The following is a 110,066-nucleotide window of genomic DNA, read 5'->3' as shown; positions in this document are numbered from 1 at the left end:
CGGCCGAACATCAGCGCCCCCGTCCGGTAAGGCGGCGATAGATCGCGTCGAGCCAGGCGGCCTGCTTCTCGGTGGCCGATCGGCCGGCGCTCAGCCGCTCGATCATGGAGGTGATGAAGTCGGCTTCGTTCGCCCGCAGTCGGTGGATCAGGCTCTCGCAGAAGAGTGCATGGGCAAGATGCTGGAGCCGTGCGGGGTCGTGAGACCCCGCAGCGGATTTTGGGTAAGGGCGCGCCGGGGCGGCCGGCTTGAACGTCGGGTAGACCGGCACGGGCGGCGTCGTCACGGCGGCGGCGAGGACGTGATAGTCGAGACCGGCACCATTCAACGCGCGCCCGATCGCCCTCGCGGCAGCGACAACTTCTCCGTCCTTGTCGGACGACAGCATGGGGATGAGCTTCCCCAGCTTGGTGGCGATGGGTGCGAGCTGTTTCATCGGCTCGCCCTCGAATGAAGGCCGCCAAAGTGCGCCTCGGCGAGGACGCGCGCGACGTTTTCACTGACAGCAAATCGCGACGAGATGAACGTGGTTTGCTGGACAAATTCGGGGTGGTGGATTACTTCAGAGACGTTCCTGGACAGAACGACTTCCGAAGCCCGGTGGCGCCCCGCAGCGCCGCCGGCTTCACTGTGCATGGGCATGGTGCTTACGCGGCCTCCGCGCTGCCGAGGACGGGGAGGGCGGCAAGCCACTCCTGCGCGTCGGTCATGAGGACCACGGTCTTGCGACCAATCTTGCGGACGGAGAGACGGCCGGCCGATACCTCACGGTAGAATTTCGCACGGCCGATCGAAGCCCAGGCGCAGAACTCGTCTACGCTAAGGGCGCCTCGGTTGAAGGGGGTGGCGTTCATGATCTTCCTCTGTGTCTCGCCGTGTCTTGGCGACGCAGAGGAGGTTGGCCGAAACGATAGGTCCCGACTAAGGGACAGGATCGTCAGTTTTCTTGAGGCTGTCCCTTTTCCTTTCAGACGAACGGTAATCCGCCTGCTTCACCGCACTTGCCGTGATCGGCTCCCCTGCGGCTCTCTTCACCGCCATGACGAACGCGACGAACGGACCATAGGGCTCGCCGGCATCATCTGCATCCTGCAAAATCGTCGGCTCCTGGTCGAAGAACTTCTTAAATGCACTCCGAAGCCCACGAAAGAACTCGGCATCCTTCGTCGCAGCGTAGCGAGAGTTGCTTTTTGGGGGAGGCTTAATCGGCGGCATCAAAGCGTTTAGATGCGTATTGCTGCCTTCTATTCGATCTGCCTCATCAGTGGCGGCTTTGTTTATTCTCGGAAGAAGGCGGATGAACTCAGCCAAAGGATCGGCGTTCTCGTCTTCGTCAAGCTGGCGCATCAAGGCCGCTCTCAAGTGAGCGTCGCTTTCAAGCATTTCAGCTAGCCGGGATGAGAGCTTCGCAGTTCGTCGCAAGCTCTCGCATCGATCTTGCGTCGCCGTCTCGTTGCGTAGATCGTCGTGACGGTCGCGCAACGTGAATAGAATGGATAGGTAACGCCAAAGCGCCATCCGCTTTATCCTGGCGCGCCGAAAAGCTTCTCGACCGCCACCTTCGTCCAACTGCGGGAAATAATCGTTGGAAACGGTCCCTCCGGCCCCGCGAACAATTTCCAGTATTTGGCCCATAGCCTCGTAGCTGTACGGGAACTTCAAAACTGCACCGCCGACCGCCTGAGTGGCGACGCGGGGCAAGCATTCCGGCGGTGAAGGAATGCGACGGCTGGCCGGCCGGCCCCGCGCCATCTGAGTATATGTTCTACGTCCGTTCCGCGGCGAGCCGCCTCCGAAGCGTTGCGACGTTACTGCCCGCCGGTTGAGACAGGTAGGTGGACCATGCTTCCATGAGGGCGCGGCGCTTCTCCAGCGCATCGCCGCGGCGATAGGCCCGCTCCACGGCGTCGCCGACTGCATGAGCGAGCGCCTGCTCCGCAACTTCGCGCGGGAAGCTCGTCTCCTCGCCGCACCAGTCGCGGAAGGCAGAGCGGAAGCCATGAACGGTCACATCTTCGCCGAGCCTCTTCAGCAAGCGCTGCATTACAGTGTCGGATACGGGCTTGGCCGGTCTCAGGCCTGGGAAGACGAACTCGCTGGTGCGCAGCTCGTGCAGTTCGCGCAATAGTTCGACTGCTCGACGAGGCAAAGGGACACGATGTTCTCGGCCGGACTTCATGCGCGAGGCAGGTATGACCCAAATTTCGCGCTCTAGGTCGATCTCCGGCCATGTAGAGAGGCGAGCCTCCCCCGACCGCGCCGCCGTCAGGATTGTGAGCTCTAGAAGTCTAGCGCCTATGCTGCTGTCCTTGCGAAGGCGGGGCATCAAGGCCGGGATCTTGTCGTAGGGTATTGCCGCATGGTGCCGCTGGCCGATCCGGCTCCGGGCCGGCAGTATGTTCTTTAGATGCCCGCGCCACATGGCCGGGTTCTCGCCCGAACGCCAGCCTTTGGCTTTTGCGTAATTCAGGACCGCTTCCAGGCGCACCCGCATGCGTGAGGCGGTCTCGGGCTTTGCCTGCCACAATGGGGTAAGCACCTTCAGCACATCATCGGTGCTAATCGCCGAGACCCGCTTATCGCGGATGGGTGCTGTCTCGACACTCATAAACCGACGCCATTGCTCACGCTGCCGCTCGCTTCGCCACGAGGCATTCATGGAGGCATATACGGCTTCGGCCGCCTCACCGAAGGTCGGCTCCTCCTGCCGGTCACGCTCACTGATCGGGTCACGTCCATGAGCAACGGCATCCCGGCAATCGGCTGCAAGCTTCCGGGCCTTTGCCAAGCCAATCGTCGGGTAGGGACCAAGCCCCATCTCCCGGCGCTTACCGTCGCGCACCCACATGAACACCCAGGACTTCGTGGAGGTGGGAGAGACGGCGAGATAGAGCCCGCCGCCATCGGAGTGCCGGCCAGGCTTCAGCTTGTCCGACCGTACCGTGGTGTCGCTCAGCTTGTGCAGGGTCCGGGGCGCCATCCCCACTCTCCATCCCACTTCAAAGTGGGGATGATAGCGGACACTGAGAGACAATGGGAGAGGGAAGAGCTTGGCGAAGCGCCTTTGCAGCTACGGCCTAGCGACGTCGAGAGACAGCCGCGAACATGAAGCCGCGGCCTCCTCTGGGCCGCCGCCTGACGCGACCGGCGCCCGAAAACGACGACGCCCGCCGGGGGAGGACCGGCGGGCGTCGTGATGTGGCCTTCGGCGGGAGGAGGATGCCGCGGGCCGTCGCGGGGCGCCCTTGGGAGGATGAGCGCCCGCGGAATGAGGGGTCTCAGCGCGCCGCGCGGCGGGCGATGGCCGGGATGTCGGCGCGGCTCATGCCGAGGTCGGCGAGCTCGCGCTGGGTCAGCCGGTTCAGCTCGCCAACCGTCTCGCGGTAGCGGCGCCAGGACTGGAAGGAGCGTGCGATGTTCATGGGATCTATCCTTTCGGGCGCCCCGATCGGGCCGCCCTCATCTCGTCGGGTTCTTTTTTCTGACGCTCGGAATATATGCGCCGGACCTCGCGATGAGGAGCGCAAAACTCGCATGGCTGCCTTGCCGTGCCGAGGCGCCAGCTTCTTCACGGGACGTTAGGAAAAGTCGGCATCGGCGTTGCGTCCCGCGCGGGTCGGACGCACCATGGCTCGTGCGCGATCGACGGGCGGGGAGGGGACATGGCCGAGGACTGGACGCTGCCCTGGGCGGGCGGGTGTCGCTGCGGACGCTTGCGCTTCCGCGTCGAGGCGCCGCCGCTCCTGACCATGGCCTGCCACTGCCGCGGCTGCCAGCAGATGACCGGCAGCGCCTTCTCGCTCTCGGTCGCCGTTCCCGAGGCCGGCTTTTCGGTGACGTCGGGAGAGCCGGTGATCGGCGGCCTCCACGGCGCCCACCGGCATTTCTTCTGCGACCACTGCAAGAGCTGGGTCTTCACGCGGCCCGACGGTCTCGGCGACTTCGTCAACATCCGCGCGACCCTCCTCGACGACGCCACCTGGGTGGTCCCCTTCGTGGAGACCCAAACCGCCGAAGCCCTGCCCTGGGCGCTCACCCCGGCGCCCCACAGCTTCGAGCGTTGGCCCCCGATGGAGGAGTTCCCCGCCTTCATCGAGGCCTTCGCGCGGGAGGGCGCGCGGCCGCGCTAGAGGGGGCGGGCGGTCCCGAATTTGACTTTCCCGCCCGACCCGTGCTTTAGCCCCGCCTGATCCACGCGTCTTCGAACCCGTGACCCGCCGACCATGTCCCTCGGAAATCCCGAGCCGCATGGAGGCCAACATCCGCCGGCGAGTGTCGCCCGCGGGTGCCGTTCCGCTTGGCGGATGGGTTTGCGCTTCGGGACGCGCGGCACCACGTCGGGGGCGGCAACCCTTCCCGCGACGTGGGAATAGTCAAGGACCGTTCGATGTTCGATTCCCTCCAGGACCGCCTCGGGTCCATCCTGAACGGCCTCACCGGCCGCGGCGCTTTGTCCGACAAGGATGTCGGTGCGGCGCTGCGCGAGGTGCGCCGCGCGCTCCTGGAAGCCGACGTCTCGTTGGAGGTCGTGCGCGACTTCACCGAGGCCGTGCGCGCCAAGGCCGTCGGCGCCGAGATCCTGAAGTCCATCAAGCCCGGCCAGATGGTGGTCAAGCTCGTCCACGACGAGCTCGTCTCCATGCTCGGCTCGGATCAGGTTCCGATCGACCTCAACGCGCCCGCGCCCGTCACCATCATGATGGTCGGCCTCCAGGGTTCGGGCAAGACGACGACGTCGGCCAAGATCGCCAAGCGCCTCACCGAGCGTCAGCGCAAGAAGGTGCTGATGGCCTCGCTCGACACGCGGCGCCCGGCCGCGCAGGATCAGCTGCGCATCCTCGGCGAGCAGACGGGCGTCGCGACGCTGCCGATCATCGCGGGGCAGGGTCCGGTCGAGATCGCCAACCGGGCTGCCCAGGCCGCACGCCTCGGTGGCTACGACGTCCTCATCCTCGACACGGCCGGACGCACCCACATCGACGAGCCGTTGATGGTGGAGATGGCCGACATCAAGGTCGCCTCCCGCCCGCACGAGATTCTGCTCGTCGCCGACAGCCTCACCGGCCAGGATGCGGTGAACCTCGCCCGCTCCTTCGATAGTCGCGTCGGCGTCACCGGCATCGTGCTGACCCGCGTCGATGGCGACGGGCGCGGGGGTGCCGCGCTCTCCATGCGCGCCGTCACCGGCAAGCCGATCAAGCTGATCGGCGTCGGCGAGAAGATGGATGCGCTCGAGGACTTCCATCCTGGCCGCATCGCCGACCGCATCCTCGGCATGGGCGACATCGTCTCCCTCGTCGAGCGCGCCGCCGAGACCATCGACGCGGAAAAGGCCGCGGCGATGGCCAAGAAGATGCAGTCGGGGAAGTTTGACCTGAACGACCTCGCCGAGCAGCTCCAGCAAATGCAGCGCATGGGCGGCATGGGCGGCCTGATGGGCATGCTGCCGGGCATGGCGCGCATGAAGGATCAGGTCGCGGCCGCCGGCCTCGACGACAAGCTCCTCAAGCGCCAGCTCGCCATCATCTCCTCGATGACGCGCGACGAGCGGGCGAATCCCGACCTCCTCAAGCATTCGCGCAAGAAGCGTATCGCGGCCGGCTCGGGCACGGATGCCGCCGACATCAACAAGCTCCTCAAGATGCACCGCCAGATGGCGGACATGATGAAGGCCGTCGGCAAGGGCAAGGGCGCCGGCATGATGGGCAAGCTGATGGGCGCGCTCACCGGCGGCGGTGGGGGCGGCATGCCCGGCGGCCTCGGCGGCCTCGCCAAGGGAATGGGCGGCATGGGCGGCATGCCGGACCTGTCCAAGATGGACCCCAAGCAGCTCGAAGCCATGGCCAAGGCGCTGGGCCAGAACGCGCCCGGCGGCCTGCCGCCCGGCCTGCCCCCGGGGCTCGGAGGTCCCGGCGCGCCCGGCGGCTTCCCCGGATTGCCGGGCCTGCCCGGCGGAAAGAAGCGCTGAGGCTCCCCGCGGGAGCCCGGCGAGCGAAGACCAAGAACCAGACCAGAACCACAAGAACCGGCGTCGGGCCTCAAGGTCCCAAGACGCCGCCAGACCGAAGGAAGACCCTCATGTCCCTGAAGATGCGCCTTGCCCGTGCCGGCTCGAAGAAGCGCCCCTACTACCACATCGTCGTCGCCGACGCCCGCTCGCCCCGCGACGGCCGCTTCATCGAGCAGCTCGGCTCCTGGAACCCGATGCTGCCGAAGGACGCGACCCGCGTGTCGCTGAACGAGGAGCGCATCAAGCACTGGCTCGGCCAGGGCGCCCAGCCGACCGACCGCGTCCTGCGCTTCCTCGACCAGGCCGGCCTTGCCAAGCGCGACGCGCGCTCGAACCCGACAAAGGCCGAGCCGGGCAAGAAGGCCCAGGAGCGCGCCGCCGAGCGCCGCCAGAAGGAAGAAGACGCCAAGGCCGCCGCCGAGAAGGCCGCTGCCGCTTCGGAGTGAGGCCGGGCGCCGGGCAGCCGGCGCTTGATCCCGACCGACGATTCCGAGAGAACCCCGCCCCTCCGGCGGGGTTTTTCGTTTCGCGGCTGATGTTTTCGAGGTAATCCGGCAACGGCTCGTTAACCCGCGCTTGACCGTCCGCTGGCTACGTCTTCCCATGGTTCCGACGACCTGAGACGACGAGCGAGCTCCTCCGTGTCCATCCCGCGCCGCGATGCCCTTCCGAACGTCGCCCTCGCCGAGGGGAGCGCCGCGCTCCACGCGGCCGGCGCCGCCGACGCGCCGAGGGTCGCCTCCGAGGCCGCCTTCCGCGAAGCGCCCGTGCCGCTCTGGCTGGAGGACTGGAGCGGGGTCCGCGCCCTCCTGGAGGACTGGCGCGAGGCCGGCGTGTCCGACGTCCGCGCCTTTCTCGATGCCGATCCCCTGCGCGCCGAGGCCTCCTCGCGCGCCATCCGGATCCTCGCGGTCAACGACCGCGCGCTGGCGCTTCTGGCCGCGCGCGACCTCGACCACCTCGTCGACAACCTGTCCGCCGTGTTCCGCGGCGACATGCTGCGCTCGCACGTCGACGAACTCGTCCAGCTCTTCGAGGGCGGCTGCGAGTTCTGCTCGCTCGCGGCCAACTACGCCCTCGACGGGCGGCGCCTCGACGTCCAGGTCAAGGGGCGGGCGCTGCCGGGACACGAGCGCGACCTGCGGCTGATGCTGATCTCGACGGAGGACGTGACCGCACGCGAGGCCGCGCGCCGGCGCGCGCTGGAAAGCGATGCCTACGCGCAGGGGCTCTTCGAGCACTCGCCGGTGTCGCTCTGGGTCGAGGACTTCTCGGCGGTCAAGGACCTCCTCGCCGAAGTGCGCGCCGGCGGGGTCACCGATTTTCGCACCTTCACGGACGTTCATCCCGAGTTCGTGCGCCGCTGCATGAGCGAGATCCGCGTCCTCGACGTCAATCGCCACACGCTGGAGCTCTTCCGGGCGCGCGACAAGCGCACGCTCCTGCACCGACTCGACGACGTCTTCCGCGGTTCGATGGAAGGCTTCTTCCGCGAGCAGCTCGTCGACCTCTGGAACGACAAGCTGTTCCACGTGCGCGAGGTGGTGAACTACGCGCTCGACGGCGAGGAGCTGCACGTCCACATGCAGTTCTCGGTGCTGCCCGGCCACGAGGCGCATTGGGACCTCGTCCAGGTGGCGCTGACCGACATCACGGCGCGCAAGAAGGCCGAGGCCTATCTCGAATATCTCGGCAAGCACGACACGCTGACGCGCCTCTACAACCGCTCCTTCTTCGTCGACGAGATGAACCGCCTGGAGCGCAAGCGCGTCCAGCCGGTGACCGTGATCATCGCCGACCTCAACGGTTTGAAGAGCGCCAACGATTCGATGGGCCATGCGGCGGGCGACGCGTTGCTGCGGCGCGCGGGCGAGGTCTTCACCGAGGGCGTCCGGCGCCCGAACCACGCGGCCCGGATCGGCGGCGACGAGTTCGCCGTCCTGATGCCGGGGAGCGAGGCCGAAGACGGCGCCGCGATGATCGGGGCGCTGCAGCACTACGTCGAGATGAACAACCAGTTCTACGGCGGCGAGCGCCTGTCCTTCTCCTTCGGCGCGGCCACGTCCAAGCCTGGCGAGCGGCTGGAGGACGCCGTGCGCCGGGCCGACGAGCGCATGTACGAGGAGAAGCGCGCCTTCTACAACGCCGCCGGGATCGACCGCAGGCGTTGAAAGCTGCGGCGGTTCGGGGCAAATGGCCGGGACCCGGGCAACCGCCCGAAACCGCGGCAAGGCCAGAATGAAGCTTCAGAACCCCGTCCTTCTCGGAATCGTCGGCGGCGCGCACGGGATCAAGGGAGAGGTCCGCGTCCAGTCCTTCACGGACGATCCGGAGGATCTCGGCGCCTACGGTCCCTTGAGCGCGACCGACGGGCGGCGCTTCACGGTCGCCTCGGCGCGGCGGCAGAAGAACGTCGTGGTCGTGCGCTTCAAGGAGATCGCCGACCGCAACGCCGCCGAGGCGCTGAACGGCACCGAGCTCTTCGTCGAGCGCGACGTCCTGCCGGCACCCGAGGAAAGCGACGAGTTCTACGTCGAGGACCTCGTCGGCCTCGCCGTCGAGACGATCGCCGGCGAGGCCGTCGGCACGGTCGTCGCCGTCCACGACTTCGGCGCGGGCGACGTGATCGAGATCCAGCCGAAGAGCGGCACGAGCGTCATGATCCCCTTCTCCGAGGCCGCGGTTCCCGAGATCGACGCCGAGGCCGGCCTCATGCGCGTCGAGCCGGTCGCCGCCGGCCTCGTCGACGCCGAGCCGGAGGAGGGGGAGGACGGCGCCGCGGGGCCGGGGGCGCCGTGAGCTTTCGCGCCAGCGTCCTCACGCTCTATCCCGAGATGTTTCCCGGTCCCCTCGGCACCTCGCTGGCGGGCCGGGCGCTGGCGCGGGGCGACTGGAGCCTGGAGGCGCTGAACATCCGCGAGCACGGGCTCGGCCGGCACCGCACGGTGGACGATACGCCGGCGGGCGGTGGCGCGGGCATGGTCATGCGCGCCGACGTCCTGGGATCCGCGATCGACGCCGCCGCGCCGGCGGGCGATCCGCGTCCGCGCCTCCTGATGAGCCCGCGGGGGACGCCCTTGACGCAGAAGCGCGTGCGCGCGCTCGCCCAAGGGCCGGGCGCCCTGATCCTGTGCGGACGCTTCGAGGGGGTCGACGAGCGGGTGATCGAGGGGCGGGGGCTCGAGGAGGTCTCGATCGGCGACTACATCCTGTCCGGCGGCGAGATGGCGGCGCTCGTCCTCCTCGACGCGGTGGTTCGGCTGCTTCCGGGCGTCATGGGCAACGCCCAGTCGGGCGAGACGGAAAGCTTCGAGGACGGGCTCCTGGAGCATCCGCACTATACGCGGCCGACGGAATGGGAGGGCCGGGCGATCCCGCCGGTGCTGCAATCGGGCGATCACGGCGTAGTCGCGCGCTGGCGCCGGACAGAAGCGGAGCGGTTGACCCAGCAACGTCGCCCCGATCTTTGGCAGAACTGTGGAATCTCTCTAAAGGATTGATTCGGACGCCCTAGAATGTTTTTCCGAACAACTCCGCCGGGGCTTGCCGGCCGCTCGGGTCGAAGGCATATAGTATGCGTCGACGCGCAGCTGGATACTTGTGGCCCATTGCCGATTTTGCCGGCATGTTGCCCGTTTATCTTTCATTAAGCGGTCGATGATCCGCGACGACCGCTCTTGGTCGTCGATGACACTCGGTAGAAAAGGGTATCCCATGTCGACGGGAACCGTGAAGTGGTTTGACGCAACCAAGGGCTTCGGCTTCATCGAGCCCAGCGATGGCGGCAAGGACGCCTTCGTTCACATCAGCGCCGTTCAGCGCTCGGGCCTGACGGGTCTCGAGGAAGGCCAGAAGGTCTCCTTCGATCTCATCGCCGACCGCCGCACCGGCAAAATGGCCGCGGACAACATCAAGGCCCTCTGAGGCCGGATCGCCCCGCGCATCCTCGCCGCCCCGCGCGGGCGACGACTGAATTTCCAGGCCCCGCGTCCTTTTCGCCGAGGACGCGGGGCCTTCGCGTTTTCCCGAACCGTCAGCCCTTGACGAAGTAGTAGGCCGCGAGCGCCAGGCCGACCGTCACGACGAAGCTGCGCACGGCGATCGTCGGCACGCGCCGCGCCGCCCAGACGCCGGCATAGCCGCCGAGCGCCACCGCCGGCACCATGACGAGCGCGTGGATCCAGGCGACCACGCCGCCGCTGACGAAGATGCCGATCGCCACGAAGGCGATGACGATGGAGAGCGCGTTCTTGATCGCGTTCAGCCGGTGGTACTCGCCGCTCTCCGTCAGGCCAAGGGTCGCGAGCATCATGATGCCCATGCCCGCGCCGAAGAAGCCGCCATAGATCGAGGTGACGAACTGGACGAGCGGGCCGGCGATGCCGCGCCCCGTCGCCGCGTCGCTCGCGTGGGGCCGGCGCGGCTTCAGCCAGGGGCCGGCCGCGAACATGGCCGTCGCCCCGAGGAGGAGCCAGGGCACGAGTGCGGCGAAGTCCTCATTGTCGAGCGCGAGGAGCAGCATGGCGCCGAGGATCGAGCCGAGGGCCGAGGCGAGGGCGAGGAGGAGAATGCCGCGCCAGATGCGCCGCACGTCGCTCCAATAGGACAGGGCCGAGGTGATGTAGCCGGGGATCTGCGCGACGGAGGAGGTGGCGTTGGCGGTGATCGGCGGCAGCCCCGCGACCGTCAGGGCGCCGAAGGTCAGAAAGGTGCCGCCCCCCGCGACGGCGTTCACCGCGCCGGACAGGAAGCCCGACGCGAACAGAAGGAGGGCGATGGCGAGCGTCATGGCGGATCCGGGAGGGAAGAAGACATCGGCGGTGGGACGAGACGCTTATGGCGCGGCGGGGGCCGTCCGCAAGGCCGCCGGGACACGTTCCAGCATCCACACCGTCTTGTCGCGATAGAAGACCTCTCCGAACCGGACGTAGCCGAGCTTGGCGGCGACGTTGAGGGAGGCGGCGTTCTCCGGATCGATGATGCAGACCGTGCGGCGGGGCCCGAGCCGTGCGTCGAGCGCCGCGTGGGCCGCGTGCGCCGCTTCCGTCGCGAACCCTTTGTTCTGCGCGGCCGGTGCGAAGGCCCAGGCGGCCTCCGGGTCGCCGTCGAAGCGCGGGCCGAAGCCGCGCTCGAAGAAGGCGAGACCGGCATAGCCGGCGAAGTTTCCCGTCGCCTTCTCGACCACCGAGAACAGCCCGTAGCCGAAAAGCGTCCAGTGCCCGGCATGGCGCAGGAGCCGATGCCAGCTCTCCTCCCGCGTCGCCGGCCTGCCGCCGACGAAGCGCGACACGGCGGCGTCCGCCGACATGGCAGCGATCGGCTCGAAGTCCTCGGGGATAGGTGCGCGCAGAAGCAGGCGTTCGGTCTCGATCATGTCGGTCTTTGAGCACGATCCGTCGGCTTCGCCAACGCGCCCGGCGCATCTGTTGCGCCGCGGTCTCGACAGAAGCGCCCGATGCGTGTAAGGCGACACCCGATTTCCTCAGAAGAACCAGACCGCATCCCGCGGCCGTCCGGTCGCTTCGAGGGGTTTGCGCGGGCCCGCCCGCGCCGACCTTTTGGAAACACACCGGCGCGAAACGAATTGAGGTTGTGCACCATGAACATCATCGCCCAGCTTGAGGCCGAAGAGGCCGCCCGCATCGAACAGCAGCGCACCATCCCGGAATTCTCCCCGGGCGACACGCTGCGCGTCAACGTGAAGGTCACGGAAGGCACCCGCACGCGCGTGCAGGCCTATGAAGGCGTCTGCATCGCCCGCTCCGGCGGCGGCATCCAGGAGAACTTCACCGTTCGCAAGATCTCCTACGGCGAGGGCGTCGAGCGCGTCTTCCCGATGTACTCGCCGCTGGTCGACTCGGTCGAGGTCGTGCGCCGCGGCCGCGTGCGCCGCGCCAAGCTTTATTACCTGCGCGATCGCCGCGGCAAGTCGGCCCGCATCGTCGAGAGCACCAACGCCCGCGCCCGCAAGCTGAACGACGACGCCCGCCAGGTCGCCGCCGAGGGCCGCGCCAAGGCGCAGGCCGAGAAGCAGGCCGCCAAGGAAGGCGCCGCCGAGTAATCGGCTCCGGCGCTTCCGAATCGAGATCGATGGGAAAAGCGGCTTCGGCCGCTTTTTTCGCGTTTGGACCTTTGAAGGTTAGGGAGCGCCGATCCATGTCCGCCGACGAGTTCTTCGCCGCCAATCGCCTGAACTGGGACGAGCGCGCCGAGCTTCACGCCACCGACACGACCGGCTCCTACCGCATCGCGACCGTGCTCGCCGGCGGCTCCAGCCTCCACGCCATCGAGGCGGAGGAGGTCGGCGCGCTCGACGGCCTCGACGTCGTCCACCTCCAGTGCCACATCGGCCTCGACACGCTGTCGCTGAAGCATCTGGGCGCGCGCTCGGTGACCGGGCTCGACTTCTCGGCCAAGGCCATCGCGGCGGCGCGGGACTTCGCGGCGCGGGCCGGCACGACGGCGCGCTTCGTGGAAGCCTCGCTCTACGACGCGCCGCAGGCGCTCGGCGACACCTACGACCTCGCCTTCGTCACCTGGGGCGCGATCAACTGGCTGCCGGACATCGAGGCCTGGGCGCGTGTGGTGTCGGCGGTGCTGCGTCCCGGCGGGCGGCTCTATCTCCTCGAAGGCCACCCGACGATGAACCAGCTCGACCTCGTGGACGGGCGCCTCGCTGTCGTCTTCGACTGGCGCCGCCCGGCGGGCGATCCTCTCGTCTTCGACGATGCCGTCACCTACACGGGCGACGACCGGCACCTGTCGAACACGCGCAACTACGAATGGCCCCACCCGCTCTCGGCGGTCGTCGGCGCGGTGCTCGGCGCGGGGCTGCGGCTCGACTTCCTGCGCGAGCACGATCGCCTCGCCTGGCGGGCTTTTCCCCACCTCGTCGAGGAGGGCGTCGATTTGTGGCGCCTGCCGGAGGGCGCGCCCCGGCTGCCGCTCGCCTTCTCGCTCGGCGCGACGAAGCCCTGAGGCCCCCTCAATTGGCGGGGCGGCTTGCCGGCATGATCGGCGGGGCGAAGACGACGTAGGGGCTCGTCGGATCCTCGTTCGGCGGAACATAGGCCGGAGCCGGGCGGCCCGGCTCGCCGAGCGAGAGGATGTAGCGGTGCAGCGAGCGCAGGTCCCGCTCATCGAACGCGGCGAGGTTGAACCAGGGCATCGGCGGGCGGGAGCGGAGCTGGCGCATCCGGTCGACGAACTGGTCCTCGTCGTACTCCGCCGCGAACAAGCGAAGGTTCGACGGGTAGGTCGTGCCCCAGGGCCCCTGGAAGCCCACCGGCGAGCCGGTCAGCGCCGCGGCCGGGTCGATCCGGCCTTCGCTCTCGGCATAACCGGCGGTGTGACAGTCGTGGCAGCCCGCCATGATCGCGACGTGCCGGCCCCATTCGACGGAGGGCGCGTCGACGCCCTCGGCCGGGGCGGGCACCACGGCGAGGAAGGCGAAGGTCGCGGCCGAAAGAACGGCGGCGGCAAGGGCGGAGCGGGCATGGCGCATGGGAGCGGGTCCGATGAAGAGGAAGCGCGGCGGCGCGATCGTCGAGAAGGGTTCTAGGTCGGTTTGATTTCCGGCAGATGTCGAGGCGGCGCGTGCACCGCGAAACGATCGTGCAAAACCGGCGGACCCGGGCGTGACAGCCGCCCCCTTGCGTGACAACGTTGCCGGCCAAACACGGAGTTCTCGCCCGCGATGCCGATGCCCCGCTTCCTGTCCGCCGCCCTTTTCGCTGTCGCTCTTCTCGCCGGCCCGGCAACCGCGCAGCAGGCGCTGCCCGATCTCGGCGGGCGCGAGGTGACGGTGGTGACGGAGAACGCCTATCCGCCGCTGCAATATGTCGACCCGTCGAGCGGCAAGGCGGTGGGCTGGGAATACGACGCCATGGCCGCGATCGCCGAGCGGCTCAACATGAAGGTGACCTACGCCAACACCTCCTGGGACGCGATGATCGAGGCCGTCTCGGGCGGCCAGTACGACATCGGCATGACCGGCATCACCATCCGCGACGACCGCAAGGAGAAGGTCGACTTCTCCGTCCCCTATATGCGCTCCGAGCAGTTCATGCTGGTGCGCGGCGACGAAGACCGCTTCACTGACGCCGCCGCCTTCAAGGCGCTGGAGAGCGGCCTGATCGGCGCGCAAGCCGGCACGACGCCCTTCTACACCGCGGTCTACGAGGTGCTCGACGGCAACGAGCAGAACCCGCGCATCAAGCTCTTCGAAACCTTCGGCGCCAGCGTCCAGGCGCTTCGCACCGGCGACGTCGACCTCGTCCTGACCGACGGCACCGCCGGCAAGGGCTACGTGGACGCCTCGAACGGCGCGCTGAAGCTCGTCGGCGGGCCGCTGGGCGCCGAGGACTTCGGCTTCATCTTCCCCAAGGGCTCCGATCTCGTCGCGCCTGTCGACGCCGCCATCGCCAGCCTCAAGGCCGACGGCACGCTCGACCGCCTGACCCAGACGTGGTTCGCCGACACCAAGCTCGGCCAGTGACGCTGCCCTCCGGGGCGCCCTCCGCCCCGCCGCCTGCCGGCCGGCGCCCGGCCATCGTGCCTCCCTGGGGGCTCGTCCTCATCATCGGGGGCCTCGCCGGCGCCGGTCTCATTCTCGCCGACGCCAGCCTCCGCCAGATCGCGACGACCCTGTCGCGCGGGCTCCTCGTCACGATCCTCGTCGCGCTCGGCGCCTATGTCGGCGCCGTGCTCCTCGGCCTCCTCGTCGCGCTCGCCGGCCGATCGCGCAGCCGCGTCCTGTCGAACGCCGCGCGGGTCTATGTCGAGGTGGTGCGCGGCGTGCCGGTGCTCGTCCTCCTGTTCTGGATCGCCTTCGTCGGCGCGCCCCTCCTCGTCGAGGGCGCGAACCTTCTCCTCTCGCCGCTCGTCTCGGCGGGCTGGGCGCGCGAGATCCTGGTGCGCGACGTGTCGCTCCTCGCCCGCGCGGTGATCGCGCTCGTGATCGCCTATTCCGCCTTCATCGCCGAGATCGTGCGCGCCGGCATCGAGGCTGTCGGGCGCGGCCAGGTGGAGGCGGCGGAGGCGCTGGGCCTGCGGCGCTGGCCGGTGATGCGCCTCGTCGTCCTGCCCCAGGCGATCCGGACGGTCATGCCGGCGCTCGGCAACGAGTTCGTCGCGATGGTGAAGGACTCCTCGCTCGTTTCCGTCCTCGGCGTCGCCGACATCACCCAGATCGCCAAGGTCACCGCCGCCGGCAACTTCCGCTTCTTCGAGACCTACACGGTGCTTGCCTACTTCTACCTCCTGATGACCGTCTCGCTGTCCCTGGCGCTCCGCCGGCTGGAGAGGCGGCTTTCCAGCCGCGGCGCGGGCGCGCGGCCGGGCGGCCAGATTGAAAGAGTTCCAGGCGTTTGATATGGAAGCGGCCATGCCCGTCAGCCGCCCGACCCGCGCCAAGCTGCCGACCACCCTCGGGTTCTCCCCGGTGGCCGACCATGCGCGCCTGCCGGGCCGCTTCTTCGGCCGCTTCCTGGCAAGCCTCGGCCTTTAGGGCCGGCCGGCCCGTCCGCTTGGCCGGACGCTCATCGCTTCCCGTTCTTCTTCGCGCCCGCCGAGCGGGCCGCATGCCACCCGAGACACGACGATGTCCGATGCTTCTTCCAAGCCGCGCACCCTCTACGACAAGATCTGGGACGACCACCTGATCGAGACGGGGGAGGGCGGCGGCTCGCTGCTCTATATCGACCGCCACCTCGTCCACGAGGTCACGAGCCCGCAGGCCTTCGAAGGGCTGCGCGCCGCCGGCCGGCGCGTGGCGCATCCCGAGAAGACGCTCGCCGTCGTCGACCACAACGTGCCGACCTCAGCCGATCGCGCGCTCGGCATCCGCAACGAGGAGAGCCGCATCCAGGTCGAGACCCTGGCGATGAACGCCGCCGAGTTCGGCATCGAGTACTACTCGGCCAGCGACAAGCGGCAGGGCATCGTCCACATCATCGGCCCCGAGCAGGGCTTCACCCTGCCGGGCACGACGATCGTCTGCGGCGACAGCCACACCTCGACCCACGGCGCCTTCGGCGCGCTCGCCCACGGCATCGGCACCTCGGAGGTCGAGCACGTCCTCGCCACGCAGACGCTGATCCAGCAGAAGGCGAAGAACATGCTGGTCGACGTGTCCGGCACGCTGCCGCCGGGCGTCACCGCCAAAGACATCATCCTCGCGGTGATCGGCGAGATCGGCACGGCGGGCGGCACCGGCTACGTCATCGAATATGCCGGCGAGGCGATCCGCGCGCTCTCCATGGAAGGGCGCATGACGATCTGCAACATGTCGATCGAGGGCGGTGCCCGCGCCGGCCTCATCGCGCCCGACGAGACCACCTTCGCCTACATCAAGGACAAGCCGCGCGCGCCCAAGGGCGAGGCCTTGGACAAGGCGCTGGCCTATTGGCGCACGCTGAAGACGGACGAGGGCGCGCACTTCGACCGGATCGTGCGCCTGGACGCGGCGAACCTGCCCCCGATCGTTTCCTGGGGGTCCAGCCCCGAGGACGTCGTCTCGATCGACGGCGTCGTGCCGGACCCGGACGCGATTTCCGACGAGACCAAACGCGAATCGAAGAAGCGCGCGCTCGACTACATGGGCCTGACGCCGGGCACCAGGATGACCGACATCGGCATCGACCGGGTCTTCATCGGCTCCTGCACCAACGGCCGCATCGAGGACCTGCGCGCCGTCGCCCAGGTCGTGGAAGGGCGGAAGGTGGCCGAGACGGTGTCTGCCATGATCGTGCCGGGCTCGGGCCTCGTGAAGCTCCAGGCCGAGGCGGAGGGGCTCGACGCGATCTTCAAGGCGGCCGGCTTCGATTGGCGCGAGCCCGGCTGCTCCATGTGCCTCGGCATGAACGAGGACCGCCTCTCCCCTTACGAGCGCTGCGCTTCGACCTCGAACCGCAACTTCGAGGGCCGGCAGGGCTTCAAGGGCCGCACCCACCTCGTCTCGCCCGCCATGGCGGCGGCGGCGGCCATCGCCGGCCGCTTCGTCGACGTGCGCGAGTGGCGCTGAGCCGGACAATCGCGACCGGAGCGGGTGCCGAGCCCGCTCCAAGCAGCCTCGTTTAGAAATTCCTTCAGGGCTTCTTCGCTAGGTTGGACTTGCCGCGAAGCCGAGGTGCCCTAGCGCCCCGGCTCGCCTCCTCTTGCGGGGCCGCCGATGAGCTCGGGCGACAATTTCGCTTTTCTTCTGCCGATCATGATGGCGACCTTCGGCGTCGTCTTCCTGATCGTCGCCCGCCATGGCGGACGGGGCGCTGCAGCCTGGGGCATCGGCTATCTCGCCTCGGGCGCGGCCTTCGCCATCCCCTACGTGCTCGGCGCCCTGCCGGTCGTGGCGCAGGCGCTTCTTGCCGACGCCTTGTTTCTCTTCGCCTTCGTCGTCTACGCCTCGGCCCTGCGCTCGCGCTTCGGCCTGTCACCGCGGTGGCGGTCGGACATCGTCCTGTCTCTCCTCGCCTTCGCCGCCATCGCGTATGCCGTCGCGGTGCGGGGAGACCTGCGCGCCGAACTGATGATCGGCGATATCGCCTGCACTCTTCTCCTCCTCGGCCCCTTCGCCCGAGGGCTTGTTCGCGCCCGGCGCCGGATCGACTGGGCCATTCTGACGGTCACGGGCCTCGCCATGGCCGACAACATCCTGCGCAACAGCCTCTTCGCGGGCCTCGCCGGCGGCGATCTCGAAGGCTTCGCAACATCGACCTACGCCTTCGCCATGCAAGCGAGCGGCTCGATCCTGGCGCTGTTCCTCGCCCTCGCCGCGCTTGCCGCCACCGCTTCCGACGTGATCGAGGACCACCGCGAAGCCGCCGAGCGAGACCCGCTTTCCGGCCTTCTCAATCGCCGCGGCTTCGAGATGCGCTCGCCCGCCTTCGGCCCGGGCACCGCCGTGCGCGGCACGGTCGTCACCTGCGACATCGACCACTTCAAGCGCGTCAACGATGCCTTCGGCCATGCCGCGGGCGACCGCGTCATCGCGATCATCGCGGCCATGCTCAAGCGCGACCTGCCGGCAGGCGCGCTCGCCGCGCGCTTCGGCGGCGAGGAGTTCGTCCTCTACCTGCCGGAGGCGAGCCCCGGCGAGGCCGTGGTTCTCGCCGAGCGCGCGCGGCTGTCCTTCTCGCTCCTCGACCTAGCGGCGGCCGGCATCACCGCCGCCCTCACGGCGAGCTTCGGCGTCGCGGCGGTTGAGCCGGGCGACCACTCGCTCCACGACGCGCTCGCCCGCGCCGACGCGCGCCTCTACGCGGCCAAGCTGGCGGGCCGCAACCGCGTGATCGCCGACGGTTTGTCCGCGTTTGCGAGCGCCCCCGGCGCCCGTCTGTCTGCGGCCTGAGCCCCTTTCACCGCTGCTCTTGCCGCGACAGCCAGTCGCGCAGCGCCGCGTTCAGCCGCGTCTGCCAGCCCTTGCCGGTGGCGCGAAAGGCGGCGGCGACGTCCGGGTCGAGCCGGATGGTGATCCGCTCCTTGGGCGCCTCCGCCGGTGGCCGCCCCCGCCGGATCAGGACGCCGTTCTCGTGAAGGTCCGCGCGGTCGAACATCTCGTCCGTCCATTCCGGCGCGTCGTCCGGGTCAACCCATTCGGTCGCGGACACGTCTGGCTTCGCGCTCATGGCAGTGCCTCATGGAGATGATGTGCCGGCCTTCGTCCCGCGGTGTCCAAACCAGCATCACGACGCGGTCGGCGATGAAGCCGTAGGTCTGGAAGCGCTCCTCGCCGTAATCAAAGCGCTCGTCCAGCAGGGTCAGGGTCCGCCCCGCGAACACCGTCGGCGCGTCGCGGAAGTCCAGCCCGCGCTCGGCCAGGGTCGTGTCGCGCTTGGCCGGGTCGAAGCTGATCCGCATGCCATTATTGTATGTACGAAAATCCCGCCGTCAATTCACCGCGAGCGCTCGGCCGCGCCGGCTTGACGAGGAGGGGCGCGGCGCGCGACAGGAGCGGGCATGGAGACGCCGACGCCCGACATCGAGATCCGAAAGTTGCGCCTCAGCGACGCGCGCGATCTCGCGCCGCTGATCTCCGCCTACAGCCAGTCCCTGTTCCGCGGCGCGCCGGGCGCGCCCGACAACTTCTACGCCGAGCAGCTCCTCCAGGATCGAACCGCCGAGGTGCTCGGCGCCCGGCTCGACGGCGCGCTCGTCGGCTTCCTCGTCTTCTACGACGTGCCGGATCTTTGGACGGGCATGCGCGCGGGCCTTGCCGACCACATCTACGTCGACCACGCCCATCGCCGGAAGGGAATCGCCAAGGCGATGATCGACCTTCTGGCCGAGGAAGCGGATGGGCGCGGCTGGTCGAAGATCGTGCTGCACGCTCCCCGCAACCCTGGGCAGAATCGCCACCTCTACGAGCGCGTCGCCGAGCCCGCCGACTGGTCGAGCTTCGTGATCCGCTTCGTCAACCGCGACCCCGCGGCGCAAGGCTGAGCGGGGCGGGCGAGGGCGCCTGCCGGCTTAATCGGTTTAGGCGGGAACAAGGCCGCCGCGCGGCATCTTCGGCCCTTGCTTTCGCTCGCGCCTTCCGTCTTTTAGAGCCGTTCGAGGGATGCCGGGCGTTCGAAGCCGCCCATGCGTCTTCCGCATCTCGCACCAGGGACGTGTCTCGCTCCGATGTCCGATACGAAATCCGCGCGGCCCCTGTCGCCGCACCTGTCGATCTACCGGTTCAAGCCGACCATGGCGATGTCGATCGTCCACCGGGTCACCGGCGTCGGCCTTTATCTCGGCACGGTGTTCTTCGTCTGGTGGCTGCTCGCCGCGGCGAGCGGGCCGGAAGCCTTCTCCTACGCCTCGGCCTTCTTCGGCTCGATCATCGGGCGCCTGTTCCTGTTCGTGTATTCCTGGGTGCTGCTGCACCACATGTTCGGCGGTCTTCGCCACTTCGTCTGGGACATGGGCCACGCGATCACCCGCGAGCAGTCGACCCTCGCGGCGCAGGCAACGCTCGTCGCCTCGCTCGCCTCCACCCTTCTCCTGTGGCTGATCGTCTGGATCGTTTGAGGAAGCCCCGATGAGCGCCGATCCCTTCAAGATGCGCACGCCGCTGCGCCGCGTCCGCGGCCTGGGCGTTTCCGGCAGCGGCACGGAGCACTTCTGGCTCCAGCGCATGACCGCCCTGTCCAACATCGCGCTGATCCTGTTCTTCGTGGTCTTCCTCGTCGCCATGCACGACGAGCCCTACGCCGTCGTGCGCGAGGCCTTCCGCAACCCGATCATCGGACTCCTTGTCGCGCTTGTCCCGGTGTCCTTCTCCATCCACATGCGTCTGGGCATGGAGATCGTGATCGAGGACTACGTCCACTCGACCTGGAAGCTCCCGCTGCGCATCATCAACACCTTCTTCGCCGTGCTGATCGCCGCCGCCAGCCTCTTCGCGATCGCCAAGCTGAGCTTCGGAGCCTGAGCCCATGGCCGACATGAACGCTTCCGCCCCCGCCGGCCAGCCGCACCGCTCCGCCGCCCCCGGCATCAAGGGGCAGGCCTATCCGATGGTCGACCACACGTTCGACGTGGTGGTCGTGGGGGCGGGCGGCGCCGGTCTTCGCGCCACGCTCGGCGCGGCCCAGGCCGGCCTCAAGACCGCCTGCATCACCAAGGTCTTTCCGACGCGCTCCCACACGGTCGCCGCGCAAGGGGGCGTCGCCGCCTCGCTCGGCAACATGGGCAAGGACGACTGGCGCTGGCACATGTACGACACCGTGAAGGGGTCGGACTGGCTCGGCGACCAGGACGCCATCGAGTACCTGGTGCGCAACGCGCCCGCGGCCGTCTACGAGCTCGAGCATTTCGGCGTGCCCTTCTCGCGCACCGAGGACGGGCGCATCTACCAGCGGCCCTTCGGCGGAATGACCACCGATTACGGCAACGGCCCGGCAGCCCAGCGCACCTGCGCCGCCGCCGACCGTACAGGCCACGCGATCCTCCACACGCTCTACGGCCAGTCTCTGCGCTACGCCTCGGAGTTCTTCATCGAGTACTTCGCGATCGACCTGATCATGGACGAGGAAGGCGCCTGCCGCGGCGTCGTCGCCCTCAACATGGACGACGGCACGATCCACCGCTTCCGCTCCAAGAAGACGATCCTGGCGACCGGCGGCTACGGGCGCGCCTACTTCTCCGCGACCTCCGCCCACACCTGCACGGGCGACGGCAACGCCATGGTGCTGCGCGCCGGCCTGCCGCTGCAGGACATGGAGTTCGTGCAGTTCCACCCGACCGGCATCTACGGCGCGGGCTGCCTCATCACGGAGGGCGCGCGGGGCGAGGGCGGGTACCTCACCAACTCCGAAGGCGAGCGCTTCATGGAGCGCTACGCCCCTTCCGCCAAGGATCTGGCCTCCCGCGACGTCGTTTCGCGCTCCATGACCATGGAGATCCGCGACGGCCGGGGCGTCGGCAAGAACAAGGACCACATTTTCCTGCACCTCGACCACCTCGATCCCGCGATCCTCCACGAGCGCCTGCCGGGCATCTCGGAAAGCGCGAAGATCTTCGCGGGCGTCGACGTGACCAAGGAGCCGATCCCGGTCCTGCCGACCGTCCACTACAACATGGGCGGCATCCCGACGAACTATCACGGCGAAGTGCTGACCAAGCGGAACGGCGACGCCGACACGGTCGTCCCCGGCCTGATGGCGGTGGGCGAGGCGGCCTGCGTCTCCGTCCACGGCGCCAATCGCCTGGGGTCCAACTCGCTGATCGACCTCGTCGTCTTCGGCCGAGCCGCGGCGCTGCGCTGCGCCGACACGGTGACGGCCGGCGAGGACCAGCCGGACCTGCCGGCGGGCGCGGGCGACTTCGCGCTCTCGCGCCTCGACCGCTTCCGCCATGCTTCTGGCGGCACGCCGACCGCGATGCTGCGCGACCGCATGCAGCGCACCATGCAGTCGAACTGCGCCGTGTTTCGCACCGGCGAGGTGCTGGAGGAAGGCCACCACAAGATCCACGAGATCTGGCAGGGCTCCGAGGACGTCGCGGTCAAGGACCGTTCGCTGATCTGGAACACCGACCTCGTCGAGACTTTGGAGTACGACAACCTGATAGCCCAAGCGGTCGTCACCATGGACTCGGCCCGGGCTCGCACCGAGTCGCGCGGCGCCCATGCCCGCGAGGACTTCCCCGAGCGCGACGACGCCAACTGGATGAAGCACACCCTGTCCTTCTGCGACACGGCCGCCAAGACGGTCTCGCTCGACGATCGCCCGGTGCACACCTACACCCTGTCGAACCAGATCGAGTACATCCAGCCGAAGAAGCGCGTCTACTGACGCCCGGAGGCAGGCTTCGAAAAGGTCGAACTCGAGAGGGCGGCGGACGATGGTCCGCCGCCCTTTATCAATCTAACGGGCATGGATGCTGCACGAACGTCTTGAGGAAGGGTTGAAACCACCTGGGCGCGAAGCGTCCCGATCCTGCATGGCTGCCTTGATCCGCCGACCCTAACGGCGGGCCGCCGCAGCACCTATGTTTGCATTGCAGCAAGACAGGCTGCAGACGCACGCAAAGGATGAGAAAACAATGACCGCGCGCACGCAGAACCGCTTCCGCAGCTTCCTCGACATGATGTCGGGTGCGCGCGAATGCGCCGCCGCGGTGGAAGCCGGCCGCAAGCCCAGCGCCCGCGCGCTGCGCAATCTCAATCTTCCGGCCGATGCTTTCGACGACGTCAAGTTCGGCCGCTGATCGCTGAAGGCGGCGCCTTGGGAGCCTCGCTCCCGGCGCCGTTGATGCTCGGGGCTGCGGGTGGCCTGATCCGCCCGTAACCCATCTAACTCAGTCTCGAATCGTCGCGGCTCGCATGAGTCCGCTTCCACGATTGACGAGGCGTTTCTCCGTCGCTCCGGTTTTCAGGCGTCGACGCCGCGGATCGCGGCGATGACCTTGCCGAGGACGGCTTGCCCCTCGTCGGTCAGGCGGGCCTTCGCGCCCTGCGGCTCGATCAGGCCGGCCGATTGAAGTTCCTTCACGCCGTCCGCGTCGGCATGGTGGCCCTGCCCGTCATCGAGCACCACCTCGCGCACCGGATCGCCCGATAGAAGGGCGTAGTAGGCGGCGAAGGCGAAGATCGAGCGCGCCTTGTCGGACATCGAGGCGGTAGCGGCGGTCTGCGCTGCGGACATGAGTCGGCTCCCTCGTCATGACATCGTGTCCGTGGCGAACGTCGCCCGCGTCGGAACGATCCCGCCCCGGCGCTTTCGTCGCGCCCGCCTTTAGCCGTCCATCAGGTTCGGGTCGCGCCAGGCGCGCTCGAAGGGCAGGCGCCATGCATGGGGCGCAATCAACTGGTGGATCGACTTCGGTCCCCAGGAGCCCGGCGCGTAGAGCCGCACCGGCGGCGGGTTCTCGATCAGCGGCACCGACACCTGCCAAAGCCGCTCGATGCCCTCGGCCGTCGTGAACAGAGTGCGGTCGCCGCGCATGGCGTCGAGGATCAGGCGCTCGTAGGCTTCCAGCACCTCCCCCAGCATATCCGTGTCGCGCATGGCGAACTGCATCGACAGCTTGTCGAGCCGCATGCCCGGCCCCGGTCGCTTGCCGTAGAAGGAGAGCGACATCTTCGAGGCGTCCGCGAGATCGAAGGTCAGGTGGTCCGGCCCCTGCGCGCCGACCCCCGAACCGGCGGGGAACATCGACTTCGGCGGCTCGCGAAAGGCGATGGAAATGATGCGCTGGCCTTCGGCGAGGCGCTTGCCTGTCCGGAGATAGAACGGCACGCCCGCCCAGCGCCAGTTGTCGATCTGGCATTTCAGCGCGATGAAGGTTTCCGTCTCGGAGATCGGATCGACGCCCTCCTCTTCGCGATAGCCGGCATATTGGCCGCGCACCACGTCCTTCGGATCGATCGGGAGCATGGAGCGGAAGACCTTGTTCTTCTCCTCGCTGATCGGCGCCGGCTCCAGCGAGGTCGGCGGCTCCATCGCCATGAAGCCGAGGATCTGGAAGAGGTGGGTCACCACCATGTCGCGATAGGCCCCGGTCGCCTCGTAGAAGCCCGAGCGCTTGCCGAGGCCGAGGGTCTCCGGCACGTCGATCTGCACGTGATCGATGAAGTTGCGGTTCCAGATCGGCTCGAACAGGCCGTTGGCGAAGCGGAAGGCGAGGATGTTCTGCGCCGCCTCCTTGCCGAGGAAGTGGTCGATGCGGAAGATCTGCTCCTCGTCGAACACCTCGTGAAGCCGGGCATTGAGCACCGTCGCGCTGGCGAGGTCGGTGCCGAAGGGCTTCTCCATGATGATGCGGCAGTGCTCGGTGAGCCCCGCCTCGGCGAGCATGCGGACGGCGGGAAGGGCCGCCGCGGGCGGAACCGACAGATAATGCATCAGGCGCGTCTCGCCGGCGAGCGACGCTTCGGCCCGCCGGACCGCTTCCTTCAGGGCGCCCGCGCCCGCCGAGAGCGGCACGTAGTCGAGGATCTGCGCGAAGGCGGACCAGTCCTCCTCGCTCATCCGCCGCGACAGGAACTGGTTCAGGGCGTCGCGCGCCACGGCCCTGAAGGCGTCCGCGTCGATGTCGTCGAGCGACACGCCGATGATCCGGCAGCCCGGAATGAAGCCAGCACTGACGAGGTGAAACAGGCCCGGCAGGAGCTTGCGCTTCGACAGGTCCCCCGTCGCGCCGAACAGAACGACGACCTGAGGGTACTTCGGACCCACCTTCTGAGCATTCTTCGTCATCGACCCGTTCCGCTGTCCTTCTCGAGGCGCTGCAACATAGAGGTCGGAGGGTCGCGCGCCCAGCCGGCTACCTTCATCGATGATCGCATTCCGACATGTCGCGACCCTTGTCGGATGGTGGTACTTAGCTGCGCCTGCAGTTGCAGTCTGTGATTGCAGGTTCTGATTATGAAAACCGGGGCTTGCGCTCCTCGCTTGATTGTGAACGATATGTGTTGCTGACAATGTGTCGCTGAGGCCCATGGAAGCGATTCCGAACCGCCCCGAGGCACCCGTCCAACCGATTGAAAAGATGAGGTTGCTATGCCGAACCCATCCTCACAGCTGCGCGAGGAACTGCGCGCGGAGCCGGGAACTTCCACTCAGCGGCTGGTGCCCGGACTTGTCTCGATCGCCAAGTCCGTGCGCCAGCTCATGGCCTTGAAGCTCGCCCCGATCGACGTGCTCGTCGGCCAGGACCAGCTCCTCGGCGTTCTGGACGCCGAGCATGCCAAGAGCGTCCTCGACATCGCGACGGAGCTGTCGGTGCGGCCGTCCACCGTGTCCAAGATGCTCGATCAGGTGGGCAAGAAGGGCTGGACGCTGCGCCAGGGCGATCAGGACGACCGTCGTAAGACGCTGGTCCGCCTGACGCCGGACGGCGTGAAGGTCCAGGAAAGCGTGCGCGCCGTCTGGAAGCGTCTCGAGGACGATCTGGTGGAAGCACTCGGGGATCAGTCGGTCGACATCGTCGACAATCTCGGCAGCCTCGACTCGATCCTCACCAAGCGCCTGTCCCGGCTGCGCTGAGCCTCAAGACCCGTCGCGGTCGCGGCGGGTCGCCTCGAAGAGAACGCGGACCACGTTGTCCGCGTCCATCGGCTTGCTGTAGAGCGGAACGTCCTCGTGCTCCTGCGGGATGAACCAATCATCGTAGCCGGTCACGAAGATCAACGGGATGCCGCGCTCGCGCAAGGTTCGGGCCACCGGAAACGAGGCCTGGTCGCCGAGCTTGATGTCGAGCACGGCGCCGTCCACCTGTTGCCCGGCGTCGATCAGCGCCAGGGCCTCCTCCACGCTCGCCACCGGCCCCAGAACCACGCCCCCTGCTTGACGCACGGCGTGAGCCGTCTCCTCCGCGAAGAAAAACTCGTCCTCGACGATGAGGATGCGCCGTCCGGCGAAGTCGTTGGAGGTCAGCGTTATCATCATGGCCCTTCATGTCGCGCGCCGTCGTCTCGGTCGACGCGGCGTTCTGCCCAACGTCTGATTCGGTTTCGACCAACCCGCTTCGCAAGTCGATTGCGAAAATGTTCGTCCTGCAACCGCTTGACCCCTTCTAACGTTTTCCAACCTCATCCGCTTGGCCAGTGGATTTATTGGAGCCAGCCAAGGGCCGAGCGGGCATCGAGGTCAAGAACAGCTTGAATGCGGCATGGTCCGCGCAAGCGCAACGGGGAATTGTTCCCTGTGCTGCAGTGCGACGGCATGGTCTTCGAAGCTGTCGAGAGTGGAGGAGTGCGGGATGCCGATCGACGACAGCTCCGAACGGGTCAGGGAACTGGCCTATCTTCTGTGGGAAAGGGCCGGCCGGCCGAACGGGCGCGAGCACGAGTTCTGGGCCGCTGCCTCCCACGAGATCGAGTTCAAGCAGGCGAACCAGAACCAGCGGCCGAACGAGAACCGGTTCGTCGCCCGCTGAAACCCCGACGCGCAGCGTTCAGCGGGACGCGAGCGGCCCCTCGGCCCAGGTCGTCGCGTCTCGCGGCACGATTGCGCCGTATTCGCCGATGACGCGCGACGCCATCCGGTGGCCGGCACGTGCCGCCTGTTCCAGGGTCCCGCCGCACAGGCGCGCGGCAAGTGCCGCGCCGTCGAAGCTGTCGCCGGCGGCTGTCGTGTCGACGACGCGCGCCGCGCGCTCGCCCGGAACGGTTCGAAGGCCATCGGTGCTCGCGACGATCGCCGCTTCGGCGCCCGCCTTGACGATCACCCCGCCGGCGCCGAGGCCGAGAAGGCGCCGGGCCGTCGCTTCGGGCGTCGCGTCGCCGAACAGGAGGACCTCGTCGTCGAAGCTCGGAAGGGTGAGGGACGCCGCGGCGTGCCCGGCGGCGATCGCCTCGCGCGCCGTGTCCTCCGACTCCCAGAGCTTGGGTCGGTAGTTGTTGTCGAAGCCGACGAGGCGGCCGGCGTCGCGCATTCGCCGCGCGAGCGCGAGAAGCCGGGTCCGGGCAGCCGGCTCGAGGATCGCGAGGGTGATGCCCGAGAAGAACAAGGCCTCCGACGCTTCGATCGCCGCTTCGAGCCGTTCGGCCTCGTTCGGCTCGGCGAGGAGGCGCCGGGCGGCCGACGCAGAGCGCCAATAGGAAAAGGAGCGCTCGCCCGCCGCGTCGCGGCTGATGGCGTAGAGGCCGGTCTTTTCACCGGCGGCGACGGTGGCGAGGTTCGCCTCGACGCCTTCCGCCGCGATGAAGCCCGGGATTTCCAGCCCGAAGGCGTCGCCGCCGATGCGCGTCGCGTAGGCGACGGTCGCCGCGCCCGTGTCGCCGAGCGCCCGCCGGCAATAGATCGCCGCGTTCAGGGTGTCGCCGCCGACGGTTCGGCGCAGCGTGCCGGCCTCGTCGCCCGGCCGGTGGAAGAGCTCCACCATGCACTCGCCGAGAAAGACGATGCGGCGCGCCCCGGCTTCGTCGTCCTTCGAGATGTCGCTCATTTCGTGCCCCTCCCGGCCCTGTCGATCCCGCTCCCTCAGGTCGAGATTTCGACGATCGCCTTGATAACGCCGTCGCGGTCGGCCGCCCAGGCCGGAAGCCGCTCGGCCGCCTCGTCGAGCGATGCGGTGTCGGTGTGGAGCCGCGCGGCGTCGATCCGCTTCTCGGCGAAGGCCCGGCGCACGGTGTCGAAGTCTTCGGCCGTGGCGTTGCGGCTGCCGATGATCGACATTTCGCGCTTATGGAATTCCGCGTCCGAGAAGCGGATGTCGCCCTTCACCACGCTGACGAGAACGAGGCTGCCGCCGTGGGCGACGAGCGGGAAGCAGTTCTCGATCGAGGCGGCGTTGCCCGTGGCGTCGAAGACGACGTCGAAGCCCTCGCCGCCGGTGGCAGCCATCGCGGCCGCGCCCTTCGCAGAGGGCTGGAAGGACGATTCGAAGCCGAAGCGCTCGCGCGCCATGGCGAGGCGCTGGGGCGACAGGTCGAGAAGGTGGACCTCGGCCCCCGCCTCGCGGGCGAAGAGCGCCGTGCCGAGGCCAATCGGTCCGGCGCCGACGACGAGCGCGCGCTCGCCGGGCCCGGTTCTCGAGCGCCGCACCGCATGGGCGCCGATCGCCAGGAACTCGACCATCGCGGCTTCGGCCGGCGTCAGTCCGTCCGCCGCGTAGAGGTTGCCGGCGGGAACCGCGATGCGGCCGGTGATGCCGCCGTCGCGATGGACGCCGAGCACCTCGATCGCCACGCAGCAGTTCGGCTTGCCGCGCCGGCATGCCCGGCAGCGCCCGCAGGCGATGTAGGGGTTGATCGTGACGAGCGTGCCCGCCCGAAAGCCCTCGGCGTCCGCCGCGATGCGGCCCGACAGCTCGTGGCCGATCACGCGGGGATAAGCGAGAAAGGGGTGCTTGCCCTCGAAGATGTGGTAGTCGGTTCCGCAGATCCCCGCTGCCGCGACGTCGACGAGCACCCAGCCCGGCGGCGCCTCCTCGGGGCGTGCGACCTGCGTCAGGACGATCCGTCCCGGCTCCTCAACCCGGAGCGCCGACATGGTGCTCCCGGTGCTGCTGGTTCCACGCCTCGTATCGCTCGACATGCCGCTCATCCTTCCGTGCAGGGCCTCGCTTGCACTCGCATATGAATGAAGTATTCTCATGTGAATGTCGAGCGCGCGAGGGGGTGGACAGGTGAGCGAGGCCGAGGATCGCTACCGCGCGCCGGCGCTCGACAAGGGCCTCGACATCCTCGAGCTTCTCGCGTCGACGGACGAGGATCTGAGCCAAGCCGAGATCGCCAAGACGCTGCAGCGCAGCCCGAACGAGATCTACCGGATGCTCGACCGCTTGGTGCGGCGCGATTACATCCGCCGGACGGCCGACGACCGCTATCACCTGACCCTGAAGCTCTTCGAGCTCGGCGTCCGGCACCGCCCGTTGAAGCGCCTGCTCGCGCAGGCCGAGCCCGCGATGCGCCGCTTCGCCCATGCCACGGCCCAGGCCTGCCACCTCGTCGTCCAGGACCGCAGCCTGCTGACCGTCGTCGCCCAGTTCGACAGTCCCGATTACTGGAACGTCTCGATCCGCGTCGGCGCCCGCATCCGGTGCCTGGGAACGGGGTCCGGTCATGTGATGCTGGCTTATGCCCGCCCCGAGGAGCGGGCTCTGCTCCTCCAGGCGAGCGGAGAGGCCGGCGAGCCCGGCCCCGATTTCGAGGGCGAGCTCCAGGCGATCCGCGAGGCCGGCCACGCCGTCGTGCCGAGCCGCCAGACGGTTGGCGTCACGAACCTGACCGTGCCGATCGTCAACCCGCTCGGCTCGGTGCATGCCGTCCTGACCTGCCCCTTCACCCCCCGCCTCGACTCGCCGGAGGCGCCGGGGCAGGAGGACGTTCTCGACCAGCTTCGCCTCGCGGCGCGGGCCATTTCGGACGGGGAGCCGCGGCCGGCCTGATCGGCGCCGCGGTTTCCCTCATGCGCCTCAGCGACGCCAGGTGCCCGGCTCCTGCGGCGGGATGACCCTGGGATCCACCGGGCCGAGGCTGTGATAAGGGTTCTGCCCGCGGCCGATCAGGCGGCCGGACAGCCAGCCATTGCCGCCGTGAACGTCGACGTAGCACCAGGTGCCGCGGCATTCGCCGACATTGACGAAGTCGCCCCGCGTGAGGCGGTTCACCACCCGGTGGTTTGTGCCGGGGCCGGCGCGGACATTGGCGTTCGCGGTGACGTAGGCCTGCTCGAAGCGGTCGTCCTCGCGCGGAGGCTCGACGGCGATCATGGTGGCGGACGCGGCAACCCCGCTCGCGAGAAGGATCGATGCGGCAAGGGCGGAGCGGAGCGGCGGACGATTGCGACGCATGGGAGGTCTTTCTGCGATGTTCGGAAGCCGATGGGTAGCCGGCTGCGCATGAACGTCGTCTGAACCTGGGCGGGTTTCCGGCTGCAACCTCTTCGGGAGCCCGCGCCCTAGCGGCAGTAGAGGGAGCCGTTGTTGCGGGCGGCGATGTCGAGGTGAAGGTGATCGGCGTGATCGGCATCCGTGCCGGGACCGAGCACGGTTTTGAAGGGGCCGCAGGCGGCCCGGCGGATCTCGGCAAGGAACCGGTCCTCGTCCGTCCCCGGCGCCTTGGGCTCGACGACGATGCGGCGGCCACCCTTCAGCGCCACGGCTGCGACGTCGACGGCGCTGCCGCGCCCGTGCTCGGAGATGCCGTTCTCGCTGGCGCGGTCGCGGCAGACATAGGTGCTGCCGCCCCCGACCGCTTCCACGCTCGCCCCGCCGAGTTCGGCCTTGGCGGCCGGCACGACGGCCTCGCCCACCCAGACGTCGAGGGCGAGCGCCGCGCGGCAGAGCATCTTTGTCTGGCCGAGGACCGCCACGCCGGAGGAGAACCGCTTCAGCTCCACCGGTCGCAGGACCCCGCAGGCGCCCTCGGAGAGGCTCGGTCCGACCTCGAACTCGGCGCCGCGCTTCGTCAGCTCGGCCTCGCAGGCCGTGGCGTCCTCGATCGCCGCCGCGGCCTCGGCGCTTTCGGCCGGCGTCACGGTCGCGGGGCTGGCTTCCGGCGCGTCCGGCTCGGGCTCGGTGCGCGCTTTCTCCGGAGAAACATAGGCGGGCGCCGGCTGCGGCGGCGCGGAAGCATCCGGACTGCCGGCGGCCGGCGGCAGTGCGGGCTCGGGTGCCGTTGGGACGGGGGCAGGAGCAGGAGAAGGAGCCGCGCCGTGCGGCGGGGCCGCCTCCGGCACGGGAACGGTTTCGGCCGGCGGCGGCGGAGGGGGCGTGCCCGGTGCGTCCGCTTCGTCCGCCGGGACCGCTGCCTCGGGAGCCTGGTCCTCGCCGCTGGCAGTGGCCGGCGCCTCGGCGGGCTTCGGCGGCGTCGCGGGTGCCTCGTCCGGCTTCTGCGAGGGGACCGGCACGGCGCCGGCCGCCGGCTCCTGGCCGCTCGCCGACATCGTCGCGCCAAGTATCAGCAGGAGGGCGCCGAGCGCCCCCATCGACCGCGTCTGCATCATGTCCCCTCGTCTCCCCCTCGCCGACACGTTTCCGGCGTCAAGCGCGACGCGGGCCCGGCAGCCGCCTAGTAACCGGACGGGGCGGGGACCGGTTCCGCGCCGCCGTAGCGGCCCCGCAGCGTCGCCAGGGCCCTGGTGTATTCGGCCAAGTCCGCTCCGACGGCGACGAAGCGCGCGCCGAGTTCGATGTAGCGCTTGTTCAAAGTCTCGTTGAAGGTGAGGATGCCGGCCGGCTTGCCCGTGGCGACGATCGTCGCGATCGCCTGCTCGATCGCGGCCTGCACCTCGGGCTCGTCAAAGCGGCCGGCATAACCCATGTCGGCCGCGAGGTCCGCCGGGCCGATGAAGACGCCGTCGATTCCCTCCACCGCGGCGATGGCCGACAGGTTCTCCAGCGCCGCGCGCGACTCGGCCTGGACGAGAAGGCAGATCTCCTCGTCGGCGTTCGACGCGTAGTCGGGGATGGTGCCGAAGCGAGAGGCGCGGGCGACCACCGCACCCATGCCGCGCACGCCGCGCGGGGGGTAGCGCACGGCCTTGACCAGCGCCTCGGCCTGTTCGGGCGTGTCGACCATGGGCACCAGCAGCGTCTGCGCGCCGATATCCAGGAGCTGCTTGATCATCCAGGGCTCGCCCATGGGCGGACGGACGACCGTCGCCGAAGGACTGGCCTCCAGCGCCTGCAGCTGCGCGAGGATCGAGCGCAGGTCGTTGGGCCCGTGCTCGCCGTCGATCACCAGCCAGTCGAAGCCGGCATGGCCGGCGAGCGAGGCGGCGTAAGGGTCCGCCATGTTGAGCCAGAGGCCGATCTGCGGGCGACCGCTGCGAAGCGCGGCCTTGAAGGCGTTTGTGGGCGAGGGCATGGGCGATCCCGGTTCCAGGAAGGTACGGCGTCCTTCCTAGTCCCGCATCCGCTCCCTGGCAAAGGCGTCGCTCGCGCGACGCCTCACATGAACGGGCGGCGCGGCTGGGCGTCGTGGGTGGCGCGGATGGCGTCGCCCTCGACCTCGACGAGGCGTACGCCGTAGCCCCAGAGGTCGGCGAGGTGCTGGAGGACGCGGCTCGCATCGCCCGGCTCCAGGCGGATGCCGTCCACCATTTCGTGGCGCAGGAGGAGCTGCCGGTCGCCGGCCAGATCCACGTCCACCACCTGGATGTTCGGGTCCTGGCGCGACACGTCGTAGTGCCGCCCGAGCGCCCGGCGGATGTCGCGATAGCCGCGCTCGTCGTGGATCGCCGAGACCACGACCTCGTCGGCCCGAGCGTCGTCGACGAGCCGGAAGAGGCGGAGCTTGCGGATGAGGTGGGGCGAGAGGAACTGCGAGACGAAGCTCTCGTCGCGGTAGTTCGCCCAAGCGTCGCGAAGGACGGCCATGTGGTCGCCGCGTCCCGCGATGTCGGGGAACCAGTGCCGGTCCTCGTCCGTCGGCGCCAGGCAGATGCGCTCGATGTCCTCCATCATCGCGAAGCCCAGCGCATAGGGGTTGATGCCGCCGTAGCGCCGGTCGTCGAAGTGCGGCTGCATCACGACGTTGGTGTGGGAGTGCAGGAATTCGAGGAAGGCGCCCTCGTTGATGCGGCCCGTCTCGTGGAGGCGCGTCATGATGCGGTGGTGGGTGTAGGTCGCGCAGCCCTCGTTCATCACCTTGGTCTGACGCTGGGGATAGAAGTACTGCGCGATGAGGCGCACGATGCGCAGGATCTCGCGCTGCCAGGGCTGGAGGCGGGGCGCGACCTTTTCCAGGAAGTAAAGGACGTTCTCCTCGGGAAGCCCGAGAAGCGCGCGGCGGCGCTCCTCCTCGGGTTTCGCGCCGGCGCGCTTCTTGCCCTCGGGCACGGTCCGCCAGAGGTCGTTGAACAAGCGCTCGCCGTGTTCGCGCCGTTCGCGCTCGCGCCGCTGCTCGGACGCCAGGTCCATCGGCTGGCGGCGGGGCGAGCGGTGGATGCCGTGGCTCATCAGCGCGTGGGCGGCGTCGATGAAGCGCTCGACGTTGTCGGTGCCGTAGCGCTCTTCGCAAGCACTGATGTAGGACTTGGCGAAGGCGAGATAGTCGTGGATGCCTTCCGCGTCGGTCCATTGCCGGAAGACGTAGTTGTTCTTGAAGAAGTGGTTGTGCCCGAAGGCGGCGTGGGCGAGCACCAGCGTCTGCATCGTCGCGGTGTTCTGCTCCATGATGTAGACGATGCAGGGGCTGGAATTGATGACGATCTCGTAGGCGAGGCTCTGCCAGCCCTTGCGGTAGAGCGTCTCGTTGCGCAGGAACTGCTTGCCGAAGGACCAGTGCTTGTAGAACAGCGGCATGCCGGTCGAGGCGTAGGCGTCGAGCATCTGCTCGGAGGTAATGACCTCGATCTGGTTGGGGTAGATGTCGAGGCCCAGCTCTTCGAGCCCGACCTCCTCCACCGCCGCGTAGATGCGCGACAGCATGTCGAAGTCCCAGTCCGCCCCCTCGAAGAGGAGGCCGGGCGGTGGAGGCACGGAACGCCGGCGGGAGAGGGACATCAGCTTTTCCCTTTCGTCGTCGCCTTCTTCTCGAAGAGCTCGCGGAAGACGGGATAGATGTCGCGCCGGTCGCCCACCTTGCGCATCGACATCGGGAGATTCGGCGCGATGAGGCGCTCGTAGGCGCGCCAGAGGCCGGTCTCCTGGCGCACCCAGCCGATCCCGTCGCTCGTGCCGCGGCCGACCTCGAGATAGGCGTAGTACTGCGACATCGGCAGGATGGTGTCGCGCAGGAGCTCGATCGACAGGGCGTTGTCGCTCGACATGTTGTCGCCGTCCGAGGCCTGCGCCGCGTAGATGTTCCACTGGTCGGCGGGGAAGCGCTGGGCGGCGATGCGCGCCATCTCCTTCAGCGCCGAGGAGACCACCGTGCCGCCGCTCTCGCGGCTCTTGAAGAAGGTCTCCTCGTCCACCTCCTTGGCCTCGTGGGTGTGGCGGATGAAGACGATCTCGACGCGCTTGTAGCGCTTGGTGAGGAACAGGTAGAGCAGGCTGAAGAAGCGCTTGGCCAAGTCCTTCATGTGCTCGTCCATCGAGCCGGACACGTCCATCAGGCAGAACATGGCGGCCCGCGCGACGGGCTCGGGCACGCTGTCGAGCCGGCGGAAGCGCAGGTCCACGGGATCGATGAAGGGCACGACGAGGAGGCGCTTCTCCAGGCGGCCGATCCGCTCGCGCAGCGCCTCGGCGGCGGCCACGTCGTTGCCGGAGCGCTCCAGGATCTCCAGCTCGCGCCGCAGCGCGTCGAGCTCGGCCGGCGAGGGGCGCTTGAGCGCGATGCGCCGCGACAGCGATCGGCGGAGGGTTCGCGAGACCGAGAGCGCGGCCGGCGAGCCGGTCGTGCGGAAGCCCGCCGGCACGCGCCGCTCCTTGTCCTCGCCCATGATCTGGCGCTTGGCCATGTTGGGCAGCTCCAGGTCCTCCAGGAAGAGGTCGAGGAACTCCTCGCGCGACAGGACGAAGGCGAACGAATCCTCGCCCTCGCCGTCGGGCGAGCCGTCCGATCCGCCGCCGCCCTGGCCGCCCGGCGGCCGCTGGATGCGGTCGCCGGCCGAATAGGTCTTGTTGCCGGGCAGGACGTGGTCGCGGGTGCCGGCGCCCGAGCCGGCGTGGAAGCTCGGCTCGTGGACGTCGCCGGCGGGGATGGAGACGGCGCCGCCGTCCCCGACCTCGCGGATGGCGCGGCTCGAGGCCGCGTCCCGCACCGCCTGGCGCAGGAGGCCCCGCGCCCGGCGGATGAAGCGCTGGCGGTTGGCGAGGCTCTTGCCGCCGGGATCGAGCCGCCGATCGATGATGTGCATGGGAAACGCCTTACGCTTAGCCCGACTGCCTCACCCGCATGTACCATTCCACGAGTCGCCGCACCTGTCTCGGGGTGAATCCGCGACGGGTCATGCGGTCGACGAACTCGCCATGCTTCTTCTCGCTCTCCGAGTCCTTCTTGGAGCCGAAGGAGATCACGGGCAGGAGGTCCTCCACCTGGCTGAACATCCGCCGTTCCACCACGTCGCGGATCTTCTCGTAGCTCGTCCAGGACGGGTTGCGCCCGCCGTTGGAGGCGCGCGAGCGAAGCGAGAACTTCACCACCTCGTTGCGGAAGTCCTTGGGGTTGGCGATGCCCGCCGGCTTCTCGATCTTGGAGAGTTCCTGGTTGAGGAGCTCGCGGTCGAGGAGCTGGCCGGTGTCGGGGTCCTTGTAGTCCTGGTCCTCGATCCAGGCGTCGGCATAGGAGACGTAGCGGTCGAAGAGGTTCTGCCCGTAGTCGTGGTAGGATTCGAGATAGGCCTTCTGGATCTCGTTGCCGATGAACTCGGCGTAGCGGGGCGCGAGCTCCGCCTTGATGAACTCCAGATAGTCCCGCTCGGTTTCCTCGGGGAACTGCTCGCGCCGGATCGCCTGCTCCAGCACGTACATGAGGTGCACGGGATCGGCCGCCACTTCTTCCGTGTCGTGGTTGAAGGTCGCCGACAGCGTCTTGAAGGCGAAGCGGGTGGAGATGCCGCTCATGCCCTCGTCGACGCCGGCCGCGTCCCGATATTCCTGGAGCGTACGGGCCTTGGGGTCGACCTCCTTCATGCTCTCGCCGTTGTAGACGCGCATCTTGGCGTAGAGGTTGGAGTTCTCGTGCGGCTTCAGGCGCGAGAGCACCGCGAAGCGCGCCAGCATCTCCAGCGTCTCGGGCGCGCAGGGCGCCTGGGCCAGCTCCGAGCTGCGCACCAGCTTCTCGTAGATGTGCGTCTCCTCGTCGACGCGCAGGCAGTACGGCACCTTGATGACGTAGATGCGGTCGATGAAGGCTTCGTTGTTCTTGTTGTTCTTGAAAGAGCGCCACTCGGACTCGTTCGAGTGGGCCATGATCATGCCGGTGAAGGGGATCGCGCCGATGTTCTCCGAGCCGACGTATGATCCCTCTTGGGTCGCCGTCAGCAGCGGGTGCAACATCTTGATCGGCGCCTTGAACATCTCGACGAATTCGAGGACGCCCTGGTTCGCCCGATTGAGGCCGCCGGAATAGCTGTAGGCGTCGGGATCGTTCTGGGCGTGCATCTCCAGACGCCGGATGTCCACCTTGCCGACGAGCGAGGAGATGTCCTGGTTGTTCTCGTCGCCGGGCTCGGTCTTTGCGACGCCCACCTGGCGCAGGCGCGAGGGGTTGAGCTTGGCGACGCGGAACTTGCGGATGTCGCCGCCGAACTCGTCGAGCCGCTTCACGCACCAGGGGCTCATGAGGCCGGTGAGGCGCCGGCGCGGGATGCCGTAGTCCTTTTCCAGCGCCGGACCCATGGTCTCGGGATCGAAGAGGCCGAGCGGGCTCTCGAAGATCGGGCTGATCTCCGAGCCGGCCTTGAGGACGTAGATCGGCTGGGCCTCGATGAGCGCCTTGATGCGCTCGGCGAGCGAGGACTTGCCGCCGCCGACGGGGCCGAGGAGGTAGAGGATCTGCTTGCGCTCCTCCAGCCCCTGCGCCGCCTGGCGCAGGAAGGCGACGATGCGCTCCACCGTTTCCTCCATGCCGTAGAACTCGGCAAAGGCGGGGTACACGCGGATCGTGCGGTTGGAGAAGATTCGGCCGAGGCGCGAGTCGCGGGCCGTGTCGACCATCTCCGGCTCGCCGATGGCGGCGAGCAGGCGCTCGTGCGGCCCGGCATAGGTCAGCGGGTCCTCGCGGCAGAGATCGAGATAGTCGGACAGGCTCATCACCGTTTCGCGGCGGGCCTCGTAGGCTTGCGAGTAGGAATCGAACAACGACGAGCTGGGCATCACGCTTCCACTCCAATCTGCGCGCCGGACGGCCGGTCCCTCGGACGCCTCCGCCGGTCCTTCGCGGACCTTCGACGCGGCTCCGGCGCGATCGCGACCCGCGAGGCTCGGGGAGCATCGCGGCCGATGTGAGATAGAGTGACGAAGGGTGAGGGTGGCGTCGAGAGCGTCGGAGGGCTCTCGCGCAGCCAACTCGTCAAAACAAATTGATAAGGAAATTCAGTCGATTGGACCGGGCTGTTTGCCTTGGGGAGCTTGTGCGGACCTGATTTGCCGCACGTGGGGCGGCGAAAATATTCGCGTGCGTTGCGCCTCCGCGACGTTGCGGCGCAAAAAAACGGCCAAAAAGGCTGACGTGCCAGGAGCATGCCGCGGCCTTGCCGAGACCGGGAGCCTCGTGTTTGGATCGCCGCGCCGGGAGGGGCATCGGGGAGCGGGACGAGATGGGCGGGAACGAAGCGCGGCGCCGGGCCGCGGGCTGGCGCGCGGCTTGGCTGATCCTGGCGCTGGCGGTTCTCGGCGCGTCGTCCGCCGCCGCATCCTCGACGCGGCCCGAGCCGCAGGCGGTCCTGCGCGACTGGTACCGGCTGGTGCTGGAACTCGTGCGCCACACCCCGACCTATTCGCCGCCGGTCGCGAGCCGCGCCTTCGCCTATCTCGGCGTCACCGCCTACGAGGCCGCCGCGGGCGGCTCCGACGCGCTCGTTCCGCTCGCCGGCCAGCTCAACGGCCTCGGTCCTGCGCCGGCGCGGGAGGCGGGCGCGGCCTATGACGAGGCTCTGGTTCTCCACGCCGCCCTGTCGGAAGCGGCGGCGAGCTTCTTCGGCAATACGGGACCGACCGGCCAGCGCGCCATCGCCGCCATGAAGACGCGGGTCGGCGAGCGCATCGCGGCCGGGCTCGACCCGGCCGTGGCCGTGCGCAGCGCCGCGCATGGCCGGGCCATCGCCGCCCACGTCCTCGCCTGGTCGGCCGGGGACGGCGGCGCGCTCGTCGAGAACATGGGCTTCCCGGTGTCCTATGCGCCGGGCGCCGAGCCGGGCACCTGGCGCCCGACGAGCACCATCGCCCAGCAGCAGGCGCCGCTCCTGCCGGACTGGGGGAAGAACCGGCCCTTCGCCATGCCGGACGGGGCGAGCTGCCCGCTGCCGCCGCCGCCCGCCTACAGCGAGGCGGACGGGTCCGAGTTCCGCCGTCAGGCCGAGGAGGTGCGAAACGCGGTGCGCGACCTGACGCCGGAGCAGCGGGCGATCGCCCGCTTCTGGTCCGACGATCCGATGCTCTCGCCCACACCGCCGGGCCACTGGATCTCGATCGCGCTCGCCGTCCTGGACGAGGACGGCGCCGACCTCGAGACGCGGGCCGAAACGCTCGCCCGGCTCGGGGTCGCGCTCGCCGACGCGTTCATCGGCTGCTGGCACGAGAAATACGTCCACGACCTCGTGCGTCCCGTCACCTATATCCGCCGCAGCATCGACCCTGCCTTCGAGCCGATCCTCGTCACGCCCCCCTTTCCCGAATATCCGAGCGGCCATTCCACGCAGTCGGCTGCCGCGGCGGTCGTCCTGACGGCCCTCTTCGGCGAAGCGCGCGCCTTCGAGGACGCGACCCATGCCGATGACGGGCTGCCGGCGCGCCGTTTTCCGAGCTTCTGGGCTGCGGCGGAGGAAGCCGGCCTATCGCGCCTCTACGGCGGCATCCACTTCCGCGCGGCGATCGAGCGCGGCCTCGACCAAGGCCGCTGCGTCGGCGCCTACGCCGTCGCCTTGAAAACGAGGGCGCCGTGAGGCTGCGGGTCCTCATCGCGCTTCTTCTCGCGGCCGGTCCGGCGCTCGGGGATGAGGCCGCGCCCGCACCGGTCGTGCCGCGCTTCGTGGAGGAAATGGCCGCCGCCGGGATCGACAGCACCTATGCCGGCGGCTGGGAATACATGGTGGGCGGCGGGGCCGTCGCCTTCGACTGCGACGCGGACGGCTTTCCCGAGCTGTTCCTCGCCGGCGGCGAAGAGCCGGCGCATTTCTATCGCAACCGCAGCGACCGGGCGGGACCCCTCCGCTTCGAGCGCGATCCGGCGAGCGGGCTCGAACGCGACGCGGTCACCGGCGCCTATCCGCTCGACGTCGACGGCGACGGCCAGCTCGACCTCGCGCTCCTGCGGGTCGGCACGAGCCTCCTCATGCGCGGGCGCGGCGACTGCCGCTTCGAGCCCGCGAACGACAGCTTCGGCCTCCAGGCCTTCGACGCCTGGACCACCGCCTTCGCCGCTACCTGGGAGCGGGGCGCGGCGCTGCCGACGCTCGCCTTCGGCACCTATGTCGACCGGCGGGAGGAGATGTTTCCCTGGGGCTCCTGCACGCCGAACCGGCTGTTCCGCCCTGAGGCCGGCGAGCGGGCTCGCTATGGGCCGCCGCTGGAGCTCGCGCCGAGCTTCTGCGCCCTGTCGATGCTGTTCACCGACTGGAACCGCTCCGGCAGTCCGGCGCTGCGCGTGTCCAACGATCGCGAATACTACAAGGGCGGCCAGGAGCAGCTCTGGCGCCTCGCGCCCGGCGAGGCTCCGCGCCTCTACGCGGAGGCGGAAGGGTGGAAGGTTCTGAAGGTCTGGGGCATGGGCATCGCCTCGGCCGACCTCGACGGCGACCGCTTCCCCGAATACTTCCTGACCAGCATGGCGGACAACAAGCTGCAGGCGCTTAAAATGCCGGCGAGTCCGCACGCCGCGCCGACCTATGCCGACGTGGCGCTGGCGCGCGGCGTCACCGCCCACCGCCCTTATACGGGCGGGGACGTGCGGCCGAGCACCGCCTGGCACGCCGACTTCGCCGACGTGAACAATGACGGCCGGCTCGACCTCTTCGTCGCCAAGGGCAACGTGTCGGAGATGCCGGATTTCGCCGCGAACGATCCCAACAACCTCCTTCTGCAGCGCGAGGACGGCACCTTCGAGGAAGCGGGCGACCGAGCGGGCGTCGCTTCGATGCGGGCCGCGCGGGGCGCCGTGGTCGAGGATTTGAACCTCGACGGCCGGCTCGACCTCCTCGTCGTCAACCGCAACGCGCCGGCCGAGCTGTGGCGCAACGCGTCCGACGCGCCCGGCGGCTTCGTCGCGGTGCGGCCCGAAGAGCCCGGCCCGAACCGCGACGCCATTGGCGCCTGGATCGAGCTGCGCCGCGCCGACGGGTCGGTGTCGCGGCGCGAGCTCACCGTCGGTGGCGGACACGCCGGCGGGCGGATCGGCTGGCGCCATTTCGGCCTCGGCGCGGACAAGGGCGCCGAGATCCGCGTCCTGTGGCCGGACGGCGAGGCCGGCCCCTGGCAGGCCGTCGAGGCCGGCGGCTTTTATCGTCTCGCGAGGGGCGGCCCGCCGCAGCCCTGGACGCCGCCGCGCTGAACCGCGCCGCTCAGGCCGCGCGGCGCAGGTCGCCCTCGATGCGCAGGACGGCGCGCTCCAGGGCCGCGAGGCAGCCGGGATCGAAGGCGAGGCCGACGTCGCGGCGCATGATGTCGAGCGCGGCCTCGATCGACATGGCCGCGCGGTACGGCCGGTCGGCGGTCAGCGCGTCGAAGACGTCGGCGACCGAGACGATACGCGTTTCCGTCTCGATCTCGGCCTCCTTCAGCCCGCGTGGATAGCCCTTGCCGTCGAGCCGCTCGTGGTGGCCGCCGCCGATGCGCGCCATCTCGCGGAACACCGGCACGCGGGCGAGGATGCTTTCGGACAGCGCCGCGTGGCCGCGCATCTCCCGCCATTCCTCGTCGTCGAGCTTGCCGTTCTTGTCGAGGATGGCGTTGGAAACGCCGAGCTTGCCGATGTCGTGGAGGAGGGCGGCGCGCCGCAGCCAGCGGCGGCGCTCGGGATCCCAGCCCATCTCGCCGGCCACCATGTCGGCATAGACCGCGACGCGCTCCGAATGGCCTGACGTGAAGGGGCTCTTGGAGTCGATGACTTTCGCGAAGGCGCGGGCGATGTCGTCGAGATAGTCCTCGTCGACGCGGATGAGGCTGCGCCCGGGCTCCATCGCCATCACCGTGGCGGCGACGTCGGGCGAGGCGAGCGTGTCCCAGAAGCCGGGCCGGGCGGCCGCGCGCTCGAAGGCTGCGGCGACGTGGGGATCGAACCAGGTGCCGGTGCGCTTGGCGATCTCGGCCAGGGCCGCCTCCGGTCCCGCGGCGGCGTGAAAGACCTCCGCGACCTGCGCCAGGAGCGCGATCCGCGCGTAGATGGGAATGGCGGCGCCCTCCAGCCGGTCCGGCCGCCCCGCGCCGTTCCAGTGCTCGTCGAGCGCGTAGATCCCCTGGCTGACGGTGGCGGGAAAGCGCAGCGAGGCCGCGATCTCCGCGCCGCGATGGCAGCGGGTCTGGATCAGGTCGTCGACGATTGCGCCGCCGTTCTGCACGATGTTGAGGACCGCCCGCAGCCGATCGGCGAGCGGGGAGCGCCGGCCGGTATGCGACAGGACGAAGCCGAGAACCTTGGGCAGGCTGTCGCCCACCGTCTTGAAGCCGCGCTTGATGCCGATGTCGTCGGACAGGTAGAGCTCGCAGATCCGCGCGGCGTTCGAGGAACAGCCGAGATCCTTGAGCATCACCGTGTAGTACAGCTCCCAGAGCTGCATCGGTGGGAGGCCGAGCTCGCGGCCCGTCTCGATCCCGATCCACGTCGCCCGCACGCAGTGGCCGATCGGCTGGCCCTCGGTGAGGTCGAGCGCGAAGGACAGGGCGCCGAGAAGCTCGGCAAGCCGAACCTCGTCCTGCGGCGCGTCGCCGTCCTGCACCTCGGCGAGGCGGATCGTCATGGGTGGGGTCTCCGGTCGGTCGATCCGGAGCATGCGCCGGTCAGGGTTGCCCTGTCGTTAGGCGGCGGAATGATGTTGGGCGGGAGAGTGAATGCGGGGTAGAAACGGTTCCGCCCATTTGCTCGAAGCCCCTCGGCCGAGCCGGGCCGCTGGCCTACGCCGCGTCACACCCGCCGTCCGTCCTCCCCGAAGACGTGGGCCTTGGCCGGATCGAAGCCGAGCGGGATCTGCTCGCCCGCGCGCACCGCGTTCTGCCCGCCGATGAGGAGCGTCGTCGGCTGGCCGTCGGGGGTCTCGGTGTAGATGACCGTCGAGCCGCCGAGGTGCTCGACGAGCTGCACGGCGCCGTTGCCGAGGCCGGCGCGCGCCTCGCCGGGCGCCAGGTGCTCCGGCCGAACGCCGAAGGTCAGGGGCTCGCCGGCCCGCGCCTCGATCGGGCGCTCCAGGACGATCGGCCGGCCGGCGATCTCGATCGTGCGGCGGGACGCGTCGCCCTCCGCGAGACGGGCCTTCAGGAAGTTCATCTTCGGGGATCCGATGAAGCCCGCGACGAACTGGTTGGCCGGGTCGTTGTAGAGGTCGAGCGGCCGGCCGGCCTGCATGATCCGGCCTTCCTTCAGGACGACGATCTTGTCGGCCATGGTCATCGCCTCGACCTGGTCGTGGGTGACGTAGATCATCGTGTTGCCGAGGCTCTGGTGGAGCCGGGCGATCTCGACGCGCATCTGGACGCGCAGTTCCGCGTCGAGGTTCGACAGGGGCTCGTCGAAGAGGAAGATCTTCGGCTCGCGCACAATCGCCCGGCCGATGGCGACGCGCTGGCGCTGGCCGCCGGACAGGGCCTTGGGCTTGCGCTGGAGGAGCGGCCCGATCTGCAGCTTGTCGGCGGCGCTTTCCACGCGCCGGCGCACCTCGTCGCGTTTCATGCCGGCGGTCTCAAGGCCGAAGGCGAGGTTCTTGTAGACGCTCATGTGGGGGTAGAGCGCGTAGGACTGGAACACCATGGCGATGCCGCGCTTGGAGGCCGGCACCTCGTTCATGCGCTGCCCGTCGATGCGAAGCTCCCCGCCGGAAATCTCCTCCAGCCCCGCGATCATGCGAAGCAGCGTCGACTTTCCGCAGCCGGAGGGGCCGACGAAGACGGCGAACTCGCCGGGATCGATGGTGAGGTCGATGCCGTGGATCACCTTGTGCTGGCCGTAGGCCTTGACGATCCTGTCGAGCTGGATGCTGGTGGCCATGGGTTCTCCTCCCGCTTGGATGCGCTTCGTCAGTCGGACTACGGCAGCCAGCTCTCGTATTTCGGATGGGTGGCGTCGACCGGTAAGCGCACGTCGGTGCCGGTCCAGGCCGAGTGGTAGACCGCCGTCACCAGCTCCAGCGAGGCGCGGCTGTCGCGGCTCGTCACCGGCGGCGCATCGCCGGATACGAGCGCGGCGTAAAAGGCCGCCATCTGTCCGTCGAAGCGGCGCCCGACCGGCGTCCAGTCCGCGAGACGGGCGTCGATCCGCGCCTTCACCTCGTCGTCCCGTGGGATCACCACCCAAGGCCCGTCGCCCGGCGAATAGGCGGCGTGGTTGCTCTCGAAGGTGACGTTCTCGAAGTGCAGGCGCAGGCGGCTGATCTCGTCCTGGCTGCCGAGGGTGGCCGTCGAGGACATCAGCGCGCCGTTCTTCATCGCCCAGGAGGAGGATACGCAGTCCTCGACCTCGATGTCGTTCACCCGCGTCGCGATGCGCGCGAAGACGTTGTCGACCGGACCCATCAGGAACATCGCGAGGTCGTGGATGTGGATCGCGTGGGTCATCAGGACGCCGCCGAGCTCCGTCCGCCAGCGCCCGCGCCAGGGATTGTCGTAATAGGCGGCGGTGCGCTTCCAGAAGGTCTCGACCGAGCCGGCATAGGGCTTGCCGGCGATCCCCGCCTCGATGATGGCTTTCGCCTGCATCGCTCCGTCGCCGTAGCGATACTGGAAGATCGGCATCAGCCGGCCGCGGGCCTGGGCTTCCGCCTCGATGATCTCGTCGACCTGGGCGAGCGAGCCGACCAGCGGCTTCTCGCAGACGACGTGCTTGGCCGCCGCGAGCGCCTCCAGGATCATCGGCCGATGCGTCGCGGGCGGCGTGCAGACGTCGACGATGTCGATGTCGGGCATGGCGAGGACGTCGGCGAAGCTCGTCGTGCGGCGTGGTACGCCGAACTCGTCGGCGACGGTGCCCATGCGGGCCTCGTCGAGGTCGCAGACCGCCAGCACCTCGAACTTGTCGGGGTGGCGGGCATAGCCCTCCTCGATGTGCGAGCGGCCGATGCCGCAACCGACGACGGCGACGGTGAAGCGGCGGCTCATGCGTGGGCCCCTTCGGCAAGCGCCTGCGCGGTGAGCGCCAGCTCCATGGCTGCGAAACAGCGGTCCTGCGGCATGGCGGTCTGCGTCCGGTTCCGGATGTCGGCGATGAGCTGGCGCGCGTAGGGCAGGTCGCCGTCCGAGCAGTCGAAGTGCCGCACGCCCTTGGCATCGGTCAGGAAGAGGTGGTCGGTGCCCGGCCGTCCGGCGATGTCGACATATTTGCGCAGCTCGATCATGCCTTCGGTGCCGGTGATGAACAGCCGCCCGTCGCCCCAGACCGGCAGGCCGTCCGGCGTGAACCAGTCGACGCGCACGAAGCCCGTGGCCTCGGCGGTGGCGAGGTGGATGTCGCCGGTGTCCTGGAGGCCGGGCCTGTCCGGATGAGCGCGGTTGAAGACGCGGGCGGAGAGGACCTCGGCCTTCGTTTCGCCGGTGAAGAACAGGAACTGCTCGCACTGGTGCGAGGCGATGTCGACGAGAATGCCGCCGTAGCGCTCGCGCTCGAAGAACCAGCCGGGGCGCTGCTCCTTCCGCATCCGATGCGGCCCGAAGCCGGCGGTGGAGACGACGCGGCCGATGGCGCCGCTCTTCACCAGTTCGCCGGCGCGCACCGTCGCGCGGTTCTCGAAGTGCTCCGAGTAGAGGATCGAGAGGATGCGGCCCGTCTCGGCCTGGACGCGCCGCAGCTCGTCGAGCTGGGCGAAGGTCGTCATGCCCGGCTTGTCCAGCATCACGTCCTTGCCGGCGCGCATCGCCTCCACCGCGATGCCCGCGCGGTCGGCGGGGACCGCGGCGCTGACGATCAGCTCGATGCTGTCGTCCTCCAGCACCCGGCGCCGGTCGTCGAGGCGCGGAGCCTGCGGGTACTTCGCGGCGAATTCGGCCGCGAGGTCGTCCTCGGGCGAGACGAAGCCGACGAGCTCGGCGCCTTCCCGCAGGAGGCAGTCGACCTGCCCGTAGATGTGGTTGTGATTGAGGCCGACGGCCGCGAAGCGAAGTGCTGTCATGGTGATGCCCTCAGCGCTTCATGCCGGTGGTGGCGATGCCCTCGATGAGGAGGCGCTGGAAGAAGATGAAGAAGATGAAGATCGGAACGAGCGAGAGGTTCGACATCGCGAAGAGCGCGCTCCAGTCCGATGCGCCGGAACTGTCGACGAAGGAGCGCAGGCCGAGCTGCACCGTGTAGGTGTTGATGTCGTTGAGGTAGATCAGCGGCCCGAAGAAGTCGTCCCAGGTCCAGATGAAGGAGAAGATCGCGGCCGTCGCCAGAACGGGCAGCGAGAGCGGCAGCATGATCTTCCAGTAGATCCGCCAGGGCGAGCAGCCGTCCATGACCGCCGCCTCGTCCAGCTCGCGCGGAATGCCGCGGAAGAACTGCACCATCAGGAAGATGAAGAAGGCGTCCGTCGCGAGGTACTTCGGCACGATGAGGGGCAGGGGCGTGTTCACCCAGCCGAGCTCGAGGAAGAGGATGTACTGGGGAATGAGCACGACGTGATAGGGCAGCATCAAGGTGCCCAGCATCAGCGCGAACCAGAAGTTCCGTCCGCCGAACTTGAGCCTGGCGAAGGCGAAGGCCGCGAGCGAGCAGCCCACCACGTTGCCGATGGTGGCGAGCACCGAGATCACGAGCGAGTTCCAGAAGAACTGCCCGAACGAGACCTGGAGCCCCGTCCATCCCCTGACATAGGCACTGAGGTCGACGCTGGATGGCCAGAGCGAGGCCGTGCCGAACAGCTCGTCCTGCGGACGCACCGAGCCCGAGACCATCCAGAGGATGGGATAGAGCATGGCGAAGGAGGCCAGGATCAGGATCAGGTGGATCAGCGCCGAGCGGGCGGGCGAGCGGCCCGTGCGCATCGGCGGAGCGCTCGCCGAAGCGCTCCCGAGGGCGGCGGCCACGTCAGTCATCGTAGTGCACCCAGTATTTCGCCGACAGGAAGGAGAAGGCGGTGAAGGCGGCGATGATCACGACGAGGATCCAGGCCAGCGCCGAGGCGTAGCCCATGCGGAAGAAGCCGAAGGCCTCCTGGTAGAGGTAGAGGGTGTAGAACAGCGTCGAGTTGATCGGCCCGCCCGTGCCCTCCGAGATGATGAAGGCCGGCGTGAAGGCCTTGAAGGCGTCGATGGTCTGGATGACGGCGTTGAAGAAGATGACCGGGGTGAGCAGCGGCAGCGTGATCTTCCAGAACTGCCGGGCCTTCGACGCCCCGTCGATCTCCGCCGCCTCGTACATGTCGGTCGGGATCTGCCTGAGACCTGCCAGGAAGATGATCATCGGCGAGCCGAACTGCCAGACCGACAGGATCACGAGGGTATAGAGCGAATAGTTCGGGTTCGAGATCCAGCTCGGCCCCTCGATGCCGAAGAGCTGCCAGAGGACCATGTTGACGAGGCCGTCGGAGGCGAAGAGCTGGCGCCAGAGGACCGCGATGGCGACGGAGGCGCCGAGGAGCGATGGCAGGTAGAAGATCGCCCGGTAGACCGGCAGGCCCTTGAGCCCGCGGTTGAAGGCCATGGCGACGAGCAGCGCGAAGGCGAGCTTCAGCGGCACCGACAGGACCACGTAGAGGAAGGTCACCTTCATCGCCGCCGCGAACTTCGGGTCGGCGGTGGCGATGCGCACGTAGTTGGCCGCGCCGACCCAGTCCGGCGAGCGGATCAGGTCGTAATTGGTGAAGGACAGGTAGAGCGAGGCGAGGGCCGGCCCGAGCGTCAGCCCGAAAAAGCCGATGAGCCAGGGCAGAAGGAAGAGATAGGCCGGGCCGTTTCGCGCCCAGGCTCGGCGCGCGGCGCCGGGGACGGCCCCGGCGGGCGCGTTCGCGCCGCCGAGGTCCGTCGCCACGGACTGCATCGTCATGGGATCAACCCCGCTGGAGGATGGCGCTCGCTTCCGAATGGAGGGTCTCGCCCGCCTGTTCGGGCGTGATCTGGCCGAAGCCCACTTCCTCGTTGACGCGCTTCTGGACGAACTGGATCTCGCCCGCGCCCGACGGCGGGGCGGCCGGCAGCGGGCCGACGCCCGGCGTGATCAGCGCGATGTAGTCGACCATCGCCGTGTCGACCTCGTTCAGCTCCGGCGTCAGCGCCTCGCGGATGGCCTGGGAGGCGGGAACGCCGCGCTCGATGCCGATGGCCTTGGCGCCCGCGATGTCGGCGACGAGGAAGTTGGCGAAGGCGACCGCGGCGTCCGCCCCGCCGGTCGCGGCCGAGAGCGAGAGCAGCATGGAGGGCTTGAGATAGTGGCCCGACGGGCCGTCCTTCGCGCCCTTGGGGTAGGGGCCGAGGGTGAGCTTGGCCTTGTTCAGCGCCTGGTAGCCGACGAACTGGTTGGAATGCATGAAGGCGGTGGCCGCCTTGCCGGTGGTGAGCGCGTTCGTCTCGATGTTGAGCTGGTCGAGCGCCTGGATGTCGGGCGGCACGCAGGCGCCGCGCTCGCGCATGTCGGCCCAGAGCGCGAACCATTTCGCCGCGTCCGCCGGCTCGTAGCCGAGGCCGCCTTCGGGCGTGTAGAGCGCCTTGCCGTTCTGGCGCAGCCAGAGCTCGAAGGCCGGCTCGACGCCGCCCGCATCGGCGGAGGCGTAGTAGCCGGGCTTGGGCTTGTTCTCGCCGAACGTCGTCGCTGCTTCCGCGAATTCCTCCCAGGTCGTCTCGGGCGTCGGCGGCGTCGCGCCCGTGCCCTCCCAGGCCGCCGCGTCGAAGGCGATGGAAGAGGAGTTCACGCCGAGATTGATGCCGTAGAGCTTGCCGTCGACACGGCCGGAATCGATGTTGGCCGCGCCGAAATCCTCGATCTTGAGGGTTTGGCCCAGATACTCGTCGAGCGGCAGCAGCGCGCCGCGCCGCGCATATTCGAAGATGTAGCGGTAATCCATCTGGATGAGGTCGGGGGCGTTGCGGCCGGCGACCTGCGTCGCGAGCCGCGGCCAGTAGTCGGACCAGCCGGCGAACTCGCCGACGATCTGCGTCTGGGGCGCGGCGGCCTTGTAGGCCTCGAGGGCGCGGTTGGTGCGGTCGGCCCGCTCCTGGCTGCCCCACCACAGGAAGCGCAGGCGCTGCTCCTGGGCGAGCGCCAAGCCGGGCGCCCCGAGAGCGGCCAGCGACAAGGCGGCCGCGCCGGCTTTGAGGATGCTGCGGCGATTCATGGATGGGGTCATGCGGTGTCCTCCCGATCAAAACCGCCGCGCCCGGCTCTCCCACCGGATAATCGCGCGCCGGCTTGTTGCCGACTTATAACTGTTTGGTTACAACGGACCACTGATCGAAGTGGTTGTCAAGCAGAGGTGCAGGGAATGGAGGACGCTCGGTCTGAGGTTGCGGACGGTGTCGGAGAGGCCGCGGTGGAGACGGCGAAGGCGCCGGTTCGCAAGGCGGCGGCGCGCCGTACGGCTGGGTCGACGCGCAACCCCGAGCGCACGAAGGCCGCGATCTTCGAGGCCGCCAAGCGCGAATTCGCGGAGAAGGGGTTGGCGGGGGCGCGCATCGACGTCGTCGCCCGGCGCGCCGGCACCAACAAGCGGATGATCTACCACTACTGGGGCGACAAGGACGCGCTCTACCTCGCCGTCCTGTCCGACGCCTACCGGCAGATCCGCCATGCCGAGCGGCGGCTGAACCTCACGCGTCGCGACCCGGAGGAGGGGTTGCGCGAGCTCGCCCTCTTCACCTGGCACTATTACCTCGATCACCCGGAGTTCCTCAGCCTCCTCGCGACCGAGAACCTCAACAAGGCGAGGTACCTGCGCCAGGCCGAGGACATCCCCGAGATGCACTCGAACTTCCAGGGCGAACTGGCCGACGTGCTGCGGCGCGGCACGGACGGCGGCGTGTTCCGGGCCGGTCTCGATCCGGTGACGGTGTACCTCACCATCGCCTCGCTCGGCTATTTCTACCTGTCCAACCGCTACACGCTCTCGACCATCTTCCGCCGCGACCTCCAGTCGCCGACCGAGCTGGAGCGCTGGGGCGATCATATCGCCGCGACCGTGATCGCCGCCTGCCGCGCGTGAGGCGCCGGCAATTACCCGGTTGACAAGCACGGCGATTCCTCTCCACAAATAACCAAACGGTTACTAGCGCCTGCAGCAAAGGCGCGTGCGGCGCAGCATGGGAGTGGCGTCGGACCGGTTCTCAAGCGGAGGCATCGCGATGAAGCGGATCGGCGTGATCATGCACGGGATCACCGGGCGCATGGGCTACAACCAGCACCTCGTGCGCTCGGTGGTGGCCATCCGGGCGCAGGGCGGCGTCACGCTTTCGACCGGCGAGAAGGTCATGCTCGACCCGATCCTCGTCGGCCGCAACATCGAGAAGGTCGGCGAGATCGCCAAGCGCCACGGCATCGAGCGCTGGACCGACGATCTCGACGCGGCCCTGAAGAACCCCGACGACACGCTGTTCTTCGACGCCGGCACGACGCAGATGCGTGGGCAACTGCTCGCGAAAGCCATCCGCGCCGGCAAGGACGTCTACTGCGAGAAGCCCATCGCCGACACGATGGAGGAGGCGCTGGAGGTCGCGCGCCTCGCCGAAAGCGCCGGCGTGCGCCACGGCGTCGTCCAGGACAAGCTCTTCCTGCCGGGGCTTCGCAAGCTCGCAATGCTGCGCGACAGCGGCTTCTTCGGCCAGATCCTCTCGGTGCGCGGCGAGTTCGGCTACTGGGTCTTCGAGGGCGACTGGCAGCCGGCCCAGCGCCCGTCCTGGAACTACCGCCTGAAGGACGGCGGCGGCATCATCCTCGATATGCTGTGCCACTGGCGCTACGTCCTCGACGACCTCTTCGGCGAGGTGAAGGCCGTCTCGTGCCTCGGCGCCACGCACATCCCGTCCCGCGTCGACGAGCACGGCCGGCGCTACGAGGCCGACGCGGACGACGCGGCCTATGCCACCTTCGAACTGGAAGGCGGCGTGATCGCGCAGATCAACTCGTCCTGGGCCGTGCGCGTGCGCCGCGACGACCTCGTCACCTTCCAGGTCGACGGGACCCTCGGCTCGGCCGTCGCCGGCCTCACCAAGTGCTGGACGCAGCACCGGGTGAACACGCCGAAGCCCGTCTGGAACCCCGACCAGTCCCAGACCATCGACTTCTACCGGACCTGGGACGAGGTGCCGGACAACGTGACCTACGACAACGGCTTCAAGGCGCAGTGGGAAATGTATGTCCGCCACCTCGTTGAGGGCGGCCCCTGGCCCTACGGGCTGATGGAGGGCGTGAAGGGCGTGCAGCTCGCCGAACTCGGCCTGAAGTCCTGGCGCGAGCGCCGCTGGCTCGACGTGCCGGCGATCGGCTGAGGAGGCGCGCGACCCCCATGACCGAGATCGTCCTGCCGACCCCGAACCGCCGCACCGAGACATACCGACTGACCGGCACCCCCGTGCCGCTCGCCCGCCGCCGGGCCTCCGACTTCGACCGCATCGCCTATGCCGCGGCGCACGTCGTCTCCGACCCGCTCGCCGAGAGCGATCCCTGGGTCGCGCCCGCCATCGACTGGGACGCGACGCTGCGCTTCCGCCATCGGCTCTGGGACCTCGGCCTCGGCGTCGCCGAAGCCATGGACACGGCCCAGCGCGGCATGGGCCTCGCTTACGAGGACGCGCAGGAGCTGATCCGCCGCTCGCTGAAGGAGGCCCGCTCGCGCGGCGAGGGCGACGGCCTCATCGCCTGCGGCGCCGGCACCGACCATCTCGCGCCCGGCCCCGGCCAGTCGCTGCGCGACATCGCCAACGCCTATGACGAACAAGTGGCCTTCGTGGAAGGGGAGGGCGGGCAGGTCATCCTCATGGCGAGCCGCGCGCTCGCCGCCCACGCCAGGGACCCCGAGGACTACCTCGAAGTCTACGACCACGTCCTCTCCAAGACCGAGCGCCCGGTGATCATCCACTGGCTCGGCGAGATGTTCGATCCCGCCCTCGAAGGCTATTGGGGGTCGAGCGACCATCTCGAAGCGATGGACACGTGCTTGGCGATGATCGAGGCGAACGCCGCCAGGATCGACGGCATCAAGGTCTCGCTCCTGTCGAAGGAGAAGGAGATCGCCATGCGCCGGCGGCTTCCGGCGGGCGTCCGCATGTATACCGGCGACGACTTCAACTATGCCGAACTCATCGCCGGCGACGAGCACGGCCATTCCGACGCGCTTCTCGGCATCTTCGACGCCATCGCCCCAGCCGCCTCGCAGGCGCTGGCGGACCTGAAAAACGGCCGCCTCGACGGGTTCCACGCGACGCTGGAGCCGACCGTCGCCCTGTCGCGCCACATCTTCCGGGCGCCGACCCGCTTCTACAAGACCGGCGTCGTCTTCCTGGCCTGGCTGAACGGGCTCCAGGACCACTTCACCATGGTGGGCGGCCAGGAAAGCGCCCGCTCGACGCTGCACCTCGCCAAGCTCTTCCGCCTCGCCGACCGCGCCGGCGTCCTCGCCGATCCCGACGAGGCGGCGCGGCGCATGGCGCAGTTCCTGAGCGTCCGGGGCGTCCATTGACGGACGCGCCCACCCTTCGCGTCGTCGAGGCCGGGCTCTTCGAGCGGCCCGTCGCGATGCGCTTGCCCTTCCGCTTCGGCGCGGCGACGGTGACGCGCGCGCGCCAGGCCTTCCTGCGCCTGCGCGTCGAGGACGGTGCCGGTCGGCAGGCGGAGGGCTACGCCGCCGAGCTGATGGTGCCGAAGTGGTTCGACAAGAACCCGGAGCTGTCCAACGAAGACAACGAGGCGCAGCTGCGCCGCTCGCTGCAGATCGCCGCCGGCCTCGCGCTGGAGGCCGCGCCTGCCAGCGCCTTCGGCCTCCACGCCGCTCTTGAGCCGGCTCACCACCGCGCGGCCGGCGCGGAAGGGCTCAACGGCCTCATCGCCTCCTTCGGTCTCGCCCTCGTCGACCGTGCCATCCTCGACGCCCTTTGCCGGCTCGACGACCTGCCGGTCACGGACGCCATTCGCGCCAACCGTCCGGGCATCGACGCCTCGACGACGCGGGACCTCGCGGGCTTCGACCTGCCTGCCTTCCTCGCCGGCCTCCGCCCACAGCCGAGTCTCCATCTCCGCCACACTGTCGGCTACGCCGACGCGCTGCGGCCGGAGGAGGTGGGCACCCGCCTCGGCGACGGACTGCCTGAGAGCCTGACGGAGGAGATCGAGGCGCTCGGCATCTCGCACTTCAAGATCAAGCTCTCCGGCCGTCCGGAAGCCGACGTCGAGCGGCTCAAAGCCGTCGCCGGCGTTCTCGACCGCTTTGACCGCTACCGCGCGACCCTCGACGGCAACGAGCAGTTCGACGACGAGGCCCATGTCCTCGACCTCTGGGACCGCATCGAGGCCGAGCCGGCCCTCAAGCGCCTCCGGTCTTCGATCCTCTTCGTCGAGCAGCCGATCAATCGAGCCAAGGCGCTCTCCGAGCCGGTCGCGCGCCTCGCCGTGCGCGTGCCCGTCGAGATCGACGAATCCGACGGCACGCCGAACGCCTTCCTGGAAGCGCGCGCCTGCGGCTACACCGGCATCTCTTCCAAGTCCTGCAAGGGCTTCTACCGCGCCGTCCTCAACGCCGCGCGTGTCGCACAGTGGAACGCGCAAGCCGGAAGCGAGTGCTTCTTCATGTCGGCCGAGGACCTGACCACCCAGGCCGGCATCGCCGTCCAGCAGGACCTCGCGCTGGCGAGCCTCCTCTCGCTCGGCCACGTCGAGCGCAACGGCCACCACTACGTCGACGGCATGGCCGGGGCGGATGCGCGGGAGGCCGGCGCCTTCCTCGACGTCCATCCCGACCTTTATCGGCCGCATGGCGCCAACCTCCGGCTGCGCGTCGAGGCGGGCCGCATCGCGCTCGGCTCGGTTCTGGCGAGCCCCGGCCTCGGCGTCGCGGCCCCGGCGGCCGAGGCCGCCTTCGCAAGCTTGTCGGAAAAGGACATCGCGGCATGAGCACGGACCTCTCCGGCCTCTCCATCAACTTCGCGACCGTCCGTCAGGCCGGCTCCTTCGGCGAGATCGTCGATGCCTGCCTGTCGCGGGGCATCCGCGCGATCTCCCCCTGGCGCGAGCACGTCGCCGGAGCGGGGCTCGACGAGGCCGCGCGCATCGTGCGCGACAACGGTCTTCGGGTCACCGGCTACTGCCGCGGCGGCTTCTTTCCCGCGCCCGACGAGGCCGGCCGCCGCGCCGCGCTGGACGACAACCGCCGCGCCGTCGACGAGGCCGCGGCGCTCGGCGCGGACTGCCTGGTGATGGTGGTGGGCGGCCTGCCCAAGGGCTCGCGCGATCTGCCCGGCGCCCGCGCCATGGTCGCCGACGGCATGGCCGAGCTCCTGCCTTACGCCCGCTCGGCCGGGGTCAAGCTCGCGGTCGAGCCGCTGCACCCGTCCTACGCGGGCGATCGCGCCTGCTTCAACACGCTCAAGCAGTCGCTCGACCTTTGCGACGCGCTCGGCGAGGGCGCCGGCGTCGCCATCGACGTCTACCACGTCTGGTGGGACCCCGAGCTCGAGGCGCAGATCGCCCGCGCCGGCCGCGCCGGCCAGATCTACGCCCACCACATCTGCGACTGGCTGGTGCCGACCACCGACATCCTCAACGATCGCGGCATGATGGGCGACGGCGTGATCGATCTGAAGCGCTTCCGCGGCCTCATCGAGGCCGCCGGTTTTCACGGCCCCCAGGAGGTCGAGATCTTCTCGCACCGCTGGGGCGCGCGGCCCGCCGGCGAGGTGCTCGACACGATCGTCGAGCGTTATCGGACGGTGTGCTGAGACTTCGACAGGTGGCCGCGCGGGAAGAGGCGCGGCCGGGAGGAATGAAAATGGCATCGCAAACGACCCGCACCCGCTACGTCCTCGTCGGCACGGGCAATCGCGGCACGACGATGTGGGGGCGCGAGCTTCTCGCGGGCTGGTCGAGCCACGTCGAGCTCGTCGGCATCTGCGACCTGAACCTGATGCGGGCGGAGCGCGCGCGGGCGATGATCGGCTCGAACGCCCCGCTCTACGCCGACTTCGACGCGATGATGGCCGAGCTGAAGCCCGCCCTCGTGATCGTCTGCACGCCCGACGACACCCACGACGACATCATCGTCAAGGCGATGGAAGCGGGCGCCGACGTCATCAGCGAGAAGCCGATGACGACGAGCTTCGAGAAGATCGAGCGCATCCGCGAGGCGGAGAAGCGCACCGGGCGCCGCGTCGACGTGTCCTTCAACTACCGCTTCGCGCCGACCGCCGCGCGCATGAAGGAGCTGATCCAGGACGGCGCGATCGGTGAGGTCACCTCCGTCGACTTCCACTGGTACTTGGACAACGCCCATGGCGCCGACTACTTCCGCCGCTGGCACGCCTTCACCAAGCATTCGGGCTCGCTCTTCGTTCACAAGGCGACCCACCACTTCGACCTCCTCAACTGGTATCTCGAATCCGACCCCGTCGAGGTGAAGGGCTTCGGCCAGCTCCTTCATTACGGCCGCAACGGCCCCTTCCGCGGGCCCCGCTGCAAGACCTGCCCGCACAAGTCCGAATGCGACTACTACATGGACCTTGCGGCCGACCCGTTCCTCGACGCGCTCTACGAGGAGCCGTCCGCCGTCGACGGCTACTTCCGCGACGCCTGCGTGTTCCGCGAGGACATCGACATCCCCGACACGATGACGGCCTCGATCCGCTATGCCAGCGGCGTCCAGGTCTCCTATTCCCTGAACACTTACATGCCGATCGAGGGGCACCACATCGCCTTCAACGGCCGGCGCGGCCGCATCGAGATGCGGCAATACGAGCGCCAGCCCTGGAGCGAGCCGCCGGCCGACGAGATCCTTCTCGTCAAGAGCTTCGGCGGCGGCGTCGAGCGGATCTGGGTGCCGCACGAGCCGGGCGGTCATTACGGCGGCGACAACCGCATGCGCGACATGATCTTCAAGCCGGGCTCCAACGACCGCCTGAAGCAGCGCGCCGGCTCGCGCGCCGGCGCCATGTCCGTGCTCACCGGGCTCGCCGCCCTCCAGAGCGCGCGCGCCGGCGGATCGGTCGCCATCGAGCCCCAGCCGGCCTGAGACCTCAGGCCAACGGGTGGAAGCAGGCGGCGCGGTGGGCGCCGCCGCCGGCCGCATCAAGGTCCGGCTGCCGCTCGCGGCAGTCGGCCTGCACGCGGGGACAGCGCGAGGCGAAGGCGCAGCCGGGCGGCGGGTTCGCCGGGTCCGGCAGCTCGCCCGCATCGGCTCGGGAACCCGCCAGGCGCCGGCCCGGCACGGGCGCGGAGTCCAGGAGAAGGCGGGTATAGGGGTGGCGCGGAGCGGCGAAGATGGCACGCGCCGGCGACTCCTCGACCACCCGGCCGAAATACATCACCGCGATCCGGTCGGCGATCGCCTCCACCACCGACAGGTCGTGGGTGATGAAGACGTAGGCGAGGCCGCGCTCGTCCTGAAGCCCGCGCAGCAGCTTCAGGACTTGCGCCTGGATCGACACGTCGAGCGCCGAGACCGGCTCGTCGAGCACCAGCGTTCGCGGCTCGGCGGCGAGCGCGCGGGCGATGGCGATGCGCTGCGCCTGCCCGCCGGAGAACTCGTGCGGATAGCGCTCCAGCGCGTCCGGCCCGAGCCCCACGGCGTCCATCAGCTCGGGCAGGCGGCGCTGCCGCTCCCCCGCCGGAAGCCCGAGCCGGTGGCGCAGCGGCGCCTCGATCGCCCGGCCGACGGTCAGGCGCGGGTTGAGCGAAGCCGCCGGGTCCTGGAACACGTACTGCACGGCGCCGCCCCGCCCGTCTCCTCCGTCTGCCGCGCGGACCGAGCCCTCGCTCGGGCTGTCGAGACCGGCGAGGAGGCGGGCGAGGGTCGACTTGCCGCAGCCCGACTCGCCGACGATGCCGAGCGTTTCGCTGGCGACGAGGTCGAGATCGACGCCGCGCAGAGCGTGGATCGCGCGCCGGGGCGGTGCGAAGGGCAGCGAGCGGCCGCCGCCGAAGCGCTTGGCAAGGGCCCGGGCCTGGAGAACCGCGCTCATGCCGCTGCTCCCGGTGCGAGCGGATGGAGGCAGCGGACGGCGCGGTCGGCGGCTACGGACGCGAGCGGGATCTCGCCCCGGCGGCAGTCGTCGCGCACTCGCTCGCAGCGCTCGGCGAAGGCGCAGCCGGGCGGCAGGCGGTTCAGCGCCGGCACCCGGCCGGGGATCGCGGCGAGCTCGCGCTCCGGTCGCCCGACCACCGGCACGCAGTCGATCAGCTTGCGCGTATAGGGGTGGCGCGGCGCGTCGAGCACCGCCTTCACCGGGCCGGTCTCGACGATGCGGCCGGCATACATCACCGCGATGCGATCGCAGAGCTGCGAGACCACCCCGAAGTCGTGGGTGATGAAGAGGACGGCCATGCCGCGCTCGCGCCGCAGCCGGTCGAGAAGGCGCAGCACCTCCGCCTGGACGGTCACGTCGAGCGCCGTCGTCGGCTCGTCCGCGACGAGGAGCACGGGATCGTTGGCGAGCGCCATGGCGATGGCGACGCGCTGGCGAAGGCCCCCCGACAATTCGTGCGGAAAAGCGCGCATGCGCGCCTCCGGGTTGGGAATGCGCACCGTCTCGAACAGCTCGCGGCAGCGCGCTTCGGCTGCCTCGCGCGACACCTTGCGATGCGCCCGCACCGCCTCCATCACCTGATCGCCGACGCGCATCATGGGGTGGAGCGTCGAGAGCGGATCCTGGAAGACGTAAGCGATCGCGTCGCCGCGCAGCGCCTGCAGCTTCGACAACGGCGCGTCGAGGAGGTCTTCACCACCAAAGCCTACGCTGCCTCCGGTGATGTGAGCGGGCGGCGAGGGCACGAGCCCGGCGAGGCTCAGCGCCGTCACCGACTTGCCCGAGCCCGATTCGCCGACGAGGCCGAGGCATTCGCCGGGCGCGAGGACGAGATCCACGCCGCCGACGGCATGAAAGGTCTCGGACCCCGTGCGGAACTCCGCCCGGAGGCCCGCCACGTCGAGGACGGCGCCGGGCGCCGGGGCCCTCGACGGCCGCGCGCGGCCGGGATCGACGGCCGTGCGCGCCGAGGGGCGGGCCAGGGCGCCCGAGCGCAGGCGCGGGTCGAGGACGTCGCGGATGCCGTCGCCGAGGAGGTTGATCGATACGACGATGAGGAAGATCATCGCGCCCGGCACCAGCGAGACCATCGGCGCGGTGAACAGAAGGCGCCGCCCTTCGCCGAGCATTGAGCCGAGGTCGGCCTGCGGCGGCTGCGCGCCGAGGCCGAGGAAGGACAGGCCCGCCGTTTCCAGGATCATCCAGCCGACGGTCGTCGAGAGCGTCACGACGATCACCGGAAGCACATTGGGCAGGATCTCGGTGAGGACGATGTTGAGCTCGCTCTTCCCCGACAGCCGGGCCGCGTCGACGAAGTCGCGGCGCGCGAGGCCCATCGTCACGCCGCGGATGTTGCGGGCGAAGAAGGGGATGTTGACGAGCGCGATGGCGTAGAGGGCGTTGACGAGGCCGGGGCCGAGGATCGCGACGATGGCGAGCGCGAGGAGGATGTAGGGAAAGGCCATCAGCGTGTCGACGCCGCGCATCAGCGCCGAATCGACGAAGCGCCCGCAATAGCCGGCGGCAAGGCCGATCGCCGAGCCGACCACGGCCGCGATGAGCGAGGCGGCGATGCCGACGCTCAGCGAGACGCGCGTGCCCCAGATGAGGCGGGAAAGGACGTCGCGGCCGAGCGGATCGGTGCCGAGGAGGTGGCCGGGCGAGAACAAGGGCTTCAGCCGGTCCGCCGGTGCGGTGGCGTTCGGGTCGGGCAGCGGCAGGACCGGCGCGAGAAGCGCGACGAGGGCGACCAGGATCAGGAGAACGAGCCCGAGCGCGGCCGGCCTGTTGTGGAGGAGGAGCGCCAGCGAGGAGGGGCGCCGGGCGGCACGGCTGTCCACGGCGGGCGCGACCGGAGGCGCGTCGACGACGGCGCTCATGCGAGCCTCGGATCGAGAAGCGCCTGGGCGAGGTCGGCGGCGAGGTTGAAGAGGACGTAGGAGGCCGCCACCACGAGGACGCCCCCTTGCACGAGCAGCACGTCGCGCTTGGCGATCGCCTCGACCAGCATGGCGCCGATGCCCGGCCACTGGAACACCGTCTCGACGTAGACGGCGCCGCCGAGCACGAAGCCGGCCTGGATGCCGATCACCGGGATCACCGAGACGAGCGCGGCGCGGAAGGCGTGGCCGAAGAGGACCCGGCGTTCGCTGAGGCCCTTGGCGCGGGCGGTGCGCACGAAGTCCTGGCGCAGCACCTCCAGCATGGCGGTGCGCGTGAGCCGCGCGATGACGCCGCTCGCCACCACCGCCAGCGTCACGGCCGGCAGCACGAGGTGGTGCGCGACGTCGAGCGGCCCGCCGCCGCCGTAGATCGCGACCATCCCGCTCGGCGGAAAGACCGGCCAGGCGACGGCGAAGGCGAGGATGAGGATCAGGCCGAGCCAGAAGGAGGGAACTGAGATGCCGACGAGAACGGCGAGCGTGATCGCCCGGTCGGCCCAGCCGAACTGGCGCGCCGCCGACACGATGCCGGCGAGGAGCCCGATCACGGACGACAGGACGAGGGCTGCGCCCGCCAGGATCAGCGTCGCGCCGAAGCGCTGGCCGACCTCGTCCAGCACCGGCCGGTTGAGCGTGAAGGACTGGCCGAGATCGCCCTTGAGGACCCCGGAGATCCAAAGGCCGTACTGCTCGGGGAGCGAGCGGTCGAGGCCGAGGTCGGCGTTCAGCCGGGCGACGTTCTCGGGAGTCGCGAAGGAGCCGAGGATGGCCGTCGCCGCGTCGCCGGGGATCAGCGCGATCATCAGGAAGACGATCACGGACAGGCCGAAGAGCACGGGTATTGCGGCGAGCAGCCGCTTGGCGACGAAGGCGGTCATGCCGGGCGTCAGGTCTCCCTTCGGGATGGCGGAGCGGGCGGCGAGCGGCGTCAGGCCTTGGAGACGCCCTTGAGCGGCAGGAGGAAGGAAGGCTCCGGCTTGAAGCCCTGCACCGCGGCGGTCGAGGCGGTGGTCTGCTTCCAGTTGGCGACGAAGAGCCAGGGCGCGTCGTCGTGGACGAGGCGCTGGACCTCCTCGTAGAGCCGGCCGCGCTCGGCCTGGTCGGTGCTGCGGCGGGCTTTGTCCAGAAGCGCGTCGACGTCCGGGTTGGTGTAGTAGCCGGAGTTGAAGCCGCCGTTCTCCGGCAGCGCGTCGGCGCGCAGCGTCAGGAAGGGCAGGGTGTCGGGATCGTTGGTCATCCAGGCCATGGCGGCCATGTCGCCCTTGCCGGCGAGGCCCGGATTGACGGTCGAGAGATAGGTGTTCCACTCGAAGGTCTCGATCGCCGCCGTCAGCCCGACCGCTGCGAGGTCGGCCTGGATGGCGGTGGCCATGGCGACGGGCTCCAGCATGCCCGAGCCGCCCTGAGGCACGAGGAAGCGCAGCGTGGCCTGCGTGACGCCGGCCTCGGCCAGGAGCGCCTTGGCGCGCTCGGGATCGTGAGGATAGGGCTCGGTCGAGCCGTCATTGGCGAAGCCGAAGGCGCGGGGGATCGGTCCATCCGCGACGCTCGCCGTGCCCTGGAGGAGGCTGTCGACGATCGCCGCCTTGTTCACCGCGTAGTTCACCGCCTGGCGCACGCGCTTGTCGGCGAAAGGCCCTTCGCGCGTGTTGAGGATCAGGAACCAGACGTGCGGCCCCGGCGCCTCCTGGAGGACGAAGCTCGGATCGTCGCGGAAGAGCGCGATGCTGTCGGCCGGCACCTCCACCATGAGGTCGAGGCCGCCCGACAGCATCTCGGCGGTGCGGGTGTTGGCGTCCGCGACCGGCCGGAAGATCACCGCTTCCAGCGCCGGCGCGCCGTCCCAATAGCCCTCGTTGCGAGCGATCACCACGCGCTGGTTCGCCTGCCATTCGCCGAAGCGGAAGGGGCCGGTGCCGGACGGCGCGCGGCCGAAGTCCTTGGCCTTGGCCTCGACCCCGGCCGGTGAGACGATGAGCCCCGTGGGATAGGCGAGGTTCGACAGGAAAGGCGCGAAAGGCTCCTTCAGACGGAACTCGACGGTGCGCGGGTCGACCGCCGTCACGCTCTCCACGGTCGAGAAGAAAAAGGAGAGGGGAAAGGGGCCGGTGTCGTGGAAGGGGTGGTCGTCCTTCAGCATCCGGTCGAAGTTGAACACGACGGATGCGGCATCGAAGGGCGAGCCGTCGTGGAAGGTCACGCCGTCGCGCAAGGTGAAGCGGTAGAGGAGGCCGTCCGGCGCGATCGTCCACTCCGTCGCGAGCGCCGGCTCGACCTCCAGCGTGCCGGAGCGGAAGCGCACGAGGCCGTCATAGAGATTGACGGCGATGCGGAAGTCGTTGGTGGCGGTCGCGACATGCGGGTCGAGCGACTGCGGCTCGGCGATCTGGCCAACGGCGAGAACGCCCGGCGGGATCTGCGCGAAGCCGAGCCGCGGCAGTGCCGTAATCGCCGCAGCGGCCGCGAAGCCCTGAAGAACCGTTCGACGCCGCATGTCTCACCCCTTGTCGCCCGCAGGACCCTCCGTCCGTTAACTGGTCGGAACGTCCTGCGAGTAAAGGGACAGTATTGGCCTCTTAGGGTTGCTCCGTTTCAGGCGCCCGTCACGCGCCACACCACGTTGCCGACGTCGTCGGCGACGAGCAGCGAGCCGTCGGGGCCGAGCGTCACGCCGACCGGGCGGCCGTAGGAGAACTTCTCGTCCTCGCCGAGGAAGCCCGACAGGATATCGCGCGGCGGCGCGCCGCTCGGCTTGCCGCTGGCGAAGGGTACGAAGATCACGCGGTAGCCCGACAGCTTCGAGCGGTTCCAGGAGCCGTGCTGGCCGATCACCATGCCGTCCTCGGAGAAGCCCGGCAGCGTGCCGCCCGGCATCCAGCAGAGGCCGAGCGAGGCCGTGTGGCCGCCGAGCGCGTAGTCCGGCCGGATGGCGCGGGCGACGAGGGCGGGATCCTGCGGCACGCGGTCGTCCACCGTCTGCCCCCAGTAGCAGAAGGGCCAGCCGTAGAAGCCGCCCTCCTGGACGGAGGTGAGATAGTCCGGCGGCGTCTCGTCGCCGAGGCCGTCGCGCTCATTGACGACGGTCCACAATGCGCCGGTGGTCGGCTCGAAGGCGAGGCCGACCGGGTTGCGCAGGCCGCTGGCGAAGGTGCGGTTCGTGCCGGTCGCGAGATCGATCTCGTCGATCAGCGCGCGGCCTTCCTCCGCTTCCATGCCGCTGTCGCCGATGTTGGTCAGCGAGCCGACGCCGACATAGAGCTTGGTGCCGTCCGGCGAGAGGAGGAGTGAGCGCGTCCAGTGGCCGCCCGGCTTGTAGGTCGAGACGCGGCGCGGCTGCGCCGAGATCTTCGTCTGGCCGACGGCGAAGGGGAAGGCGACGACGCCGTCGGTGTTGCCGACGAAGAGCTCGTCGCCGACGAGAGCCATGCCGAAGGGCTGATTGAGGTTTTCGACGAGCGCGTAGCGCGTCTCGGCCGTGCCGTCGCCGTCCCCGTCGCGCAGGAGCGTCACGCGGTTGGCGGAAACGCCCGCGGCGGCGGCGCGCTTCATGGTCGCGCTCATCGCGAGGTCGAAGGCGTTCTTGATGCCGCCGGGAACGCTCAGCGCTTCGGCCACCAGGACGTCGCCGTTCGGCAGGACGTGGATCCAGCGGGGGTGCTCCAGGCCGCGGGCGAAGGCGTTGACCTTGAGGCCGGGGGCAGCCACCGGCGCCTCGCCGGCGTGCCATCCGCGGGCGGTCGGCATCTTCAGCGTCGGGATCGCGCCTTGCGGCTTGGCGGGCGGGATGCTGGGCTGGGCGCCGACGGCCTGGGCAAGCTCGCCCTGGCGCCCGTGGCGCAGCCTCACCGCGGCGGCGCCGACCAGCGCCACGACCTCTCCGACGATGCCAGTGAAGCTCATCGCGTTTCCTCCGTTGTTTCAAGGTGCGGCGCCGAGGCCGCGCGAGCTGCAAGGATGCGGCGGTTCTCGCGCTTCCAGATATAGAGGCCGCTCAGGATCAGGATGGCGGTACCGATCAGTGTCGTTTCCCGCAAGGCGTCGCCGAACAGAAGGACGCTGAGGAGACCGGCGGCGATGACCTGGCTGTAGAGAAACGGCGACAGCAGCGAGGCGGGCGCGCTGGCGAAAGCCTTGACCAGGATGAAGTGCCCGAGCGAGCCGGCCCCGCCTGCCGCCGCCAGCAGCGCGAAGCCCGTCGCGGACGGCGTCTCCCAGCTCGGCAGCACCACCAGCGTCATCACCACCGCGCCCACCGCCGTCGTGTTGAACTGCGTGGCGGCTGCGTCCTCCGTTCCGGAGAGCCGCCGCGTCAGGAGGAGGTAGGTCGCGTTGAAGATCGCGGCGATCAGCACCAGGAACAGCGCGGGATGGATGTCCGAGAAGCCGGGTCTCAGGATCAGGAGCATGCCTCCGAAACCCGCCAGGACGGCGGCGATGCGGTGAATGCCGATCCGCTCGCTGAGAAAGGCGACGGAAAAGAGCGTGACGAGGATCGGGGTGAAGAACAGGACGGCCGTCGCGTCCGCCAGCGGCACAAAGGCCAGCGCCTCGTACATGCAGATGGTCGCGGCCAGGATCGCGAAGCCCCGCAGCACCTGGAGGACGGGTCGCCGTGGCTTCAGGAAGGATGTGCCGGAGGTCGTGGCGAGATAGCCGCTGACGAAGAGGGTCTGGAAGAAGTAGCGCCCCCAGACGACCTGGAGCACGGGAACGAGCCCGGTGAGATGCTTGCCCAGCGCGTCCATGCCGGCGAAGAGCACGCCGGCGAGGAGCGTCAGGACGATGCCGGGCGCGAGGTTCTGTCGTGAATCCACGGGAAATGTCGGCCGCTTGATGTCAGGCGTCGGGGGAGGGCGGAGGGAACGAGAGGCGGCGCGCTGCGCCCGCACCTCTTCCTTTCTCCTCTCCGCCCGGAATGTCAAACGATCTCAACGACCTCGGCTCAGCTTTCAGCCCAGGCGCGCCATGATCCTCCGGGTCTCCCGCTCGGCGCGCTGCAGCGCCTCGAAGGCCTCGAACTTGGCGCCGTGAAACGCGGTCATCGCCGCGCTCGGCCGCGTTTCCTCGCCGATCCGGCACATGGCGTCGGCCGCGGCCGACAGATCCGGATAAGCGCCGGCCGCGACCGATCCGACCATGGCGCTGCCCAGAAGCACCGGCTCGCGCGTTTGCGGAAGCGCGACCGCAAGGCCCGTCGCGTCGGACAAGATGCGGCGCAGGAGGGGCGAACGCGAGGCACCGCCCGAGGCGACGATGGCGCCGAGCCCGACGCCCTTCTCCCGCATCGCCTCGACGATCTGGCGCGTGCCGTAGGACAGGCCGCAGAGCCCAGCGACGAAGAGGCGGACGAGATGGTCGCCCCCCGCCTCCAGCGTCAGGCCGGCGAGCGCCGCCCGTGCCGCCGGATCGGCCTCGGGCGAGCGGTTGCCGAGGAATTCGGGCACGATGTGGATGTCGCGCGCGAGCCGTGCCGCCTCGTCCGCCGAGCCGGCCATCGCCACCGCGCGGGCTTCCAGATGGTCGAGGAGCGACAGGCCGCGCCGCTCGGCTTCCTCGCGCGCGGCGGTCGCCGCCGGGTGCAGCGACACGAGGTGATCGAGCGCCGCGCCATAGGCGGACTGGCCGCCCTCCAGCATCCAGGTTCCCGGCAGGAGCGCGCGGAAGTAGGGCCCCCAGACGCCGTCCACGAAGGCCGGCTCGCGCGTCACAGCCATGGCGCAGGACGAGGTGCCGAGGATCAGCGCCAGCTCGTTCGCTGGATCGGACGGCTCCCCGGCCAGCCGCCGGCTTCCGAGCGTTCCGACCGCGCCGGCATGGGCGTCGATCAGCGAGGCGCCGATGGGCGTGCCCGGCTCGAGGCCGAGCGCCTGCGCGGCTTCGCGCGTCAGGCCGCGGCCGAGCGGCGTGCCGATATCGACCACGTCCGCGCCGATGCGGGCGAAACCGTCGGCGGCGAGCTCGCCGAGGCTGATCTCGCGCAGGAACCCGGCGTCCCACCCGCCGGCATGGGCGAGATAGGTCCACTTGCAGGTGAGCGTGCAGACCGAGCGCTGGAGGCTGCCGGTGGCGCGCCAGGACAGGTAGTCGGCGAGGTCGAAGAAGTGGCCTGCCTTCGCGAAGACCGCCGGCCGGTTCTCCTTCAGCCACAGGAGCTTCGGGGTCTCCATCTCGGGCGAGACCGCGCCCCCCACGTAGCGCAGGACCGGATGGCCGGTGGCGTTGATGCGGCGGGCCTGGTCGATGGCGCGGTGATCCATCCAGACCACGACGTCGCGCTGCGGATCCTCGGACGGTCCGACGGGAAGCGAGCGGCCTTGCGCGTCGAGGACGACGAGCGAGCAGGTGGCGTCGAAGCCGACGCCCTTCACGTCCCGGCCCGCCACGCCGGCCAGCCGGAGCGCCTCGCGCACGCTGTCGCAGACCGCAGCCCAGATGTCGGCGGAGGACTGCTCGACGATCGAGCCGTCCTCGTGCCAGAGCCGGATGGGACGCCGCGCCGCGCCGAGAAGCGCCCCGCGCGCGTCGAAGAGGCCGGCGCGGGCACTGCCGGTGCCGACGTCGACCCCCAGAAAAAGACTGTCCATCCCCGCCCCTCCAAGGTCCTCGCTTCAAGGACCTAGAAGATTTGCGAGGGTCTGGAAATGGGGCGGGGTTCCCGCGACGCGGGCGGGCCGTGATGTCAGCGGATGGCGGCGCCCTTCTCGTCGAAGCGGTGGAGCCGGCCGGCCTCCGGAGTGAGCCCGACGCGCTCGCCGTGGTTCAGCCGGAACTCGCCGGGCGCGCGGGCGGTGAGGCTTTGCCCGTCGTCGAGCCGGATGTGGATGAAGGTGTCGGAGCCGAGGTGCTCGGACACGCCGGCCGTGCCGGTCAGCTCCCCGCCGGAGCGGTCGATCAGGAGGTGCTCGGGGCGGATGCCGACCGTCCGCGCGCCGTTGCGCTCGGCAAAGGGGCCGGTGACGAGGTTCATCTTCGGCGAGCCGATGAAGCCGGCGACGAAGAGGTTGTCGGGGTGCTCGTAGAGCTCGAGCGGCGAGCCGACCTGCTCGACGCGGCCGCGGTTCAGGACCACGATCTTGTCGGCCATGGTCATGGCCTCGACCTGGTCGTGGGTGACGTAGATCATCGTCGTCTTCAGCTGCTGATGCAGCTCGGAGATCTCCAGGCGCATGTTGACGCGCAGCGCCGCGTCGAGGTTGGAGAGCGGCTCGTCGAACAGGAAGCCGTTGGGCTCGCGCACGATGGCGCGCCCGATCGCCACGCGCTGGCGCTGGCCGCCGGAGAGCTCGCGCGGTTTCCTGTGCAGGTAGTCGGTGAGGTTCAGCGTCGCGGCCGCGCCTTGCACCTTCTTCTCGATCTGCGCCTTGTCCATGCCCGCCATCTTCAGGGGAAATGCGATGTTGGCGCCGACGCTCATGTGAGGATAGAGCGCGTAGGACTGGAACACCATGGCGAGACCCCGGCGCGCGGGCGGCGTTTCGGTGACGTCGCGCCCGTCGATCGAGATCGCACCGCCGGAGACGTCCTCCAGGCCCGCGATGAGGCGCAAAAGCGTGGACTTGCCGCAGCCGGACGGGCCGACGAAGACCACGAACTCGCCGTCGCGGATGTCGAGGTCGAGGCCGGGGATGATCACGACGTCGCCGAAGCGCTTCGACACGTTGCGGAGAGTGATGGCGCTCATCGGGGCGATCCTTGTCTGGCGTGCGTCGTCATTTCACCGCGCCGAAGGTGAGGCCGCGCACGAGCTGCTTCTGCGAGAACCAGCCGATGATGAGGATCGGCGCGATGGCGAGCGTCGAGGCGGCGGAGAGCTTGGCGTAGAAGTTGCCCTGCGGGGAGGAGAAGGAGGCGATGAAGGCCGACAGGGGCGCCGCGTTCGTGGTCGTCAGCAGGAGCGTCCAGAAGGCCTCGTTCCAGGCGAGGATGACGTTGAGGAGGATGGTCGAGGCGATGCCCGGCAGCGCCATGGGCGTGAGAACCTGCGTGATCTCCTTGACCAGCGAGGCGCCGTCCATGCGCGCGGCCTCCAGGATCTCGCCGGGGATCTCCTTGAAGTAGGTGTAGAGCATCCAGACGATGATCGGCAGGTTGATCAGGCACAGGATGACGATGAGGCCGATGCGCGAGTCGAGAAGGCCGAAGTTGCGGAACAGGATGGTGATCGGCACGAGCGCGCCGACCGCCGGCATCATCTTCGTCGACAGCATCCAGAGAAGGACGTCCTTCGTGCGCTTGGTCGGCGAGAAGGCCATGGCCCAGGCGGCGGGGATGGCGATCAGGAGCCCGAGCGCGGTCGATCCGAGCGACAGGTAGATCGAGTTCATCAGGAAGGAGAAGTAGTTCCGCTGTTCCTGGATCGCCGCGTAGTTCTCGGTGGTCCAGTCGAAGACGAGGAACTTCGGCGGGATGGCGATGGCGTCGAGCTCGGTCTTGAACGAGGTCAGCACCGTCCAGAGGATCGGGAAGAAGATCAGGAAGCCGACGGCCCAGGCGAGCACCGTCATGCCGATCTTGCGGGTGGGAGAGATGCCGCGGGCCATGCGTGTCAGGCCTCCAGGTTCTTGCCGACGAGGCGCACGAGGAAGATCGAGACGATGTTGGCGAGGATGACGGCGACGATGCCGCCCGCCGAGGCCGTGCCGACGTCGCCGTCGAGCTGGATCAGCGTCGCGATGAAGAAGGTGAGGTTGGAGGAGGACGTGCCGCCGCCGGTGGTGACGAAGATCTCGGCGTAGATCGACAGGATGAAGATGGTCTGGATCAGGATCACGACGGTGATCGCGCGCTTCATGTGCGGCAGCGTGATGTAGAAGAAGATCGACAGCGGCCCGGCTCCGTCCATCTCGGCCGCTTCCTTCTGGTCCTCGGACAGCGATTGCAGCGAGGTGAGGAGGATCAGCGTCGCGAAGGGCAGCCACTGCCAGGCGACGATGATGATGATGGACAGGAGCGGATAATTGTTCAGCCAGTCGACGGGTGGCAGGCCGAGGGCGGCGAGCACCTGGCTGATGACCCCGTAGACCGGGTTCATCATCATGTTCTTCCACACCAGCGCGGCGACCGTCGGCATGACGAAGAAGGGCGCGAGAACGAGGAGGCGCACGGCCGACTGGCCAAAGAAGGCCTGATCGAGGAGAAGCGCGATCAGCGTGCCGCCGACGACCGTGACGAACAGGACGCCGAGAACCAGGATCAGCGTGTTCTGGAAGGCGCTGAGGAAGCGTGGATCGGTGAGGAAGTAGGTGTAGTTCTCGAAGCCCACGAAGGGCGTGTCGATCCCGTAGAAGCTGTAGCGCAGCGTCGAGAACCAGAGCGTCAGCGCCAGCGGCACGATCATCCACACGAAGAGCGCGATGACCGCCGGAGCCATCATCGCGCGCGCCGCCGACTTCGTATGGAGTGTCGCCATGAAACGCATCCGGGAAGGGAGGGGAGGGGCGGGAGCCGCCGGAGCGGAGCCTAAAAGGCGCTTCCCCCTCGCCCGCCTGCGGGAAAGGGGGAAGGCGGTGGCGCCGCCGTCCTATCGGAGGCGGCGCCGGGCGGCCGAGGCCGGTCTTACTTGATGTAGCCCGCGCGGGTCATCTCGCGCGTCGCCTGGGCCTGCGCGGCGGCCAGCGCCTGATCGACGCTCTGCTGACCGGAGAGAGCGGCCGCCATCACCTGGCCGACGGCGGTGCCGAGACCCTGGAACTCGGGGATCGCGGCGAACTGCAGGCCGACATAGGGCTTGTTCTCGCCGGCCGAGGGGTCGGCCTTGTTGATCGCCGCGAGCGTCGCCTCGGCGAAGGGCGCGGCCTTCGTGTATTCCGGGTTCTCGTAGAGCGAGGTGCGGGTGCCCGGAGGCACGTTCGCCCAGCCTTCCTTGGAGGCCACGAGGTCCAGGTAGTCCTTCGAGGTCGCCCAGGCGATGAAGGTCTGCGCGGCTTCCTTCTTCTGCGAGGACTGCGGGATGGCGAGCGACCAGGCCCAGAGCCAGTTCGCCCCCTCGTTCGGGCAGTTGTCGATGCCGCAAGGGGCGGGCGCGAAGCCGACCTTGTCCGGCACCTGGCTCTGCTTGGGGTCGGTGACGAAGGAGGCCGCGACGGTGGCATCCATCCACATGCCGCACTTGCCCTGGCCGAACAGCGACAGGTTCTCGTTGAAGCCGTTGGAGGCGGCGCCCGGAGGACCGTACTTCGTCATCAGGTCGACGTAGAGGGTGACGGCCTGCTTCCAGCCGTCGCTCTCGAACTGCGGCTGCCAGGACGCGTCGAAGTAGTTCGCTCCGAACTCGCGCGCCATGTTGCCGAGGAAGGCCATGTTCTCGCCCCAGCCCGGCTTGCCGCGCAGGCAGATGCCGTACACGCCGGCATCCTTGTCGGTCATCTTCTCCGCGGCTTCCGAGATGAAGGTCCAGGTCGGCTTCTCGGGCATGGTCAGCCCGGCCTTCTCCAGAAGGTCGGTGCGGTAGAGCGTCATCACGCTCTCGGCGTAGAAGGGGGCGGCGAAGAGCTGGCCGTCCGTCGACAGGGCGTTGCGGATCGGCGGCAGAATGTCGTCGACGTCGTAGGCCTGCCCGAGATTGTCGAGCGGCGCCAGCCAGCCCTGCTTCGACCAGATCGGGACCTCGTAGGTGCCGATGGTCATGATGTCGAACTGGCCGCCATTCGTGGCGATGTCGGTGGTGACGCGCTGGCGAAGAACGTTCTCTTCCAGCGTCACCCAGTTCACGGTGATGTCCGGATGAGCCTTGGTGAACTCGTCCGTCAGACCCTGCATGCGGATCATGTCGCTGTTGTTGACCGTTCCGATCGTCAGAGTCGTCTGGGCGCCGGCCGATACGGTCAGGGCGAGCAGCGACGCCGCGCCCGCGATTAGGCGGTTGAGATACATGAGGCCTCCCGAAGGTCGATGAGCAAATGACCAAAGCCGGGGCAATTGTTCGGACGACTTGATCGGAGTGTCAACGAAAAAGCCGTGCGGCAGCGCAGCAATTCGGCTTCGCCGAGCCCTTCAATCCAGCACGCTGCTTAATCGGCGAGCAGCGCGATCGCGGTCGCCTCGTCGGTGATGACGCCGTTGACGAGCGTGCCGAGGGCGGCGTGCAGGCCCGCCTGCTTCGCCGGTCCCATGGCGACGGCGACCACCTCGCAGGTGGCGATGTCCGGCAGCGGCGCGCCGGCGACGCGGCGGTTGAAGGCGCAGTCGACGATGCGCCCCGCCGCGTCGAAGAGCCAGCCGCAGATCTCGCCGACGGCACCCGCCCGCCGGACGGCCTCGAGCTCGGCCTCGGAGATGAATCCGTCCGAGACGAGCGGCGCGCCGGTACCGAGCTGGCCGATGCCGACGAAGGCGACGTCGGCGCTCGCGGCAAGCGACAGGGTCGCGCGAATCATCTTCTGCTCGTGAAGGAAGGCCCGCTCCTCCGGCGAAGTCGCGACAACGGGCAGCGGCATCGGATAGTGCGGGGCGCCGACCCGGTCGGCCATGGAGAAGACGACGTTGTAGATCGAGGCCGCACCGTCGAGCCCGACATTGCCGGTGAGCGAGACGATGCGGTGCTGGCGGCACTGCATGGGCGGCAGGTGCTCGACGGCCGCCTTGAGGGTGCGCCCGGTGCCGATGGCGAGGATGATCGGGTCCGGCTGCGACAAGCGCCGCTCGAGGTCGGCCGCGCAGGCGTCGGCGATGCCGAGCGTCGTCGAGGCCGAGGCCGGGTCGCTCGGCGTCACCTCGGCGAAGCGCAGGCCGAATCGGTCCTTCAGCCGGGCGGCGAGGTCGAGGCAGGCGGCGATCGGATGGTCGATGCGCACCCGCACGAGGCCGGCCGAGGTGGAGAGCGATACGAGGCGCTGGACGCTCTGGCGCGACAGCCCGAGCGCCTGGGCGATCTCGTCCTGTGTCTTGCCGGCGACGTAGTAGAGCCAGCCGGCGCGCGCGGCCTCGTCGAGGCGGGAAGCTTCGTCGTCGCGGGTTCGTGCCATGGAAATGTCGTCCAGCCGTCAAGCCGGGGCGCTGAGGCCCTTCGCGACAGCTGGTTTAGAGGCAGGCGGCAAAAGCGCGCAAGGCTCTCGCGACGCGCCTCAGCGCTCCAGGAGCGCGACGGCCTCGACGTGATGCGACCAGAGGAACTGGTCGACCGGCGTGACGGACAGGACGCGGTAGCCGCCGGCCGTCAGGATCGCGAGGTCGCGGGCGAGCGTCGCCGGGTTGCAGGACACGGCCGCGACGCGCTTGACGCTCGACGCCGCCAGCTCGCGCGCCTGCGCTTCGGCGCCCGCGCGCGGCGGGTCGAAGACGAGCCCGTCGAAGGGCTTCAGGTCCTTGGGCTGCATCGGCCGGCGGAACAGGTCGCGCCGCTCCACCGTGACGGGCTTCAGCCGCGCGCCGCGCGCGCCGCGAACCGCCGCCTCCAGCGCGGCGAGCGCCGGCGCGTCGTTCTCGACGCCGTGGACGGCCGAGTTCGCGGCGAGCCGCAGCGCGAAGGTGCCGGCGCCGCAGAACAGGTCGGCGACGCGCTTGGCGCCGGCAAGGTGCGCCGCGACGAGATCGGCCATCGCTTCCTCGGCCGAGCGCACGGCCTGGAGAAAGGCGCCGGGCGGCGGGCGCACCGCGACCGCGCCGAAGCTGACGCTCGGTGGCCGCGACTCGGCCAGGACCTCGCCGTCGACGGTGATGCGGGCAAAATCCTCGGCGAGCGCCATGGAAACGACGCGGCGCCGGGCGTCCTCGGTGAGCTTGGCCGCGTCGGCCAGCGATACGTCCAGCCCGACCTGCGTGTCGATCACCGTGATCTTGAGCGGCGCCTTGCGCCCGATCGCCGTGGCGGCGATGCGCCGAAGCGCCGGGATGCGCCGCTCGATGGCGGGGGTTACGACCTTGCAGGTCTCGATGTCGACGACGCGGTGGGTTTCGGCCTCGAAGAAGCCGAAGGTCGGGCGCCCGTCCGGCCGCTTCTGCGCGGCGAAGACGGCGCGCCGGCGCGTCGCGGGGGCACAGGGGATCAGCGGCGCCACCTCGGCCTCGACGCCCTCGCGGGCGAGCGCGGATGCGACGAGGTCGCGCTTGAAGGCGCGGTAGGTCTCGGCGTCGGCGTGCTGGAGATCGCATCCGCCGCAAACGCCGAAATGCGGGCAGGGCGGCGCGACGCGGTGCGGCGAAGGCACGTCCACGGACAGGAGATGGAGGCGCGGGCCGTCGCCGCCCGCCGTCACCCGCTCGCCCGGCAGCGTGAAGGGCACGAAGCGCAGGCTCCCGTCGGCCCCGTGACCCACGCCGTCGCCCTTGGCGGCGAGCCGCTCGATCAGCAGCGCCCGCGCATCCCTGGAAATCGCGACGCTCATCGGTCCTTCCTGCCGCCCAGCACGTATTCGACATTGCCGTCGCCGCCGCGGATGGGGGAGGGGACGAGCCCGAGCGCACGCCAGCCGGGCAGGCCGTCGAGCCAATCGCGCAGCCGCTCGGCGACCGCCGGCGCGCTGTCGGGATCGCGCAGCATGCCGCCTTTGCCGACGGCCTCGCGCCCCGCCTCGAACTGCGGCTTGACGAGGAGGACGGCCTCGGCGCCGGGAAGCGCCATGTCGAGCGCCGGCGGCAGGGCAAGGGTCAGCGAGATGAAGGACACGTCGGCGACGACGAGGCTTGGAGCCTCGCCGCCGATGTCCTCGAGCGTCATGTCGCGGGCGTTCAGCCCGTCGATCTCGGTGACGCGACCGTCCGCCCGGATCGTGTCGTGCATCTGCCCCTGTCCGACGTCGACCGCGACGACGTGGGTCGCGCCGCGCTCGAGAAGCACCTGCGTGAAGCCGCCGGTGGACGCCCCGACGTCGAGGCAGAGCCTGCCCGCCGGGTCGATGGCGAAGGCGTCGAGGCCGGCGAGGAGCTTCAGCGCGGCGCGCGAGACGTAAGGGCTGGCGGGGTCGGAAACCTCGATTGCCGCGTCCGGCAGGACCATCATCGAGGCCTTGGAGGCCGTCTCGCCCTCCACGACGACGTGGCCGCGCTTCACGGCGTCTGCGGCGCGCGAGCGGCTTTCGGCGAGGCCCCGCTCGATCATCAGCGCGTCGAGGCGGACGCGATCCACGCGCGGCGGGCGGTGCGGCATGGTCTGGGGCATATCGGCGATCAGGCTTTCAAGGCTTGGCGGGCGGAGGCGCCGAGCGCCTTCATGGCCGCCTCCACGATACCGGCCTTGTCGAGGCCGGCCTTCGCGATCATCACGTCCGGGGCCGCGTGCTCCGCGAAGCGATCGGGCATCAGCACGGGGCGCACCTTCAAGCCTTCGTCGAGAAGGCCGTTCGCGGCGAGGTGGCCGAGCACATGATGCGCGAAGCCGCCGCTCGCCCCCTCCTCGACGAGGAGCAGCACCTCGTGCTCGCGGGCGAGGCGCGACACGAGGTCGGCATCGAGGGGCTTGGCGAAGCGCGCGTCGGCGACGGTGGTCGACAGGCCGAAGGTGTCGAGCTCCTCGGCCGCGGCGAGGCTGTCGGCGAGGCGCGTGCCGAAGGAGAGGATCGCGACCTTCGTGCCCTGCTTGACGATCCGCCCCTTGCCGATGTCGAGCACCGTGCCGCGGTCGGGCAGCTCGACGCCGACGCCGTTGCCGCGGGGGTAGCGGAAGGAGATCGGCCCCTCGTCATAGGCGACGGCGGTGGCCACCATGTGCCGCAGCTCCGCCTCGTCGCTCGGCGCCATCACGACCATGCCCGGCAGCGGCACGAGGAAGGAGGTGTCGAAGGACCCCGCATGGGTCGCGCCGTCGGCGCCGACGAAGCCGGCGCGGTCGATGGCGAAGCGCACGGGCAGGTGCTGGATCGCGACGTCGTGGACGATCTGGTCGTAGGCGCGCTGCAGGAAGGTCGAGTAGATCGCGACGAAGGGCTTGTAGCCCTCGGCGGCGAGACCCGCGGCGAAGGTCACGGCATGCTGCTCGGCGATGCCGACGTCGAAGGTGCGCTTGGGAAAGGCCTCGCCGAAGAGGTCGAGCCCGGTGCCGTTGGGCATGGCGGCGTTGATCGCGACGATTTTGTCGTCGCTCTCCGCCTCGCGGACGAGGGATTTGGCAAAGACGCTGGTGTAGCTCGGCGCCGTGTTCTTGGCCTTCGCCTGCGCGCCCGTGATGACGTCGAAGGTCGAGACGCCGTGATACTTGTCGGCCGAGTTTTCGGCCGGCGCGTAGCCCTTGCCCTTCTTGGTCACGACGTGGACGAGGATCGGGCCCTGCTTGGCGTCGCGGACGTTCTTGAGAACCGGCAGGAGGTGGTCGAGGTCGTGCCCGTCGATCGGCCCGACATAGTAGAAGCCGAGCTCCTCGAACATGGTCCCCCCGGTGAAGAAGCCGCGGGTGAACTCCTCGGTCTTCCGCGCGCCCTCGCGCATGAACTCGGGCAGGAGCTTCGACACGGTCTTCGCCCGGTCGCGAAGCGAGCGGTAGGCCTTGCCGGAGACGAGACGCGCCAGATAGGCGCTCATCGCGCCGGTCGGCGGGGCGATCGACATGTCGTTGTCGTTGAGGATGACGACGAGCCGGGCATCGAGCGCGCCGGCATTGTTCATCGCCTCGTAGGCCATGCCCGCCGACATCGCCCCGTCGCCGATCACGGCGACGACGTTGCGGGTGCCGCGATCGAGGTCGCGCGCCACCGCCATGCCGAGGCCGGCCGAGATCGAGGTCGAGGAATGGCCCGCGCCGAAGGGGTCGTATTCGCTTTCGGTGCGCTTGGCGAAGCCGGACAGCCCGTTCTCTTGGCGAACGGTGCGCATCGCCGCGCGGCGCCCGGTCAGGATCTTGTGCGGATAAGCCTGATGGCCGACATCCCAGATCAGCCGGTCCTCGGGCGTATCGAAGACGTAGTGCAGCGCCACCGTCAGCTCGACGACGCCGAGCCCCGCGCCGAGGTGCCCGCCCGTCGTCGACACCGCGTCGACGAGATCGGTGCGCAGCTCGTCGGCGATCTGGCGAAGGTCCTTCGGGGGAAAACGGCGCAGGTCGGCCGGCGACGAGATCTGGTCGAGCAGCGGCGTTTTCGACGGTTGGGACAAGAGAAGGAAACCTCCGAGGTGCGGGGGCTGGAAACAGACAATTCGTTGTTAGATCGGTTCGAAATCCGCTCGATCAAGGCGTGCGACGTTGCCGCGTCGGCGACTGCGCCGTCGCGGCCCGCGATCGGGCGCCGTCAGGCGGAGTCGAGCGGCTCGGTGCCGGTCGGCTTGCCGGCGCGGTTCAGCTTGATCTTCTCGACCTTGTCCTCGGCGGCCGTGAGCAGCCGGTCGCAATGGCTCTTCAGCTTCTCGCCGCGCTCGTAGATGCGGATCGAGCGGTCGAGCGGCACGTCGCCGCGCTCCAGCTGCGAGACGATTCGCTCCAGCTCGGCGAGCGCCTCCTCGAAGCTCATGCGCTTGACGTCGGAATCGTCCGGCGGAAGGACGGGCTCGTTGAGATCGGACATGGGACAACGCTTTCGAGGTTCAGCCGGTCATCAGCCGCTTGACGTGAGCGGCGACGGAGGAGCCGAGGCCCTGAAGGTCGTAGCCTCCTTCGAGAAGGCTCACAAGCCGCCCGCCCGCATGGCGCTCGGCGACGTCGAGGAGCTTGCCCGTCGCCCAGTCGAAGTCGGCCTCGGTCAGGCGAAGGCTCCCGAGCGGGTCCCGGTGATGGGCGTCGAAGCCGGCCGAGACGATCACGAGGTCCGGCTGAAAGGCGTGAAGGGCGGGCAGGATCCGCACCTCGAAGGCCTCGCGGAAGGTGTCGCTGCCGTCGCCGGCCGACAGGGGCGCGTTGACCATGGTGTCGTGCGTGCCGCGCTCGCTCGCGGCGCCCGTACCGGGATAGAGCGGCATCTGGTGGGTGGAGGCGTAGAGGACAGTCGCGTCGTCGAAGAAGATGTCCTGCGTGCCGTTGCCGTGATGGACGTCCCAATCGACGATGGCGACCCGCTCCAGCCCGTGCCGGACTTGCGCGTGCCGGGCCGCGATCGCCGCCTGGTTGAACAGGCAGAAGCCCATGGCCGTGCCGCGCTCGGCGTGGTGGCCGGGCGGGCGGGCGGCGACGAAGGCGTTGCGCGCGCTGCCGGAGACCACGTCGTCCACCGCCTGCACCGCGCCGCCGACGCCGTGGAGGGCCGCGGCGAAGCTCTTCGGGCTCATCAGCGTGTCGCCGTCGATGCGCGCCAAGCCTTCCACCGGCACCGCCTTGGCGAGCTTGCGGACGAAGTCTTCCGGATGGCAGCGATAGATCGCCTCGAGCGGCGCTTCGGGGCACTCGGCCCGGTCGAGGTTCTGGAAGGCCTCGTCCTCCAGCGCCGCCTCGACGGCCCGAATGCGGTCCGGCCGCTCGGGGTGGCCGGGGCCGGTCAGGTGCTCGGCAAAGATCGGATGGAAGAAGAGCCGGGTGTTGTTCACGGGGAAGAGCGTCCTCGCGCGTCGATGACCCGGCCTTGCCCGGAAGCGTCGGAGATAGTGCCGGGGCGGTTCCCGGCAATTCGCGTCAGCGGCCGGTCTGGCCGCGGTGGCGCAAGGCGTGGTCGGCGAGCGCGCAGGCGATCATCGCCTCGCCGATCGGCACCGCTCGGATGCCGACGCAGGGGTCGTGCCGCCCCTTGGTCATCACATCGACCTCCTGGCCGTTCGCGTCGATCGAGCGGCGGGGAGTGAGGATCGAGGAGGTCGGCTTGACCGCGAAGCGCGCGACGATCGGCTGGCCCGTCGAGATGCCGCCGAGAATGCCGCCGGCATGGTTCGACAGGAAGACGGGCTTGCCGTCCGGCCCGTTGCGGATCTCGTCGGCATTGTCCTCGCCCGACAGCTCGGCCGCGGCGAAGCCCTCGCCGATCTCGACGCCCTTGACCGCGTTGATCGACATCAGGTTCGCCGCGATGTCGGCGTCGAGCTTGCCGTAGAGGGGCGCGCCGAGGCCAGCGGGCACGTTCTCCGCGACGATCTCGATCACCGCACCGACCGAGGACCCGCTCTTGCGCACGCCGTCGAGGAGACCTTCCCAGCGCGCCGCGGCCTCTCGGTCCGGGCAGAAGAACGGATTGTTCGAAACTTCGTCCCAGTCCCAGTTCGCCCGGTCGATGCGGTCGGCGCCGATCTGGACGAGCGCGCCGCGGATGGTGACGCCCGGCACGACGAGCCGCGCCAGCGCCCCCGCCGCCACGCGGCAGGCCGTTTCGCGCGCGGAGGAGCGCCCGCCGCCGCGATGGTCGCGCAGGCCGTACTTCATGTCGTAGGCGATGTCGGCGTGGCCCGGCCGGTAGGACTGCGCGATGTTGGCGTAGTCCTTGGAGCGCTGGTCGACGTTCTGGATCTCCAGCGCGATCGGCGTTCCCGTCGAGATCAGCTCGCCGAGGTTCGGTCCTTCCACCACGCCGGAGAGCACCTTCACCTCGTCCGGCTCGCGGCGCTGCGTCGTGAAGCGCGACTGGCCCGGACGGCGCTTGTCGAGGAGGTCCTGGATGTCGCCCTGCGTGAAGGAAAGGCCGGGCGGCAGGCCGTCCACCACGCAACCGATCGCCGGCCCATGGCTTTCCCCCCAGGTGGTGACCCGAAACAGATGGCCGAAGCTGTTGTGTGACATGGGGCGACCACCGGCGTGAAAATCGAGAAGCGAGGCCGCCGCGTTTACGGCAGCTTCACCATGAGCGTCAAATAGATAGAAAGGTCGTTGTCGCGCCGCGCTGAGGTACGACATTTGACACAATCGAGAACGAAATTTTGCCGGCAAGCGGTTCCGAAGCGGACGGAACCGGCTGCGCCGCGCCGCGCGCTCCGGGGGACGGGACGCGGAGCGCGGGACGAGGCAAGCCATGAAAAAACGAGGGTAGCAGTCACCATGACCAGAAAGATCATCGCCTTCTTCGCGTGCTCCTTCCTGTCTGTCTCGATGAACATCCCCGCCAAGGCGGAGGAAGCGAGCGGCACGGTGTCGGAGATCGACGAGGAGCGCTCGCTCCTGGTCCTCGACGACGGATCGACCTTCGAGCTGCCGCACGCCTTCGACTACGAGGCGGTGAAGCCGGGCATGCAGGTGCTGGTCCTGCTCGATCCGACGACGCCCGTGGTGCCGGCGCTGCGTCTCGTCGGCTGACAGCGGCCGACCCTTCGGATGGCGCGCCGGCGAGACCCTCGGCCGGTGCGCTTCGACCTCAGACCCAGTCGACACGGCCCTCGCCGGTGATCGCGAGGATCCGGTCCTGCGGCACGTCGATCCGGGCGGCCTCCCGCTCGCTCCAGCCGGCGAAGCGCCGGAGATAAGCCCGCGTCACGCCGCCATGTGCGGTGACGATCATCGGCCGATCGAACCCTTCGAACACCGGCGCGACGCGGCGTTCGAGATCCGCCAGGGTCTCGGCGCCGGGTCCCGGGGGCAGGAAGTTCCACTTGTCGGCCGAGCGCTGCGCCGAAACGCCGGGCAAGCGCGCTTCCAGCTCGGTCAGGGTCGAGCCCTGCCAGTCGCCGAAATGCACCTCCTTCAAGCGGTCGTCGCGCGCGAAGTCGTCGGGCTCGAGCCCCAGCTCGTAGCGGATGATGCGCATCGTCTCGACCGAGCGGCCGAGCGGCGAGGACAGGAAGCCGAACTCGGAGACGCTGTTGCCCAGGACGTTGCGGAGATAGCGCCCGTTGCGCTTGGCCTGTATGCGGCCGAGCGCGTCGAGCGGGATGTCGACCTGTCCCTGGAAGCGCCGCTCGGCGTTCCAGGCGGTCTCGCCGTGGCGGCAGAGATAGAGCTGATGCGTCATGAGGTGGACGAAGAAGCGCCTCAGGCGTCCTTGACGACGGAAATGTCGGGCGCGTCGACGGCCTTCATGCCGATCGTGTGGTAGCCCGAATCGACGTGGTGGACCTCGCCCGTCACCGCGCTCGAATAATCCGACAGGAAGTAGAGGGCGGAGTTGCCGACCTCGTCGATCGTGACCGTGCGCTTCAAGGGCGAATTGTACTCGTTCCACTTCAGGATGTAGCGGAAGTCGCCGATGCCGGAGGCGGCCAGCGTCTTGATGGGGCCGGCCGAGATCGCGTTGACGCGGATCGCCTTGTTGCCGAGGTCGACCGCGAGGTAGCGCACCGACGCCTCCAGGGCCGCCTTGGCGACGCCCATGACGTTGTAGTGCGGCATCACCTTCTCGGCGCCGTAATAGGTCAGCGTCAGGATCGAGCCGCCCTCGGTCATCAGCTTCTCGGCGCGCTGGGCGACCGCCGTCAGCGAGTAGACCGAGATCAGCATGGTCTTGGTGAAGTTGCCTTCGCTCGTGTCGACGTAGCGCCCGGTCAGCTCGTCCTTGTCGGAGAAGCCGATGGCGTGGACGAGGAAGTCGATCTTGCCCCAGCGCTGCTCGAGCCCCGCGAAGACCGCGTCGATCGTCGCCGCGTCCGCCACGTCGCAGTGGCCGGCGAGCACCGCGCCGAGTTCGGCCGCGAGCGGCTCGACGCGCTTCTTGAGCGCATCGCCCTGGTAGGTGAGGGCGATCTCGGCGCCCTCGCGCGCCAGCGCCTTGGCGATGCCGTAGGCGATCGAGCGGTTGTTGGCGACACCCATCACGAGCCCGCGCTTGCCGTTCATCAGGCCGGTGGATTGGGTCATCGGGGAAACCTTCGCGTATGCCGTCCCTCGGGCACCCGGGCCGGCACGAGACGTGAAGCCTGGCTGGAAGGGGTGCGTCCGCGGCGGGTATGGCACAGCCACGCGCCACGCTTCAAGCGCGGAGCGGAGCGCCGGCCCGTCGCGGCGGGATCAGTCTTCCCCGCCGGACGCCTCCCGCCGCGCCTTCATCAGCGCCGTCAGCTCCGGATCTCCCCCCTCGGGCAGGGCGATCTCGACGGTGACGCGCAGGTCGCCGTGGCCGCCGCCTTTGGTGGACAGGCCCTTGCCCTTCAGGCGCAGCGTGCGCCCGAAATCGGTCCAGGGCTTGATGTTCATCGCCACGCGCCCACCCAGCGTCGCCACGAAGACCTTGCCGCCCAGCACCGCGTCGGCGAGCGGCACGCGCACGGTGCCGACGAGGTCGCGCCCCTCGACCCGGAAGCGCGGATGCTCGGCGAACTCGATCGTCACCAGCGCGTCGCCCGGCTCGCCGCCGGAGACCGAGGGCTGGCCCTGGCCCTTCAAGCGGATGACCTGCCCGTTCTCCACGCCGTCCGGCAGGCGGATGGCGAGGCGCTTGCCGGAGGGAAAGATCGCCTCGACCTTCTCCTCGCCCACCGTGTCCTCGAGGCGGACCTTGAGCGTGGCGCGCAGATCCTCGCCCTTGGTCGGGACGCGCGCGCCGCCTCCGGCGCTGCCGCGCCGCGCGCCGCCGAAGCCCCCGAAGGCCTGCTCGAAGATGTCGGAGAAGACGCCTTCGCCGCCGCCTCCGCCCGAGCGGAACTCGAAGCCCTGCGGGCCGCCCCCGCCGGCCGACCGGAAGTCGAAGCCCCCGGCGCCCGCCCGTCCGCCGAACGGATTGGCGCTGGCCCCGCCGCTCCCGCCGCCGAAGCCGGAGAAGCCCGCGAACTTCGGCTTGCCCTCCGCGTCGATCTCGCCGCGGTCGAACTGGCCGCGCTTGTCCTTGTCGCCGAGGATCTCGTAGGCCTGGCTGATCTCGGCAAAGCGCGCCTGCGCGGTCGGATCGTCCGCGTTGGTGTCCGGATGGTACTTCTTGGCAAGCTTGCGGAAGGCCGACTTGATGTCCTTCTCGCTCGCGTTCTTGGCAACGCCCAGAACGGAATAGGGGTCGCGCATCGTCGGGTGTCGTTCCTTCGGGAAGGTCGGCCTCCGGAGGAGGCGGAGACTGGCTGGCGGCCGGTGCGGAGAGCCCGGCCTTTCGACACCTCTATATGGCGGCCCATCACGGCCCTGTTAAGAGGCGCGCCCTTGATCAGCGGTTGAGGCGCGCCGCTCGCGCGGCGCGCCGTTCCCTGCTAATCGACCCGCGGAACCCATCCGAACACGGAACACCCCCCGCATGCGCCCGATCGTGACGAGCGGCCTCGCCGCCCTTGTTGTGGGGACGGCCGTCCCCGCGCTCGCCGCCGAAGCCGTGACCTATTCGGGCACGCTTGGAACGCTACCGGTGGTGGTCGAACTCGTGCGGCCGGACGAGGGCGGCGCCGTATCGATCGGGCGCTACGCTTATATTTCCAAAGGCATCGACATTCCGCTCCACGGCGGGGGCGACGGCGGCCTGACCCTGACGGAGGAAGCGCCGTGCACCCCGGCGCTCTGCGCCGGCCCGGACGGTCTGGCGCGCGAGGACGGCGTTTACCCCGTCGGAGCGACCTGGCAGCTGCGAAGCGAGAGCGACGGGACGCGCTTGTCGGGCAGCTGGACCAAGGCGGGCTCCACCCAGTCGCTGCCCGTCGCCCTGGAGCGCCGGGGCGCGCGCAGCGTGGAAGAGACCGATTACGCCCCTTTCGACGCGCTCGATCCGCAATCGGCGCTGTTCACCGAGACCGGCAGCGACGAGCCGAGCTTCGAGCGTCTGCCCTTCGACGTCCTCAAGATGGAAGCGCCCCTGGAAGCCGGCGCCGAGGAGCGCCTGGGCGAGGGCGTCTACCGCTTCGACCGGGACCCGCGCATCGGCCTCGCCTTTCCGACCGTTTTGTCGATCGGGCGCGCCGACGTCGCCCCGATCGACGCCTTCCTCGCCGCCGAGCGTTTATCGAGCTCGTTCTCGTCCTTTTCGTGCCTCTCCCGAGCCTATCTCGGCATGGGCTGGAGCGGCCAGATGGGCGAGGGAAGCAACGGCTTCGAGCCGCCCGAGGCCGGCAGCGTCGTCGTCGACCACCTGTCCGAGCGGTTGATGGGCTTCACCGAGAGCGGCAGCTTCTACTGCGGCGGCGCTCACTTCGACAACTACACGATCCACACCGTCGCCGACGTCTCGACCGGTGCGCGCGTCGAGCCGGAAACCCTGCTGCGCGGCTGGACGGCCACCGACGCCGACGGGAACCCGGTCGACCCGAAGGCGTTCGGCGTCGATCCGGACATGCTGACCTGGGGGCCGGACGCCGCGCTCGCCGACTTCGTGCGCACGAAGCGCAAGCGTTTCGACGCCGACATGGAAGGCGGCTGCTCGCTGGACGATTTCATCGGCACGAACCTTGCCGTGTTTTTCCGCCAGGACAGCCTCGTCTTCACCCTGGATGGCCTGCCGCATGCCCTCCAGGCTTGCCAGGACGACCTTCTCGTCGTTCCGCTGGCCGAGGCGCGCGATCTGCTGACGGAGGACGGGGCGCGCTATTTCGCCGTTCTGGACCGCTGAGCCGAACCGCTCAGCCATTCTCGGCGAAGCTGACGAGCACCCATTCGCCGGCGCCGCGCGTGCAGGCCTCGCCCGAATAAAGGGCGATGCCGTCGAAGCGCTGGCGCGTGGTGGTGAAGGCGCGGCAGGTGCGGCTGCCCTCCCGCGTTTCGTTGATGGCGGTGATCGTGCCGCTCGCCCCGGTCTCGGAGTTGGCCCAGGCCACCGGCTCACCGGCGCGCGAGAGGTCGGCGGCCGACACGGCGTTGCGCACCATGCGCTGGTCCGAGATCTGATCGGGCGCGGTCATCGTCGGCAGCATGGCGTCGAGCGCCGGCTCGGCGGGCGGCGGGGCGATCGACCCGGTTACCGTTTCGCGGTCGACCACCGTGTCGAGGCTCGGACCCGAGACGACGCAGCCGCCGAGCGCCAGCATCGCCGTGACCGGTGCGGCAAACAGGACGCGATCGACGCGAAAGCTCTTGTTGAACGGCATGGCCACCATATGGTTCGGCGCGGGTTCAACGCGCCGTTTGCGACACAGCACCGAATTGGGATCCCATCATGGCTTCTCCACCCTTAACCCTCGATGAAGAAACGGCGGGACGCGATCCCATCGCCCTGTTCCGCCGCTGGCTGGCGGATGCGGAGGCGAGCGAGCCGAACGATCCCTCCGCCATGACGCTGGCGAGCGTCGATTCGGACGGCATGCCCGATGCGCGCATGGTCCTGATGCGCGGCGTCGACGAGCGGGGCTTCGCCTTCTACACGAACTTCGAGAGCGACAAGGGGCGCCAGCTCCTCGCCAATCCACGCGCCGCGCTCTGTTTCCACTGGAAGACGCAGCGGCGGCAGGTGCGGGTGAGGGGGGCGGTGGAGCAGGTGAGCGAGGCGGAGGCCGACGCCTATTTCGATTCGCGCCCGCGCGGCAGCCGCATCGGCGCCTGGGCTTCGCAGCAGTCCCGCCCGCTCGCATCCCGCGCGGTCCTAGAAGCGCGGGTGGCCGAGATCGAGGCGCGCTTCGGGGACGAGGCGGTTCCGCGCCCGCCGCATTGGTCGGGCTTCCGGATCGTGCCGGCGCGCATCGAGTTCTGGCAGGACGGCGCCTTCCGGCTGCACGACCGCATCGTCTTCGAGCGGGACGCGGAGGGCGCGGGCTGGACGACGCGCCGCCTCTACCCGTGACGCGCTCCGGTTCCCGCGATGGCGGCGATTTTGCGCCGTCATCGTTCTTTCCTGTGAATCATCGCTGATTCGGCGTCGCCCTTCCGGAACGAGGCGTCCATCTTCCGCGCTACGGGTGACGACGCTCACCCGCGAGACGAGGAGACGACCCATGATCCAGGCGGCGGCGAAGACGAACGGGCAGGACAATCTCGACGATCTCGTCGACGAGGTGATCGCCGCGGCGGGCGGCGACGTGCGCAAGGCCATTCTCGGTCTGGTGCGCGGTCAGCACCTCCTCGAAGGCCAGATGAGCCGGGTCGTCTCGGCCGGCTACGTGCGCCGCGGCTTCGGCCGCGAGAATTAGAGCGAAGGCCACTTCGCGATCCGGCGATCCGACGAATGAAAGGCTGGCGGCCTTCCGCAGGAAACTCGGAAGGCCGCCAGCCTTTTTTCATGGGTCTCGTTGCAGGGCGCTGAGCGCCCTGGCCTTCCTTGGCCTCACGGAATCAGGAAGACGTAGGCGAAGCTTCCGACGGCCGCGAGGGCAGCGAGAGCCGTCGTGTTGATGAACACCGAGACCATGGTTTCGATCGTCATATAGGTTCCCCGTTTCGTGCCCCGGCCGCTTGGATCGCGGCGCTGTTCTGATGGTGTCGAGGATTAGCCGCGCATCGTTTCGACCGGATTGCGCGGCCCTCGAAATGCCTCTGAAACGTCGTCCCGCGGCGGAGGTTTCGCGCGGTATCGTTGATGATCCTTAGCCGGCCGTCGCCCTCCCGCAGCTCCGATGGGGAACCGGCTCGCGCCTGCGGCCTTCCGCATCGAGACGGCACAACGAGGAGACCCGGCATGACCGAGATCGACGAGACGGCACGCGCCCCGCTGCCCGGCGGCACCACCGAGGAAGCGCACGGCGCCGACATCGAAGCGGCCGAGGAGGCCGAGGCCGAAGCCGCGGAGGACGATGGCGACCCCGATCCCGTGGACGGCGACGACGGCACGATCGGCGTTGCCGACGACGACACCGTGGGCATCGACACGGACGACGACGACCGCCGCTTCGGCGACCTCGCGCCTCGGCCGGGCGGCCTGCAGAGCGGGCGCTAATCGCGGCGCCGACAATTTTGGATCGAGCCCGACCTCGCCCTCATCGCGGGGGCGCCCAAAGCCATTCGCACGGCCCGAGCCGATAGCCGGTCACGCCGATTCCATCGGCGCGGTGGTTGCCCCCGCGCCCGCGCGCCCTTCCTTTGTCCTGTCGCCTCAGGCGGCGAATCGATCGAGGGTGGTGTGGGAAGCTCATGAGCCGAGCGCAGATGCTGGTTGAAGCCGTGGACGGCATGGACAAGCGCCTCGAGGAGGTCTTCGCTTTTCTTCGCGCCCTCGACGAGGGCGCCGACCTCGACCGCGAGCGGCTCGGCCACGCCATCCATCAATGCGCCAACGTCCAGCAGTCGATGGGCGCGCTGCGGCGCCTCGTGAAGCGGATCGAAGGCTGAGCGGCCCATGATCGGCCGGATCCTGGGCGCGAAGGGCCTTTCGCTTTGCCGCCGGTGATGCTCTAGAGGGTCGACAAGCCCGGCCTCTTCGCGCCGGGCGCGAACCGGCACAGAGAGGGCGCGATGGTCGCCACCGACATCGCCACGCGGGTCTGGAACCACACGTTCAAGCTCGATCCGATCGTCCGGAGCCTTCTCGACACGGACTTCTACAAGCTCCTGATGCTGCAGATGATCCGCGGGCTCCATCCGGACGTCGACGCGACCTTCAGCCTGACCAACCGCACGGCCTCCGTGCGTCTCGCCGACATCATCGACGAGGACGAGCTGCGCGCCCAGCTCGACCACGCCCGGTCGCTCTCGATCAGCCATCGCGAGATGATCTGGCTGGCCGGCAACACCTTCTACGGCACGCGCCAGATCTTCCGCCCCGACTTCCTCGAATGGCTCGCCCGCTTCCGCCTGCCGCCCTACGAGCTCCGGCGCGTCGACGGTCAGTTCGAGCTGCGCTTCGAAGGGCGCTGGACCGACACGATGATGTGGGAGATCCCGGCTCTCGCCATCATCAACGAGCTGCGCTCGCGCGCGGCCATGCGCGACATGAAGCGCTTCGAGCTCGACGTCACCTATGCCCGCGCCAAGGCCAAGATGTGGGAGAAGGTGCAGCGGCTGCAGAAGCTGCCCGATCTTCGCATCTCCGACTTCGGCACGCGCCGCCGACACTCGTTCCTGTGGCAGCGCTGGTGCGTGGAGGCGCTGAAGGAGGGGCTGGGCGAGGCCTTCATCGGCTCCTCCAACGTGCTTCTGGCCATGGAGACCGACGTCGAGGCGATCGGCACCAACGCGCACGAGCTGCCGATGGTGCGCGCCGCGCTCGCGCGCTCGGACGAGGAGCTTCTCGCCGCGCCCTACCGCGTGCTGGCGGAATGGCAGAGCTACTACGGCGGCAATCTCCTCGTGGTGCTTCCCGACACCTTCGGCACGGCGGCCTTCCTGCGCGGGGCGCCGCAATGGCTCGCCGACTGGACCGGCTTCCGTCCCGACTCCGCGCCGCCCATCGAGGGGGGCGAGGAGATCATCGCCTGGTGGCAGAAGATGGGGCAGGATCCGCGCGACAAGCTGCTCGTCTTCTCCGACGGGCTCGACATCGACTCGATCGAGAAGACCTACCACCACTTCCACGGCCGGGTGCGCATGAGCTTCGGCTGGGGCACCAACCTCACCAACGACTTCCGTGGCATGACGCCGACGCCCAATCCCGGCCTCGATCCGATCTCGCTGGTCTGCAAGGTGTCGAGCGCCAACGGCCGTCCCGCCGTCAAGCTGTCCGACAATTCCGCCAAGGCGACCGGTTCGGCCGCGGAAGTCGAGCGCTACCGCCGCGTCTTCGGCCAGGGCGTCTACGACCGCCGCGAGGTGTTGGTGTGAGGCTTGTTCCCGATTTGGGAACATGATAGGCCTCGTGCATGCAGGTCATCGCCAAGCGGACGCTCAGGCTGTTCTGGGAGCGTGAACCGCGAGCCCGCACGCCCTTGCAGACGTGGCACGCGGCCGCCGAGAGGGCGCAGTGGAGAACGCCGAACGACGTGAAGGCGGAGTTCGGGACCACGGTCGACTTCGTCGCGGACAACAGAGCGATCTTCGACATCGGCGGCAACAAGTACCGGCTGGTCGTTCACGTCTCCTATGAGTATGCGCGGGTGCTCGTGAAGTTCGTCGGCACGCATAAGGAATACGACCGCATCGACCCGGAGACGATCTGATGCAGATGGACCTTCGCGCCCTGCGCACCGAGGCCGATTACGACTGGGCCCTTTCCGAGGTGGCCGCATATTTCGAGCGGGAGCCTGTCCGAGGCACGCCGGAGGCCGAGCGCTTCGACGTCCTGTCCGATCTGATCGCGGCCTACGAGGCCAGGCATTGGCCGATCGAGGCGCCCGATCCTGTGGAGGCGATCCGGGAAACGATGGAGCGCCACGGCTTCACCCAATCGGACCTCGCCGCGCTTCTCGGTTCGCGATCGCGCGCCTCCGAGGTGCTGCGCCATCGCCGGCCTTTGTCGATGGACATGGCCTATCGGCTCAGCACCGAGTGGAAGATTCCCGCGGAGGTGCTGATCCGGCCCTATCGCATCGAGCCGCGGAGCTGACGGCTCAATCCCCCACCGCCACGCCCTCGCGCCGCGGGTCGGCGCCGCCGAGGAGGCCGTTCGGGGTGATGGCGATGGCGTGGAGGCCCGAATCGGGGGCGATCGCCTCGACCGTCTCGTAGCCGAGCGACCGCAGGCCCTCGGCGGCGGCTTCGCCGGGCGTGCCGGCCTCGACGTCGAAGGCGCCGAAACGGTTTCCGAAGCGGGGCATGGAGATGGCGGCCTGCGGGTCCATGCCCCAGTCGATCCAGGCGATCAGCGACTGCGCCACGAAGCCGATGATGCGGCTGCCGCCCGGCGAGCCGATGGCCAGCACCGGCCGCCCCTCGCGCATCACGATGGTCGGCGCCATGGACGAGCGCGGGCGCTTGCCCGGCTCGACGCGGTTGGCGACGGGATAGCCGTTCTCGTGCGTCTCGAAGGAGAAGTCGGTCAGTTCGTTGTTGAGAAGGAAGCCGCCGGTCATCAGCCGTGAGCCGAAACCGTTCTCGATCGTGGTCGTCATCGAGACGACGTTGCCGCTCGCGTCCACCACGTTGAAGTGGGTGGTCGAGGGCAGCTCGATCGCCGCGTCGTCGCCGAGCCGCATCGCGTGGTCCCAGGGCGGCTCGCCCGGCGTCACCGCGTCGTCGGGCAGGGCTCGCGGCCCGCCGAGGAGCTTGGCGCGCTCGGCCATGTAGCTCTCGTCGAGGAGGCCCTTCAGCGGCATCGGCACGAAGTCGATGTCGGCCATGTAGCGACCGCGGTCGGCGAAGGCGAGGCGCGAGGCGTCGCCGATCAGCCGCCAGGTCTCGGGGGCGAGCGGGGCCATCGCCTTCACGTCGAAGGGCTCGATCAGCTCCAGGATCTGCCCGACGGTCAGCGCGCCGGAGGAGGGCGGGCCCATGCCGCAGACCTCGTGGCCGCGATAATCGGTGCAGACCGGCTCGCGCTCGGCGATGCGATAGGCCCGGAGATCCTCCAGAGACAGGAGGCCCGGATTGTTCGGCGCCTGCGTGACGGTCCGGACGATGTCCTCGGCGACCGGTCCCTCGTAGAAGCCGGCAGCCCCCCGTTCCGCGATCCGCCGAAGCGTCGCGGCATATTGGGGGTTCTTCAGGCGATGGCCGGCCGCGAGCGGGCGACCTTCGTTGTCGAAGAAATAAGCGCGGGTCGTCTCGAACCTCTTCAGCCGGTCGCCGTCCTCCGCGATCAGCCGGGCGAGCCGCGGCGACACGGCGAAGCCGGCTTCCGCAAGTTCGATCGCCGGCGCGACGACGTCGGCCCAGGGCAGCTTGCCGTAGCGCGCGTGGGTCTCCGCGAGGAGCTTCACCGTTCCCGGCGTGCCGACAGAGCGCCCGCCGACCACGGCGTCGTAGAACTCCAGCGGCTCGCCGGCCTCGTCGAGGAAGAGCTTCGGCGTGGCTGCGCGCGGCGCGGTTTCGCGCCCGTCGAAGGTCGTCAGCCGGCCGCCGGCCGCGTCGAAGTAGACGAGAAAGGCGCCGCCGCCGATGCCGGAGGACTGCGGCTCAACGAGGCCGAGCACGAGCTGCACCGCGACGGTGGCGTCGATCGCGCTACCGCCGGCCCGCAGAATCGCCAGACCCGCCTCGGCCGCCAGCGGATGGGCGGCCGTCACCATCTGCCGCTCGGCGCGCACGGGCGCGGCGGCCGGCGGCAGCGCCGGGGAGGGGGCCGGAGCGTCGGAGCGGGCCTCCGGCGCGACGGCGTCGCTCGCCTGATCCTGCGCCCACGAGAGCGGCGCGCCGGCCAGAAGCGCGGCAACAAGCGCGCATGACAGGAAACCTCGGCGCATGACGACCACCCTCCATCGCAATCCCGGCCGGGAGGGTAGCGCCTCGCGCCGCCGCCGCAAGGCGCGGCGCGGCCGCGCCACAGGCTGGGCAATGGTAAACATCGCCGCCCAACCGCACGCCCCGCGCAAGTTACCGGGCTTAACCCTCTCTTAACCGCCCGCTATCGACGGGCCGGCAGGACCCTCTGAACCAATGACCGACCCGACCCTCGCTCCCAAGCCCATCCGGTTGAAAGGCCGCTCCTTCCTGGCGCTCGTGTTGTCTCCGGAACAGCCCTTCGACCGCTGGCTCGACGGCCTCGACGACCTCGCGCGGCGCTCCACCGGCTTCTTTCTGGGCCGGCCGATCGTTCTCGACGTCGAGAACATCGAGGTCGGCAAGGCCGAGCTGAAGACCCTCGTCGACGAGCTGTCCAGCCGCGGCGTGCGGATCATGGGCATCGAAGGCGCGCTTCCCTCGCAGCTCGCCCCCGGCATGCCGCCCGCAATGCGCGGCGGCCGCCCGGCCGGCGACATCGCCGCGCCCGAGGCCGGCGAGGCGGCGCCCGCCGCCGCTCCCGCCGAGGGCGGTGCCCCGGCCAGCGACGAGCCGGTCGTCGCCGCCCTGCCGGCGGCCCTGGCCCAGCCGCGCACCGTTCCCTCGCTGATCCTGGAGGAGCCGGTGCGCTCGGGCCAGACGATCATCTTCCCCGAAGGCGACGTCACCGTGCTTGGCTCCGTGTCGAGCGGCGCCGAGATCGTCGCCGGCGGCTCGATCCACGTCTACGGCGCGCTGCGCGGCCGGGCGCTGGCGGGGTCGGTCGGCAATGCCGACGCCCGCATCTTCTGCCGCAAGCTCGAAGCCGAGCTCGTGGCGATCGACGGCCTCTACAAGATGGTCGACGACATGGACGCCCGACTGCGCGGCCAGGCCGTGCAGGTCTGGCTTGAGGGCGACGCCATCAAGGCGCAGGCGCTCGGTTGAGCTGATCGGCTTCGAAAGAACGATTGGACGAAAGGAAAGAGAGTTCGGCGATGGCAAAGGTAATCGTGGTGACGTCCGGCAAGGGCGGCGTCGGCAAGACGACGTCGACGGCTGCCCTCGGCGCGGCGCTGGCTCAGCGCGGCGAGAAGGTGGCGGTCGTCGACTTCGACGTCGGCCTTCGCAATCTGGATCTGGTGATGGGCGCCGAGCGGCGCGTGGTCTACGACCTGATCAACGTGGTCCAGGGCGACGCCAAGCTCGCCCAGGCGCTGATCCGCGACAAGCGGCTGGACACCCTGTTCCTGCTGCCGGCCTCGCAGACCCGCGACAAGGACAACCTGACGGCCGAGGGCGTGGCCACCGTCATGGCCGAGCTCAAGCAGCACTTCGACTGGGTGGTCTGCGACAGCCCCGCCGGCATCGAGCGCGGCGCGACGCTGGCCATGCGCCACGCCGACATCGCGGTGGTCGTGACCAACCCGGAAGTCTCGTCGGTGCGCGACAGCGACCGCATCATCGGCCTCCTCGACGCCAAGACCGAGCGCGCCGAGAAGGGCCAGCGCATCGAGAAGCACCTGCTTCTCACCCGCTACGACCCGATCCGCGCCGAGCGCGGCGACATGCTGAAGGTCGAGGACGTCCTCGAGATCCTCTCGATCCCGCTCCTCGGCATCATCCCGGAAAGCCCCGACGTCCTGCGCGCCTCCAACCTCGGCACGCCCGTCACCCTCGTCGAGAGCGCGCCGTCCTCGGCCTATCGCGACGCGGCGCGGCGCCTGGCCGGCGAGTCGATCCCGATCACCGTTCCCGGCGAGAAGCGGGGACTCTTCGGCAAGCTGTTCGGCCGGAGGGCCGCATGAGCCTCTTCCAATTCCTCAACTTCAACCGGCGCAACACCGCGCCGGTCGCGCGGGAGCGCCTGCAGGTGCTGCTCGCCCACGAGCGCGCCGCCGTCGGCCATTCCGACCTCGTCGGGGTCCTGCGCGAGGAGATCCTCGCCGTGATCGCCAAGCACGTGTCGGTCGACAGCGACCGGGTCCAGGTGAAGATGGAGAAGGGCGAGATCGTCTCGACCCTCGAAGTCGACATCGAGATCCCGGCCACCGCCTCGATCCGCAAGGCATCCTGAGGCCGAGGTCTTCTCCCGGCCCACCGATGAACGGCCCCACCGGGCCAGGTTACGCGGTGCCGGAGAACGCTCGAACGCCGCGCGGACTGCCGCTGCGCGGTATGTACCCGAACGGATCGTCTCGAACGCGCGACGGTATCACGCAATCCGGCCGCGCTTGGCGACGTGGGCACCGGGCTGCTTCGAGCCGCCCACCGTCCAGCCGCTCAGGGCGATGAAGTCCGCCACCTCTTCGGCGGGCAGGGGGCGTCCGAGCAGGAAGCCCTGCGCCCCGTCGCAGCCGAGGTCGCGCAGGATGGCGAGTTGCTCGGGCGTTTCGACGCCTTCGCCCAGCGTCTTCACGCCGAGCTCGCGGCCGAGCTGCGTCACGGCGCGCAGCACGGCGAGGCATCCCGGATCGCTCGGTGCCGCGTCCACGAAGGAGCGGTCGATCTTGATACGGTCGAGCTCGAAGTTGCGCAGGTGCGCGAGCGACGAATAGCCCGTTCCAAAATCGTCCATCGACACGCCGACGCCGAGTGCGCGCAGCGCGGACAGGCTCGTCGCGATCATCGTCCCGTCCTCCACCATCGCCGTTTCCGTCAGCTCGATCTCGAGGCGCGAGGGCATCAGCCGGTTGGCCGACAGCGCCGAGGCGACGAGGAGCGGGAAGCCGGGCGTTCGGATCTGCACCGGCGAGACGTTGATCGCCACGCCGATCTCCGTCGGCCAGTCGGCCGCCCGGCGGCAGGCCTCGCGCAGCACGAACTCCCCGATCGCCAGGATCTGGCCGGTGCGCTCGGCCTCCGGGATGAACTCGGCCGGGGAGATCCAGCCGCGCTCGGGGTGCTTCCATCGCACCAGCGCCTCGAAACTTGCGACGCGCATCGCCTCGATGTCGAAGAGCGGCTGGAAGGCGAGGGAGAGCTCGTTCTCCGCCAGCGCCCGGGCCATGTCCGTTTCCAGGCGCCTGCGCCGGGCGGCTGCCTCCATCATGCTCTGCTCGAAGCGCTGGACCCGGCCGCGACCGGATTCCTTCGCCCGGTAGAGCGCGAGGTCGGCCTGACGCATGATCAGCTCGGCGCCGTTCATTTCCGTCGATACGCCCGCCATGTCCGCCGTTTCGGCCATGCCCACCGAGCAGCCGACGTGCAGGCCCGCTTCGTCCGTCCCGTCGGAGGGCGCGACGGCGTGGATCAGCCGGGCGGCGAGTTCGGCTGCCGCGTTCGCGCGGGAATTACCCTCGCGCTCGTGGATCACCGCCAGCTCGTCGCCTCCCAGACGCGCCAGGAAGTCGCCCGGCCCGCAGGCGGCCCGAAGCCGATCGGCGGTGCGCACCAGCACCTTGTCGCCCGCGGCATGGCCCAGCGTATCGTTGATCTCCTTGAAGCGGTCGAGGTCGATCACGAGAAGGGCGATGTCGCGTCCCGCGGCCACCGCCGCTTCCAGCCGGCCGCGAAAGGCGCGTCGGTTGGGCAGGCCCGTCAGTTCGTCGTGATGGGCCATGTGGGCCATCCGGCTCTGCGTCTGGTGCTCGCGCGTGACGTCGTCGAAGGTCAGGATGGCGCCGCCGTTCAGGGGACGGCACGACACGCTGACGACGCTGCCGCTCTCGAAGGTCTCCTCGACGCGGATCGAGCCGGTCTGCGCCATCCAGCGCCTGTGGTTGGCGATCGCCCGCATCGTCTTGTCCGCGCTCCAGCCGTGGCGGGCGGCGACGTTGCCGAGAAAGACGGTGAGGTGGAGGCCCGGCGCGATCTCGCCCGGCGCGAGGTTCAGCAGCTCGACGGCGCGCTGGTTGTGCAGGACGACACGCTCGTCCGCCCCCAGCATGACGAGGCCGTTCGACATGTTGTGGAGGGCGTTCGAGAGGAGATCGGCCTGCTCGGCGAGCGCGCGCGCCTGCCGGGCGTCGCTCGCGTCGAGCCGGCTCTGGTGGACGGCCGTGAGGAGGGCGACGACGATGATCATCATGGCGACCGCCGCTACGGCCACGGCCATGACGTGCGAAGGCAGCGAATCGCCGCCGTCGCGAGCGCTCCGCAGGAACTGGAGGTCGACCCCCGCGACGGCCGTGAAGTGCAGGAAGCAGACCGCGAGCACCAGCATGCCGGCCGCGACGGGCAGGCGCAAGCCGACCGGTCGCATCGCGAAGGCGAGGGCGGCGAAGACCATGCCGAAGCTCAGGGAAAGCGCGATGGTCGGGGCGGAATGCGAAGCGACGCAGCCTTCGAGGGCCGCCATGCCGGTGAAGTGCATCGCGCCGATGCCGAGGCCGGCCGTCGCCCCGCAGGCCATGCTCGCCGCGCGCCGGCGCATGATCGCAGCCAGTGCAAGCGGGCCGCCGGCGAGGAGGATGCTGAGCAGCGCCGATGCCAGCGTCAGCCGAAGGTCGAAGCTCCACACGATGTCGGGGCGGTAGCCGATGATCGCGACGAAGTGCGTCGTCCAGACGCCAAAGCCCGCGATCACCGCGATGGCCGCGAGCCAGCCAATCCGACGCCGGCCGCGCATGCCGCGCGCGTGCTCGCCGAAGGTCACGACGAGAATCGCCATCAGCGTGCAGACGCAGGCCGCCAGAAGAACGAAGCCGACCGAATGGGACGCCGCGAGGGCCACGATGAAGCTCATGGCGCAGCAGGCTACGCAACAAGGATGATAGTCTGGTAAACGTATTAATCGCCTCCAGATCGCGACGATCTTCTTCGCGGGCCATGTAACGCCACGGTCGGCGGCATCCTGTCGCAGTATATCTTCGGGTTATGATCCGGCGTCCCGTACTTTCGGGGCGGCTCGATCCGGCCCGGCTTTTTTTCCCGGCGTCGGCCCTGTAGGCTCCCCGCGTCGCCTCCGGTGGGCACCGATTGGTCCGGCGGCTACCCCGTGGAGGAACTGAAGTTTGGTTGCCCGTTTCCTAGGCGCCCTCGTGGCGCTTCTTCTTCTGCCGTCGCTGGCGTTCGCCCACGGTCCGACCCGGCAGAAGCACACCGAAACCATCGAGATCGCCGCCCCGCCCGAAGCGGTCTGGGCCAAGCTCGGCACGTTCGGCGACATGTCCTGGCATCCGCGGATCGCCATGACCGACGCTCCCTCCGGCAGCGCGCCGGGCTCCAAGCGCGTCCTCGGCTTCTCGTCCGGCGGCCTGATGGAGGAGGAGCTTTCGAAGTACGATCCGGCGAAGATGAGCTTCTCGACCTTTATCGGCCAGGTGAACGTCGAGCTGCTGCCGGCCACCAACTACTCGTCCACCGTGACGGTGAAGCCCGGCGCGGCGCCCGGCACGTCGATCGTCGAGTGGCGCGCGGCCTTTTATCGCGGCTATCCCAACAACGACCCGCCGCCGGAGCTGAACGACGAAGCAGCCGTCGCGGGCGTGTCCGCCTTCATGAAGGAGGGGCTCGCCAACCTGAAGACGGTCGTGGAGGCCGGCGCCTGAAGCGCCGGGCAGTTCGGCCCATGCTCGCCGAGCGCGGAAGGGCCGGAGGAGGGAGGCTTCCCGCCGCCCTTCTCCTCGCCGCCCTCGTCCTGGTCGCAGCCCCGGCCGGAGCCGGCGACGTCGGCTTCGTCACCGAGCAGGAGGGCGAATCGCTCTCGATTGTCGACCTCGACGCGATGACGGTGCTGGGCAGCGTTCCGATCCCCGGCAAGCCCGCGGGCGTCGCCGCGACGCCGGACGGCGCGCGGGTCTACGTGACGAGCCCGGAGGCGAAGGCGCTGAGCGTCATCGACGGCCGGAGCGGCGCTCTCCTGCGCCGCGTGCCGCTCGAAGGGGGGCCGCTCGGCGTCGCGGTGCATCCATCCGGCGCTCCGGTCTTCGTCGCCGACTGGTACGCCCGCCACCTTCTCGTGGTGGATCCCGAGCGCGGCGCGATCGTCACGCGCTGGGAGACCGGCGATTCGCCCTCGGGCGTCGCCGTTTCGGCGGACGGCCGGCTCGTCGTCACGGCCGACCGCGATTCGGATCAGGTCTCCGTCTTCGACGCGGAAAACGGGGCGGTGATCGCCCGCATTCCCGTCGGCGCGCGCCCCTTCGGCCTGTCCTTCTCGCCGGACGGGCGGCGCCTCTACGTCGCCAATGTCGGCGCGAACAGCGTGAGCGTCGTCGAGGTCGGAACCTGGCGCCGCCTCGCCGACCTTCCCGTCGGCTCGCACCCCTACGGCGCGGCCGAGACGCGGGGGCGGATCTTCGTCACCGATCAGTATGGCGGCACCGTTTCCGTCCTGGACGCCGAGACCCGCGCGCGCCTCGCGACGCTGGAAACCGGCGAGTATCCCGAGGGCATCGACGTGTCCTCGGACGGGCGCTTCGTTTTCGTCGCCCACTGGTTCGACAACATGCTCGTGAAGATCGACGCCGACACGCTGGAGATCGTCGGCTCGCTCGACACGGGCGACGGCCCGCGGGCCTTCGGCCGCTTCGTCGCGCCCCGGCCCGCCGCAACGGGAGGAAATCCATGACTCGATCCTATCGCATCAAGGCCGGCCTTGCCGCGGGCGCGCTTCTCGCGGCGGGCGCGTCGGCCCTCGCGGCGCCCTCCGCGGCGCCCGCGAGCCGCCCGGGCGCCGACTACCCCACGGCGGCCAGCGCGGACTACGTCTTCGGCTGCATGCAGGCCGGCGGCCGGACCCGCGACGCGCTGGAACGCTGCGCCTGTTCCTTCGACGTCGTGGCCTCGCTCGTGCCCTACGAGCGCTACGTCGAGGCCTCGACCTTCTTGTCGATGGGGCAGGTGACCGGCGAGAAGGGCGTCTTGTTCCGCACCGGAGCCGAATCGAAGGCGGCGATCGGGGACCTGCGCCGCGCGCAGGCCGAAGCGGAGGTGCTCTGCTTCGAATGAAGTCGCGCGAAACCATGCTGCGCCCAGTCCTGTCGAGACCTGGCGGCGACGCTTTCCGGTCTAATCTGTGTCCGGTTGACGTATCGGCAAGGACAGCACTCGCATGTTCCGACTTTGGTGCAAGCTCCGGGTGTTTCGGCCCGCGGCGTTTCGCGGGAAATGCTTGACCCTCAACAGCGCTCTGCCGTGCGACCGCGCGCGCATTGTGCGTTGCACATAACGAATCTTCCAAATGGCGCTTGCGCGGGAAAATTTCCCGCTCTAGCATCCTCCCATGGTTTCCGGCTTCAAGGTCGTCGGTGTTGGGAGCACCGACGATGCTCGAAGGCTACGGTAGGGCGTCTCTCAACGGTGCCCACCAAGACCCCTATGGTGGTCGTGACACGCTGCCGGAAACCTTCCCCAGGATCGCCATGGACTGCACCCCGCCGCGCGTGGACGCGACGGGGCGGTCGACCGAATGGACCTATGGGAGGAACGCTATGCTGAAGATGATGACGAAGGCCATGCTGGCGTCCTGCCTCATGGTCGGGCTCGGCTCGGTCGCCTCGGCGAACGAGGGCCTGATCCAGCTCGAAGGTGATGCCAAGCAGTGGGTGCAGCCCACCGGCAACTACGCCAACCAGCGCTATTCGACGCTGGCCGCGATCAACAAGAACAATGTCGGCGACCTGCAGCCGGCCTGGTCCTTCTCGACGGGCGTCCTGCGCGGCCACGAGGGCAGTCCCCTCGTCGTCGGCGACACGATGTACGTGCACACGCCGTTCCCCAACATGGTCTACGCGCTCGACCTGAACGAGGATGGCGCGATCAAGTGGAAGTACGAGCCGCAGCAGGACCCGAACGTCATCCCGGTGATGTGCTGCGACACCGTCAACCGCGGCGTCGCCTACGCTCCCGGCGCGAATGGTCAGCCCGGCACGATCATCCTCCATCAGGCCGACACCACCGTCGTCGCGCTCAACGCCGACACCGGCGAGCAGATCTGGTCGGTGAAGAACGGCGACGCCTCCAAGGGCGAGACCGGCACCGCCGCGCCGATGGTGTTCAAGGACAAGGTGCTGATCGGCATTTCCGGCGGCGAGTTCGGCGTGCGCGGCTCGGTGACGGCCTACAATCTCGCCGACGGCAAGCAGGCCTGGCGCGCCTATTCAACGGGCCCGGACGCCGAGATGCTGTTCGATCCGGAAAAGACGATGTCGCTCGGCAAGCCGGTCGGTCCGGATTCCTCGATCAAGACCTGGGAAGGCGATCAGTGGCAGATCGGCGGCGGCACCACCTGGGGCTGGTACGCCTATGACCCGGCGCTGAACCTCATCTACTACGGCACCGGCAACCCCTCGACCTGGAACCCGGCCCAGCGCCCCGGCGACAACAAGTGGTCCATGACCATCATGGCCCGCGACGCGGACACGGGCGTGGCCAAGTGGGTCTACCAGATGACCCCGCACGACGAGTGGGACTTCGACGGCGTCAACGAGATGATCCTCGCCGACATCGACGTCGGCGGCCAGCAGAGGAAGGCTCTCGTCCACTTCGATCGCAACGGCTTCGCCTACACGCTCGACCGCGAGACGGGCGAGCTTCTGGTGGCCAAGAAGTACGACCCGGCCGTCAACTGGGCGACCGAAGTCGTCATGGATCCGAACTCGGACCAGTACGGCCGGCCGCAGGTGGTCGATCAGTATTCGACCGAGTTCAACGGCGAGGACGTCAACACGACGGGCATCTGCCCGGCCGCGCTCGGCACGAAGGACCAGCAGCCCGCATCCTTCTCGCCCAAGACCGGCCTCTTCTACGTGCCGACCAACCACGTCTGCATGGACTACGAGCCGTTCCGCGTCGCCTACACCGCCGGCCAGCCCTATGTCGGCGCGACGCTGTCGATGTTCCCGGCCCCCAACAGCCACGGCGGCATGGGCAACTTCATCGCCTGGGACGCGGGCAAGGGCGAGATCGTCTGGTCGCTGCCCGAGCAGTTCTCGGTCTGGTCCGGAGCGCTCGCCACCGCCGGCGACATCGTCTTCTACGGCACGCTCGAAGGCTACCTGAAGGCGGTGGACTCGCAGACGGGCGAGGAGCTCTACAAGTTCAAGACCCCGTCCGGCATCATCGGCAACGTGATGACCTACGAGCATGGCGGCCAGCAGTACGTCGCGGTGCTCTCGGGCATCGGCGGCTGGGCGGGCATCGGTCTCGCCGCCGGCCTGACCGATCCGAATGCGGGCCTGGGCGCCGTCGGCGGCTACGCTTCGCTCTCGAAGTACACCGCGCTCGGCGGACAGCTCACCGTCTTCACCGTGCCCGACCAGACGGCGTCGAACGCCGCGCCGGCCGCAGCTCCCGCGGCTCCCGCGGCGAACTGAAGCCGCGGAACGCCCGCGAAAGGGTCCCGGCCGCGCCCCGGCCGGGACCCGTTTTGTCCGAGGATGCGGGGCCCGAGGCCAGGGCGTTGCCGCCCGCCTGAACGAGGCGGTGCGCCGCTCGAGGACGCGCCCGCGCCCGAACCCCTTCGCCTCCGAGAGGTTTTCATGCCGAAGACGATCCTTGCCTGCGCCGGTGCTGTGCTTCTGTCCACCGCAGGCCTCGCCCTCGCGCAAGGCGCGCCCGCCGCGGGCGTGACGGTGGTGCCCGCCGGGCAGACCGCGCCGGGCGCCACGCCCGCGCCGGCTCCCGCGGCGCCCCAGCCTGCACCGCCCGCGCCTGCCCAGGCCGCGCAGGCCGCGCCGGCCCCCGCGGCCGGCGGAGCCGCCGCCGCAGCCACGGCTCCCGCCGCTCCCGAGGAAACGCAGCAGGCCGCTGCCGAGGCGCCGCCGACGGGCGGCATGCAGCTCGACGCGCATCCGTCCGCCGATTCGGCCGCCAGCGGCAATGCCGGCCAGCCGACCGGCGCCAACGGCATGTTCGTCGACGCCGCGGGCAACCCGACCTACAACATCTCGGCGGAAGGGGCGGACTGGTTCGCCTGGCGCGGCTACAAGAAGTTCGGCGCCAACTGCCTCCAGTGCCACGGCCCGGACGGCGCGGGCTCGTCCTTCGCGCCGAACCTCACCGAATCGCTCCAGCGCATCAACTACTTCGACTTCGCCGGCATCATCGTGTCCGGCCAGCAGAACAAGTGGCACCCGGTGAACTCGATCATGCCGGCCTGGGGCGAGGATCCCAACGTCATGTGCTCGCTCGACGCGATCTACGTCTACCTGCGCGGCCGCGCCGACGGGGCCATCGGCCGCGGCGAGCCCAAGCCCCACGTCAAGAACAAGGAAGCCCAGGACGCCGAATACGCGTGCCTCGGCCAGTAAGGGGGATCCGCGCCATGCGCGCCGGCCCGTACACCCGCTTCTCCGCCGCGGCCGGGGCTCTCGCCCTGGCCGCGGCGCTTGCCGTCCCGGCCGCGGCGCAAGACCGCGAGTTCGGCAGCGAGATCGAGCTCGTCGACCAGAACGTCCTGCGCGTCTGCGCCGACCCGGACAACATGCCCTTTTCCAACGAGAAGGAAGAAGGCTTCGAGCAGGCGGTGGCCAAGCTCCTCGCCGAGAAGCTCGGCCGCGCGCGCGTCGCCTACACCTACTTCCCGCAGGCCACCGGCTTCGTGCGCATGACGCTCGGCGCCTACGACTGCGACGTCATCATGAGCTATCCGCAAGGCGACGAGCTCGTCCAGAACACCAATGCCTATTACACGACCGCCTACGTCCTGATCGTGCCCGCCGACGGGGATCTGGCGGGCGTCACCTCGCTTGACGACGAGCGCCTGAAGGGCAAGCGCGTCGGGGTCGTCGCGGGAACGCCAGCCGCCACCTACCTCGCCAAGGCCGGCCTGATCGGGCGGGCGAAGCCCTATCAGCTCATGGTCGACACGCGCCTCACCAATGTCGGCGAGGACATGATCGCCGACATGATGAAGGGCGAAACGGATGCTGCCGTGATGTGGGGCCCGATCGGCGGCTACTACGCCAGGAAGGCAGGCGGGAACTTCCAGATCGCGCCCATCGCCAAGCAGCCGACGCTGCCCGCGACGGTGTTCCGCATCACCATGGGCGTGCGGGCCTCCGATCAGGAATGGAAGCGCACGCTCAACCGCTTCATCGCCGCCAACGAGCCCGAACTCCAGCGCATCCTCGCTTCCTACGGCGTTCCCCTGTTCGACGATGCGGGCCGCCCGATCGCGAACTCCTCGGCGGCGCCAGCGGATGTGGAAACGGGCGTGGCGGGCCCGGCCGACGAGCCGGTGACCCCGGCGACCGGGCAGGGCGGCGGGTAGGGCGACAAGCCGTCACCCCAAAGCTGCTCCCTTCTCCCGCCGGCGGGAGAAGGTCCCGGCAGGGGGATGAGGGTGGCTCCTCAGGAGCGCGACGTCGACGGTTCTTTGCTTGGCCGCTTGCGCGGCCGACACCCTCACCCGCCTCGCTGCGCTCGGCACCCTCTCCCGCAAGCGGGCGAGGGGATGCGCCTCGTCCTGCGAAGCTGTTGTTTGCTCCTACTGTTCGGCTTGTGCCGGCGCACCGAAGCTCGGGGCCGGCGCTGAGCCGAAGCTCGGCGCGGGCAGAGCGTTCGCGCCAGGCGCCGGCACGGGCGGCGCTGACCGTTCCAGCGGAGCAGGCGCGGGCGCCGCGCCGCCGAAGCTGGGAGCCGGCGTCGCACCGAAGCTCGGCGCGGGCGTTCCACCGAAGCTCGGGGCCGGCAGCGCGTTGCCCTGACCCGCGCCCGCCGGCGCGGCGCCGCCGGGAGCCGGCGCGGGCGCCGGCGTAGCGCCCCCGAAGCTCGGTGCCGGTGCCACCCCGAAGCTCGGCGCGGCCGCGCCGCTGCCGAAGCTCGGCGCAGCGCCGCCGCCCGTCGAGAACGGGTTCGCGCCCGCGTCGCCCGGCATCGGCACGTTGAGCTGGATGGTCGAGGGATCGACCACGACTTCCTCCTTCAGGAAGTAGGTCACCGATTGCGGCCAGAGGATCAGGATGGCGACGAGCACCAGCTGAAGCCCGAGCCAGGGGATCGCGCCGAGGTAGATGTCCGAGCTCTTGATTGTCGGCGGCGCGATGCCGCGCAGGTAGAAGAGCGCGAAGCCGAAGGGCGGGTGCATGAACGCCGTCTGCATGTTCACGCAGAGGAGGACGCCGAACCAGACGAGATCGATGCCGAGCGAATCGGCGACGGGTGCCAGCAGCGGCACGATGATGAAGGCGATCTCGAAGAAGTCGAGAAAGAAGGCGATGAAGAAGATGAAGATGTTGACGAAGATCAGGAAGCCGACGACGCCGCCGGGAATGTGCGACAGGAGGTATTCGATCCAGTGACCACCGTCCATGCCCTGGAAGACCAGGGAGAAGACGGTGGAGCCGATGAGGATGAAGACCACCATGGCGGTGAGGCGCATGGTCATCGCCATGGCCTGGCGGATCAGCGGCCAGGACAGGCGGCGGTGGCCGGCTGCGAGCAGGATCGCGCCGACCGAGCCCATGGCGCCGGCTTCCGTCGGCGTCGCGAGCCCCATGAACATCGTGCCGAGAACGAGGAAGATCAGCGCCAGAGAGGGCACCATGCCCTTGGCGACCTGCCAGAGCAGCGCGCGGCCGCTCTTGGTGCGGGCTTCCGGCGGCAGGGGCGGAACTTTATGCGGCGCGACGATCGAGACGCCGAGGATGAAAAGAAGGAACAGCGCGATCTGGAGGAGCGAGGGGCCGATGGCGCCGGCATACATGTCGCCGACCGAGCGGCCGAGCTGGTCGGCGAGGATGATGAGGACCAGCGAGGGCGGGATGACCTGCGTGATCGTGCCGGACGCGGCGATGACGCCCGTGGCGATCCGCTTGTCGTAGCCGTAGCGCATCATCACCGGCAGCGACACGACGCCCATCGCGATCACCGAGGCCGCGACCGTGCCGGTGATGGCGCCCAGCACCGCGCCGACGATGACGACGGCGTAGGCGAGGCCCCCCGGCACCTTGCCGAAGAGCTGGCCCGAGCCTTCGAGAAGGTCCTCGGCGAGGCCGCAGCGCTCCAGCACCGCCCCCATGAAGGTGAAGAAGGGGATGGCCAGCAGCAGGTCGTTCGAGATGATGCCGTAGAAGCGGAAAGGGAGGGCGGCGAGCAGCGATGGGTTGAAGTGGTCGTTGAGGACGCCGAGTACGCCGAAGAGCAGCCCGACCGCCGCCAGCGAGAACGCGACGGGAAAGCCGATCAGGAGGAAGAGGATCATCGCGCCGAACATCAGCGGCGGCATCGGTCCGTATTCGAACATGAAAGCGCGTGTCCCCCGAGTCGATGATCTGGCGCGGCCGCTTACTGCAGCGGCTTCTCGTACTTGGTTTCGAGGACGATCAGCCCTTTCAGCGCCGCCACCCGCTTGATCACCTCCGACAGCCCTTGCAGGAACAGGAGCCCGAAGCCGAGCGGCAGCGTCGCCTTGGCCGGCCAGAGGATCAGCCCGCCCGCGTTCATCGAGCCTTCGCCCGAGCGGAAGGACATGAGGAAGAAGGGCAGGGTCAGCGTGAAGAGGTAGCCGATCACCGGCAGGAACAGGATCAGGAAGCCGGCGATGTCGAGGATCAGCCGGCCGCGCGTCGAGAGCTGCGAGTAGATCAGGTCGACGCGCACGTGCTCGTTCATCTTCAACGTATAGCTCGCCCCGAGCAGCACCATGCCGGCGAACATGTACCACTGGATCTCCAGCGCGCCGTTCGACGAGATGTTCAGCGTATAGCGCAGGAGCGCGTTGCCGGCCGAGATCAGGACGGCGAAGAGAACGAGATAGTCGGCCACCGCCGCGAAGCCGGCATTGAGCCGGTCGACGCCGCGGCTGAACGCCAGAAGCGCACCCATGAGCCTCCCCCCGTGACCGCGGCCCGGCCCCACACCGCACCGCCCGGATCCCCCGTCGCCCGGTTATGCCATCCCGCGCGGAATTTGAAACGGTTTTTCCACCGACCCCGGCCGTTCCCTTCCTATGTCGTCCTGCCTATGTTCCGCCGCGCTCTCGCGGAAGGCGATTCCCATGTCTGATCCCATCCTCGTCCTGTCGGGCGTGTCGAAGACCTACAAGAACGGCTTCGAGGCGCTGAAGGGCGTCGACCTGTCCATCCGCCGCGGCGAGATCTTCGCCCTGCTCGGCCCCAACGGGGCGGGCAAGACGACGCTGATCTCGGCCGTTTGCGGCATCGTGTCCTTCACCGGCGGCACCATCACCGTCGGCGGCCACGACAACCGGCGCGACTACAAGGCCGCCCGGGCGATGATCGGCCTCGTGCCGCAGGAACTGACCACCGACGCCTTCGAGACCGTCTGGGACACGGTGTCCTTCACCCGCGGCCTCTTCGGAAAGCCGCGAAACGACGCCGTCGTCGAGCGCACGCTTCGCGACCTGTCTCTGTGGGAGAAGAAGGACTCCAAGATCATGACGCTGTCGGGCGGCATGAAGCGGCGCGTCCTCATCGCCAAGGCGCTCGCGCACGAGCCCGAGCTCCTCTTCCTCGACGAGCCGACGGCCGGCGTCGACGTGACGCTGCGGCGCGACATGTGGGAGGTGGTGCGGCGCCTGCGCGAGAACGGCACCACCATCATCCTCACCACCCACTACATCGAGGAGGCCGAGGAGATGGCCGACCGCGTCGGCGTCATCGCCCGCGGGCAGCTTCTTCTCGTCGAGGAGAAGAGCCGCCTGATGGAGAAGCTCGGCCACAAGGAGCTGATCCTGACGCTCGACGCGCCTTTGTCCGCGCTGCCGCCGGCGCTCGATGACCGCGGCCTCCACCTGGGGGCGGACGGAACCACGATCGTCCACACCTACGACACCAACGCTCCGCGCACCGGCATCGCGACGCTCATCGCCGACCTGTCGCGCGAGAACATCCGCATCCGCGACCTCGAGACCCGCCAGTCGAGCCTGGAGGAAATCTTCGTCGGCCTCGTGTCCGACAATGGCGCCGCGCCGAAGGAGGCCCGCTCGTGAACCTGTCCGCCATCTGGGCGATCTACGTCTTCGAGATGAACCGCTGGCGCCGCACGATCCTCCAGAGCATCGTCTCGCCCGTCATCTCGACCTCGCTCTATTTCGTCGTGTTCGGCGCGGCGATCGGCTCGCGCATCCCCGAGGTCGAGGGCGTGTCCTACGGCGCCTTCATCGTGCCGGGCCTCGTGATGCTCTCGCTCCTCCAGCAGAGTCTGTCGAACGCCTCCTTCGGCATCTACTTCCCGCGCTTTTCCGGCACGATCTACGAGATCCTCTCCGCGCCCGTCTCGCCCTTCGAGATCGTCGCGGGCTATGTCGGGGCGGCGGCGACGAAATCGGTGATCCTCGGCGCGATCATTCTCCTGACCGCCGCGCTCTTCGTCGATCTTCGCATCCAGCACCCGCTCGTGATGCTGCTGTTCCTGGTCCTCACCGCCGTCACCTTCTCGATGTTCGGCTTCGTGATCGGCATCTGGGCGGACGGCTTCGAGAAGCTGCAGCTCGTGCCGCTCCTGATCGTCACGCCGCTCGCCTTCCTGGGCGGCGCCTTCTACTCCATCCGCATGCTGCCCGAGTTCTGGCAGGACGTGTCGCTCCTCAACCCGGTCGTCTACCTCATCTCGGGCTTTCGCTGGAGCTTCTTCGGGCAGGCCGACGTGTCGGTGACGGTGAGCCTCGTCATGACCTTCGTCTTTCTCGGCCTCTGCCTTGCCGCGGTGGTCGCGATCTTCCGCACGGGCTGGCGCCTGAAGAGCTGATCAGGCGCCCTCGTCGGGGATCGCCAGCACCTCGCCGCAGTGCTTGCAGTGGACGGCGTCCGGGTCGTGCCGGGTCAGGGCGCATTTCGGACAGGTGAAGAACACCTTCTCCGGCCGGAAGATCGCCTGCGCCAAGCGCACGAACAGCGTGATCCCGATAATCATGATCACGATGGCCGTCAGCTTGCCCCAGGGGCCGGGCAGCGTGATGTCGCCGTAGCCGGTCGTGGTCACCTTTTCGCATCTAGGCGTTTTTGGGCACAAGCTGAAGCGAGTGTTGAGGTGAGGCCATCGGCTGCAAGGCCGCGGCCACTGCTCTGGACGCGTCCTGCATCGCATAGTCTGGGTCGGCCAGAAGGGCATCAAGGACGTCCTCGAAGCCGGGTGTCTGCGCTGCCATTCGCTCAACGATCCCTGCGATCTTGCGGTAATGCCGTCTGTCAAGGGATCTGTGATGCCTTGCGAACAATTTTGAGATTTCTCGAAGCTCTGGAAGAGCGCTTTTACCCGGCAGTTTGAAAAAGCTTACCATCGCGGTCTCGACGTAGAATCTGACCGTGGTACTGACTGACTTATGCCCAAGCGCTTCCGCAACCATGTCCAGGGTCATGTTTTCGACTGTCTGGTCCCAGCGGAAGCCGTTGCCTGCGTAGAACTCGCTCCAATAACGCGATGCGATGCTATGGCCAAAGTATGCTCGCAGGCGCTGCCCACTACCAGAGATGTTCTTGGCCTTGAATGCCTTCTTCATTAGATTTCCGATTGCCCCCTTGCCAAGGGCGGTCGCTGTGCTGTCAGACAGAAACACCGCATCGGGTGGCAATTGGCTCTTTGCCCTTATCAAATCTTGCCTGCTGGACCAGATGTAATTTTCAAGTAAATCCATTACGTAATCGATTGGAAAAGGTGCCTCTCGCTCATTGTCGCCCTTCCCTTTTATGGGGATATGTATGTTTTCATGGTGCTTTCTTTTGAGTAGTCGTAGTGCATTGATGATGTGGGTTCTGCGCTCGTCTGTCTCGTCTAGCTCATCTAGGCGAACGGGGCGGTTGCCTAATGCTCTGGTGTGTTGGGAGACCACAATCCCCTTTTTTGCCAAACCCTCCTCAAGTGCTTGAATGGTGAGCCCCGCTACCTCCATTGCACGCAATCCACAGTCGCTCATGGCACGGCCGATGCACCAATTTCGCTCGCACAAGCCGACGTCAGCGGCAGAACTGCGTAGATGCGCGAGGATCACCGACACTGCGGAGTCGTCCGGGGTTGCACGCTTCTTGGTCGAATAACTGGCCTTGTCGGCTGAGGCCCAAGTGCGCGCTGTTCGGAGCCCGAACTTCCTCGCCAGCTTTTCGGATATGTTGAGTGGCTCACTGCAAGTTATCGGGCCATTCGTGCTGACCAGGTCGAACTCACCTATGGTGGCAGCCATCGCTCGATCATAGAAGGTGAATACGATCTCCATCTTCCGAGCCACGGACCGATCGTTGCGAACCCGTCGACCCTTCTCGTTCAACTCGGTTTTTTGAAGCTCTCTCCACTCGTTCAGTACCCTGTCGTCGACGTCGTTCCACATGCGTCCGATGGAGTGTAGGTGATGCCACCACTCGCGAAGAACGTAGGCTTCGGGCTTCATCGAGGAGATCTTTACGCGCTTGTAGCGTCGCGACCAGCCGAAGAACCGCAGGAGGGGCACGCATATCGTTCCATCCACATCGGCAATCAGCGGCAGGCCCTCCGCGTCCTGTCCGTTCCAGCGAAACCCCGGTGGGGCGAATTCGATCTCGTGCTCCAGCCGTGTCATCCAAGTCTCCAGCGAGGTTCATGGGGAAGGGCAATGTGGCTTGCGGCTCGACTCCGACACCCCGTGGGTGGGGCTTGGGATCATGATCGCGAGGCTTCTCGCGCGGAGGCCAATCCTTTCAAGAAGCGGTTGGCGCGCTCGAGTGCATCGACTTGACCAATCAGGTCGGCATTCTGAATGCGGAGGGCTCGGTTCTCTGCGGCATAGCGGTCCCGGTCGGCTTCCGCCTGACGCAGTTCGGCGTCGCGCTCGCTCCCGCGCTTGCCGAGATCGTCGACCGCCTTCAGAAATCGCTTACCCCAATCTGGGTACTTGCCCCCTTCTCCCGAGCGCTCGATCGTGGGGTCCTTCCAGGTCGCGAAGGTCCCATTGGGGCCCGTCCATTCGCGCAGCGCCTTCTGATCCCTGGGATAGGTCGCTTGGTACGGGAGGCCGTTCTTCGCCCAGTCCTCGAGAAGCAGCACCTTCATCTTGAGGGCTTCGAAAGTGGCTTCGCGTCGGCGCCTCGGCGACTTGGACGGGTCGCGCTCCTTGTCAGCCATCGAGCCGCCCCTTGCCGGACACCGCAAGTCGTGCCGCCGCCACGCCGGCCTTGATAGACTTGAACTTCAGGTCCGCGGCGCGACTTACTTCCTGCGAGGATCCAGTCGCTGCCACGACGGCGAGCCTTGCCGTTCTCTCGTTCAGAACGCGTTGGTTCTCCGAGAAAAGGATGCCGTGAACGCACGTGGTGCAGTTGTCGACGGTGGCGAAGGCGTAGTCGGGACTGTCATCCGAGATGCTGCCCAACCTGGCGCACTTCTCACGTAGGCATCGAGCATCCGCGATATGTTCGGAATTGCCGGGTTCGAAGGCGCAATGAGCATGGCCCCCGGGAACGGGCTCGCGGTGTCGGGTCCGCGCTACACGCTTCAAATCGGCAGCCAAGGAAGCGCGCACCTCGTCAGGAGGCGCGTTCGACCTACCACCTATGGTGATGCGGGTCCGTGCATGGGTGGCCATCCGTTCCAAGTCGTCATAAAGCCGAGCCGCACCGAGGCCGATGGGCGACTCTGCCCCATCGAAGACATCCAAGGTGCGCGTGACGTATGCATCCTGCCGGACTTCCTCGAAAGCCTGCGCGCGCTGCGAAAGTTCGCGCAGCGCCTTATCGATTTGCTTTTCCGTCGTTGCGTGATCGGGAAGCTTTGCCTTGTTCAGGGCGTTGGCTCGAGATTTCAGCCGAGCCTTGATGGCCTCCGCCATGCTCAAGAATGCTCCTTGCATGACTCCGGTGATGTACTTCCTTGTCATTTCAGGGTCGAAGTGACGCAGAAAGCGGCTTAATGCATCGAGATTGCCAAATCGGTTACCGTGATAGTAGTATATACCAAACGCTCGGCGCAACTGATGAATGGCGAAATGGAAGGTTGTTCCGTTGGGAAGGGAGGGGACGCCGATAATCCTGGCGAAGACGTTGATCGACTCCGAGAAATCAAGTTCCAGATTGGTCCTGTTAACGCTTCCGGGCAACTTGGCGGGGCGGCTGACCTTGAAGATCCACCGCTTGCCGGTCTCCCGGCGTGTCGGCGCGCTGATCGTCTCCATCAGCCGCACCGCCGCTGCGACCGATGCGGGTACCGGGATCTTGTCGATATCGCGAAGCGTCTTCAAAATGTAGCATGACAACCACCAGTTGCCAAATGCATCCTGCCAGGTGCAGTCGACCTGAAGACTCCGCATCTCCGATTTGCGTCGTGCGGAGAGACCGCCAATCAGGATAAAGCAAGCCGTCACTAGAAGTGTGAGAGCCAGATCTAACGGAATCCTCTCATCCTCCTCCATCCAGGTGTTGCTGCGCCGCCAAACTGGTGCGAGCGGCGGGAGGGTTGATTTCGACGATCTCCAGTACTTGTCGATTACATGCTGGACGCGGCCCTTAAATTCGACTACCCGACTACGCGAACGTCCCTTGCTTGTGCCTCCGAGGATGGATGTATTGAGTTCCTTTGACTCCTCGATTATTTTTAGAAGAGGCTCTCCGTAGTCCAAGACCCAGCGAGCCGCGCCATCCATCAAGGCAAGCCACTGCTCGGGTTCGATGTTGTCCGTCCTCGCCTCGTCGGTCGTCCCGATCTGCCTGGCCCGTGCGCTCATGTCGACCTCCGCGAAGGGGTCGAAACCGAGTGGGTCATGATGAAGCAGACCAAAAGTGGAAAGTTCGTACAATGCCTTCCATACGTGCAGGCGTCGCAACGCCGACGTGTAGGTAAGTTTCTCCGCCGACAATTCGCCGGGCTCATTGCCGCCGCCATCATCATTGTCACCCGCGATCGGGGGCGATTGGGCGGAAGTCCGGGATATGGCAGCCATCAGAAGGGATCGCGGGCGCGTCCGCCTGAGCATGGCAACCGGCATGCCCAGTTCGTCAGCGACTGCCGTCATATCCAAGAACGTTTTTTGATGGATACGATAGGTTGGCCATGCCGCCGTGCCCTGGCGCACCTCGGCTTCCATGCGCGAAATGCGGTCGGCGATGGGTACCAAGCCTTGAACGCCCTCGTTCTCAATCAACTCGCAATGTTGGTCGAACAATGCTGCGTTGATGTAAGACATTCTAGTAATGCCAAGGGCGTTCCGCCACCTTACGTTCCAGGTGAAATGAAGTAATCGATCAAGCACCACGTCTGCGGAGACAGGGCGCATGTAGTGGCCGCGAAGGCTTTCGACGACGAGAATCTTCGCGGTGACGAGATCACGGGAAAAGCGTGGATCGCATAGTCGAGATCCGCCTTCGGCAACGACGTGCTCGAAGTGCACCTCTTTTATCGCGTCGACAACCTTCTCAGGGTCTTCGGTCTGGATGTACCATACATTATGGGAAAGATCGGTGAAGGGCCGTTCGAACTTCACCTTCGAGGCCCTGGAAGGCCTCGTTGCGACCACGTACCAAAGGTCCCCATATGCGGAGAGCGCAGGCTCTCCCGCGCTCGCGTCGATGACCTGCATCGTCAGTCCTCGAACGCCGGGATGGCGACTTCGCCCGCGCGCAGCTTGGAAGCGACGGCGCGGGCGGCGCTCCAGTAGGCTGGTCCGAGGTGCTTCTCGAAAACCATCCGACCCAAGGCCTTGATTAGGCCTAGCAGCGGTAGAAAGCGCTGTCGGAACCGCAGGCGGTTCAGGTAGAATGTCTGCATGCGCCGAAGCGCCAGATGACACAGGTACAATTCTCCGAGTGCCTCGGGCTCCGGCCGGAAGTGGAGCCCGGGCGCATCCTCGGCCTCAGGGTCGTCGTCGCAGAAGCCGAGGATGAGAGCCACCCCCGAGCGTTCCGCCGTTTCTCGGAGTTCCTGGAGTTCGCGGGGCGTCATGCCCAGGCGCATCGAAACGGCATCCTGGTCGTGGGCCCGCACGAGAACGGCTTGGAAAGAGTCTTGATAGGTTCGCACGCTCGCGTCCAACTCGGCGTTCATCGGCAGCGTGTTCATGTAATGAGGCATGATCGTCGACTTGCCTTGATGCCCCGCATAGGACGCCGCAGCGGACATCGAGGATGACTCGCGCTGCCGGATGAGCAGTACGCTTTTCCTGATCGCGCGGCGCGTGAAGCCCTTGCGCGACAGAACCCTCGCTCGAGGATAACCCATGGGGCGCGGCTTCGTGCCATTCCCGTCGCACCCGTACGACCGCACCCGCCACCTGTCGGTGAGTGCCAGCCACATGGCCTCGCATCCGCTGACTGCCGGGCACCGGCTCCTGAGGATCTCGGTCATGGCCATGTAGCGCCTCAGTACATCAAGGCCGCCTAGGACGCTGTCCTCGCCGCGTTCGCCGAGGAATGCGTGACCATCGAGTCCGCCCTGTGGATCCAGTTCCTCCACCGTCTCGTTCCAAAACGGGAGTGCGGTTGCCCGCCAGCTTGGATCGGTAAGGGCTGTCCGCTCCAGATAGGACAGCACGAGCTTGCCGGCCCGGTTCTTGAAGCTGCTCAAGAACGCCGAAGACGCGAGTTGGGCGCCATCCTCCGACACGAAGACAAAGCAGCTCCTGCTCAGGTCGAGTGTCGGCTGCACGTTCCATCCAGTGTCGCACAGCAGGACACCCATGACGGCGTCCGCCATCGACGCGCTCGGTCCCACCGCCGCCAGGCAAGCCATGTGGTACATGCGATTGCCGCTCGTAAGCGCGTGCGGATCCGGGCCACCGGCGCGAAGCCAGAGGTCCCGCGACCGGATGGGGTGCGCCTGCGGTATGATACGCGTAGCCCTGTCGCCGACCTGTGGGCCATCGCCGATCACGCGGAGATAGCCGAGGAGGACGTTGCGGATCACGCCTCGCGCTTCAGGGTCGGTTCCATGAGGCGTGTCTCCGCGCAGCACCGATTGGCCGAAGTGGAAGAAACTCTCCTGGAGCAGGAATTCATCGAGGAAGTCCGCCCGCACGAGGCTGAGCGCATGTTCCTCTCGGGCAGCTCCCTTTAGGTCCGCCAATTCCGGCCAGGGAGCCTCGCCAAGGCTTGGAGAGTCTGCCTCCTCGCCAAGTGCGGGCAGGCGTATCCATGACGCCCTGAAGTTGCGCGGAATGCCTCGATGTCCGGCTTCGGCAATGTCTTGAAAAAGCTTCTTCGCGTTGCCGATCGTTTGGAGGCGGCTCGACCTTTTCATCGGACCAGGCGCGGCTAGGACCGCGTCGCGCCACTCCTTGAACGTCTCTACGAACGCGATCTCGTGGCCCACGTCGCCGAACAGCGGAACCGGATCGTCATGGGCGAACGCCGCGCGCACCTTGCCGGCCCTCGAACCGGATCGACTGTCGTGGAGCCAGGAGAGAAACATGGCCGCGCCTCTCCTGGCGCTTTGCTGCCCGGCGAGCACCTTCGCGACGAGCGCGCCATCGAACTTTTGTTCCCAATCATCTCTAGGCGTCAGGAGCGATCGTCGACCCGGGGCCTTCGCGTTTAGCCCGGTCGAGGGTCGTGTCCCAGGTGGTGGTGTAGCTGAGAGGCGGTCATCGGCGGTTGCCGGTTAGGATCGGGTTGCGACAGCCAACCCCGAACCGAGAGACCACCGATGACCGACCCGATGATGGCCCTGCGGG

General features: G+C 68.6%; 108 protein-coding genes and 2 pseudogenes (1 of these 110 running past the window's edge). 50 read left to right on the top strand and 60 right to left on the bottom strand.

All coding sequences use genetic code 11. The features are described from left to right. The 6 genes from FZN60_RS19440 to FZN60_RS19415 all read right to left on the bottom strand — a co-directional run. Positions 1 to 11, bottom strand: the 5' end (the start) of a protein-coding gene (locus tag FZN60_RS19440; protein WP_158875163.1) for a hypothetical protein. It extends 298 nt beyond the left edge of the window; the window shows 11 of its 309 coding nt (coding positions 1-11); its start codon is at positions 9 to 11; its stop codon lies off the left edge, out of view. Further along, positions 11 to 436 (bottom strand): hypothetical protein, encoded by a 426-nt coding sequence (locus FZN60_RS19435; RefSeq protein WP_158875162.1) that lies wholly within the window; start codon positions 434 to 436, stop codon positions 11 to 13. The genes FZN60_RS19440 and FZN60_RS19435 overlap by 1 nt, the downstream gene beginning before the upstream one ends. Before the next feature lie 211 nt (positions 437 to 647). Then, positions 648 to 854 (bottom strand): helix-turn-helix domain-containing protein, encoded by a 207-nt coding sequence (locus FZN60_RS19430; protein WP_158875161.1) that lies wholly within the window; start codon positions 852 to 854, stop codon positions 648 to 650. 67 nt (positions 855 to 921) lie between these two features. Beyond that, entirely contained in the window at positions 922 to 1,752 is an 831-nt protein-coding gene (locus FZN60_RS19425) for a hypothetical protein (RefSeq protein ID WP_210253425.1), read from the bottom strand. Between the two features lie 13 nt (positions 1,753 to 1,765). Continuing rightward, on the bottom strand, positions 1,766 to 2,980 hold the full coding sequence (locus FZN60_RS19420; RefSeq protein ID WP_158875159.1) for a tyrosine-type recombinase/integrase: 1,215 nt from the start codon (positions 2,978 to 2,980) through the stop codon (positions 1,766 to 1,768). Positions 2,981 to 3,278: 298 nt separating this feature from the next. After that, positions 3,279 to 3,422: a DUF1127 domain-containing protein gene (locus FZN60_RS19415; protein ID WP_158875158.1), complete on the bottom strand. Its 144-nt coding sequence runs from the start codon at positions 3,420 to 3,422 to the stop codon at positions 3,279 to 3,281. 240 nt (positions 3,423 to 3,662) lie between these two features. Between FZN60_RS19415 and FZN60_RS19410 the strand changes: the two genes are divergently transcribed. The 7 genes from FZN60_RS19410 to FZN60_RS19380 all read left to right on the top strand — a co-directional run bounded on the left by FZN60_RS19410 (position 3,663) and on the right by FZN60_RS19380 (position 9,934). Further along, positions 3,663 to 4,130 carry a GFA family protein gene (locus FZN60_RS19410; protein ID WP_158875157.1) on the top strand — a complete coding sequence of 156 codons (468 nt, stop codon included), beginning with the start codon at positions 3,663 to 3,665 and terminating at the stop codon, positions 4,128 to 4,130. A 257-nt stretch (positions 4,131 to 4,387) separates the two neighbouring features. Next, a complete protein-coding gene (ffh, locus tag FZN60_RS19405) occupies positions 4,388 to 5,968 on the top strand; it encodes a signal recognition particle protein (RefSeq protein WP_158875156.1) in 1,581 nt (526 codons plus the stop codon). Positions 5,969 to 6,078: 110 nt separating this feature from the next. Beyond that, positions 6,079 to 6,456 (top strand): 30S ribosomal protein S16, encoded by a 378-nt coding sequence (gene rpsP, locus FZN60_RS19400; RefSeq protein WP_158875155.1) that lies wholly within the window; start codon positions 6,079 to 6,081, stop codon positions 6,454 to 6,456. 321 nt (positions 6,457 to 6,777) lie between these two features. Continuing rightward, positions 6,778 to 8,181: a sensor domain-containing diguanylate cyclase gene (locus tag FZN60_RS19395; protein ID WP_246726992.1), complete on the top strand. Its 1,404-nt coding sequence runs from the start codon at positions 6,778 to 6,780 to the stop codon at positions 8,179 to 8,181. A gap of 67 nt (positions 8,182 to 8,248) precedes the next feature. After that, on the top strand, positions 8,249 to 8,809 hold the full coding sequence (rimM, locus tag FZN60_RS19390; RefSeq protein ID WP_158875154.1) for a ribosome maturation factor RimM: 561 nt from the start codon (positions 8,249 to 8,251) through the stop codon (positions 8,807 to 8,809). Continuing rightward, the gene (gene trmD, locus FZN60_RS19385) at positions 8,806 to 9,510 is read left to right on the top strand and encodes a tRNA (guanosine(37)-N1)-methyltransferase TrmD (RefSeq protein WP_158875153.1); all 705 of its coding nucleotides are present in this window, start codon (positions 8,806 to 8,808) and stop codon (positions 9,508 to 9,510) included. Before rimM ends, trmD begins: the two co-directional genes overlap by 4 nt. Before the next feature lie 214 nt (positions 9,511 to 9,724). Continuing rightward, entirely contained in the window at positions 9,725 to 9,934 is a 210-nt protein-coding gene (locus FZN60_RS19380) for a cold-shock protein (RefSeq protein ID WP_158875214.1), read from the top strand. A 109-nt stretch (positions 9,935 to 10,043) separates the two neighbouring features. Here FZN60_RS19380 and FZN60_RS19375 read toward each other — a convergent pair whose 3' ends face one another. Then, complete coding sequence (locus tag FZN60_RS19375) at positions 10,044 to 10,799, bottom strand: sulfite exporter TauE/SafE family protein (protein WP_158875152.1); 756 nt, start codon at positions 10,797 to 10,799, stop codon at positions 10,044 to 10,046. Between the two features lie 45 nt (positions 10,800 to 10,844). Continuing rightward, on the bottom strand, positions 10,845 to 11,384 hold the full coding sequence (locus tag FZN60_RS19370; protein ID WP_158875151.1) for a GNAT family N-acetyltransferase: 540 nt from the start codon (positions 11,382 to 11,384) through the stop codon (positions 10,845 to 10,847). A 225-nt stretch (positions 11,385 to 11,609) separates the two neighbouring features. Here FZN60_RS19370 and rplS point away from each other — a divergent pair. Further along, positions 11,610 to 12,065 (top strand): annotated as a pseudogene (gene rplS / locus FZN60_RS19365) (50S ribosomal protein L19); the annotation flags it as partial. A gap of 101 nt (positions 12,066 to 12,166) precedes the next feature. Continuing rightward, a complete protein-coding gene (locus tag FZN60_RS19360) occupies positions 12,167 to 12,988 on the top strand; it encodes a class I SAM-dependent methyltransferase (protein WP_158875149.1) in 822 nt (273 codons plus the stop codon). Positions 12,989 to 12,995: 7 nt separating this feature from the next. Here FZN60_RS19360 and FZN60_RS19355 read toward each other — a convergent pair whose 3' ends face one another. Continuing rightward, positions 12,996 to 13,514, bottom strand: a complete 519-nt coding sequence (locus tag FZN60_RS19355) for a cytochrome C (protein ID WP_158875148.1) — start codon at positions 13,512 to 13,514, stop codon at positions 12,996 to 12,998. Positions 13,515 to 13,706: 192 nt separating this feature from the next. Here FZN60_RS19355 and FZN60_RS19350 point away from each other — a divergent pair, with 192 nt between their 5' ends. The 5 genes from FZN60_RS19350 (at position 13,707) to FZN60_RS19335 (ending at position 18,356) form a co-directional block, all read left to right on the top strand. Beyond that, on the top strand, positions 13,707 to 14,507 hold the full coding sequence (locus tag FZN60_RS19350; protein WP_158875147.1) for a transporter substrate-binding domain-containing protein: 801 nt from the start codon (positions 13,707 to 13,709) through the stop codon (positions 14,505 to 14,507). A 2-nt stretch (positions 14,508 to 14,509) separates the two neighbouring features. Continuing rightward, positions 14,510 to 15,382, top strand: coding sequence for an amino acid ABC transporter permease (locus FZN60_RS19345; RefSeq protein ID WP_246726987.1), 873 nt, complete (start codon positions 14,510 to 14,512; stop codon positions 15,380 to 15,382). 13 nt (positions 15,383 to 15,395) lie between these two features. Continuing rightward, entirely contained in the window at positions 15,396 to 15,518 is a 123-nt protein-coding gene (locus tag FZN60_RS29190) for a hypothetical protein (protein WP_255476076.1), read from the top strand. 93 nt (positions 15,519 to 15,611) lie between these two features. Further along, the gene (leuC, locus tag FZN60_RS19340) at positions 15,612 to 17,033 is read left to right on the top strand and encodes a 3-isopropylmalate dehydratase large subunit (protein ID WP_158875146.1); all 1,422 of its coding nucleotides are present in this window, start codon (positions 15,612 to 15,614) and stop codon (positions 17,031 to 17,033) included. Between the two features lie 147 nt (positions 17,034 to 17,180). Next, on the top strand, positions 17,181 to 18,356 hold the full coding sequence (locus FZN60_RS19335) for a GGDEF domain-containing protein (RefSeq protein WP_158875145.1): 1,176 nt from the start codon (positions 17,181 to 17,183) through the stop codon (positions 18,354 to 18,356). Positions 18,357 to 18,363: 7 nt separating this feature from the next. Here FZN60_RS19335 and FZN60_RS19330 read toward each other — a convergent pair whose 3' ends face one another. Then, positions 18,364 to 18,615 carry a BrnA antitoxin family protein gene (locus FZN60_RS19330; protein ID WP_246726980.1) on the bottom strand — a complete coding sequence of 84 codons (252 nt, stop codon included), beginning with the start codon at positions 18,613 to 18,615 and terminating at the stop codon, positions 18,364 to 18,366. Continuing rightward, positions 18,593 to 18,865, bottom strand: coding sequence for a BrnT family toxin (locus FZN60_RS19325; protein ID WP_158875143.1), 273 nt, complete (start codon positions 18,863 to 18,865; stop codon positions 18,593 to 18,595). The genes FZN60_RS19330 and FZN60_RS19325 overlap by 23 nt, the downstream gene beginning before the upstream one ends. A 99-nt stretch (positions 18,866 to 18,964) precedes the next feature. Between FZN60_RS19325 and FZN60_RS19320 the strand changes: the two genes are divergently transcribed. The 5 genes from FZN60_RS19320 (at position 18,965) to FZN60_RS19300 (ending at position 22,702) form a co-directional block, all read left to right on the top strand. Then, entirely contained in the window at positions 18,965 to 19,447 is a 483-nt protein-coding gene (locus FZN60_RS19320) for a GNAT family N-acetyltransferase (RefSeq protein WP_158875142.1), read from the top strand. A 183-nt stretch (positions 19,448 to 19,630) separates the two neighbouring features. After that, the gene (sdhC, locus tag FZN60_RS19315) at positions 19,631 to 20,020 is read left to right on the top strand and encodes a succinate dehydrogenase, cytochrome b556 subunit (RefSeq protein ID WP_158875141.1); all 390 of its coding nucleotides are present in this window, start codon (positions 19,631 to 19,633) and stop codon (positions 20,018 to 20,020) included. Positions 20,021 to 20,030: 10 nt separating this feature from the next. Beyond that, positions 20,031 to 20,423, top strand: coding sequence for a succinate dehydrogenase, hydrophobic membrane anchor protein (sdhD, locus tag FZN60_RS19310; RefSeq protein WP_158875140.1), 393 nt, complete (start codon positions 20,031 to 20,033; stop codon positions 20,421 to 20,423). Positions 20,424 to 20,508: 85 nt separating this feature from the next. Beyond that, on the top strand, positions 20,509 to 22,287 hold the full coding sequence (gene sdhA / locus FZN60_RS19305) for a succinate dehydrogenase flavoprotein subunit (protein ID WP_158875212.1): 1,779 nt from the start codon (positions 20,509 to 20,511) through the stop codon (positions 22,285 to 22,287). Positions 22,288 to 22,537: 250 nt separating this feature from the next. Continuing rightward, positions 22,538 to 22,702, top strand: a complete 165-nt coding sequence (locus FZN60_RS19300) for a hypothetical protein (RefSeq protein ID WP_158875139.1) — start codon at positions 22,538 to 22,540, stop codon at positions 22,700 to 22,702. 164 nt (positions 22,703 to 22,866) lie between these two features. On the opposite strand, the gene FZN60_RS19295 is transcribed toward FZN60_RS19300, so the two are convergent. Both FZN60_RS19295 and zwf read right to left on the bottom strand, forming a co-directional pair. After that, positions 22,867 to 23,139: a hypothetical protein gene (locus FZN60_RS19295; protein ID WP_158875138.1), complete on the bottom strand. Its 273-nt coding sequence runs from the start codon at positions 23,137 to 23,139 to the stop codon at positions 22,867 to 22,869. Between the two features lie 90 nt (positions 23,140 to 23,229). Then, positions 23,230 to 24,693 (bottom strand): glucose-6-phosphate dehydrogenase, encoded by a 1,464-nt coding sequence (zwf, locus tag FZN60_RS19290; RefSeq protein ID WP_158875137.1) that lies wholly within the window; start codon positions 24,691 to 24,693, stop codon positions 23,230 to 23,232. Between the two features lie 303 nt (positions 24,694 to 24,996). Between zwf and FZN60_RS19285 the strand changes: the two genes are divergently transcribed. Continuing rightward, entirely contained in the window at positions 24,997 to 25,482 is a 486-nt protein-coding gene (locus FZN60_RS19285) for a MarR family winged helix-turn-helix transcriptional regulator (RefSeq protein WP_158875136.1), read from the top strand. Between the two features lie 3 nt (positions 25,483 to 25,485). Here the strand turns inward: FZN60_RS19285 and FZN60_RS19280 are convergent, their stop codons facing one another. After that, a complete protein-coding gene (locus tag FZN60_RS19280; protein ID WP_246726978.1) occupies positions 25,486 to 25,881 on the bottom strand; it encodes a response regulator in 396 nt (131 codons plus the stop codon). A gap of 316 nt (positions 25,882 to 26,197) precedes the next feature. Between FZN60_RS19280 and FZN60_RS19275 the strand changes: the two genes are divergently transcribed. Then, positions 26,198 to 26,374, top strand: coding sequence for a DUF2934 domain-containing protein (locus tag FZN60_RS19275; RefSeq protein WP_158875134.1), 177 nt, complete (start codon positions 26,198 to 26,200; stop codon positions 26,372 to 26,374). An 18-nt stretch (positions 26,375 to 26,392) separates the two neighbouring features. On the opposite strand, the gene FZN60_RS19270 is transcribed toward FZN60_RS19275, so the two are convergent. Together FZN60_RS19270 and FZN60_RS19265 are read right to left on the bottom strand one after the other, a co-directional pair. Further along, the gene (locus FZN60_RS19270; protein ID WP_158875133.1) at positions 26,393 to 27,385 is read right to left on the bottom strand and encodes a sugar kinase; all 993 of its coding nucleotides are present in this window, start codon (positions 27,383 to 27,385) and stop codon (positions 26,393 to 26,395) included. Between the two features lie 35 nt (positions 27,386 to 27,420). Further along, a complete protein-coding gene (locus tag FZN60_RS19265; RefSeq protein WP_158875211.1) occupies positions 27,421 to 28,431 on the bottom strand; it encodes a zinc-binding alcohol dehydrogenase family protein in 1,011 nt (336 codons plus the stop codon). Positions 28,432 to 28,567: 136 nt separating this feature from the next. Here FZN60_RS19265 and FZN60_RS19260 point away from each other — a divergent pair, with 136 nt between their 5' ends. After that, positions 28,568 to 29,329, top strand: coding sequence for an IclR family transcriptional regulator (locus FZN60_RS19260; RefSeq protein WP_246726977.1), 762 nt, complete (start codon positions 28,568 to 28,570; stop codon positions 29,327 to 29,329). Between the two features lie 27 nt (positions 29,330 to 29,356). Here the strand turns inward: FZN60_RS19260 and FZN60_RS19255 are convergent, their stop codons facing one another. The 6 genes from FZN60_RS19255 to FZN60_RS19230 all read right to left on the bottom strand — a co-directional run bounded on the left by FZN60_RS19255 (position 29,357) and on the right by FZN60_RS19230 (position 36,652). Further along, positions 29,357 to 29,734 (bottom strand): SH3 domain-containing protein, encoded by a 378-nt coding sequence (locus tag FZN60_RS19255; protein WP_158875131.1) that lies wholly within the window; start codon positions 29,732 to 29,734, stop codon positions 29,357 to 29,359. 107 nt (positions 29,735 to 29,841) lie between these two features. Continuing rightward, entirely contained in the window at positions 29,842 to 30,888 is a 1,047-nt protein-coding gene (locus FZN60_RS29235; protein ID WP_158875130.1) for an extensin-like domain-containing protein, read from the bottom strand. 65 nt (positions 30,889 to 30,953) lie between these two features. Continuing rightward, the gene (locus FZN60_RS19245; protein ID WP_158875129.1) at positions 30,954 to 31,751 is read right to left on the bottom strand and encodes an aldolase/citrate lyase family protein; all 798 of its coding nucleotides are present in this window, start codon (positions 31,749 to 31,751) and stop codon (positions 30,954 to 30,956) included. An 83-nt stretch (positions 31,752 to 31,834) separates the two neighbouring features. Next, positions 31,835 to 33,391 carry a SpoVR family protein gene (locus FZN60_RS19240; RefSeq protein WP_158875128.1) on the bottom strand — a complete coding sequence of 519 codons (1,557 nt, stop codon included), beginning with the start codon at positions 33,389 to 33,391 and terminating at the stop codon, positions 31,835 to 31,837. Next, positions 33,391 to 34,692, bottom strand: coding sequence for a YeaH/YhbH family protein (locus FZN60_RS19235; protein WP_158875127.1), 1,302 nt, complete (start codon positions 34,690 to 34,692; stop codon positions 33,391 to 33,393). The genes FZN60_RS19240 and FZN60_RS19235 overlap by 1 nt, the downstream gene beginning before the upstream one ends. Before the next feature lie 16 nt (positions 34,693 to 34,708). Then, positions 34,709 to 36,652: a PrkA family serine protein kinase gene (locus FZN60_RS19230; protein ID WP_158875126.1), complete on the bottom strand. Its 1,944-nt coding sequence runs from the start codon at positions 36,650 to 36,652 to the stop codon at positions 34,709 to 34,711. A 443-nt stretch (positions 36,653 to 37,095) separates the two neighbouring features. On the opposite strand from FZN60_RS19230, the gene FZN60_RS19225 reads away from it, so the two are divergent. Next, positions 37,096 to 38,439 carry a vanadium-dependent haloperoxidase gene (locus tag FZN60_RS19225; RefSeq protein ID WP_158875125.1) on the top strand — a complete coding sequence of 448 codons (1,344 nt, stop codon included), beginning with the start codon at positions 37,096 to 37,098 and terminating at the stop codon, positions 38,437 to 38,439. Continuing rightward, complete coding sequence (locus FZN60_RS19220) at positions 38,436 to 40,043, top strand: CRTAC1 family protein (protein ID WP_246726976.1); 1,608 nt, start codon at positions 38,436 to 38,438, stop codon at positions 40,041 to 40,043. Before FZN60_RS19225 ends, FZN60_RS19220 begins: the two co-directional genes overlap by 4 nt. Before the next feature lie 10 nt (positions 40,044 to 40,053). Here FZN60_RS19220 and FZN60_RS19215 read toward each other — a convergent pair whose 3' ends face one another. The 7 genes from FZN60_RS19215 to FZN60_RS19185 all read right to left on the bottom strand — a co-directional run bounded on the left by FZN60_RS19215 (position 40,054) and on the right by FZN60_RS19185 (position 47,952). After that, complete coding sequence (locus FZN60_RS19215; RefSeq protein ID WP_158875124.1) at positions 40,054 to 41,448, bottom strand: HD-GYP domain-containing protein; 1,395 nt, start codon at positions 41,446 to 41,448, stop codon at positions 40,054 to 40,056. 164 nt (positions 41,449 to 41,612) lie between these two features. Next, positions 41,613 to 42,689, bottom strand: a complete 1,077-nt coding sequence (locus FZN60_RS19210) for an ABC transporter ATP-binding protein (RefSeq protein ID WP_158875123.1) — start codon at positions 42,687 to 42,689, stop codon at positions 41,613 to 41,615. A gap of 38 nt (positions 42,690 to 42,727) precedes the next feature. After that, positions 42,728 to 43,795, bottom strand: coding sequence for a Gfo/Idh/MocA family protein (locus FZN60_RS19205; RefSeq protein WP_158875122.1), 1,068 nt, complete (start codon positions 43,793 to 43,795; stop codon positions 42,728 to 42,730). Continuing rightward, a complete protein-coding gene (locus FZN60_RS19200) occupies positions 43,792 to 44,802 on the bottom strand; it encodes a Gfo/Idh/MocA family protein (RefSeq protein ID WP_158875121.1) in 1,011 nt (336 codons plus the stop codon). The genes FZN60_RS19205 and FZN60_RS19200 overlap by 4 nt, the downstream gene beginning before the upstream one ends. 10 nt (positions 44,803 to 44,812) lie before the next feature. Further along, positions 44,813 to 45,706, bottom strand: coding sequence for a carbohydrate ABC transporter permease (locus FZN60_RS19195; protein WP_158875120.1), 894 nt, complete (start codon positions 45,704 to 45,706; stop codon positions 44,813 to 44,815). Continuing rightward, positions 45,699 to 46,649 (bottom strand): carbohydrate ABC transporter permease, encoded by a 951-nt coding sequence (locus FZN60_RS19190; protein ID WP_422570309.1) that lies wholly within the window; start codon positions 46,647 to 46,649, stop codon positions 45,699 to 45,701. The genes FZN60_RS19195 and FZN60_RS19190 overlap by 8 nt, the downstream gene beginning before the upstream one ends. Before the next feature lie 10 nt (positions 46,650 to 46,659). Continuing rightward, entirely contained in the window at positions 46,660 to 47,952 is a 1,293-nt protein-coding gene (locus FZN60_RS19185) for an ABC transporter substrate-binding protein (protein WP_158875119.1), read from the bottom strand. 135 nt (positions 47,953 to 48,087) lie between these two features. On the opposite strand from FZN60_RS19185, the gene FZN60_RS19180 reads away from it, so the two are divergent. The 6 genes from FZN60_RS19180 (at position 48,088) to FZN60_RS19155 (ending at position 54,813) form a co-directional block, all read left to right on the top strand. Next, entirely contained in the window at positions 48,088 to 48,804 is a 717-nt protein-coding gene (locus FZN60_RS19180) for a TetR/AcrR family transcriptional regulator (RefSeq protein ID WP_158875118.1), read from the top strand. A gap of 139 nt (positions 48,805 to 48,943) precedes the next feature. Further along, complete coding sequence (locus tag FZN60_RS19175; RefSeq protein WP_158875117.1) at positions 48,944 to 50,086, top strand: Gfo/Idh/MocA family protein; 1,143 nt, start codon at positions 48,944 to 48,946, stop codon at positions 50,084 to 50,086. A 17-nt stretch (positions 50,087 to 50,103) separates the two neighbouring features. Then, entirely contained in the window at positions 50,104 to 51,276 is a 1,173-nt protein-coding gene (locus FZN60_RS19170) for a dihydrodipicolinate synthase family protein (protein WP_158875116.1), read from the top strand. Beyond that, positions 51,273 to 52,703: an enolase-like domain-containing protein gene (locus tag FZN60_RS19165; RefSeq protein ID WP_158875115.1), complete on the top strand. Its 1,431-nt coding sequence runs from the start codon at positions 51,273 to 51,275 to the stop codon at positions 52,701 to 52,703. The genes FZN60_RS19170 and FZN60_RS19165 overlap by 4 nt, the downstream gene beginning before the upstream one ends. After that, positions 52,700 to 53,527, top strand: coding sequence for a sugar phosphate isomerase/epimerase family protein (locus tag FZN60_RS19160; RefSeq protein WP_158875114.1), 828 nt, complete (start codon positions 52,700 to 52,702; stop codon positions 53,525 to 53,527). Before FZN60_RS19165 ends, FZN60_RS19160 begins: the two co-directional genes overlap by 4 nt. Positions 53,528 to 53,577: 50 nt before the next feature. After that, positions 53,578 to 54,813 (top strand): Gfo/Idh/MocA family protein, encoded by a 1,236-nt coding sequence (locus FZN60_RS19155; protein WP_158875113.1) that lies wholly within the window; start codon positions 53,578 to 53,580, stop codon positions 54,811 to 54,813. A gap of 4 nt (positions 54,814 to 54,817) precedes the next feature. Here FZN60_RS19155 and FZN60_RS19150 read toward each other — a convergent pair whose 3' ends face one another. The 18 genes from FZN60_RS19150 to aroC all read right to left on the bottom strand — a co-directional run bounded on the left by FZN60_RS19150 (position 54,818) and on the right by aroC (position 76,324). Continuing rightward, on the bottom strand, positions 54,818 to 55,762 hold the full coding sequence (locus FZN60_RS19150) for an oligopeptide/dipeptide ABC transporter ATP-binding protein (protein WP_158875112.1): 945 nt from the start codon (positions 55,760 to 55,762) through the stop codon (positions 54,818 to 54,820). Then, a complete protein-coding gene (locus tag FZN60_RS19145) occupies positions 55,759 to 57,705 on the bottom strand; it encodes a dipeptide/oligopeptide/nickel ABC transporter permease/ATP-binding protein (RefSeq protein ID WP_158875111.1) in 1,947 nt (648 codons plus the stop codon). The genes FZN60_RS19150 and FZN60_RS19145 overlap by 4 nt, the downstream gene beginning before the upstream one ends. Further along, entirely contained in the window at positions 57,702 to 58,646 is a 945-nt protein-coding gene (locus FZN60_RS19140; protein ID WP_158875110.1) for an ABC transporter permease, read from the bottom strand. Before FZN60_RS19140 ends, FZN60_RS19145 begins: the two co-directional genes overlap by 4 nt. 50 nt (positions 58,647 to 58,696) lie before the next feature. After that, positions 58,697 to 60,262 carry an ABC transporter substrate-binding protein gene (locus tag FZN60_RS19135; protein ID WP_158875109.1) on the bottom strand — a complete coding sequence of 522 codons (1,566 nt, stop codon included), beginning with the start codon at positions 60,260 to 60,262 and terminating at the stop codon, positions 58,697 to 58,699. Between the two features lie 98 nt (positions 60,263 to 60,360). Further along, entirely contained in the window at positions 60,361 to 61,668 is a 1,308-nt protein-coding gene (locus FZN60_RS19130; RefSeq protein WP_158875108.1) for a PQQ-dependent sugar dehydrogenase, read from the bottom strand. Then, positions 61,665 to 62,582, bottom strand: coding sequence for a DMT family transporter (locus FZN60_RS19125; protein ID WP_158875107.1), 918 nt, complete (start codon positions 62,580 to 62,582; stop codon positions 61,665 to 61,667). The genes FZN60_RS19130 and FZN60_RS19125 overlap by 4 nt, the downstream gene beginning before the upstream one ends. A 135-nt stretch (positions 62,583 to 62,717) precedes the next feature. Continuing rightward, a complete protein-coding gene (locus tag FZN60_RS19120) occupies positions 62,718 to 64,352 on the bottom strand; it encodes an FGGY-family carbohydrate kinase (protein ID WP_158875106.1) in 1,635 nt (544 codons plus the stop codon). 95 nt (positions 64,353 to 64,447) lie between these two features. Then, positions 64,448 to 65,449, bottom strand: a complete 1,002-nt coding sequence (locus tag FZN60_RS19115) for an ABC transporter ATP-binding protein (protein WP_158875105.1) — start codon at positions 65,447 to 65,449, stop codon at positions 64,448 to 64,450. A gap of 28 nt (positions 65,450 to 65,477) precedes the next feature. Then, entirely contained in the window at positions 65,478 to 66,308 is an 831-nt protein-coding gene (locus FZN60_RS19110) for a carbohydrate ABC transporter permease (protein WP_158875104.1), read from the bottom strand. A gap of 5 nt (positions 66,309 to 66,313) precedes the next feature. After that, complete coding sequence (locus FZN60_RS19105) at positions 66,314 to 67,177, bottom strand: carbohydrate ABC transporter permease (protein ID WP_158875103.1); 864 nt, start codon at positions 67,175 to 67,177, stop codon at positions 66,314 to 66,316. Positions 67,178 to 67,323: 146 nt separating this feature from the next. Then, the gene (locus FZN60_RS19100) at positions 67,324 to 68,640 is read right to left on the bottom strand and encodes an ABC transporter substrate-binding protein (RefSeq protein WP_158875102.1); all 1,317 of its coding nucleotides are present in this window, start codon (positions 68,638 to 68,640) and stop codon (positions 67,324 to 67,326) included. Positions 68,641 to 68,777: 137 nt separating this feature from the next. After that, positions 68,778 to 69,731: a sugar-binding transcriptional regulator gene (locus FZN60_RS19095; protein WP_158875101.1), complete on the bottom strand. Its 954-nt coding sequence runs from the start codon at positions 69,729 to 69,731 to the stop codon at positions 68,778 to 68,780. 99 nt (positions 69,732 to 69,830) lie between these two features. Then, positions 69,831 to 71,090, bottom strand: coding sequence for a class I SAM-dependent RNA methyltransferase (locus FZN60_RS19090; protein ID WP_158875100.1), 1,260 nt, complete (start codon positions 71,088 to 71,090; stop codon positions 69,831 to 69,833). After that, complete coding sequence (locus tag FZN60_RS19085; RefSeq protein WP_246726973.1) at positions 71,087 to 71,863, bottom strand: TlyA family RNA methyltransferase; 777 nt, start codon at positions 71,861 to 71,863, stop codon at positions 71,087 to 71,089. The genes FZN60_RS19090 and FZN60_RS19085 overlap by 4 nt, the downstream gene beginning before the upstream one ends. An 8-nt stretch (positions 71,864 to 71,871) precedes the next feature. Continuing rightward, entirely contained in the window at positions 71,872 to 73,788 is a 1,917-nt protein-coding gene (dxs, locus tag FZN60_RS19080) for a 1-deoxy-D-xylulose-5-phosphate synthase (RefSeq protein WP_158875099.1), read from the bottom strand. A 134-nt stretch (positions 73,789 to 73,922) separates the two neighbouring features. Further along, positions 73,923 to 74,195, bottom strand: coding sequence for an exodeoxyribonuclease VII small subunit (locus FZN60_RS19075; RefSeq protein WP_158875098.1), 273 nt, complete (start codon positions 74,193 to 74,195; stop codon positions 73,923 to 73,925). A gap of 19 nt (positions 74,196 to 74,214) precedes the next feature. Continuing rightward, positions 74,215 to 75,147 carry a histone deacetylase family protein gene (locus FZN60_RS19070; RefSeq protein WP_158875097.1) on the bottom strand — a complete coding sequence of 311 codons (933 nt, stop codon included), beginning with the start codon at positions 75,145 to 75,147 and terminating at the stop codon, positions 74,215 to 74,217. Between the two features lie 85 nt (positions 75,148 to 75,232). Further along, on the bottom strand, positions 75,233 to 76,324 hold the full coding sequence (gene aroC / locus FZN60_RS19065; protein ID WP_158875096.1) for a chorismate synthase: 1,092 nt from the start codon (positions 76,322 to 76,324) through the stop codon (positions 75,233 to 75,235). Positions 76,325 to 76,579: 255 nt separating this feature from the next. On the opposite strand from aroC, the gene FZN60_RS19060 reads away from it, so the two are divergent. Continuing rightward, complete coding sequence (locus tag FZN60_RS19060) at positions 76,580 to 76,834, top strand: DUF1344 domain-containing protein (RefSeq protein ID WP_158875095.1); 255 nt, start codon at positions 76,580 to 76,582, stop codon at positions 76,832 to 76,834. Between the two features lie 58 nt (positions 76,835 to 76,892). On the opposite strand, the gene FZN60_RS19055 is transcribed toward FZN60_RS19060, so the two are convergent. The 3 genes from FZN60_RS19055 to FZN60_RS19045 form a co-directional block, all read right to left on the bottom strand. Then, positions 76,893 to 77,486 carry a histidine phosphatase family protein gene (locus FZN60_RS19055; protein WP_158875094.1) on the bottom strand — a complete coding sequence of 198 codons (594 nt, stop codon included), beginning with the start codon at positions 77,484 to 77,486 and terminating at the stop codon, positions 76,893 to 76,895. Between the two features lie 20 nt (positions 77,487 to 77,506). Continuing rightward, positions 77,507 to 78,328, bottom strand: coding sequence for an enoyl-ACP reductase FabI (fabI, locus tag FZN60_RS19050; protein WP_158875093.1), 822 nt, complete (start codon positions 78,326 to 78,328; stop codon positions 77,507 to 77,509). 150 nt (positions 78,329 to 78,478) lie between these two features. Continuing rightward, positions 78,479 to 79,465, bottom strand: coding sequence for a DnaJ C-terminal domain-containing protein (locus FZN60_RS19045; RefSeq protein WP_158875092.1), 987 nt, complete (start codon positions 79,463 to 79,465; stop codon positions 78,479 to 78,481). 223 nt (positions 79,466 to 79,688) lie between these two features. Here FZN60_RS19045 and FZN60_RS19040 point away from each other — a divergent pair, with 223 nt between their 5' ends. After that, complete coding sequence (locus tag FZN60_RS19040) at positions 79,689 to 80,987, top strand: hypothetical protein (RefSeq protein WP_158875091.1); 1,299 nt, start codon at positions 79,689 to 79,691, stop codon at positions 80,985 to 80,987. A gap of 10 nt (positions 80,988 to 80,997) precedes the next feature. On the opposite strand, the gene FZN60_RS19035 is transcribed toward FZN60_RS19040, so the two are convergent. Further along, entirely contained in the window at positions 80,998 to 81,462 is a 465-nt protein-coding gene (locus tag FZN60_RS19035; protein WP_158875090.1) for an RT0821/Lpp0805 family surface protein, read from the bottom strand. 68 nt (positions 81,463 to 81,530) lie between these two features. Here FZN60_RS19035 and pdxH point away from each other — a divergent pair, with 68 nt between their 5' ends. The 7 genes from pdxH to FZN60_RS19000 all read left to right on the top strand — a co-directional run bounded on the left by pdxH (position 81,531) and on the right by FZN60_RS19000 (position 85,781). Then, positions 81,531 to 82,151, top strand: a complete 621-nt coding sequence (gene pdxH, locus FZN60_RS19030) for a pyridoxamine 5'-phosphate oxidase (RefSeq protein WP_158875089.1) — start codon at positions 81,531 to 81,533, stop codon at positions 82,149 to 82,151. 151 nt (positions 82,152 to 82,302) lie between these two features. Then, positions 82,303 to 82,497 (top strand): hypothetical protein, encoded by a 195-nt coding sequence (locus FZN60_RS19025; RefSeq protein ID WP_158875088.1) that lies wholly within the window; start codon positions 82,303 to 82,305, stop codon positions 82,495 to 82,497. Between the two features lie 485 nt (positions 82,498 to 82,982). After that, positions 82,983 to 83,240: a hypothetical protein gene (locus tag FZN60_RS19020; protein ID WP_158875087.1), complete on the top strand. Its 258-nt coding sequence runs from the start codon at positions 82,983 to 82,985 to the stop codon at positions 83,238 to 83,240. A gap of 194 nt (positions 83,241 to 83,434) precedes the next feature. Next, on the top strand, positions 83,435 to 83,632 hold the full coding sequence (locus tag FZN60_RS19015; RefSeq protein WP_158875086.1) for a hypothetical protein: 198 nt from the start codon (positions 83,435 to 83,437) through the stop codon (positions 83,630 to 83,632). 123 nt (positions 83,633 to 83,755) lie between these two features. Then, on the top strand, positions 83,756 to 85,060 hold the full coding sequence (gene pncB, locus FZN60_RS19010) for a nicotinate phosphoribosyltransferase (protein WP_158875085.1): 1,305 nt from the start codon (positions 83,756 to 83,758) through the stop codon (positions 85,058 to 85,060). A gap of 38 nt (positions 85,061 to 85,098) precedes the next feature. Continuing rightward, entirely contained in the window at positions 85,099 to 85,395 is a 297-nt protein-coding gene (locus FZN60_RS19005; RefSeq protein WP_158875084.1) for a type II toxin-antitoxin system HigB family toxin, read from the top strand. A 5-nt stretch (positions 85,396 to 85,400) separates the two neighbouring features. Further along, positions 85,401 to 85,781 (top strand): helix-turn-helix domain-containing protein, encoded by a 381-nt coding sequence (locus tag FZN60_RS19000; protein WP_158875207.1) that lies wholly within the window; start codon positions 85,401 to 85,403, stop codon positions 85,779 to 85,781. Between the two features lie 4 nt (positions 85,782 to 85,785). On the opposite strand, the gene ggt is transcribed toward FZN60_RS19000, so the two are convergent. Further along, positions 85,786 to 87,576 carry a gamma-glutamyltransferase gene (gene ggt / locus FZN60_RS18995; RefSeq protein ID WP_158875083.1) on the bottom strand — a complete coding sequence of 597 codons (1,791 nt, stop codon included), beginning with the start codon at positions 87,574 to 87,576 and terminating at the stop codon, positions 85,786 to 85,788. A gap of 193 nt (positions 87,577 to 87,769) precedes the next feature. Here ggt and minC point away from each other — a divergent pair, with 193 nt between their 5' ends. The 3 genes from minC to minE are packed head-to-tail and all read left to right on the top strand — an operon-like array spanning position 87,770 to position 89,669. After that, on the top strand, positions 87,770 to 88,540 hold the full coding sequence (gene minC / locus FZN60_RS18990) for a septum site-determining protein MinC (protein ID WP_158875082.1): 771 nt from the start codon (positions 87,770 to 87,772) through the stop codon (positions 88,538 to 88,540). A 23-nt stretch (positions 88,541 to 88,563) separates the two neighbouring features. Next, positions 88,564 to 89,400, top strand: coding sequence for a septum site-determining protein MinD (gene minD, locus FZN60_RS18985; RefSeq protein ID WP_255476073.1), 837 nt, complete (start codon positions 88,564 to 88,566; stop codon positions 89,398 to 89,400). Next, entirely contained in the window at positions 89,397 to 89,669 is a 273-nt protein-coding gene (gene minE, locus FZN60_RS18980) for a cell division topological specificity factor MinE (RefSeq protein WP_158875080.1), read from the top strand. The genes minD and minE overlap by 4 nt, the downstream gene beginning before the upstream one ends. Before the next feature lie 138 nt (positions 89,670 to 89,807). Here minE and FZN60_RS18975 read toward each other — a convergent pair whose 3' ends face one another. Further along, positions 89,808 to 92,279 carry an EAL domain-containing protein gene (locus FZN60_RS18975; RefSeq protein WP_158875079.1) on the bottom strand — a complete coding sequence of 824 codons (2,472 nt, stop codon included), beginning with the start codon at positions 92,277 to 92,279 and terminating at the stop codon, positions 89,808 to 89,810. Positions 92,280 to 92,547: 268 nt separating this feature from the next. Here FZN60_RS18975 and FZN60_RS18970 point away from each other — a divergent pair, with 268 nt between their 5' ends. The 6 genes from FZN60_RS18970 to FZN60_RS18945 all read left to right on the top strand — a co-directional run bounded on the left by FZN60_RS18970 (position 92,548) and on the right by FZN60_RS18945 (position 98,750). Next, positions 92,548 to 93,084 (top strand): SRPBCC family protein, encoded by a 537-nt coding sequence (locus FZN60_RS18970; RefSeq protein ID WP_158875078.1) that lies wholly within the window; start codon positions 92,548 to 92,550, stop codon positions 93,082 to 93,084. Between the two features lie 20 nt (positions 93,085 to 93,104). Then, the gene (locus FZN60_RS18965) at positions 93,105 to 94,106 is read left to right on the top strand and encodes a YncE family protein (protein ID WP_158875077.1); all 1,002 of its coding nucleotides are present in this window, start codon (positions 93,105 to 93,107) and stop codon (positions 94,104 to 94,106) included. After that, positions 94,103 to 94,486, top strand: a complete 384-nt coding sequence (locus FZN60_RS18960; RefSeq protein ID WP_158875076.1) for a hypothetical protein — start codon at positions 94,103 to 94,105, stop codon at positions 94,484 to 94,486. Before FZN60_RS18965 ends, FZN60_RS18960 begins: the two co-directional genes overlap by 4 nt. A gap of 482 nt (positions 94,487 to 94,968) precedes the next feature. Next, positions 94,969 to 96,852 carry a methanol/ethanol family PQQ-dependent dehydrogenase gene (locus tag FZN60_RS18955; protein WP_199266605.1) on the top strand — a complete coding sequence of 628 codons (1,884 nt, stop codon included), beginning with the start codon at positions 94,969 to 94,971 and terminating at the stop codon, positions 96,850 to 96,852. A gap of 165 nt (positions 96,853 to 97,017) precedes the next feature. Further along, positions 97,018 to 97,788: a cytochrome c family protein gene (locus FZN60_RS29005; RefSeq protein WP_246726971.1), complete on the top strand. Its 771-nt coding sequence runs from the start codon at positions 97,018 to 97,020 to the stop codon at positions 97,786 to 97,788. Between the two features lie 14 nt (positions 97,789 to 97,802). Next, positions 97,803 to 98,750 (top strand): quinoprotein dehydrogenase-associated putative ABC transporter substrate-binding protein, encoded by a 948-nt coding sequence (locus tag FZN60_RS18945; protein ID WP_158875075.1) that lies wholly within the window; start codon positions 97,803 to 97,805, stop codon positions 98,748 to 98,750. A gap of 216 nt (positions 98,751 to 98,966) precedes the next feature. On the opposite strand, the gene FZN60_RS18940 is transcribed toward FZN60_RS18945, so the two are convergent. Both FZN60_RS18940 and FZN60_RS18935 read right to left on the bottom strand, forming a co-directional pair. Further along, positions 98,967 to 100,724 carry a TRAP transporter large permease gene (locus FZN60_RS18940; RefSeq protein ID WP_158875074.1) on the bottom strand — a complete coding sequence of 586 codons (1,758 nt, stop codon included), beginning with the start codon at positions 100,722 to 100,724 and terminating at the stop codon, positions 98,967 to 98,969. 41 nt (positions 100,725 to 100,765) lie between these two features. Then, entirely contained in the window at positions 100,766 to 101,305 is a 540-nt protein-coding gene (locus tag FZN60_RS18935; protein WP_158875073.1) for a TRAP transporter small permease subunit, read from the bottom strand. A 172-nt stretch (positions 101,306 to 101,477) separates the two neighbouring features. Between FZN60_RS18935 and FZN60_RS18930 the strand changes: the two genes are divergently transcribed. Next, on the top strand, positions 101,478 to 102,431 hold the full coding sequence (locus FZN60_RS18930) for an ABC transporter ATP-binding protein (RefSeq protein ID WP_158875072.1): 954 nt from the start codon (positions 101,478 to 101,480) through the stop codon (positions 102,429 to 102,431). Further along, complete coding sequence (locus FZN60_RS18925) at positions 102,428 to 103,189, top strand: ABC transporter permease (RefSeq protein ID WP_158875071.1); 762 nt, start codon at positions 102,428 to 102,430, stop codon at positions 103,187 to 103,189. The genes FZN60_RS18930 and FZN60_RS18925 overlap by 4 nt, the downstream gene beginning before the upstream one ends. On the opposite strand, the pseudogene FZN60_RS29000 reads toward FZN60_RS18925, so the two are convergent. From FZN60_RS29000 to FZN60_RS18900, 5 genes and pseudogenes are all read right to left on the bottom strand, one after another. Further along, positions 103,190 to 103,423 (bottom strand): annotated as a pseudogene (locus FZN60_RS29000) (potassium channel family protein); the annotation flags it as partial. It lies immediately after the preceding gene. Positions 103,424 to 103,433: 10 nt separating this feature from the next. After that, the gene (locus tag FZN60_RS18915; RefSeq protein ID WP_158875069.1) at positions 103,434 to 104,990 is read right to left on the bottom strand and encodes a site-specific integrase; all 1,557 of its coding nucleotides are present in this window, start codon (positions 104,988 to 104,990) and stop codon (positions 103,434 to 103,436) included. Between the two features lie 80 nt (positions 104,991 to 105,070). Then, complete coding sequence (locus tag FZN60_RS18910) at positions 105,071 to 105,532, bottom strand: hypothetical protein (RefSeq protein WP_158875068.1); 462 nt, start codon at positions 105,530 to 105,532, stop codon at positions 105,071 to 105,073. After that, the gene (locus FZN60_RS18905) at positions 105,525 to 107,978 is read right to left on the bottom strand and encodes a site-specific integrase (RefSeq protein WP_158875067.1); all 2,454 of its coding nucleotides are present in this window, start codon (positions 107,976 to 107,978) and stop codon (positions 105,525 to 105,527) included. Before FZN60_RS18905 ends, FZN60_RS18910 begins: the two co-directional genes overlap by 8 nt. Positions 107,979 to 107,980: 2 nt before the next feature. Next, positions 107,981 to 109,804: a hypothetical protein gene (locus tag FZN60_RS18900; RefSeq protein WP_158875066.1), complete on the bottom strand. Its 1,824-nt coding sequence runs from the start codon at positions 109,802 to 109,804 to the stop codon at positions 107,981 to 107,983. Positions 109,805 to 110,066 lie beyond the last annotated feature (262 nt).

Origin of the sequence: Antarcticirhabdus aurantiaca, from assembly GCF_009765365.1 — a bacterium.
GTDB classification, from domain to species: domain Bacteria; phylum Pseudomonadota; class Alphaproteobacteria; order Rhizobiales; family Rhizobiaceae; genus Antarcticirhabdus; species Antarcticirhabdus aurantiaca.
Note: the sequence above shows the minus strand (reverse complement) of the source record. Positions and strands in the feature narration are given on the sequence as shown.

Excerpts from the sequence above, each read along its gene's own strand:
- FZN60_RS19435 (WP_158875162.1), bottom strand. The coding sequence starts at position 436 with ATGAAACAGCTCGCACCCATCGCCACCAAGCTGGGGAAGCTCATCCCC.
- FZN60_RS19430 (WP_158875161.1), bottom strand. The coding sequence starts at position 854 with ATGAACGCCACCCCCTTCAACCGAGGCGCCCTTAGCGTAGACGAGTTC.
- FZN60_RS19425 (WP_210253425.1), bottom strand. The coding sequence starts at position 1,752 with ATGGCGCGGGGCCGGCCGGCCAGCCGTCGCATTCCTTCACCGCCGGAA.
- FZN60_RS19420 (WP_158875159.1), bottom strand. The coding sequence starts at position 2,980 with ATGGCGCCCCGGACCCTGCACAAGCTGAGCGACACCACGGTACGGTCG.
- FZN60_RS19415 (WP_158875158.1), bottom strand. The coding sequence starts at position 3,422 with ATGAACATCGCACGCTCCTTCCAGTCCTGGCGCCGCTACCGCGAGACG.
- FZN60_RS19410 (WP_158875157.1), top strand. The coding sequence starts at position 3,663 with ATGGCCGAGGACTGGACGCTGCCCTGGGCGGGCGGGTGTCGCTGCGGA.
- ffh (WP_158875156.1), top strand. The coding sequence starts at position 4,388 with ATGTTCGATTCCCTCCAGGACCGCCTCGGGTCCATCCTGAACGGCCTC.
- rpsP (WP_158875155.1), top strand. The coding sequence starts at position 6,079 with ATGTCCCTGAAGATGCGCCTTGCCCGTGCCGGCTCGAAGAAGCGCCCC.
- rimM (WP_158875154.1), top strand. The coding sequence starts at position 8,249 with ATGAAGCTTCAGAACCCCGTCCTTCTCGGAATCGTCGGCGGCGCGCAC.
- FZN60_RS19380 (WP_158875214.1), top strand. The coding sequence starts at position 9,725 with ATGTCGACGGGAACCGTGAAGTGGTTTGACGCAACCAAGGGCTTCGGC.
- FZN60_RS19375 (WP_158875152.1), bottom strand. The coding sequence starts at position 10,799 with ATGACGCTCGCCATCGCCCTCCTTCTGTTCGCGTCGGGCTTCCTGTCC.
- FZN60_RS19370 (WP_158875151.1), bottom strand. The coding sequence starts at position 11,384 with ATGATCGAGACCGAACGCCTGCTTCTGCGCGCACCTATCCCCGAGGAC.
- FZN60_RS19360 (WP_158875149.1), top strand. The coding sequence starts at position 12,167 with ATGTCCGCCGACGAGTTCTTCGCCGCCAATCGCCTGAACTGGGACGAG.
- FZN60_RS19355 (WP_158875148.1), bottom strand. The coding sequence starts at position 13,514 with ATGCGCCATGCCCGCTCCGCCCTTGCCGCCGCCGTTCTTTCGGCCGCG.
- FZN60_RS19350 (WP_158875147.1), top strand. The coding sequence starts at position 13,707 with ATGCCGATGCCCCGCTTCCTGTCCGCCGCCCTTTTCGCTGTCGCTCTT.
- FZN60_RS29190 (WP_255476076.1), top strand. The coding sequence starts at position 15,396 with ATGCCCGTCAGCCGCCCGACCCGCGCCAAGCTGCCGACCACCCTCGGG.
- leuC (WP_158875146.1), top strand. The coding sequence starts at position 15,612 with ATGTCCGATGCTTCTTCCAAGCCGCGCACCCTCTACGACAAGATCTGG.
- FZN60_RS19335 (WP_158875145.1), top strand. The coding sequence starts at position 17,181 with ATGAGCTCGGGCGACAATTTCGCTTTTCTTCTGCCGATCATGATGGCG.
- FZN60_RS19325 (WP_158875143.1), bottom strand. The coding sequence starts at position 18,865 with ATGCGGATCAGCTTCGACCCGGCCAAGCGCGACACGACCCTGGCCGAG.
- FZN60_RS19320 (WP_158875142.1), top strand. The coding sequence starts at position 18,965 with ATGGAGACGCCGACGCCCGACATCGAGATCCGAAAGTTGCGCCTCAGC.
- sdhC (WP_158875141.1), top strand. The coding sequence starts at position 19,631 with ATGTCCGATACGAAATCCGCGCGGCCCCTGTCGCCGCACCTGTCGATC.
- sdhD (WP_158875140.1), top strand. The coding sequence starts at position 20,031 with ATGAGCGCCGATCCCTTCAAGATGCGCACGCCGCTGCGCCGCGTCCGC.
- sdhA (WP_158875212.1), top strand. The coding sequence starts at position 20,509 with ATGGTCGACCACACGTTCGACGTGGTGGTCGTGGGGGCGGGCGGCGCC.
- FZN60_RS19300 (WP_158875139.1), top strand. The coding sequence starts at position 22,538 with ATGACCGCGCGCACGCAGAACCGCTTCCGCAGCTTCCTCGACATGATG.
- FZN60_RS19295 (WP_158875138.1), bottom strand. The coding sequence starts at position 23,139 with ATGTCCGCAGCGCAGACCGCCGCTACCGCCTCGATGTCCGACAAGGCG.
- zwf (WP_158875137.1), bottom strand. The coding sequence starts at position 24,693 with ATGACGAAGAATGCTCAGAAGGTGGGTCCGAAGTACCCTCAGGTCGTC.
- FZN60_RS19285 (WP_158875136.1), top strand. The coding sequence starts at position 24,997 with ATGCCGAACCCATCCTCACAGCTGCGCGAGGAACTGCGCGCGGAGCCG.
- FZN60_RS19280 (WP_246726978.1), bottom strand. The coding sequence starts at position 25,881 with ATGATAACGCTGACCTCCAACGACTTCGCCGGACGGCGCATCCTCATC.
- FZN60_RS19275 (WP_158875134.1), top strand. The coding sequence starts at position 26,198 with ATGCCGATCGACGACAGCTCCGAACGGGTCAGGGAACTGGCCTATCTT.
- FZN60_RS19270 (WP_158875133.1), bottom strand. The coding sequence starts at position 27,385 with ATGAGCGACATCTCGAAGGACGACGAAGCCGGGGCGCGCCGCATCGTC.
- FZN60_RS19265 (WP_158875211.1), bottom strand. The coding sequence starts at position 28,431 with ATGTCGGCGCTCCGGGTTGAGGAGCCGGGACGGATCGTCCTGACGCAG.
- FZN60_RS19255 (WP_158875131.1), bottom strand. The coding sequence starts at position 29,734 with ATGCGTCGCAATCGTCCGCCGCTCCGCTCCGCCCTTGCCGCATCGATC.
- FZN60_RS29235 (WP_158875130.1), bottom strand. The coding sequence starts at position 30,888 with ATGATGCAGACGCGGTCGATGGGGGCGCTCGGCGCCCTCCTGCTGATA.
- FZN60_RS19245 (WP_158875129.1), bottom strand. The coding sequence starts at position 31,751 with ATGCCCTCGCCCACAAACGCCTTCAAGGCCGCGCTTCGCAGCGGTCGC.
- FZN60_RS19240 (WP_158875128.1), bottom strand. The coding sequence starts at position 33,391 with ATGTCCCTCTCCCGCCGGCGTTCCGTGCCTCCACCGCCCGGCCTCCTC.
- FZN60_RS19235 (WP_158875127.1), bottom strand. The coding sequence starts at position 34,692 with ATGCACATCATCGATCGGCGGCTCGATCCCGGCGGCAAGAGCCTCGCC.
- FZN60_RS19230 (WP_158875126.1), bottom strand. The coding sequence starts at position 36,652 with ATGCCCAGCTCGTCGTTGTTCGATTCCTACTCGCAAGCCTACGAGGCC.
- FZN60_RS19225 (WP_158875125.1), top strand. The coding sequence starts at position 37,096 with ATGGGCGGGAACGAAGCGCGGCGCCGGGCCGCGGGCTGGCGCGCGGCT.
- FZN60_RS19215 (WP_158875124.1), bottom strand. The coding sequence starts at position 41,448 with ATGACGATCCGCCTCGCCGAGGTGCAGGACGGCGACGCGCCGCAGGAC.
- FZN60_RS19210 (WP_158875123.1), bottom strand. The coding sequence starts at position 42,689 with ATGGCCACCAGCATCCAGCTCGACAGGATCGTCAAGGCCTACGGCCAG.
- FZN60_RS19205 (WP_158875122.1), bottom strand. The coding sequence starts at position 43,795 with ATGAGCCGCCGCTTCACCGTCGCCGTCGTCGGTTGCGGCATCGGCCGC.
- FZN60_RS19200 (WP_158875121.1), bottom strand. The coding sequence starts at position 44,802 with ATGACAGCACTTCGCTTCGCGGCCGTCGGCCTCAATCACAACCACATC.
- FZN60_RS19195 (WP_158875120.1), bottom strand. The coding sequence starts at position 45,706 with ATGACTGACGTGGCCGCCGCCCTCGGGAGCGCTTCGGCGAGCGCTCCG.
- FZN60_RS19190 (WP_422570309.1), bottom strand. The coding sequence starts at position 46,649 with ATGCAGTCCGTGGCGACGGACCTCGGCGGCGCGAACGCGCCCGCCGGG.
- FZN60_RS19185 (WP_158875119.1), bottom strand. The coding sequence starts at position 47,952 with ATGACCCCATCCATGAATCGCCGCAGCATCCTCAAAGCCGGCGCGGCC.
- FZN60_RS19180 (WP_158875118.1), top strand. The coding sequence starts at position 48,088 with ATGGAGGACGCTCGGTCTGAGGTTGCGGACGGTGTCGGAGAGGCCGCG.
- FZN60_RS19175 (WP_158875117.1), top strand. The coding sequence starts at position 48,944 with ATGAAGCGGATCGGCGTGATCATGCACGGGATCACCGGGCGCATGGGC.
- FZN60_RS19170 (WP_158875116.1), top strand. The coding sequence starts at position 50,104 with ATGACCGAGATCGTCCTGCCGACCCCGAACCGCCGCACCGAGACATAC.
- FZN60_RS19160 (WP_158875114.1), top strand. The coding sequence starts at position 52,700 with ATGAGCACGGACCTCTCCGGCCTCTCCATCAACTTCGCGACCGTCCGT.
- FZN60_RS19155 (WP_158875113.1), top strand. The coding sequence starts at position 53,578 with ATGGCATCGCAAACGACCCGCACCCGCTACGTCCTCGTCGGCACGGGC.
- FZN60_RS19150 (WP_158875112.1), bottom strand. The coding sequence starts at position 55,762 with ATGAGCGCGGTTCTCCAGGCCCGGGCCCTTGCCAAGCGCTTCGGCGGC.
- FZN60_RS19145 (WP_158875111.1), bottom strand. The coding sequence starts at position 57,705 with ATGAGCGCCGTCGTCGACGCGCCTCCGGTCGCGCCCGCCGTGGACAGC.
- FZN60_RS19140 (WP_158875110.1), bottom strand. The coding sequence starts at position 58,646 with ATGACCGCCTTCGTCGCCAAGCGGCTGCTCGCCGCAATACCCGTGCTC.
- FZN60_RS19135 (WP_158875109.1), bottom strand. The coding sequence starts at position 60,262 with ATGCGGCGTCGAACGGTTCTTCAGGGCTTCGCGGCCGCTGCGGCGATT.
- FZN60_RS19130 (WP_158875108.1), bottom strand. The coding sequence starts at position 61,668 with ATGAGCTTCACTGGCATCGTCGGAGAGGTCGTGGCGCTGGTCGGCGCC.
- FZN60_RS19120 (WP_158875106.1), bottom strand. The coding sequence starts at position 64,352 with ATGGACAGTCTTTTTCTGGGGGTCGACGTCGGCACCGGCAGTGCCCGC.
- FZN60_RS19115 (WP_158875105.1), bottom strand. The coding sequence starts at position 65,449 with ATGAGCGCCATCACTCTCCGCAACGTGTCGAAGCGCTTCGGCGACGTC.
- FZN60_RS19110 (WP_158875104.1), bottom strand. The coding sequence starts at position 66,308 with ATGGCCCGCGGCATCTCTCCCACCCGCAAGATCGGCATGACGGTGCTC.
- FZN60_RS19105 (WP_158875103.1), bottom strand. The coding sequence starts at position 67,177 with ATGGCGACACTCCATACGAAGTCGGCGGCGCGCGCGATGATGGCTCCG.
- FZN60_RS19100 (WP_158875102.1), bottom strand. The coding sequence starts at position 68,640 with ATGTATCTCAACCGCCTAATCGCGGGCGCGGCGTCGCTGCTCGCCCTG.
- FZN60_RS19095 (WP_158875101.1), bottom strand. The coding sequence starts at position 69,731 with ATGGCACGAACCCGCGACGACGAAGCTTCCCGCCTCGACGAGGCCGCG.
- FZN60_RS19090 (WP_158875100.1), bottom strand. The coding sequence starts at position 71,090 with ATGAGCGTCGCGATTTCCAGGGATGCGCGGGCGCTGCTGATCGAGCGG.
- FZN60_RS19085 (WP_246726973.1), bottom strand. The coding sequence starts at position 71,863 with ATGCCCCAGACCATGCCGCACCGCCCGCCGCGCGTGGATCGCGTCCGC.
- FZN60_RS19075 (WP_158875098.1), bottom strand. The coding sequence starts at position 74,195 with ATGTCCGATCTCAACGAGCCCGTCCTTCCGCCGGACGATTCCGACGTC.
- aroC (WP_158875096.1), bottom strand. The coding sequence starts at position 76,324 with ATGTCACACAACAGCTTCGGCCATCTGTTTCGGGTCACCACCTGGGGG.
- FZN60_RS19060 (WP_158875095.1), top strand. The coding sequence starts at position 76,580 with ATGACCAGAAAGATCATCGCCTTCTTCGCGTGCTCCTTCCTGTCTGTC.
- FZN60_RS19055 (WP_158875094.1), bottom strand. The coding sequence starts at position 77,486 with ATGACGCATCAGCTCTATCTCTGCCGCCACGGCGAGACCGCCTGGAAC.
- fabI (WP_158875093.1), bottom strand. The coding sequence starts at position 78,328 with ATGACCCAATCCACCGGCCTGATGAACGGCAAGCGCGGGCTCGTGATG.
- FZN60_RS19045 (WP_158875092.1), bottom strand. The coding sequence starts at position 79,465 with ATGCGCGACCCCTATTCCGTTCTGGGCGTTGCCAAGAACGCGAGCGAG.
- FZN60_RS19040 (WP_158875091.1), top strand. The coding sequence starts at position 79,689 with ATGCGCCCGATCGTGACGAGCGGCCTCGCCGCCCTTGTTGTGGGGACG.
- FZN60_RS19035 (WP_158875090.1), bottom strand. The coding sequence starts at position 81,462 with ATGCCGTTCAACAAGAGCTTTCGCGTCGATCGCGTCCTGTTTGCCGCA.
- pdxH (WP_158875089.1), top strand. The coding sequence starts at position 81,531 with ATGGCTTCTCCACCCTTAACCCTCGATGAAGAAACGGCGGGACGCGAT.
- FZN60_RS19025 (WP_158875088.1), top strand. The coding sequence starts at position 82,303 with ATGATCCAGGCGGCGGCGAAGACGAACGGGCAGGACAATCTCGACGAT.
- FZN60_RS19020 (WP_158875087.1), top strand. The coding sequence starts at position 82,983 with ATGACCGAGATCGACGAGACGGCACGCGCCCCGCTGCCCGGCGGCACC.
- FZN60_RS19015 (WP_158875086.1), top strand. The coding sequence starts at position 83,435 with ATGAGCCGAGCGCAGATGCTGGTTGAAGCCGTGGACGGCATGGACAAG.
- pncB (WP_158875085.1), top strand. The coding sequence starts at position 83,756 with ATGGTCGCCACCGACATCGCCACGCGGGTCTGGAACCACACGTTCAAG.
- FZN60_RS19005 (WP_158875084.1), top strand. The coding sequence starts at position 85,099 with ATGCAGGTCATCGCCAAGCGGACGCTCAGGCTGTTCTGGGAGCGTGAA.
- FZN60_RS19000 (WP_158875207.1), top strand. The coding sequence starts at position 85,401 with ATGGACCTTCGCGCCCTGCGCACCGAGGCCGATTACGACTGGGCCCTT.
- ggt (WP_158875083.1), bottom strand. The coding sequence starts at position 87,576 with ATGCGCCGAGGTTTCCTGTCATGCGCGCTTGTTGCCGCGCTTCTGGCC.
- minC (WP_158875082.1), top strand. The coding sequence starts at position 87,770 with ATGACCGACCCGACCCTCGCTCCCAAGCCCATCCGGTTGAAAGGCCGC.
- minE (WP_158875080.1), top strand. The coding sequence starts at position 89,397 with ATGAGCCTCTTCCAATTCCTCAACTTCAACCGGCGCAACACCGCGCCG.
- FZN60_RS18975 (WP_158875079.1), bottom strand. The coding sequence starts at position 92,279 with ATGAGCTTCATCGTGGCCCTCGCGGCGTCCCATTCGGTCGGCTTCGTT.
- FZN60_RS18965 (WP_158875077.1), top strand. The coding sequence starts at position 93,105 with ATGCTCGCCGAGCGCGGAAGGGCCGGAGGAGGGAGGCTTCCCGCCGCC.
- FZN60_RS18960 (WP_158875076.1), top strand. The coding sequence starts at position 94,103 with ATGACTCGATCCTATCGCATCAAGGCCGGCCTTGCCGCGGGCGCGCTT.
- FZN60_RS18955 (WP_199266605.1), top strand. The coding sequence starts at position 94,969 with ATGCTGAAGATGATGACGAAGGCCATGCTGGCGTCCTGCCTCATGGTC.
- FZN60_RS29005 (WP_246726971.1), top strand. The coding sequence starts at position 97,018 with ATGCCGAAGACGATCCTTGCCTGCGCCGGTGCTGTGCTTCTGTCCACC.
- FZN60_RS18945 (WP_158875075.1), top strand. The coding sequence starts at position 97,803 with ATGCGCGCCGGCCCGTACACCCGCTTCTCCGCCGCGGCCGGGGCTCTC.
- FZN60_RS18940 (WP_158875074.1), bottom strand. The coding sequence starts at position 100,724 with ATGTTCGAATACGGACCGATGCCGCCGCTGATGTTCGGCGCGATGATC.
- FZN60_RS18935 (WP_158875073.1), bottom strand. The coding sequence starts at position 101,305 with ATGGGTGCGCTTCTGGCGTTCAGCCGCGGCGTCGACCGGCTCAATGCC.
- FZN60_RS18930 (WP_158875072.1), top strand. The coding sequence starts at position 101,478 with ATGTCTGATCCCATCCTCGTCCTGTCGGGCGTGTCGAAGACCTACAAG.
- FZN60_RS18915 (WP_158875069.1), bottom strand. The coding sequence starts at position 104,990 with ATGACACGGCTGGAGCACGAGATCGAATTCGCCCCACCGGGGTTTCGC.
- FZN60_RS18910 (WP_158875068.1), bottom strand. The coding sequence starts at position 105,532 with ATGGCTGACAAGGAGCGCGACCCGTCCAAGTCGCCGAGGCGCCGACGC.
- FZN60_RS18905 (WP_158875067.1), bottom strand. The coding sequence starts at position 107,978 with ATGCAGGTCATCGACGCGAGCGCGGGAGAGCCTGCGCTCTCCGCATAT.
- FZN60_RS18900 (WP_158875066.1), bottom strand. The coding sequence starts at position 109,804 with ATGTTTCTCTCCTGGCTCCACGACAGTCGATCCGGTTCGAGGGCCGGC.